The organism is Bradyrhizobium sp. 197, assembly GCF_023073375.1.
GTDB lineage: Bacteria > Pseudomonadota > Alphaproteobacteria > Rhizobiales > Xanthobacteraceae > Bradyrhizobium.
Window position 1 is genome coordinate 57,672 of record NZ_JADPJJ010000077.1, and the last position, 87,274, is coordinate 144,945.

88 protein-coding genes and 1 pseudogene (1 of these 89 running past the window's edge) are annotated in these 87,274 nt (G+C 63.8%); 69 read left to right on the top strand and 20 right to left on the bottom strand.

What is annotated here, in order from left to right:
• Nucleotides 1–505, bottom strand: partial view of a glutathione S-transferase family protein gene (locus IVB27_RS18260; protein WP_247444741.1) — the 5' portion only. The gene continues 170 nt to the left of window position 1, outside the view; 505 of the gene's 675 nt are visible here — the first part of the coding sequence; the start codon lies at nucleotides 503–505; its stop codon lies beyond the left edge, outside the window.
• The gene (locus IVB27_RS18265; RefSeq protein ID WP_247444742.1) at nucleotides 505–1,245 is read right to left on the bottom strand and encodes an SDR family NAD(P)-dependent oxidoreductase; all 741 of its coding nucleotides are present in this window, start codon (nucleotides 1,243–1,245) and stop codon (nucleotides 505–507) included. The genes IVB27_RS18260 and IVB27_RS18265 overlap by 1 nt, the downstream gene beginning before the upstream one ends.
• A gap of 227 nt (nucleotides 1,246–1,472) precedes the next feature.
• On the opposite strand from IVB27_RS18265, the gene IVB27_RS18270 reads away from it, so the two are divergent.
• The 6 genes from IVB27_RS18270 to IVB27_RS18295 are packed head-to-tail and all read left to right on the top strand — an operon-like array spanning nucleotide 1,473 to nucleotide 8,471.
• Nucleotides 1,473–3,077 (top strand): class I adenylate-forming enzyme family protein, encoded by a 1,605-nt coding sequence (locus IVB27_RS18270; protein ID WP_247444743.1) that lies wholly within the window; start codon nucleotides 1,473–1,475, stop codon nucleotides 3,075–3,077.
• 19 nt (nucleotides 3,078–3,096) lie between these two features.
• A complete protein-coding gene (locus tag IVB27_RS18275) occupies nucleotides 3,097–3,834 on the top strand; it encodes an SDR family oxidoreductase (protein ID WP_247444744.1) in 738 nt (245 codons plus the stop codon).
• A 14-nt stretch (nucleotides 3,835–3,848) separates the two neighbouring features.
• Nucleotides 3,849–5,030, top strand: a complete 1,182-nt coding sequence (locus tag IVB27_RS18280; protein WP_247444745.1) for an acyl-CoA dehydrogenase family protein — start codon at nucleotides 3,849–3,851, stop codon at nucleotides 5,028–5,030.
• 21 nt (nucleotides 5,031–5,051) lie between these two features.
• Nucleotides 5,052–6,182, top strand: coding sequence for an acyl-CoA dehydrogenase family protein (locus tag IVB27_RS18285; protein ID WP_247444746.1), 1,131 nt, complete (start codon nucleotides 5,052–5,054; stop codon nucleotides 6,180–6,182).
• Between the two features lie 51 nt (nucleotides 6,183–6,233).
• Complete coding sequence (locus IVB27_RS18290; RefSeq protein WP_247444747.1) at nucleotides 6,234–7,421, top strand: acetyl-CoA C-acyltransferase; 1,188 nt, start codon at nucleotides 6,234–6,236, stop codon at nucleotides 7,419–7,421.
• Nucleotides 7,422–7,466: 45 nt separating this feature from the next.
• Complete coding sequence (locus tag IVB27_RS18295) at nucleotides 7,467–8,471, top strand: NAD(P)H-dependent flavin oxidoreductase (protein ID WP_247444748.1); 1,005 nt, start codon at nucleotides 7,467–7,469, stop codon at nucleotides 8,469–8,471.
• 91 nt (nucleotides 8,472–8,562) lie between these two features.
• Here the strand turns inward: IVB27_RS18295 and IVB27_RS18300 are convergent, their stop codons facing one another.
• From IVB27_RS18300 to IVB27_RS18310, 3 genes are read right to left on the bottom strand one after another with little or no spacing between them, the layout of a single operon-like run.
• Nucleotides 8,563–9,474, bottom strand: a complete 912-nt coding sequence (locus tag IVB27_RS18300; RefSeq protein ID WP_247444749.1) for an SMP-30/gluconolactonase/LRE family protein — start codon at nucleotides 9,472–9,474, stop codon at nucleotides 8,563–8,565.
• Entirely contained in the window at nucleotides 9,471–10,640 is a 1,170-nt protein-coding gene (locus IVB27_RS18305; protein WP_247444750.1) for a M24 family metallopeptidase, read from the bottom strand. Before IVB27_RS18305 ends, IVB27_RS18300 begins: the two co-directional genes overlap by 4 nt.
• A gap of 56 nt (nucleotides 10,641–10,696) precedes the next feature.
• Nucleotides 10,697–11,356 carry a GntR family transcriptional regulator gene (locus IVB27_RS18310; RefSeq protein ID WP_247348462.1) on the bottom strand — a complete coding sequence of 220 codons (660 nt, stop codon included), beginning with the start codon at nucleotides 11,354–11,356 and terminating at the stop codon, nucleotides 10,697–10,699.
• Between the two features lie 226 nt (nucleotides 11,357–11,582).
• Between IVB27_RS18310 and IVB27_RS18315 the strand changes: the two genes are divergently transcribed.
• From IVB27_RS18315 to IVB27_RS43290, 9 genes are all read left to right on the top strand, one after another.
• On the top strand, nucleotides 11,583–12,599 hold the full coding sequence (locus IVB27_RS18315) for a TRAP transporter substrate-binding protein (RefSeq protein ID WP_247444751.1): 1,017 nt from the start codon (nucleotides 11,583–11,585) through the stop codon (nucleotides 12,597–12,599).
• 76 nt (nucleotides 12,600–12,675) lie between these two features.
• On the top strand, nucleotides 12,676–13,185 hold the full coding sequence (locus tag IVB27_RS18320; protein WP_247348456.1) for a TRAP transporter small permease: 510 nt from the start codon (nucleotides 12,676–12,678) through the stop codon (nucleotides 13,183–13,185).
• Between the two features lie 55 nt (nucleotides 13,186–13,240).
• Nucleotides 13,241–14,521 (top strand): TRAP transporter large permease, encoded by a 1,281-nt coding sequence (locus IVB27_RS18325; RefSeq protein ID WP_247444752.1) that lies wholly within the window; start codon nucleotides 13,241–13,243, stop codon nucleotides 14,519–14,521.
• Between the two features lie 35 nt (nucleotides 14,522–14,556).
• The gene (locus tag IVB27_RS18330; RefSeq protein WP_247444753.1) at nucleotides 14,557–15,051 is read left to right on the top strand and encodes a type II 3-dehydroquinate dehydratase; all 495 of its coding nucleotides are present in this window, start codon (nucleotides 14,557–14,559) and stop codon (nucleotides 15,049–15,051) included.
• A gap of 14 nt (nucleotides 15,052–15,065) precedes the next feature.
• Nucleotides 15,066–15,722 (top strand): hypothetical protein, encoded by a 657-nt coding sequence (locus IVB27_RS18335; protein WP_247444754.1) that lies wholly within the window; start codon nucleotides 15,066–15,068, stop codon nucleotides 15,720–15,722.
• Entirely contained in the window at nucleotides 15,722–16,540 is an 819-nt protein-coding gene (locus tag IVB27_RS18340; protein ID WP_247444755.1) for a sugar phosphate isomerase/epimerase family protein, read from the top strand. Before IVB27_RS18335 ends, IVB27_RS18340 begins: the two co-directional genes overlap by 1 nt.
• A gap of 29 nt (nucleotides 16,541–16,569) precedes the next feature.
• Nucleotides 16,570–18,291 carry an FAD-dependent oxidoreductase gene (locus tag IVB27_RS18345; protein ID WP_247444756.1) on the top strand — a complete coding sequence of 574 codons (1,722 nt, stop codon included), beginning with the start codon at nucleotides 16,570–16,572 and terminating at the stop codon, nucleotides 18,289–18,291.
• Between the two features lie 160 nt (nucleotides 18,292–18,451).
• Complete coding sequence (locus IVB27_RS18350; RefSeq protein ID WP_247348444.1) at nucleotides 18,452–18,613, top strand: DUF2934 domain-containing protein; 162 nt, start codon at nucleotides 18,452–18,454, stop codon at nucleotides 18,611–18,613.
• A gap of 140 nt (nucleotides 18,614–18,753) precedes the next feature.
• Nucleotides 18,754–19,041, top strand: a complete 288-nt coding sequence (locus tag IVB27_RS43290; RefSeq protein WP_247444757.1) for a DUF2934 domain-containing protein — start codon at nucleotides 18,754–18,756, stop codon at nucleotides 19,039–19,041.
• Between the two features lie 257 nt (nucleotides 19,042–19,298).
• Here the strand turns inward: IVB27_RS43290 and IVB27_RS18360 are convergent, their stop codons facing one another.
• Nucleotides 19,299–20,030 (bottom strand): DUF3750 domain-containing protein, encoded by a 732-nt coding sequence (locus IVB27_RS18360; RefSeq protein ID WP_247444758.1) that lies wholly within the window; start codon nucleotides 20,028–20,030, stop codon nucleotides 19,299–19,301.
• 121 nt (nucleotides 20,031–20,151) lie between these two features.
• Here IVB27_RS18360 and IVB27_RS18365 point away from each other — a divergent pair, with 121 nt between their 5' ends.
• Nucleotides 20,152–20,412, top strand: coding sequence for a hypothetical protein (locus IVB27_RS18365; RefSeq protein WP_247348440.1), 261 nt, complete (start codon nucleotides 20,152–20,154; stop codon nucleotides 20,410–20,412).
• A 433-nt stretch (nucleotides 20,413–20,845) separates the two neighbouring features.
• Nucleotides 20,846–23,962, top strand: a complete 3,117-nt coding sequence (locus tag IVB27_RS18370) for a DEAD/DEAH box helicase (protein ID WP_247444808.1) — start codon at nucleotides 20,846–20,848, stop codon at nucleotides 23,960–23,962.
• A 3-nt stretch (nucleotides 23,963–23,965) separates the two neighbouring features.
• On the opposite strand, the gene IVB27_RS18375 is transcribed toward IVB27_RS18370, so the two are convergent.
• From IVB27_RS18375 to IVB27_RS18390, 4 genes are all read right to left on the bottom strand, one after another.
• Nucleotides 23,966–25,237 (bottom strand): DUF892 family protein, encoded by a 1,272-nt coding sequence (locus tag IVB27_RS18375; RefSeq protein WP_247444759.1) that lies wholly within the window; start codon nucleotides 25,235–25,237, stop codon nucleotides 23,966–23,968.
• Between the two features lie 149 nt (nucleotides 25,238–25,386).
• Nucleotides 25,387–25,680, bottom strand: coding sequence for a hypothetical protein (locus IVB27_RS18380; protein ID WP_247348503.1), 294 nt, complete (start codon nucleotides 25,678–25,680; stop codon nucleotides 25,387–25,389).
• A 103-nt stretch (nucleotides 25,681–25,783) separates the two neighbouring features.
• The gene (gene glgX / locus IVB27_RS18385) at nucleotides 25,784–28,021 is read right to left on the bottom strand and encodes a glycogen debranching protein GlgX (protein WP_247444760.1); all 2,238 of its coding nucleotides are present in this window, start codon (nucleotides 28,019–28,021) and stop codon (nucleotides 25,784–25,786) included.
• 20 nt (nucleotides 28,022–28,041) lie between these two features.
• Complete coding sequence (locus tag IVB27_RS18390; protein WP_247444809.1) at nucleotides 28,042–28,323, bottom strand: DUF3606 domain-containing protein; 282 nt, start codon at nucleotides 28,321–28,323, stop codon at nucleotides 28,042–28,044.
• Nucleotides 28,324–28,636: 313 nt separating this feature from the next.
• Here IVB27_RS18390 and IVB27_RS18395 point away from each other — a divergent pair, with 313 nt between their 5' ends.
• Nucleotides 28,637–29,494 (top strand): SDR family oxidoreductase, encoded by an 858-nt coding sequence (locus tag IVB27_RS18395; protein ID WP_247444761.1) that lies wholly within the window; start codon nucleotides 28,637–28,639, stop codon nucleotides 29,492–29,494.
• Between the two features lie 8 nt (nucleotides 29,495–29,502).
• Here the strand turns inward: IVB27_RS18395 and IVB27_RS18400 are convergent.
• Nucleotides 29,503–29,646 (bottom strand): annotated as a pseudogene (locus tag IVB27_RS18400) (DUF892 family protein); the annotation flags it as partial.
• A 54-nt stretch (nucleotides 29,647–29,700) separates the two neighbouring features.
• Between IVB27_RS18400 and IVB27_RS18405 the strand changes: the two are divergent.
• Both IVB27_RS18405 and IVB27_RS18410 read left to right on the top strand, forming a co-directional pair.
• Nucleotides 29,701–29,895 carry a hypothetical protein gene (locus tag IVB27_RS18405; protein ID WP_247348427.1) on the top strand — a complete coding sequence of 65 codons (195 nt, stop codon included), beginning with the start codon at nucleotides 29,701–29,703 and terminating at the stop codon, nucleotides 29,893–29,895.
• Entirely contained in the window at nucleotides 29,852–30,211 is a 360-nt protein-coding gene (locus IVB27_RS18410) for a hypothetical protein (RefSeq protein WP_247444762.1), read from the top strand. Before IVB27_RS18405 ends, IVB27_RS18410 begins: the two co-directional genes overlap by 44 nt.
• 130 nt (nucleotides 30,212–30,341) lie before the next feature.
• Here the strand turns inward: IVB27_RS18410 and IVB27_RS18415 are convergent, their stop codons facing one another.
• Complete coding sequence (locus tag IVB27_RS18415; protein WP_247444763.1) at nucleotides 30,342–32,129, bottom strand: peptide ABC transporter substrate-binding protein; 1,788 nt, start codon at nucleotides 32,127–32,129, stop codon at nucleotides 30,342–30,344.
• Nucleotides 32,130–32,172: 43 nt separating this feature from the next.
• Between IVB27_RS18415 and IVB27_RS18420 the strand changes: the two genes are divergently transcribed.
• Entirely contained in the window at nucleotides 32,173–32,964 is a 792-nt protein-coding gene (locus tag IVB27_RS18420; protein ID WP_247444764.1) for a hypothetical protein, read from the top strand.
• Nucleotides 32,965–33,174: 210 nt separating this feature from the next.
• Here IVB27_RS18420 and IVB27_RS18425 read toward each other — a convergent pair whose 3' ends face one another.
• Nucleotides 33,175–33,753, bottom strand: a complete 579-nt coding sequence (locus IVB27_RS18425) for a TetR family transcriptional regulator (protein WP_247444765.1) — start codon at nucleotides 33,751–33,753, stop codon at nucleotides 33,175–33,177.
• 140 nt (nucleotides 33,754–33,893) lie between these two features.
• Here IVB27_RS18425 and IVB27_RS18430 point away from each other — a divergent pair, with 140 nt between their 5' ends.
• From IVB27_RS18430 to IVB27_RS18480, 11 genes are all read left to right on the top strand, one after another.
• Entirely contained in the window at nucleotides 33,894–35,375 is a 1,482-nt protein-coding gene (locus IVB27_RS18430) for an MATE family efflux transporter (protein WP_247444766.1), read from the top strand.
• Nucleotides 35,376–35,714: 339 nt separating this feature from the next.
• Entirely contained in the window at nucleotides 35,715–36,509 is a 795-nt protein-coding gene (locus IVB27_RS18435; RefSeq protein ID WP_247348416.1) for a MetQ/NlpA family ABC transporter substrate-binding protein, read from the top strand.
• Nucleotides 36,510–36,644: 135 nt separating this feature from the next.
• Nucleotides 36,645–37,679, top strand: coding sequence for a putative FMN-dependent luciferase-like monooxygenase (locus IVB27_RS18440; RefSeq protein WP_247444767.1), 1,035 nt, complete (start codon nucleotides 36,645–36,647; stop codon nucleotides 37,677–37,679).
• A 37-nt stretch (nucleotides 37,680–37,716) separates the two neighbouring features.
• Nucleotides 37,717–38,343 (top strand): CMD domain protein, encoded by a 627-nt coding sequence (locus IVB27_RS18445; RefSeq protein ID WP_247444810.1) that lies wholly within the window; start codon nucleotides 37,717–37,719, stop codon nucleotides 38,341–38,343.
• Nucleotides 38,344–38,355: 12 nt separating this feature from the next.
• On the top strand, nucleotides 38,356–38,937 hold the full coding sequence (locus IVB27_RS18450; RefSeq protein WP_247444768.1) for an alkylhydroperoxidase domain protein: 582 nt from the start codon (nucleotides 38,356–38,358) through the stop codon (nucleotides 38,935–38,937).
• A gap of 53 nt (nucleotides 38,938–38,990) precedes the next feature.
• Nucleotides 38,991–40,148: an ABC transporter substrate-binding protein gene (locus IVB27_RS18455; RefSeq protein ID WP_247444769.1), complete on the top strand. Its 1,158-nt coding sequence runs from the start codon at nucleotides 38,991–38,993 to the stop codon at nucleotides 40,146–40,148.
• Between the two features lie 13 nt (nucleotides 40,149–40,161).
• Nucleotides 40,162–41,985 (top strand): ABC transporter permease, encoded by a 1,824-nt coding sequence (locus tag IVB27_RS18460; RefSeq protein ID WP_247444770.1) that lies wholly within the window; start codon nucleotides 40,162–40,164, stop codon nucleotides 41,983–41,985.
• Entirely contained in the window at nucleotides 41,985–42,827 is an 843-nt protein-coding gene (locus IVB27_RS18465) for an ABC transporter ATP-binding protein (RefSeq protein WP_247348401.1), read from the top strand. Before IVB27_RS18460 ends, IVB27_RS18465 begins: the two co-directional genes overlap by 1 nt.
• Nucleotides 42,824–43,564: an ABC transporter ATP-binding protein gene (locus IVB27_RS18470; protein WP_247444771.1), complete on the top strand. Its 741-nt coding sequence runs from the start codon at nucleotides 42,824–42,826 to the stop codon at nucleotides 43,562–43,564. The genes IVB27_RS18465 and IVB27_RS18470 overlap by 4 nt, the downstream gene beginning before the upstream one ends.
• Before the next feature lie 276 nt (nucleotides 43,565–43,840).
• The gene (locus IVB27_RS18475) at nucleotides 43,841–44,887 is read left to right on the top strand and encodes a HoxN/HupN/NixA family nickel/cobalt transporter (RefSeq protein WP_247444811.1); all 1,047 of its coding nucleotides are present in this window, start codon (nucleotides 43,841–43,843) and stop codon (nucleotides 44,885–44,887) included.
• Nucleotides 44,868–47,180: a TonB-dependent receptor gene (locus IVB27_RS18480; protein WP_247444772.1), complete on the top strand. Its 2,313-nt coding sequence runs from the start codon at nucleotides 44,868–44,870 to the stop codon at nucleotides 47,178–47,180. The genes IVB27_RS18475 and IVB27_RS18480 overlap by 20 nt, the downstream gene beginning before the upstream one ends.
• Nucleotides 47,181–47,338: 158 nt before the next feature.
• Here the strand turns inward: IVB27_RS18480 and IVB27_RS18485 are convergent, their stop codons facing one another.
• The 7 genes from IVB27_RS18485 to IVB27_RS18515 form a co-directional block, all read right to left on the bottom strand.
• Nucleotides 47,339–48,850: a helicase HerA domain-containing protein gene (locus IVB27_RS18485; protein WP_247444773.1), complete on the bottom strand. Its 1,512-nt coding sequence runs from the start codon at nucleotides 48,848–48,850 to the stop codon at nucleotides 47,339–47,341.
• Between the two features lie 103 nt (nucleotides 48,851–48,953).
• Complete coding sequence (locus IVB27_RS18490; protein WP_247444774.1) at nucleotides 48,954–49,772, bottom strand: YkgJ family cysteine cluster protein; 819 nt, start codon at nucleotides 49,770–49,772, stop codon at nucleotides 48,954–48,956.
• A gap of 209 nt (nucleotides 49,773–49,981) precedes the next feature.
• Nucleotides 49,982–51,046, bottom strand: coding sequence for a ketopantoate reductase family protein (locus IVB27_RS18495; protein ID WP_247344714.1), 1,065 nt, complete (start codon nucleotides 51,044–51,046; stop codon nucleotides 49,982–49,984).
• A gap of 934 nt (nucleotides 51,047–51,980) precedes the next feature.
• On the bottom strand, nucleotides 51,981–52,616 hold the full coding sequence (locus IVB27_RS18500) for a MarR family winged helix-turn-helix transcriptional regulator (protein WP_247444775.1): 636 nt from the start codon (nucleotides 52,614–52,616) through the stop codon (nucleotides 51,981–51,983).
• A gap of 761 nt (nucleotides 52,617–53,377) precedes the next feature.
• Nucleotides 53,378–54,703, bottom strand: coding sequence for a flagellar protein export ATPase FliI (gene fliI / locus IVB27_RS18505; protein ID WP_247444776.1), 1,326 nt, complete (start codon nucleotides 54,701–54,703; stop codon nucleotides 53,378–53,380).
• Between the two features lie 38 nt (nucleotides 54,704–54,741).
• Nucleotides 54,742–55,470: a flagellar basal-body rod protein FlgF gene (gene flgF / locus IVB27_RS18510; RefSeq protein WP_247444777.1), complete on the bottom strand. Its 729-nt coding sequence runs from the start codon at nucleotides 55,468–55,470 to the stop codon at nucleotides 54,742–54,744.
• 3 nt (nucleotides 55,471–55,473) lie between these two features.
• The gene (locus IVB27_RS18515) at nucleotides 55,474–56,262 is read right to left on the bottom strand and encodes a DUF1217 domain-containing protein (protein WP_247444778.1); all 789 of its coding nucleotides are present in this window, start codon (nucleotides 56,260–56,262) and stop codon (nucleotides 55,474–55,476) included.
• 142 nt (nucleotides 56,263–56,404) lie between these two features.
• On the opposite strand from IVB27_RS18515, the gene motA reads away from it, so the two are divergent.
• The 37 genes from motA (at nucleotide 56,405) to IVB27_RS18700 (ending at nucleotide 87,143) form a co-directional block, all read left to right on the top strand.
• A complete protein-coding gene (gene motA / locus IVB27_RS18520; RefSeq protein ID WP_247344698.1) occupies nucleotides 56,405–57,304 on the top strand; it encodes a flagellar motor stator protein MotA in 900 nt (299 codons plus the stop codon).
• Nucleotides 57,301–58,239 carry a flagellar motor switch protein FliM gene (locus IVB27_RS18525; protein WP_249803923.1) on the top strand — a complete coding sequence of 313 codons (939 nt, stop codon included), beginning with the start codon at nucleotides 57,301–57,303 and terminating at the stop codon, nucleotides 58,237–58,239. The genes motA and IVB27_RS18525 overlap by 4 nt, the downstream gene beginning before the upstream one ends.
• Nucleotides 58,220–58,534 (top strand): hypothetical protein, encoded by a 315-nt coding sequence (locus IVB27_RS18530; protein ID WP_247344696.1) that lies wholly within the window; start codon nucleotides 58,220–58,222, stop codon nucleotides 58,532–58,534. Before IVB27_RS18525 ends, IVB27_RS18530 begins: the two co-directional genes overlap by 20 nt.
• A 76-nt stretch (nucleotides 58,535–58,610) precedes the next feature.
• Nucleotides 58,611–58,991 (top strand): flagellar motor switch protein FliN, encoded by a 381-nt coding sequence (gene fliN, locus IVB27_RS18535; protein ID WP_247444779.1) that lies wholly within the window; start codon nucleotides 58,611–58,613, stop codon nucleotides 58,989–58,991.
• Between the two features lie 2 nt (nucleotides 58,992–58,993).
• Entirely contained in the window at nucleotides 58,994–60,034 is a 1,041-nt protein-coding gene (locus tag IVB27_RS18540; RefSeq protein WP_247444780.1) for a flagellar motor switch protein FliG, read from the top strand.
• Between the two features lie 13 nt (nucleotides 60,035–60,047).
• Nucleotides 60,048–61,133 carry a flagellar biosynthesis protein FlhB gene (flhB, locus tag IVB27_RS18545; RefSeq protein ID WP_247444781.1) on the top strand — a complete coding sequence of 362 codons (1,086 nt, stop codon included), beginning with the start codon at nucleotides 60,048–60,050 and terminating at the stop codon, nucleotides 61,131–61,133.
• A gap of 64 nt (nucleotides 61,134–61,197) precedes the next feature.
• Complete coding sequence (flgB, locus tag IVB27_RS18550) at nucleotides 61,198–61,599, top strand: flagellar basal body rod protein FlgB (RefSeq protein WP_247444782.1); 402 nt, start codon at nucleotides 61,198–61,200, stop codon at nucleotides 61,597–61,599.
• An 11-nt stretch (nucleotides 61,600–61,610) separates the two neighbouring features.
• Nucleotides 61,611–62,027, top strand: coding sequence for a flagellar basal body rod protein FlgC (gene flgC / locus IVB27_RS18555; protein ID WP_211399645.1), 417 nt, complete (start codon nucleotides 61,611–61,613; stop codon nucleotides 62,025–62,027).
• 2 nt (nucleotides 62,028–62,029) lie between these two features.
• On the top strand, nucleotides 62,030–62,359 hold the full coding sequence (gene fliE / locus IVB27_RS18560; RefSeq protein WP_247444783.1) for a flagellar hook-basal body complex protein FliE: 330 nt from the start codon (nucleotides 62,030–62,032) through the stop codon (nucleotides 62,357–62,359).
• Nucleotides 62,360–62,374: 15 nt separating this feature from the next.
• Nucleotides 62,375–63,163, top strand: coding sequence for a flagellar basal-body rod protein FlgG (flgG, locus tag IVB27_RS18565; protein WP_247344678.1), 789 nt, complete (start codon nucleotides 62,375–62,377; stop codon nucleotides 63,161–63,163).
• Nucleotides 63,164–63,176: 13 nt separating this feature from the next.
• Nucleotides 63,177–63,653: a flagellar basal body P-ring formation chaperone FlgA gene (gene flgA / locus IVB27_RS18570; protein ID WP_247344674.1), complete on the top strand. Its 477-nt coding sequence runs from the start codon at nucleotides 63,177–63,179 to the stop codon at nucleotides 63,651–63,653.
• Nucleotides 63,650–64,780: a flagellar basal body P-ring protein FlgI gene (flgI, locus tag IVB27_RS18575; RefSeq protein WP_247444784.1), complete on the top strand. Its 1,131-nt coding sequence runs from the start codon at nucleotides 63,650–63,652 to the stop codon at nucleotides 64,778–64,780. Before flgA ends, flgI begins: the two co-directional genes overlap by 4 nt.
• A gap of 67 nt (nucleotides 64,781–64,847) precedes the next feature.
• On the top strand, nucleotides 64,848–65,609 hold the full coding sequence (locus IVB27_RS18580; protein WP_247444785.1) for a MotE family protein: 762 nt from the start codon (nucleotides 64,848–64,850) through the stop codon (nucleotides 65,607–65,609).
• The gene (gene flgH, locus IVB27_RS18585; protein ID WP_247444786.1) at nucleotides 65,610–66,305 is read left to right on the top strand and encodes a flagellar basal body L-ring protein FlgH; all 696 of its coding nucleotides are present in this window, start codon (nucleotides 65,610–65,612) and stop codon (nucleotides 66,303–66,305) included.
• A gap of 42 nt (nucleotides 66,306–66,347) precedes the next feature.
• Entirely contained in the window at nucleotides 66,348–66,791 is a 444-nt protein-coding gene (locus IVB27_RS18590; RefSeq protein WP_247344664.1) for a flagellar basal body-associated FliL family protein, read from the top strand.
• A complete protein-coding gene (gene fliP, locus IVB27_RS18595) occupies nucleotides 66,788–67,528 on the top strand; it encodes a flagellar type III secretion system pore protein FliP (RefSeq protein ID WP_247330503.1) in 741 nt (246 codons plus the stop codon). Before IVB27_RS18590 ends, fliP begins: the two co-directional genes overlap by 4 nt.
• 242 nt (nucleotides 67,529–67,770) lie before the next feature.
• Nucleotides 67,771–68,679, top strand: coding sequence for a flagellin N-terminal helical domain-containing protein (locus IVB27_RS18600; protein ID WP_247344661.1), 909 nt, complete (start codon nucleotides 67,771–67,773; stop codon nucleotides 68,677–68,679).
• 273 nt (nucleotides 68,680–68,952) lie between these two features.
• A complete protein-coding gene (locus IVB27_RS18605) occupies nucleotides 68,953–69,864 on the top strand; it encodes a flagellin N-terminal helical domain-containing protein (RefSeq protein WP_247344659.1) in 912 nt (303 codons plus the stop codon).
• A gap of 305 nt (nucleotides 69,865–70,169) precedes the next feature.
• A complete protein-coding gene (gene fliF, locus IVB27_RS18610; protein ID WP_247344657.1) occupies nucleotides 70,170–71,801 on the top strand; it encodes a flagellar basal-body MS-ring/collar protein FliF in 1,632 nt (543 codons plus the stop codon).
• Nucleotides 71,798–72,499, top strand: coding sequence for a hypothetical protein (locus IVB27_RS18615; protein ID WP_247444787.1), 702 nt, complete (start codon nucleotides 71,798–71,800; stop codon nucleotides 72,497–72,499). The genes fliF and IVB27_RS18615 overlap by 4 nt, the downstream gene beginning before the upstream one ends.
• A gap of 6 nt (nucleotides 72,500–72,505) precedes the next feature.
• Entirely contained in the window at nucleotides 72,506–73,831 is a 1,326-nt protein-coding gene (locus IVB27_RS18620; RefSeq protein WP_247444788.1) for a MotB family protein, read from the top strand.
• On the top strand, nucleotides 73,828–75,030 hold the full coding sequence (locus tag IVB27_RS18625; protein ID WP_247444789.1) for a chemotaxis protein: 1,203 nt from the start codon (nucleotides 73,828–73,830) through the stop codon (nucleotides 75,028–75,030). Before IVB27_RS18620 ends, IVB27_RS18625 begins: the two co-directional genes overlap by 4 nt.
• A complete protein-coding gene (locus IVB27_RS18630) occupies nucleotides 75,027–76,391 on the top strand; it encodes a flagellar hook-length control protein FliK (protein WP_247444790.1) in 1,365 nt (454 codons plus the stop codon). Before IVB27_RS18625 ends, IVB27_RS18630 begins: the two co-directional genes overlap by 4 nt.
• A complete protein-coding gene (locus tag IVB27_RS18635; protein ID WP_247444791.1) occupies nucleotides 76,342–76,923 on the top strand; it encodes a transglycosylase SLT domain-containing protein in 582 nt (193 codons plus the stop codon). The genes IVB27_RS18630 and IVB27_RS18635 overlap by 50 nt, the downstream gene beginning before the upstream one ends.
• Before the next feature lie 96 nt (nucleotides 76,924–77,019).
• Entirely contained in the window at nucleotides 77,020–78,246 is a 1,227-nt protein-coding gene (locus IVB27_RS18640) for a flagellar hook protein FlgE (RefSeq protein ID WP_247444792.1), read from the top strand.
• Between the two features lie 34 nt (nucleotides 78,247–78,280).
• Nucleotides 78,281–79,756: a flagellar hook-associated protein FlgK gene (flgK, locus tag IVB27_RS18645; protein ID WP_247444793.1), complete on the top strand. Its 1,476-nt coding sequence runs from the start codon at nucleotides 78,281–78,283 to the stop codon at nucleotides 79,754–79,756.
• A gap of 3 nt (nucleotides 79,757–79,759) precedes the next feature.
• A complete protein-coding gene (locus IVB27_RS18650; protein ID WP_247444794.1) occupies nucleotides 79,760–80,806 on the top strand; it encodes a flagellar hook-associated family protein in 1,047 nt (348 codons plus the stop codon).
• A 46-nt stretch (nucleotides 80,807–80,852) separates the two neighbouring features.
• Nucleotides 80,853–81,197 (top strand): flagellar biosynthesis regulator FlaF, encoded by a 345-nt coding sequence (flaF, locus tag IVB27_RS18655; protein ID WP_247444795.1) that lies wholly within the window; start codon nucleotides 80,853–80,855, stop codon nucleotides 81,195–81,197.
• Nucleotides 81,197–81,607: a flagellar biosynthesis repressor FlbT gene (gene flbT / locus IVB27_RS18660; RefSeq protein WP_247344631.1), complete on the top strand. Its 411-nt coding sequence runs from the start codon at nucleotides 81,197–81,199 to the stop codon at nucleotides 81,605–81,607. Before flaF ends, flbT begins: the two co-directional genes overlap by 1 nt.
• A gap of 14 nt (nucleotides 81,608–81,621) precedes the next feature.
• Nucleotides 81,622–82,041, top strand: coding sequence for a flagellar hook assembly protein FlgD (flgD, locus tag IVB27_RS18665; RefSeq protein WP_247444796.1), 420 nt, complete (start codon nucleotides 81,622–81,624; stop codon nucleotides 82,039–82,041).
• Nucleotides 82,038–82,304: a flagellar biosynthesis protein FliQ gene (fliQ, locus tag IVB27_RS18670; protein ID WP_106945789.1), complete on the top strand. Its 267-nt coding sequence runs from the start codon at nucleotides 82,038–82,040 to the stop codon at nucleotides 82,302–82,304. Before flgD ends, fliQ begins: the two co-directional genes overlap by 4 nt.
• Before the next feature lie 96 nt (nucleotides 82,305–82,400).
• A complete protein-coding gene (gene flhA, locus IVB27_RS18675) occupies nucleotides 82,401–84,482 on the top strand; it encodes a flagellar biosynthesis protein FlhA (protein WP_247444797.1) in 2,082 nt (693 codons plus the stop codon).
• Nucleotides 84,479–85,231, top strand: coding sequence for a flagellar biosynthesis protein FliR (gene fliR / locus IVB27_RS18680; protein WP_247444798.1), 753 nt, complete (start codon nucleotides 84,479–84,481; stop codon nucleotides 85,229–85,231). Before flhA ends, fliR begins: the two co-directional genes overlap by 4 nt.
• A gap of 6 nt (nucleotides 85,232–85,237) precedes the next feature.
• The gene (locus tag IVB27_RS18685; RefSeq protein ID WP_247444799.1) at nucleotides 85,238–85,657 is read left to right on the top strand and encodes a hypothetical protein; all 420 of its coding nucleotides are present in this window, start codon (nucleotides 85,238–85,240) and stop codon (nucleotides 85,655–85,657) included.
• Nucleotides 85,654–86,133, top strand: coding sequence for a rod-binding protein (locus tag IVB27_RS18690; protein WP_247444812.1), 480 nt, complete (start codon nucleotides 85,654–85,656; stop codon nucleotides 86,131–86,133). Before IVB27_RS18685 ends, IVB27_RS18690 begins: the two co-directional genes overlap by 4 nt.
• Nucleotides 86,134–86,175: 42 nt before the next feature.
• Complete coding sequence (locus tag IVB27_RS18695; protein WP_247444800.1) at nucleotides 86,176–86,688, top strand: flagellar biosynthesis protein FlgN; 513 nt, start codon at nucleotides 86,176–86,178, stop codon at nucleotides 86,686–86,688.
• Entirely contained in the window at nucleotides 86,685–87,143 is a 459-nt protein-coding gene (locus IVB27_RS18700; protein ID WP_247444801.1) for a hypothetical protein, read from the top strand. Before IVB27_RS18695 ends, IVB27_RS18700 begins: the two co-directional genes overlap by 4 nt.
• The last annotated feature ends 131 nt before the right edge of the window (nucleotides 87,144–87,274 follow it).

Below are 87,274 nucleotides of genomic sequence, written 5' to 3' on the forward strand. Positions count from 1 at the left end.
CGCTGGTGAATTGCTGACCCATCAAGAACGTCCGGCCGTCTGCCAGCGCGACCTCCACGTGTCGCAATTGTTGCCGGAAGTATTCCCCGGCTTGTGCGACAACCTCGGGCGCAACTCCATAAATGTGTCCCAGCGCATCGGCGCGGTGGCGGCGCATGACGTAAAGGCTCGTGGAATCGAGTTCGGCCACGATAAAGAAGCACCATTCGAGCCACGCGGCGTAATCGCGGGTGGCGTCCGGAATCAACGAGCATTCCGGCGTGGAATACATCCGCGACACATAGGCAACGATCGCAGCACTTTCGCCGATGCAGAAGTCGCCGTCCTGCAGCAGCGGGATCTTCTGGCGGGGATTGAGCTTGGTGTATTCAGCGGTCTTGGTCTCGCCTGTCCGTGGCCCGATCGGCTTGACGCTGTAGGACAAGCCAAGTTCGTGCATGGCCCAGTGCGCACGGATCGTGCGGCTCGTACCGGCGCCCCACAGGGTGAGATCCGTTGTGCTCATCACCACTTCTCCACTGACGGGCGAAGGTCGAGTTCATGGGTCCAGCCGTCGCGGCTTTGCTGATGGGCGAACCAATACGCTTCAGCAATAGAGGACGTCTTCGTCAGGCTGTCCCGGGGAATATCGCTTGCCTCGATTCCTTTCGCCGCTTTCATGCGCTGGTGAATGGCCTCGCTGTCCACGCCGGCGTCGATAATGAGGTGGACGACGTGGATATTCTTCGGTCCAAGCTCGCGCGCCATGGCCTGGGCTACCGCGCGGAGGCCGAATTTCGCCGAGGAGAACGCCGCAAAACCCCGGCCGCCCCGGATGCTGGCGGTTGCCCCGGTGAAGAAGATGGTACCGCGTCCGCGCGGAAGCATGACGCGCGCTGCCTCGCGTCCGACCAGGAATCCGGCATAGCAGGCCAGTTCCCACGCCTTGAAGAAAAGCTTTTCCGTGGTGTCCGTCAGCAGCTTGTTGACGTTCGATCCGGCATTGAAAAGGCAGACCTCGATCGGTCCGATATTCTTTTCGACCTCGGCAAAGAGCTTCTGGACCTCGGCTTCCTGACGAGCATCGACGCTGAACGCGTGAATGCGGTGGCCCGCCGCGGCGAGTTCATCCACCAGTGCTTCGGATTTCGCCGCGTCACGCCGGCAGATACAAACCGTATAGCCGCCATTGGCGAACCGCCGGGCGACGGCCGCGCCGATGGCGTCGCCTGCGCCAACGAGTATTGCTACGCCGCGATTTTCCATCCGTTTCTCCCGTTGGTATAAGTTCTTATTTGGTACTATAGATACTTGTTGTCGGCTGCGTTGTAAAACAGAATTCTATAAACTGTCGGAAAGCGGCAGGTTTGCTGTCCCGTTGAAACGAGAGAGCCAAGTCGGAATTAGCGATTGACGAGTTCTAAAAAAGAACGTTAACTTCATGCCGCTGCACCGCGGCAAAAAGGCGGCGCACGTTTTTCGGGAGTGTGGCGGTGGCGGGTCTTTCAGAGGCGATCGATCTCGATGAGATTGCTGTAGGGTTGCCGCGCCGCATCCATGACGTGACGGCCGACCATGCCGCCGATGCCCCGGATCGAATCGCTCTGGTCGAAGGCGGCGTCGGCTGGAGCTATCGTGACCTGGACAGGCGGGTCAGCGAGACAGCCGCCGTCCTCTCCTCACTCGGGGTGCGAGCAGGCGATCGGATGATCATCGTCAGCGAAAATTGCATTTCGCTGGCGGCCTTGCTCCTTGCGGCGAGCCGGATCGACGCCTGGGCAATCGTCGCCAACCCGCGATTGTCAGCGCGGGAGCTCGACCAGATTCGCGACCACAGCGGCGCCCGCCGGATGTTCTTTGCATCGGATGTTTCGAAGGAGGCCGCAGCCCACGCATCGCGCCTAGGCGCGGAGAACAGGCAGTTGGGCCCGCTGCCGAACATCGGCGTCGGGCCACTCAACGAAAATGCAACGGTCGAGCCGGTGGAAGCGGACCCCGCGAAGCAACTTGCGGTGCTGATCTACACGTCGGGCACCACGGGGACGCCGAAGGGCGTGATGCTCTCTCATGACAATTTGCTGATCAGCGCCAGGACCACAGCGCATTTCCGCAAGATGAATCGAGACGACAAGATCTACCTGGTGTTGCCAATCTCGCATATCGTCGGCATCTCGCTCCTGATCATGACCTTGATGGTCGGCGGCACGGTGCGGATGGTCAGCAAATTTGATCCCGCGGCGACGGCAAAGGCGCTGGCGGAGGAGGGGATAACCATCCTCAACGGCGTACCCGCCACCTATCAGCGCCTGCTGGAGTACAAGAGTGTGTCGGGTCTGCATCGGCTCGATCCTGGCTCGTTGCGCTTGATCGCCGTGGCCGGCGCGCCGCTCGATCTCAATCTGAAATCGCGAGTGGAGCAGGAGCTCGGCCTGCCGCTTCTCAACGGCTACGGGATCACTGAATGTTCGCCGGGGATATCGGGCGTGCGCTTCGACGCACCGCGTGCCGATCAGGCGGTCGGCACGCTGCTGCCGGGAATAGAGGGGCGCATCCGGACTCTCGACGGCAGACCGGCGTCGAAGGGAGAAGTCGGAGAGCTCCACGTCCGCGGGCGCAACGTGATGCGGGGCTATTACCGCGCCCCGGAGCTGACGGCCAAAGTGATCGACAGCGAAGGCTGGTTCAATACCGGCGATCTAGCCCGTTTCGACGGCGATTGCCTCTATATTGTCGGTCGCACCAAGGAAATGATCATCCGCTCGGGCTTCAACGTCTACCCCGCCGAGGTCGAAGCGGTCCTCAGTTCGCACAAGGACGTCGTGCAATGCGCGGTGGTCGGCCGTGCCGCCGACGGCAATGAAGATGTCGTGGTCTTTGTGCAATTGCTGCCGGGGACGCAGGTGACGCCGGCGGATCTCATGAGCTTCGTCCGGATCCAGCTCACCTCCTACAAGCGGCCGTCCGAAATCATCGTCCTGGATGCCTTGCCGGCGACGTCTACGGGCAAGATACTCAAGCATAAGCTCGCGGAGTCCTTGCGCGCGGAGGGCGGAGTCCCTCCGGCGCCGATCGTCCCGCTTCGCACACAACAGATCTAACCTGACCGGGAGAAGACCCTTGCAAAAGAGAAACGCGACCGTGGCCGTGATCGGCGCCGGTGATTATATCGGCAGCGAGATTGCAAAGAAGTTCGCCTCCGAGGGCTTTACGGTGTTTGCGGGACGCCGCGACGGCGCCAAGCTCGAACCGCTGGTCAAGGAGGTCGAGAAGGCCGGCGGCGAAATTCACGCGCGCGCGCTCGATGCGCGCAAGGAAGACGAGATCATCTCCTTCCTCGGCGATGCCGACAAGCACGCGCCGCTCGAGGTTTGCATCTTCAACATCGGCGCCAACGTCAACTTTCCGATTCTGGACACGACCGAGCGGGTGTTCCGCAAGGTGTGGGAAATGGCTTGCTACTCCGGCTTCCTCGCCGGCCGTGAGGCCGCGCGCCTGATGCTGCCGCGCGGCCGGGGCAATATCTTCTTCACCGGTGCGACGGCGAGTTTACGCGGCGGAAGCGGCTATGCGGCCTTCGCCAGCGCCAAGTTCGGCCTGCGGGCGGTCGCGCAAGCCGCGGCGCGCGAGTTGGGCCCGAAGAACATTCACGTTGCACATCTGATCATCGATTCCGGGGTCGACACGGAATGGGTACGGCAGCGGCGGATCGAGGCGCTTGGTCCGAACGCGCTGGATGATCCCGACCTCCTGATGCCGCCATCGTCGGTCGCCGAATCCTACTGGCTGCTCTATCAGCAGCCCAGGAGCGCCTGGACCTTCGAACTGGAGATTCGTCCCTTCGGCGAGAAATGGTAGCGGGAGCTTTCACGATGGAGCTCAATCTTTCCCGTGAAGACGCTGCGTTTCGTGACGAGCTGCGCGCTTTCATTGCGGAAAACTATCCTCAGGAAATGCGCGTTCCAAACCCCGAGACCGATTTGACCAAGGAGCAGTCGCTGCTCTGGCACAGGATGCTCTACAAGAAGGGTTGGATCGCTCCGCTGTGGCCAAAGGAATATGGCGGCCCGGGCTGGTCGGTCACGCAGCGCTTCATATTCGAGCAGGAGACGTCACGGGCCGGGACGCTGCCGCCGCTCGCGTTCAGCGTCACCATGGTCGGCCCGGTCATCTACACCTTCGGCAACGACGCGCAGAAGAGGAAGTATCTGCCGCGAATCCTCTCCGGCGAGGATTGGTGGTGCCAGGGCTATTCGGAGCCCGGCTCAGGGTCCGACCTGGCATCAGTCCGCACCAAGGCGGTGCGCGACGGCGACCACTATGTCGTCAACGGCCACAAGACCTGGACGACGCTGGCCCAACATGCCGACTGGATCTTCTGCCTGGTGCGGACCGATCCGTCGGCAAAACCCCAGGCCGGCATTTCCTTCCTGTTGATCGACATGAAATCGCCCGGGGTTACCGTGCGGCCGATCATCACCATCGAGGGATCGCACGAAGTCAATGATGTCTTCCTGGAGGACGTGCGCGTCCCCGCGGAGAATCTAATCGGCGAAGAGAACAGGGGTTGGACCTACGCGAAATTTCTGCTCGGGAACGAGCGCACGAGCATGGCCGGGATCGGCCGGTCGACCCGTTATCTCGCGCGTCTCAAGCAGATCGTGCGAACCGAGGTCGGTGAGGGCGATCCGGCGTTCGGAGAGTTCATCAGGGAGATCGCGCGCGTCGAGCTCGATGTGCTCGCACTGGAGGCGACGGAGCTGCGCATCGTTGCCCAGATGTCGCGCGGCATCGATCCGGGTCCGGCTGCATCGTTGTTCAAGATCAGAGGCACGGAGATATTCCAGCGCATTACGGACCTGACCCATCAGGCGATCGGCAATTACGGGCTGGCCATCCGCGAGCACCCGGTAACCGCCAACCGGTTCATGCCGGGACCGGACTATGGACACACGGCAACCGAGAAATATTTGAACTCCCGAAAGCTGAGCATTTACGGGGGATCGAATGAAATCCAGCGCAACATCATCGCGAAAGCGGTGCTCGGTCTCTGACGACATCGCACGGGGTATCTCATGGACATCCAGTTGACGGAAGAGCAGGAGTTGCTCCGTTCGAGCATCCAACGCTTTCTGCGCGAGCAGTACGACTTCGATGAACGCCGCAAGATCGTCTCGACCGATGAGGGCTGGAGCCGCAGGCACTGGAAGGCTTTCGCCGAGCTTGGACTCTGCGCGGCGCCGTTCCAGGAGAGCTCCGGCGGCCTGGGCGGCGGCTCGCTGGCAACCATGATCGTGATGCAGGAGTTCGGCCGCAACCTCGTCGTCGAACCGTATTTCGAGACGGTGGTTCTCGCAGGCGGCCTGATCGAGGACGTCGCCTCGCCGGAACAGCGTGAGGCATTGCTGCCGAAGATCATGGAGGGTGAGGCGATATGGGCGGTGGCCTGGGCGGAAGGGCGATCGCGCTATGATTTCAACAACGTCACCACGACAGCCCGGCGCCAGGGTGAAAGCTTTGTCCTGAGTGGGACCAAGGCCGCGGTGGTCGGTGCACCGTGGGCCGACAAGCTGATCGTATCGGCGCGGACGTCCGGTGGTCCTCACGATCGGGATGGCGTGAGCCTGTTTGTCGTCGATAGCCATTCGACCAATCTCCATTTGCAGAGCTTCAAGACCATCGATGGACGGCGCGCTGCCGAACTGACGCTGATGAACGTCGAGGTGCCCGCCGGCCAGCTGCTCGGCCGCGAAGGCGAAGGCGTTGCGGCCCTCGAGGCCTGCCGCGAGCGCGCCATTGCGGCGCTCTGCGCCGAGGCGGTCGGGGTGATGTCCGTGCTGAATTCCGCGACGCTCGAATACAGCAAAACCCGCAAGCAGTTCGGAGTAGCGCTAGGGACCTTTCAGGTGTTGCAGCACCGCATGGTCGACATGTTCATCGCGCTCGAAGAGGCCATCTCGCTCACCCAGCATCTGAACCTCAGCCTCGCCGCTCAGGAGCCGAATGGATCGAAACTGGCGTCTGGTACCAAATCCAAGGTCGGCTACGCAGCGCGCTTCGTCGCAGAGCAGGCGGTGCAACTGCATGGCGGCATGGGCATGAGCGACGAACTGAACGTCGGCCATTACTTCAAGCGAATAAGCTCCATCAACATTCAGTTCGGAGACCCCTCCTATCATCTGATGCGGTACGCGCAGCAGAGCTGAATCTCCATTCAACGCAGCAACTCGCCTGCCGTACCCCAACCCGAGGTAAAAATGACCGAAGCCGTGATCGTCTCGACCGCGCGTACTCCCATTGGCAAGGCTTACAAGGGCGCGCTCAATCACACCGAAGGCGCGACGCTGCTCGGGCATGCCATCTCCTCGGCACTGTCGCGCGCGAAGGTCGAGGGCGCGGAGGTCGAGGATGTCGTGATGGGCTGCGCCATGCAACAGGGCACCACGGGGACCAACATCGCGCGCAAGGCGCTGCTGCGTGCCGGACTTCCGGTGAGCGTGGCCGGAACGACGATCGATCGCCAGTGTGCGTCCGGGCTTCAGGCGATTGCGCTGGCTGCGCGTTCGGTCATTTTCGACGGCGTTGAGGTTGCCATCGGCGGCGGCGGCGAATCCATCAGCCTGGTCCAGAACAACCAATACAACAGCTTTCATGCCGTCGATCCGGAACTGCTCGCGATGAAGGGAGACGCCTACATCGCGATGCTGGACACCGCCGAGGTCGTAGCGAAACGCTACAATATCTCGCGTGAACGCCAGGATGAGTACAGCCTGGAGAGTCAGCGCCGGACGGCAGCTGCGCAGCAGGCCGGCCGGTTCACAGACGAACTCGCACCGATCAAGACGACCATGGCGGTCACGGACAAGGCGAGTGGCGCTGTGTCCTATCAGCAGGTGACGCTGTCGGCTGACGAGGGGCCGCGTCCCGATACGACGGCCGAAGCTCTCGCAGGCGTCAGGCCGGCCAAGGGGCCGGGCTTCACGGTCACCGGCGGCAATGCCAGTCAGCTTTCCGACGGTGCCAGCGCCGCTGTCATCATGAGCGACAAGCTGGCGGCGCAGAAGGGGCTGGACCCGCTCGGTATCTTCCGCGGCTTTGTCTCGGCGGGCTGTGAACCGGACGAGATGGGCGTTGGTCCGGTCTATGCCGTGCCCCGCCTGCTCAAGCGACACGGACTTAAGGTCGACGATATCGATCTCTGGGAACTGAACGAGGCATTCGCGGTGCAGGTGATCCATTGCCGCGACAAGCTCGGGATCGACCCTCACAAGCTCAACGTCAACGGCGGCTCGATCGCGGTCGGCCATCCCTACGGCATGACCGGGGCGCGGCTGACCGGCCACGCCCTGATCGAGGGCCGCCGGCGCAAGGCCAAATACGCTGTCGTCACCATGTGCGTGGGGGGCGGCATGGGCGCAGCAGGGCTGCTCGAAATCATTCATTAGACAACTCGGCAGAACCGGACGTCCATCAACATACTGGAGGCATTTGTGAAGACAGCAATCACCGAAATGTTCGGCGTCGAACATCCGATCATTCAGGGTGGAATGCACTATGTGGGGTTCGCCGAACTTGCGGCCGCGGTGTCGAATGCCGGCGGGCTCGGGGTCATCACCGGCTTGACGCAACGGACGCCGGAACTTTTGGCCAAGGAGATCGCGCGCTGCCGCGACATGACGGACAAGCCGTTCGGCGTGAACCTGACCTTTCTGCCGACCTTCACCGCGCCGCCTTATCCGGAATACATCGCTGCCATCAGGGAGGGCGGCGTCAAGATCGTCGAAACTGCTGGGCGCAGCCCCGAACAGTACATGCCCGCCCTGAAGGCAGGCGGCATCAAGGTGATCCACAAATGTACGTCTGTGCGGCACTCGCTCAAGGCCGAGCAGATCGGCTGCGATGCGGTCAGCGTCGACGGTTTCGAATGTGGCGGCCATCCCGGCGAAGACGACATGCCCAATATGATCCTGTTGCCGCGTGCGGCCGAAGAGCTGAAAATACCCTTCGTTGCCTCGGGCGGCATGGCCGACGCACGCAGCCTGGTTGCGGCACTCGCAATGGGCGCCGCCGGCGTGAACATGGGCACGCGCTTTATCGCCACCAAGGAAGCGCCGGTGCATGAGAACGTCAAGAATGCGTTGGTCAAGGCATCAGAGCTGGACACCCGGCTGGTCATGCGTGCGCTCCGGAATACGGAGCGAGTCTTGAACAACAAGGGTGTCGAGCAGTTGCTCGAGATCGAGCGCGCGAAGGGCAAGAGCCTCGAGATCGACGATATCCACGACCAGGTGGGGGGCGTTTATCCCAAGGTGATGATCGACGGCGATATGGACGCGGGCGCCTGGAGCTGCGGCATGGTCGTTGGACTCATTCGCGACATTCCGACCGTGAAGGAGCTGATCGATCGCATCATAGCGGACGCCGAGCGACTGATCAGGGACCGACTTACAGGATTCCTCGATGCCGACAGCAAGGCAGCCCTGAAGGTCGCGTGAAGGCACGCCGGGAGCGGCGCGAATGGCCGAAGAGAATAGCGGTTGTTAGGAAGCAAGGAATACTTGCCATCAATGGCCCGTTGGCAAGAGTTCAGAATGAATTGGCGAAGCGGTGCTCTGGAAGTCCCTGTGCGATGCCATGAATGGCAAGAACATGACCCGCTTGGGGTTCAAGGCTTAATTGCTCGCGATCCAGAAACTTCCTCGCCGTCGTAACGAACAATGTCTTCAGATCAGGTCCGCCGAAGCACAGGCAGGTCGGATTGGTCGCCGGCACCGGAATAACGGCGTCGATCCGGCCGTCCGGTCGGTAGCGTATCACCCGGCCGCCGGAGAAGAATGCGGTCCACAGCCCGCCGGCAACGTCGATGCATGCGCCGTCAGGCCTCTCCCCGGAGGCGCTGTAGTCCGCGAACAGTCGTCTGTTGCGGATCGCGCCGTCATCGAGATCGAAGTCGAACTGCCAGGTGCGGTATCGCCTCGTATCCGTGAAATAGAGCGTGCGATTGTCGGGTGAGAACGCAATGCCATTCGTCACGATGACATCGCCGAACATGTGCGCTGTCCGGCCGTCCGCATCCACACGATACAGCGACCCGGTCGGTCGATGCAGCTTGTTGTCCATGGTGCCGATCCATAGCCGGCCCCGCGCGTCGACGCGTCCGTCATTGAGGCGGTTGTCGGGACCGCTTTCGACCTCACAGAGCGGACTTGAGAGCTGACTTGGAGGACCGTCGCCGGACGAGCGGCGATGAAGGCGCAGATCCTGCGCGAGCAGGTGGGAGCCATCTGCCGTCAGAGCCTGACTGCCGAGGAAGCTGCACGCGTACGGAAAGACCTGATGAGCGCCGGTTGCCGGATCGAAGGATTGATGCAACTGCCGGTCGATGTCGACCCACCACAGCTTGCGGGAACGGTCGCACCACAACGGCGTCTCGCCGAGAATGTCGGCCGCGGCCACAGCGGTCTCGACCCGATGCGCGGGGATCAGGCCGGCGGTCATCCCGATATCCGATTCCAGCCACGAGCGCTGTCTCCGAAAGCCTCGTATCCGTCCGTGGTGACAACGATCGTATCCTCCAGCTTGATGAAGCCGCGCGCGTGGGGCAGCGTGGTTTCAATCGAGATGACCATGCCGGCTTCAAGCGGTTCGTTGGCGTCGTCGGCGGGATAAGGGATCGGGCCGCTCGACGTCAGACGCGGCGCTTCGTGGCTGACGATCCCCATTCCATGGGCGACGAAATGCATTTGCTTGCTGTAAGCGGACCGCGCGAGCGCTTCGTTGGCCGCGGTGTAAATGCCGCTGCCGGCGAGGCCGGCGCGGATCGGCATTCGGGCTGCCTGCTGGATCAGGTCGATCTCGCCGAGTAGATCGAGAAGCTCGCCGTCGGGCGCCCCGTGTACGGCCATCCGGCAGAGGTCGCCGATGTAGCCGCGGTAGTTGCCGCCCGAATCCAGTGAGACGACGTCGCCCGGTTCGAGACGCTGCTCGGATGGTGCCCGGTTGAGGCTCGTTCCCAATGTCACCAGCGCGTATTCGAAAATCATGTCCCGGGATAGCTCGGCCTGCCGCAAAAGATCGATGATCTCGCGCTTGCTCTGCCCGGGGCGGGTCTGGTTGACCGCAGTCATCATGGAGGCGACGACACGCTCGGAGGCTTCGCGGAGGACGTCCAGCTCGGGCGCCGTCTTGACGGCGCGCAGCTTCTCAAGCGGGCGCATCGCCTCGACGAACTGGCAATGGCCGAACTCCCTGCGCAGCACGTCCGCCGCATCGGCCGGCAGAAATGAGCCCTCGATTCCGACACGGAGCGCAGATGGCGCGACGGACTTCAGCTGCTTGACGGCGAGTGCCATCGCCTCGACCGTGGTCGACGATCCGAACACGATCGCCGGCATCCAATAGCCGTCGCTCGTCCGGTTCTGGACGCTGTCGCGCTCGTTCCGGTTCGCGATATAGGCCGACTTCTCCAGTGCGCCCTTCACATAGACGAAAATAGGCAGGTACCGGCTGATGCCGATCGCCTCCATATAGTCGAACTGGAAGTGATAATAGCCGCCAAGAAGGTATTGGATATTGTGCTTGGAGGTGACGATCAGCACGTCGATACCGGCATCGTCGAGCAGGCGGTCGAGTCTGGCCGTGGAGAAGGGAACGCCGCAACGCATGTGTTTCTCGCTGCTCGACAATTATGCCTGACGCTCCGGCGCCAGGCCGCGGGCGATCAACCCTCGTTCCAGGAGGCGAGGGCATGCGCGACGCAGCCGTTGATGTGCTCGGTGAGCACGGCCCTGGCACTTTTGATGTCGCGCTTGAGGGCGCATTCCAACAGCGCCTTGTGCTGATTGATCGTCTCGGCGCCGCGGTAGCGCAGCGCATAGCGGAAATATTTGTCGAACACGACCGCGTGGGTCTGCATCAGCTCGCGCGAACCGCAACTCGAAATGAGCGCCTGGTGGAATTCGCCGTCGTAGCGTTTGCGCAGCTCAGGATCGTCGCCTTCGCTGAGGACGGTGCGTTCGGTCGCCGCCAGCTTGTGATGCGCTGACACCACCCGGCCTTCCCACTCCACGTCGCCGGCCCGGAACGACTCGGCCATCGCATGATGTTCCAGCAGGATGCGGAGACCGGCGAGCTCACGCAGGTTCTGGATGGATATCGGCGCCACCTCGAAGCCGCGCTGACCTTCCGCGACCACGAAGCCCTCGGACGTCAGCCGGTTGAGGATCTCGCGCAGCGTGGAGATGCTGACTCCGTAATCTTCCTTCATGGCGTCGAGCTTGAGCCGCCCGGAGGGCGTCAGCACGCCGAAAATGATGTCGGATCGAATCCGCTGATAACCGCTGTCGCCCGCCGACAAGGGCCTACCCTCAAGTGACGTCATGCTCTCCGATCCCGCAAACGCGCGCGCAACGCCCTGTGATGGGGCGGCCGAACTATCAATGTTACCAGCAATATAGCAGACACATAGCGTCGTATGTAATCAAAAATCTCAGATAAATTACGTTTTATCATTTGACTGTGAAAAATAGTTATGTTTTTTGATTGACCTGAGGGTGCAGAAAATAATGGCCTAACGCCGCCGTCGTGCCCCGAACAGGGAGGTAAGAATGAGTTTGTTGGTACGGGCGCTGTCTGCGACGGCGATCTGCGTGGCGCTGACGGTCGGCGCATCAGCTCAGGACATTCAGGAGCGGACGATCAGGTGGGGCCACCTGAACAACACCGATCATCCCGTCAGCTTTGGTGTGCAGAAGTTCGCCGAGATCCTGCTGGCAAAGAGCGGGGGCAAGATGAAGGTCCGCGAGTTCGCGGCTTCACAGCTCGGCAACGAGTTGCAGCAGCAATCCGCGCTGCGCGGCGGCACCCAGGAGATGCTGTCGGCCTCGACGACATCACTCGCCACCGTCATTCCGGAATTCGGTCTTATCGATTTCCCGTTCCTGTTCAACACGACCGAGCAGGCCGATGCTCTCGCGACCGGCAAATTCGGCAACGCGATGATCGATACGCTGCCGTCGAAGGGGCTGATCGGCCTCGGATATTGGGGCCTGGGCTTTCGCAACGTCACGAATAGCACCCGCCCGATCACCAAGCTTGAGGACTTCAGCGGCCTCAAACTTCGTGTGATTCCGAACCCGGTCTATCTCGAAAGCTTCAGTGCCTTTAAGGCCAATCCGGTCCCGATGGCCTTCGGTGAGCTGTATTCGGCGCTGGAGACCCGCACCGTCGACGGCCAGGAGAATCCCTACACGGTCATTCTCTCGAACAAATTCTACGAAGTGCAGAAATACGTTTCCGCCACAAATCACACCTTCACCCTGAACATCATTCTGGTGAGCAAGGTCTTCTGGGACAAGCTGTCGCCGACCGAGCAGGGGCTGATGCGCGAAGCCTATGAAGAAAGCCGCGGCTACCAGAAGGAGCAGACGCGCCTTCAGACCGAAAAGGCTCTGACGGAGCTGCAGGCCAAGGGTATGCAGTACAACGCGATCGCCCCCGAAGAAACGGAGCGCATGCGGAAGGCAGCGCAACCGGTCGCGGACAAGATTTCAGCCAATCTTCGTCCCGAGACGGTGAAGCTCTTCAACGAAGAGGTCGAGCGCATCCGCAAGGACGTGAAGTAGTCGACTTCTTTCATCACGCAGACGGCGGAGCCGGCCAGTGGCCGGCTCACGCCCCTCATTTGCCCGGACGTCACGCATGGCGCGAGTTCTCGACCTCTATTGCACGTTCCTGAAAGCCGTCATTGCCGCGTGTCTCGCGGTCATGGTGGTCCTGGTCTTCGGCAATGTCGTCCTGCGTTACGGCTTCAACTCCGGAATCGCGATTTCCGAAGAGTTGTCGCGCTGGCTGCTGGTCTGGTTGACCTTTCTCGGCGCAATCGTCGCGCTTCGCGAGCACGCCCATCTCGGCGTCGACACCCTCGTCCGGATGCTGCCGGCCTCCGGCAAGCGCATCTGCTTCGTCATCAACTATTGCCTGATGCTGTTTGCCGACTGGCTGCTGCTTTCGGGAAGCTGGCGCCAGACCATCATCAACATCGACGACCGTGCGCCGGCCACCGGTTTTTCCATCGGGATATTCTATGCCGTCGGCGTGGTCTTTGGCGTGTCAGCCGCAATTATCCTTCTCTACGACCTGTACCGGGTGATCAGCGGGCAGGCGAGCGAGGAAGACATGGTGGCTGTCAGGGAATCGGAGGAGCAATGATGTCCTCCACCGCCATCACGCCTGTTCATTTTCTTCGCGTCACCTGGATCACGCCATGACGATCGCCGTCTTTACGTTCTCGCTGCTCGGCGCCATGGCGCTGGGCATGCCGATCGCCTTTGCGCTCCTCATCTGCGGCGTCGCCCTGATGAGCACGATCGACATGTTCGACGCGCAGATCGTGGCGCAGAACGTCATCAACGGCGCGGACAGCTTTCCGCTGATGGCCATTCCCTTCTTCATGCTCGCCGGCGAGATCATGAACAAGGGAGGGCTGGCCAAGCGCATCGTCAATGTCGCCCTTGTTGCGGTCGGGCATTTCCGGGGCGGTTTGGGCTACGTAACGATCATGGCGGCCTGTATCCTGTCGTCTTTGTCGGGGTCTGCAGCGGCCGATGCTGCCGCGCTCGCGGCGCTGCTGGTGCCGATGATGGTGGCAGCGGGACACAAGAAGTCCTACGCGGCTGGTCTCGTGGCTGCCGGTGGGGTCATCGGCCCCGTCATTCCGCCCAGCATCGGTTTCGTCATCTTCGGCGTCGCCGCCAACGTATCGATCTCCAAGCTGTTTCTCGCCGGCATCGTCCCCGGCCTCCTGCTTGGATTGGGCCTCTGCCTCGCCTGGTACTGGGTGGTGCGCAAGGAGAACCTGTCGCCGCCGCCGAGGGCCTCGCTGCGCGAAATCCTGCACGCCGTCACCGACGGGTTCTGGGCGCTCATGCTGCCCGGGATCATCATCGTGGGCTTGCGCTTCGGCATCTTCACGCCGACCGAGGCCGGCGTCGTCGTCGCCGTCTATTCGCTGTTCATTGCGACCTGCATCTATCGCGAGCTGAAATGGTCGGAGGTCTACGCGGTCCTGGTGTCGTCTGCCGTGACGACGAGCGTCGTCATGTTCCTCGTCGCCGCAGCGCTGGTGTCGTCCTGGCTCATCACGGTGTCCGAAATCTCCGCTCAGGTCGTCGATCTCCTGAAACCCTTCATGGGGAACAACACGCTCCTGATGCTGGCGATCATGGTGATCGTGGTAGTCGTGGGAACGGCGCTCGACATGACGCCGACGATCCTCATCCTCACGCCGATCCTGATGCCGGTCATCAAGGCGGCGCATATCGACCCCGTCTATTTCGGCGTGCTCTTCATCATCAACAATTCCATAGGCCTGATCACGCCACCGGTCGGCATCGTGCTCAACGTCGTCTGTGGCGTCTCCAAGATCAGCATGGAGGATATCATCAAGGGCGTCTGGCCCTTCATGATCGCGCAACTGATCGTCCTGTTCGCGATGGTGCTATTCCCGGGATTGGTGACGATCCCGGCAAAATGGTTTGGCGGCTAGTCGCTTAGCTTCTACAAAGGACAAGAGGGACAAAAATGGCCGCTAAAATCATGATCCTCAACGGACCCAATCTCAATTTCCTCGGCATCCGCGAGCCGCACATTTATGGCGCGACGACGCTTAGGGAGATCGAGGCGAGCTGCCAGGCGCTGGCCGATCAGCTCGGAGTTTCGATGTCGTTCCATCAATCGAACATGGAGGGCGAGCTCGTCAGCCTGATCCAGTCCGCCCATGGCGACGCGGACGCAATCATCATGAATCCCGCCGCCTATTCATTCACCTCGATCGCGCTGATCGATGCGCTGAAGATTTTCGAGGGCGTGAAGATCGAGGTGCACATCTCGAACATTCACGCGCGGGACGAGCTGCACCGCCACTCGATCACCTCGAGTGCCTGCACAGCGGTCATTTGCGGCCTGGGTCCTTACGGCTATCTTGCCGCGATCCTGGCTGCTGTCCAACGGCTTGGGCAATTGCCTCAGACCATCGCGCCGGCTCTGCACGGGCTTGCGGCCGGCGGCAAAGCGTAGGCAAGGAGGGCGGGATGCGCGGAAGGGGATTTCTTGCCATCTGGAGCGACGTCGAGGCTCACGATCTGATCGATTATCGGCACTGGCTGACGCGTGAGCACACGACCGAGCGCGTGACGACGAAGGGCTTCCTGGCATCCCGTGTATTCTGCGCGGCAAGGGACGACATCAACCGCTTCTTCATTCTGTATGAGCTGGAAACACCGGAGGTGCTCGACGGCGAGGCCTATCTGGCGCGTCTCAACGCACCGACGCCGTGGTCACAGCGCATCATGCCGAAGCTCGGCAATTTCATGCGAGGCGGGGGTGTCATGGTCGCGCGGGAAGGGCGCGGCGAGGGCGCGTCGATCGCGGCGCTCCGGATCGAGACGTTGCCGAAAGATCCCCAAAGTCTGGCTCAGGCGCTGGTTGGGTGTGACGGGGTTGCCGCCGTGCAGATCGGCGCGACCGACAAGGCGCGGACATCGGTGCCGACTGCCGAAAAGGGCATGCGGAAGAACGAGGGCTTTTTCGCGGGGCTTTTGCTGATCGAGGCACTCGACGTCGCGTCTTTGCAGGCTGCAATGCGGAAAGCGGCGGACATTGCCCCCGACGTCGTGACCGGGGCGAGCGAGCCGGAAGTTTATCAAAGTATGTTTGCGCTCGACGCCCGTATCGCGGATTTCGGCTGATGGCAGCGTTCTCGCTCGCCGCGCTGACCGTGCTCGAGCTTGCGCCGCCCGAGATGATCGAATTGGCGGCGCATTGCGGCTACGAAAAAGTCGGGCTCAGGCTATTGCCCGCCACGCCTGGCGGTGTTGCCTATCGCCTGATGGACGATGCGCCGCTCCTGCGGGAGACGCTTCGGCGGTTGGAGTTGACGGGGGTGACTGTCGCCGATCTCGAGGTCGTTGCGTTCGGACCGGAAACGGACGTCGCGTCGTTCACGCCCTTCTTCGAGGTGGGCGCGCGCCTCGCCGCCAAACACATCCTCGTCGCAGCCTACGATCCGGATCTGGCGCGGTTTTCGGATCGCTACCAGAAATTTTGTGAAGCGGCAGCGAACTATGGCCTGACTTCCGATCTCGAATTCATGCCCTGGACGAGCGTTCCGGACCTGAAGACCGCCATGCGCATCGTCGGCGGCATCGATCGTCCCGGTGCCGGCATTCTGGTCGATGCGCTGCATTTCGATCGGTCGCAGAGCTCGCTTGCGGACCTCCGCGCCATCCCGGCGCAACGCCTTCACTACTGGCAACTATGCGACGGCCCGGCCGAACGCCCGGCGACCACGGAGCAGCTCATCCATGCGGCTCGCGAGGAGCGGATGTTTCCGGGCGAGGGCGGAATAGACCTGATGGGACTGGCAAGCGCGATGCCGAATGACCTGACCATCAGCATCGAGGTTCCGACCGTTCAACTGGCAAAGAGCGTCGATGCCGCGTCGCGCGCGCGCCGGGCGTTGGCGGCGGGCAGAGCCGTCATGGAGCGGGCGCGCAGCCAGCATTGAGAATTTCGGGACGGGAAGGGGTGTGCGGGATGTCGCAAGCCGATCGCTCCTGGGATGTCGAGACCGATCTCCTGGTCGTCGGAGCGGGTGCCGCCGGCATGACGACATCGCTGGTGGCGGCCCTTGAAGGGCTCGACGTGATCCTTTGCGAGAAGTCGGATACGGTTGGCGGCACGACCGCGACCTCCGCCGGCACAGTCTGGATTCCGGGCAATCGGCAGGGACGGCTTGCAGGCGTGCCGGACTCGATCGAGGCGGCACGAGTCTATCTCGAAGCATTGCTCGGCGTGCACGCCGCGGACGCGCGCGTGGAGGCATTTCTCCAGGCGGGTCCCGTCATGCTCGACTATCTCGAGCAGAAGACGAGCGTCGTGTTTGCGGCGCCGCTGGTACACCCCGACTACAAGAATCTTCCCGGTGCAGCGATCGGCGGTCGTGCGCTCGGCTCCGTTGCGTTCGACGGCCGCAAGCTTGGCAAAGACTTCGATTGCGTCAGACCTCCGCGGCGAGAGTTCATGGTCCTCGGCGGCATGATGGTGGGAAAGGCGGACATCCCGGCGCTGTTGGCGCCGCTCCGGAACTGGACGAACTTCAGGCATGTCGTTGGTCTTGTCGGCCGGCACTTGCTCGATCGGCTTCGCTACAGGCGCGGAACGCGTCTGATCATGGGTAACGCTCTCGTCGCGAGGCTGTTTGACAGCCTCCGTCGTTCCGGCGTCCATCTGCGATACGAGACTGAGCTCAGCGAACTCATCCGCGATGGCGACGCAGTCGTTGGGGCGGTCTTGTCATCACCGGCCGGCGCATTGGCGATACGTGCCCGCAAAGGCGTGGTGTTGGCAACGGGGGGCATCGGCTGGAGCCGCGAACTTCGCGAAAGGCTTTTTCCGGAGGGCGCGCGCCGATTTTCACTCACGCCTTCGTCCAATACCGGGGACGGCATGCTCGCGGCCGAACGCGTCGACGCAGTCATCGAGCGCGATCTCGACAGCCCCGCTCTGTGGATGCCAAGCTCGGTCATGACGCAAGCGGACGGCCACGTTTCGGTGTTCCCGCACATCATGCTCGATCGTGCCAAGCCGGGACTGCTTGCCGTGAACAAGTCCGGCCGCCGTTTCGTGAATGAAGCCGACTCTTATCACGACTTCGTGGAAGCGATGTTGCGTTCGAACGCGTCTTCCTCGTTGGCGCCGCCGGCTTTTCTGATTTGCGATCGCGCCTTTATCGGGGCCTACGGCATTGGTCTCGTTCATCCCGGGACGAAGGATTTGGACAAGTTTCTGAGGGCCAGATATTTGGTGGCGGGCGAGACGATCGAAGCATTGGCCGAAGAAATCGGCATCGATAGCGGCGCGCTTGCTCAAGCCGTTGCGCGATACAATCGCTATGCCGACAGCGGGGTGGACCAGGATTTCGGCCGCGGTTCAAGCGAGTTGAACCGGTTCAATGGTGATCCCTCAGCCAAGCCAAATCCGTGCCTGCGGCGGATCGGTCCAGGGCCATTCTATGCCGTCGCGGTATGGCCGACGGATCTCGCCAGCAGTGCCGGCTTGTGCACGGATTCAACCGCGCGGGTTTTGTCTGGCGATGGGGCGGTCATACCCGGACTCTACGCCGTCGGTACGGATGCATCCTCGATCTTTCGAGGCACTTATCCGGGTCCGGGCACGATGATCGGACCTGCGATGGTATTCGGATGGTGCGCGGCGATGCATGCCGCGGGCGTTTTCGGCCAGGAAGAAGAAAGGTAACTGAAAGCTGCTCGTTCGCTACGACAGCTAGGAACTCTTGCGCACCATCGAGGCTTGAATCCGCGGGCCAGCATTGCCGCCAATTGCTGGTCTGCACGGCCCCGCCTCCAAGCCCCCCATACCCCCCAGGGTGGGGCCGTGCTTCATCGCAGGAGATGCAATGCCTGAGCCGACCGAGCAAGACATCAGAGACCGCGCGCACCGACTGTGGGAGCGAGCAGGCAAGCCGGAGGGCCGCGAGCAAGAATTTTGGCACGCGGCCGAGCAAGAGCTACGCAACGAAGACAAGTCAAACACCATGCGGACGCCGGATACGCTGTGACCGCCACGGGTGCCGTTCTGCTACGGAACAGAGCCTTCTAGAAAGACTTGGTTCTTAGAAAGACTTGGGCTTCTAGAAAGACTTGGGGTTCTGAGCAGCACGGGCAGCGAAGCGGGCCCGTTCGCACGACGGTGTTTGCGGTGGACGAGCAGAAAAAGATAGAGCACCAGATCGAACTCGCAACGCGAGCGGCGGCGCTTGTCAAAGACGAAACCACTATCCAGCGTTTCAGGAACTTCGCTGAGGAGCTGAAGCGGAAGCTGCTTCGCATGATGCGGCGCGGTCAGGTGCCAACGCGCGCGTACGAGCTCTGGGAGCAGGCGGGTCGCCCGGCCGATCGCGAAGTGGAATTTTGGCTCGAAGCGGAACAGCAGATCGAACAAGAGCGCGAACAGAGGAAGCTCTCGGGGCCCCCGGAGAAACGATAGCTGCTGGCGCTGCTGGTGCCCACATCGGCAGCGAGCAAGTCGCTGACTTTGTCCGCATTCCCCTGGACAGAGAAAAAGCCGCCGAGTTCTTCACCCTGGCGGCTTCGGAAGTCCGTAGCTGTTGATTGTCTCCTCAGCCTTGTGCGTACCGCCGTTACCTTGTTTGCGGCCATGCAAGATCATTATAGGCGAAGGCAATCGATTTCACTGTGACTTGAAGCACACATTGCAGAGCTGCCTCTTGCTCCGTCATTCCCTTACGCGCCGGCGGCGATCCCCAGGCGCCCGATGCCGGGAAGCTTCACCGCCGGGCGGCGGACGTCGAGGCCGAGCACCGCGCCGAGGAAATTGATCTCGACCCCTTCGACCCAACCGATGGTCATGCCGAAATAGCCCGACAGCGAGGCGTAGAGGCCGGTGCCGGACGCCGTGACGCCGGCCCAGCGTCCGCTGTAGGGAAAGTCCTTGCCGATCGCGGTCGGCGGCAGCACGGCGCGAAGCTCGGGAACGGCGTCCAGCGCTGCCTGTACGAAGGTGTTGGAATTCGGGCCCGGCCAGGCGCTGTAGTCGCCATAGGTGCGGAACTTGTAATTCTCGATGACGTCGCGAATCTTCGGAATCAGCGCTTCGGCCCGCGCGCCGTCGACCGCAACCACCGTCTCCGGCAGGGCGCCGAACCAGCGGCCGTCGGGCGCAAAGCCGTTGCTGCGAATCGGGTCGCCCCAGGCCGTGTAGTCGTACCGGCTGTAGGTGGCGGCACCCTTCTCCTTGACGACGATCCAGGTGTGGACGGCGAAAATGCTGCGCCAGCGCGCGGTGCGCGCGGCGAACACGCGGATCAGCGCGTCCGGATCGGCGGATGCGGGCGGCAGCAGGCCGGCGCTGGAGCGATCCGCCGTCTGCCAATTGCCGCGGCCGTCTCCGCGTAAATAATAGCGGCCGGCCGACACGCCGATCGGCACGAACATCAGCAGCAGGAAGAGAATCAAGACTTTCCTCAAGGGCAAACGGCGGTCAGGCGGGACGTTGCCACCAATATAGTTCGCAATGCACGCCGCGCCAGCGCCCTCCGGCTCTTGCATTCGGGAACTGCGGCCATATGTTGCGCAGATGAGGAAGCTGTCACTCGTCGAAGACCAGGCCATCCAGGCGCGCATCGCGTTCGTCGCGGGCGCCGAAACGTTCGATCGCCTCTTCGCCGGCATCCGGTTCGACGAAATCGACGGCAATCTGCTGTTTGCCGTTGCGCGCAACGAAGACTGTGCGGCCGAGATCGAGGACGAGTTCTCGCATCACCTTGCCGTGGTCGCGACGCAGATCCTGGCGCAGAGCGTCGACGTGGTCGTGGTGCTGCCGAAGGTCCTGCAATAGCTTTCTGCCCGCAGGCCGCTTGCCTTCGCCCTGTCTCTCCGCTTTTCAACGCAATTGCAAAATTGTAATGACGTCATTGGGCGCTCAGGCCCGAGATGCGTTATCGACGGAGCTCGACGGAGGGCTCGTCGACGCTCGCCTCCATTTGCGAAACAACATTGGATACAAATTGGCGCCCACCAAGAAAGCCCGGGCCACGACCGGCGCGATAAAGACAAAAAGCCGGAGCTCAAAGAGCCAGAGCTCAAAAAGCAAGGGCTCGAAGAGCCAAAGCTTAAAAAGTAGCGGCTTAAAAAATATCGGCTCAAAAAGCAGCGGCTTAAAAGCTGACGGCTCAAAAAGTGGCGGCTCAAAAAGCAAGAGCTCGGGAAGCAAGAGCTTGAAAAGCAAGAGCGCCTCGCGTTCCGCGGTCGCCTCCTCATCGCCGCTCGGTATGCTGGCGCTGCATCTGCTCGAGCAATGGGAAAAGTCCGGCCGCGACGGCCTCGTGTTCCTCTGCGACGACGAGAGCAGGGCGGAGCGGCTAGGCGGCGCGATCCACGCGCTCGATCCCTTGGTCGAAGTGCTGGTGTTTCCGCGCCTGAACACGCTGCCCTTCGACGGCCTCGAGCCGTCCCGCGAGATCGCGGGCCGGCGCAGCGCGGTGCTGCGGCGCCTCGCCAAGGCCAAGAAGCCGGTCTTCCTGGTGTCCACCGCGGAAGCCATCATGGAACGGCTGCCGCTGCCGGCGAGCTGGTCGCGGTCGAGCCTCACGCTGAAGGTGGGCGCGCCCTATTCGGGGCCCGAGCTGGAGAGCCGGCTGGAAGCGCTCGGCTACGATCTCGACGAAGAGGCGGAGTATCCTGGGGGCGTCCTGTTCCACGGCAAGACGTTCGAAGTATTTCCCGCCGGCGCACTTGCGCCCTTCAGGATCGAGCATTCCGGCGAGACGATCCGCAAGATCGTCGCCGTCGATCCGGTCGAGCACGAGGTCGTCTACGAGACCAAGGAATTGACCATCGACCCCATGTCCGAACGGATCGCGCTGGGAGCTACGCGCGGACAGCGGGCGACGCTGCCGGATTATTGCGGTCGCGCGCGATGGATCGTGGATGCCGGGGTGTCGGCCCATGCCGATAGCTGGCTCGGCACGATCGAGGAGGCCGCCGGCCGCAGAGATGCGGAGCGCGAATATCTGGGGCAGGCGGACTGGAAGCGGCTGAAGAAGAGCTTCAGCGTGCTGCCGCGCAAGGCCGCCTTCATCTCGACGCCGGAGTTCTCGAAGCTCGCCGCGCCGCGCAAGGCACTTCGCGCTTTCGTCGCCGACATGCAGCGCGGTGGATCGCGGCTGCTGTTCGTCGCGGCGGTCGAGGATGACCTTCGCGCGATGGAGCGCATGAGCGGCATCAAGGCGGAGCGCCTTGCCGATTGGAGCGAGGTGTCGAAGGGACGGAGCCGCGAAGGCGCGCTGCTGGCCGATTTCGACGCGGGGTTCATTGGCGCGGGCCGCAAGCCGCTTGTCGTCGTGACCGCGTCCGACGTGCTCGGCAGCCGGGCCCATCATCCGCAGCCGATGGCGCGCTCGTGGAATCCGGCGTTCGATCATCCTGACGTGCCCGAGAAGGGCGCCGCCATCGTCCATCTGCAACGCGGGCTCGCCGTGCTCGACGGCTTGCAGACCCTCGACATGGGACGGGGATCGCGGCGCGAGATGGTCCGGCTCGCCTTTGCGGGCGACAATGCCGTGCTGGTGCCGCCGTCCGATCTTGCCGTGATCTGGCCGTATGCCGGCGAGCCCGGCAAGCTGACGCTGGACAAGGCGGACGGCAGCAGTTGGTGGGCGCGGCGCACCGAGGCGGAGGCGGAAATTCAGGTCGCCGCCAAGGTGCTCGCCAAACACATCAGCCAGCGCCGCCGCCGCCGTGCACCCAAACTGGTGCCGCCGGGGGCGAACTACGAAAAATTCGTCGCGCGTTTCCCCTATTTCACGACGGTCGATCAGGCCAAGGCGATTCAGGACGTCCTCGACGATCTGGCGTCGGGCCATCCCATGGACAGGGTGATCTGCGGCGACGTCGGATTCGGCAAGACCGAGGTGGCGCTGCGCGCAGCGGCCGCGGTGGCGCTGTCGGGCAAGCAGGTGGCGATTGCGGCTCCGACGACCGTGCTGGCACGGCAGCATGTCGAAACCTTCCGCAAACGTTTCGGCCCGCTCGGGATCGAGGTGGGAAGCCTGTCGCGGGCCAGTTCAGGCCCGGAGACGCGGGAGACGAAGGAAGGGCTGCGGCGTGGCAGGCTGAAAGTCGTGGTCGGCACGCAGGCTCTCGCGGCAAAGGACGTGAAGTTCGCCGATCTTGGCCTCGTCATCATCGACGAAGAGCAGCATTTCGGCGCGGCGGAGAAGACGAAGCTTTCAGGACTGGCAAAGGGTGCTCATTCGCTCTGGATGAGCGCCACGCCGATCCCGCGCACGCTCGCTGCGGGTCTTGCCGGCTTCAGGGATCTCAGCGTGATCGCCTCGCCGCCGGTTCATCGCCTTCCCATCGTGACCAGGATCGCGCCGCTTTCGGAAGCCGCCATTGCCGCGGCGCTGCTGCGCGAGCGCAGGCGGAACGGGCAGAGCTTCCTGATCTGTCCGCGCATCCAGGATCTGGAGCCGATGCTGGCGCGGGTGCAATCGGTGGCGCCGGAGCTGCGCATCGTCTGTCTGCACGGCAGATTGCCCGTCGAGGAGATCGACGACCGGATGATGAGTTTTGTCGACGGCGAAGCGGATGTGCTGCTGGCGACCAATATCGTGGAAAGCGGCCTCGACATACCGCGCGCCAACACCATCGTGGTGTGCTGGCCCGAAAAGTTCGGCCTGGCACAGCTGCATCAGCTCAGGGGGCGGGTGGGACGCGGCGGCACGCGCGCGTTTGCCCATCTGCTAACGGAATCGACTTCGCAACAGTCCGAGAAGCGTCTGGCGGTGCTGGAGGAGTTCAGCAAGCCGGGTGCCGGCTTTGCGATCAGCGAGCGCGACCTCGACCTCAGGGGCGCCGGCGATCTGTTCTCGGAACAGCAGTCCGGGCACGTCCAGGTGTTCGGACCCGTGCTCTACAGTCATCTTCTGAAGCTGGCCTCCGAGCGCGGGAGCGACACCGGCGCCGATCTGTGGGTCCCCGATCTCAATATGCCGCTGGCCGACATGCTGCCTGAAGGCTACGTGCAATCGGAAGCGGTCCGGCTCGAGATCTATGGCCGCGCAGCCCGGTGCCGCGGCGACGACGATCTGGAAGATCTGGAGGAGGAGATCTCGCGCCGTTTCGGCAGACTGCCGCCGGAGGCTCGCGACTTCTTCGCATCCGCCAGACTCCGGATCGATTGCAAGCGGCGCGGCATCGTCAGGCTCGATGTCGGGCCCGAGGCCGTCGCCGCGACGTTCCTGCCGGGGCGGCTGCCGAAATCCAGGGCGAAGTCGAAAGCGGGATCGCTCCAGCGCGACGGCGACCGCGTCGTCTATTCCGGTCGCCGCGACCAGGACCCGTTCAGCCGCGTCGAGGAATTCCTCGAACTCCTCGACGCCTAGGGATTATTCGGTCTGCTCGACGGTCGCCGGCATTTTCGCCACCGACATCAGCGAGCGGGCAACCTGGTTGAGGAGCTGGTCGGCGTTCTCCTCCTCGGCGAGCGATTTCGACAGCAGGCTGACGATGGCACTGTGCCGAAGTTGCTGGGCGAGGTTGCGCGCCGTGCTATAGCCCGCGATCTCGTAATGCTCGACGCGTTGTGCCGCGCCGATCAGGGCGAGGTCGGCCGCCGCGTCCTCCTTGTCCTCGCCCTCGGCCATGATCTCCTGGCCCTCCTCGACGAGGCCCATCATCCCCTTGCAGGGCTTGGCGCGGGCGGATTTGCCGAGCATTTCGAAGCATTCGTTGATGCGCTCGACCTGCGCTTCGGTCTCCGCGAGGTGGTGCTCGAACAGCTCGCGCAACTGGTCGAAGCGGGCAGCCGCCGCCATCTTGGGGAGCGCCTTGGTCAACTGCTTCTCGGCATGCAGGATATCGCGCAGCTCGTTGATAAGCAGATCACCGAGACCAGCTTCGTCCGCCGGCGGCGAGCTCTCCGTTACGATGGCGGTGGCCGGACCCGGTTCGCCCGCCTGGATCGCCGGCGAGTCCGTGAAGACCCAGTCGCCGCCCTCGTTCCACGGTCCGCGCGTGTCGATCTCGCCATGGTCGCCTGCGCCGGTGGAATCGTTGAAGAACTGGTCGACGAGGCCGGGCGTCGGGGCGAGGCGGCCGATGCTGAACGTCGGCTTGCCCATGCTTTCGAGCGCCAGCGCGAACGCCTTCATGTGCGTGATCTCGCGGGTCATCAGGAATTGCAGCGCGTCCTTGCTGCCGGCGTCATCGCAGAAATTGATCAGCCGCTCGTAGACGATCTTGGCCCGCGCCTCCGCGGCGATGTTGCTGCGCAGATCGACGTCGAGCTCGCCGGTGATCTTCAGATAGTCGGCGGTCCAGGCATTTCCCTGGGAGTTGAAGAGATTGACCCCACCGCCGCCCGCGATGGCGATCAGGGGATCGGCTTCGGCTGCCTGGCGGTCGAACTTCGACGGCTTGAGATGCATCCTCGCCAGCGTGCCGACCACTTCCAGATGGCTGAGCTCCTCGGTGCCGATGTCCATCAGCAGGTCCTTGCGATCGGGATCTTCGCAGTTCAACCCCTGTATCGAGTACTGCATGGCGGCGGCAAGTTCGCCATTGGCGCCGCCGAACTGCTCAAGCAGCATGTTGCCAAAGCGGGGATCCGGCTCGTCCACCCGAACGGTGAACATCAGCTTCTTGACGTGGTGATACATGGGGGGACTTTCGGGTTCGAAGGACAGGAGAAGAAGATGCTTTGCGAACGGGCGGCTTCAAGGTTCGTTCCTATCGAGACGATCTGCGCCGGTGGTGTCAGGCGCAGATCGTTCGATGTCGTTGACCGGACAGGATTGCGCGCGCTTTCTCAGCGCTGATCCGGACGCTTGGCGGGCGGCCCGCTCTTGTTGCCCGGTGCGCCCTGAATATTCGACGGGTCCTGCGATTGCACGGCGGGGTTGCCGGTGGCGTTCGTCGAACTCGATCCGACGGTTTCACCGGGCTTGGCGGCCGGACCGTTCTTGTTGCCGGGCTGTCCGGCAATGCCGGCCCCTGAATTCTGCGCGCTCGGCGCGGACGATACGTCAGGCTTGCTGGACTGCGCCCAGGCTGCTGCGGGCAGCGCAAGGGCAGCGAGGATAACGGCACCTGTGAACTTCATCTCGGTGTCCTCCGACTGATGCCCCGTCTACTCGAACGCCCCCGACCTGCGTGCGTTCCTGTTGGCGTCAGCTCGAAGCGTCGGCTCGCCCCATCATGGCGAACTATCCGGGCAGCGGCGCCTCCACGACGTCCAGCAGCGCTCCGACGCCTTGTCGCAGGCGGCGCGTGGCGACGGTCTCGGTAGCGAGACCGAACACCACGAGGGATCGCCCGGTCATTGCATAAGCGTGCCCGAACTCGAACGCGGGCATCTGCCCTTCGGGTTGATTGGTGTCGATCAACCCGAGCCAGTTGCGGCCCTCGGCGACGGCCGGCAAGGTGAAATTCACGACGTCGTAATGGGCGTTGTAGATCAGCATCATGGTCGCATCCGAGCCGCGGCGCTTGATCCCGGTCTCCTGCGCGCGGCCGTCGAGCAGCAGGGCGAAGCATTTGGCGTTGCCGTCCTGCCACTGCTCCGTCGTCATTTCCTCTCCGGACGGCGCGAGCCACGTCACGTCCTTGACGTCCAGCTCCTCGTTGTGGGAACCGACCAGGAAGCGGCTGCGGTAGAGAATGGGAAATGCCTTGCGCGTGGCGATCAGTTTGCGCGTGAATTCGCGCAGGCTGCGGCCGTTCGCGGTGATGCCCATCCAGCCGAGCCAGGCGGTCTCGTTGTCCTGGGCATAGGCATTGTTGTTGCCGTTCTGAGTATGTCCGAATTCGTCGCCGGCAAGCAGCATCGGTGTGCCGTGGGACAACAGCATGGTCGCCAGCAGATTGCGCTTCTGGCGCTCGCGTAGCGCCGTGATTTCCGGATCGTCCGTCGGCCCCTCGGCGCCGCAGTTCCAGGAATGATTGTTGCTGTGGCCGTCGCGATTGTCCTCGCCATTCGCCTCGTTGTGCTTGTCGTTGTACGAGACGAGATCGTTGAGATTGAAGCCGTCATGGGCCGTGACGAAGTTGACGCTGGCCCACGGCCGGCGCCCGCGCCTGTTGAAGAGATCGCCGGATCCCGACACGCGCTTGGCGAAGTCCGCGATCGATCCTTCTTCGCCCTTCCAGAAGGCGCGCACGGTGTCCCTGAACTTGTCGTTCCACTCCGCCCATCCCGGCGGAAACTGACCGACCTGGTAGCCGCCCGGACCGATGTCCCAGGGTTCGGCGATCAGCTTGACGCTGGAGAGCACGGGGTCCTGGCGGCAGGCATCGAGGAAGCCGCCGCCTTCGTCGAAACCGTAGGGCTCTCGTGCCAGGATGGTGGCGAGGTCGAAGCGGAAGCCGTCGACCCGCATCTCGGTCGCCCAGTAGCGCAGGGAGTCCGCGACCAGTTGAAGCACGCGCGGGTGTGACAGGTTCACAGTGTTCCCGGTGCCGGTGTCGTTGATGTAGTAGCGCGGCGTGTCCGGCAGCAGGCGGTAATAGCTGGCGTTGTCGATGCCCTTGAAAGACAGGGTCGGGCCGAGCTCGTTCCCTTCCGCGGTGTGATTGTAGACGACGTCGAGGATGACCTCGATCCCATGGGCGTGGAACTGGTTGACCATGGCCTTGAATTCGTTCGCCAGCGGCGTCTTGAGGTAACGCGGCTCCGGCGCGAAGAATGCGAGGGAGTTGTAGCCCCAGTAATTGCGCAATCCCTTCTCGACCAGATAGCTGTCGTCGATGAAGGCATGGATCGGCAACAGCTCCGCACTGGTGATGCCGAGCGATCGCAGGTAGGCCGGAACCTCCGCATGCGCGAGGCCGGAGAACGTGCCCCGGTCTGCGTCGGGCACCAGCGGATGCAGCTGGGTAAAACCCCGGACGTGCATCTCGTAGACGATCGTCCGCTCCCACGGCACTTCCGGCTTGCGCGCGGCGCCCCAGGTGAAGGCCGGGTCGATGACGCGGCATTTCTGCATCAAGGGCGCGCTGTCGCGTTCGTCGTAGGAGAGATCCTTGTCGGCATGGTCGAGCTGGTAGCCGAACAGTTCCGGTCCCCAGCGCAACCGGCCGACCAGTTGCTTGGCGTAGGGATCGAGCACGAGCTTGTTGGGATTGAAGCGGTGTCCCGCGTCGGGGTCGTAGGGGCCATGGACGCGGTAGCCGTAGACGGTACCGGGACGGGCTGCGGGCAAATAGCCGTGCCAGACTTCGTCGGTATATTCGGGGAGCTCTATCCGCTCCAATTCAGTCTCACCGTTATCGTCGAACAGGCAGAGTTCGACCTTGGTGGCATGGGCCGAAAACAGTGCGAAATTGACGCCAAGCCCGTCCCAGGTGGCGCCGAGCGGAAACGGCTTGCCCTCGGTGATCCGGGAGCGGCGCAGGCTCGAGGCCGCCCGCGTCAGAGCGTCGTCCGAATGTATTTGTTGATCCATCGTTGCCCCCGAATAGCCCTTCAAGAAACTGGTTCAGTCGCCGTTGTTTCGACTGTCGCCTGCTCGCCGACGGCCGCCGCGGCGATCACGGTGCCAGGAGGAACATCGTCCGGCTTGGGCAGTGTGGTTGCCCTTTGCTGCGCCGCCTCCTTGCTGATCGCCGCAATCGAGTTGCCGATCCGGTCGACGATGCTGGTCAGCTTCGAATCCGACAGCCCAAGACGCTTTCTGACGAGCCGCACTTGAGTACGGTCGGCCAGGTCGAGTTTGTTGCGGATCGGCTGTGGCTTCGAGCGGCGCATGGCGAAAACTCCTGTGTAGAGTTGCAACCGTCCCTCAGGCGATTCCGTTCCTTGCTTGTCTTGCGGTTGCCCGCCTGGATCGAAGATTTGTAAGATGGCTGCGTACGACCTGGCCGACTGTGTCCAACTGAAGGCCTGCGCCATGGCAGCGCGGCGCATGTGATCGAGGCGGTCCTTCTCGATCACGAGATCGACCCCCTTCTGGTGCACCAGGGGGGACATCATCGTGCGGCTTGGCCTAGAGGCGTGATGGGACGGCGAGGAACGCTTCCGACGGCTTTCCGTTAGCGCAGCAAATTCCTGGAGCCGCTCCATGACCGAATATCCAAAGCCGCCGTTTCCTCCGCAGCAGCAATCGATGCCCGGTTCGACGCGCGCGATGAATCCTCGACCGGATCACGGCGAGGAAAGTTACAAGGGCGCGGCGCGCCTGGCCGGGAAAAAGGCGATCATCACCGGCGGCGACAGCGGCATCGGCCGCGCGGTCGCGATCGCCTATGCCCGGGAAGGCGCGGACATCGTCATCGCCTATTTGAACGAGGACGAGGATGCCGCCGAGGTCAAGGCGCTGGTGGAGCGCGAGGGACGCAAGATCGTCCTGATCCCCGGCGACATCCGCAATCCCGATCATTGCCGCGCGATCGTTCGGCGCACCGTCGAGGAGCTCGGCGGGATAGACATCCTTGTCAACAACGCGGCCCATCAGGCCACGTTCAAGGACCTCGCTGACATCAGCGACGAGGAATGGCAGCGGACGTTCGAGACCAACATCCACGCCATGTTCTATCTCACCAAGGCTGCGATCCCCCACATGCGCCCGGGAGCGGCGATCATCAACACCGCGTCGGTGAATTCCGACATGCCGAATCCGACCCTGCTGGCTTATGCCACAACCAAGGGTGCCATTCAGAACTTTACCGGTGGGCTCGCCCAGATGCTGGCGACGAAGGGCATTCGGGCCAACGCGGTCGCCCCGGGTCCGATCTGGACGCCGCTCATTCCGTCGACCATGCCGGAAGACACCGTCAAGAATTTCGGCAAGCAGGTGCCGATGCAGCGGGCCGGGCAGCCGGCCGAGCTCGCGACCGCCTATGTCATGCTTGCCGATCCGCTCTCGAGCTACACATCAGGAGCGACCCTGGCGGTCACGGGTGGGAAACCGTTCATCTGACTGAAGACTCATCTGCGCGCCATGAGAACGGTGTTGGCAGCCTTCGCTTCGTTCAAATTGATCGTGAGGAAGCGCACGATGTCGTCGTGCCCAAGTTCCTCCGCCCAGGCGATCAACGTGCCGTAGCGACACTCGTAATGCTCCACGAACTGGAACGCCGCACGGCCGCGGCTGTTCCATTTCCGTGCGCAGATCAGGAGAACCGAATGAGTGATGCAGCAGATCATCTCGCGAACCTGCTCGGACGGGCGGCGATGGACGTGTGGGGCGACATGCCTCGCGACATCCAGGAAGCGCTGTTCGAGACCGCCATGAAGGGACGGGCTGCTGAGCGGGAAGAGCTCGCGCGACTGCTGCATGAGCGGCATCCCCGTACGCTTCATCCGGCGCGGCCGGGCTGACGCGGCGGCGGGAACGATCGCGCGAGAAGCCGATTTGGTAAATGGGCGATGCGCTGCGAACGGCTTTGGAAGAAACCCGCGGACCGTGTCGTTCAACTTGAGTCGAATCTGTGGATCGATTGACGTGACTGAGATGATCATCGGAAAATGGTACGACCCGATCTCGCAGCGATGGATCGTGCCTCGCGAGGCCCGTCCGGTGGCGGCCTATTCGCAGTCCGGCGCGGACAAGGGGCTGGACAGCCGCAAATCGGGCGAGGCGGAACGGATCTGGGACCTGTTGGTCGATTGCTGCGCAAATGGTTCAAGTGGTTGATGCCAGGCCGATCGCCACCTTCGCCCCAATGCGAGGGCCTGGCCGGATTTGTTCACATGTGAACAGAAGTGCCGGCAGGGATTGATCTGGTGGGCCCGAGCCGGAGATTGAGCGTTCAGCCTGCCCGGCGTCAGTTGCGGTACCAACTCGCCAGATTCCACGTCGTGACGTCCCACCCTGACATGTCGACCATGAGGTTGTTGACACCTGCATTGACGATGTTGCGGGATAGAAGCGGCAGAAACACGTTGGCCTCGCAAAAAGTTTCGTCGACCTTGATCAGCAGTGCGGCGCGCTTGACCGGATCAAGCTCGTTCTGGGCCGCCTTGTAGGCCTTGTCAGCCTGGGGATCGGACCAGCGCGAGACGTTGCGGCCCAGCCATTTGTTTTCCTTGTTGGAGATCTCCCAGGAGACGCACTGGTTCAGGAACCGCTCCGGGTCGGGCTGCGGCTGCGTGGTGTTGTACATCTCCATGTCGGCATAGAACTTCGAGTAGGTGTCGGGGTTGCCGACGTCCGACGAGAAGAACACCGAAGGGGTGACCGACTTGAGCTCGATCTCGATGCCCGCCTTCTGGCAGGCCTGCTTGATGATGGCCTGCGTCTTCTGGCGCGGCGCATTGGTCGAGGTCTGGAAGACGAATTTCAGCTTCTTGCCGTCTTTCTCGCGGATGCCGTCCGCGCCTTTGGCCCAGCCGGCTTCATCGAGGACCTTGTTGGCCTTGTCGACGTCGAACTCGTATTTCAGCTTGGCTGACTTGAACTGTTTGGGTGCGTTGACGAAGCTCGCGGTGGCGACGCCGCCGCGCCCGTAAATGAACTTCTGGATCGACTCGCGGTCGATCAGCAGGTTGATCGCCCGGCGAACGGCGGGATCGGACAGCGTCGGGTGCTTCGTCTTGGTGCTCGAACGCTCGCCGTCAACTTCGGTCCACGGGTCCGTCGTGTTGAGGATGATGAACTCGACGTTGCCGGAGGGCGTGACGTCGAGCTTGCCCTTCCCGCTTGCCTCCATGCGCTTGAGGACCTCCTCCTCCACCTGCATGTTCCAGGCGTAGTCGTATTCGCCGGTCTGGAGCACGGCGCGCGCCGCGGAGACCGCATCGCCGCCGCCCTTGATTTCGAGCGTGTCGAAATGTGGCTGGTTCTTGACGTGATAGTCGGGATTGCGTTCGGCCCTGATCAGGTCGCCGGGCTTGAACTCGACGAATTTGTAGGGACCGGTGCCGACCGGCTTCAGGTTGCCGGGCGCCTCGCGCGACTTGGCGCCGGCATAGTCGCCGAAATGGTGCTTGGGCAGGATCGGACCGACCGAGCCGACGAAGGGGTCGGCCCAGAACGGCGTCGGGCTCTTGAAGATAACCTTGACGGTGTGGTCGTCGATCTTCTCGACCGTGATGTCCTTGTAGGATCCCGTGGTGTACGCCGCTGTGGCGAGATCCGAGGCGTATTGCCAAGTGAAAACGACGTCGTCGGCGGTGAAGGGCTTGCCGTCATGCCATCTCACGCCCTGCTTCAGTTTCCAGGTAACGCTCAGGCCGTCCGGCGAAAGGCCGCCGTTCTGCTTGGATGGAGCCTCGGCGGCGAGGCAGGGGAACAGGTTGCCGTCCTTGTCCCAGCCGGCGAGCGGCTCGAAGAACACGCGCGAGGCGATCTGGTCCTTGGTGCCCAGCGCGAAATGCGGATTGAGCAGCGTAGGAGCCTGCCAGAGCAGGATCTTGAGCGGGCCACCGCCGCCGGCCTTGGTGGGCTTGTAGGGCAGCGTGGCGTCCGCCATCGCCACGTCGTTCCAGAGCAGGATCTGGCTGGCAACCGGCGCTGCGATCCCGATGGCAGCCATCGTCTTCATGAACGAGCGTCGCGACAGCGTGCCCTGCTTCACCTCCGCGATGGACTTGCGGATTTCGTTTTCGTTCATCGGTTGAGCTCCACCTGCACATTGCCACCGGCCAAAGCCCATCATGTTTCATCAGGGCCGGGGCGGCAATGCCGGCAAGAGAGCAAAGTCCTGCGGCGAAATGACGAGGGTGGAGATGGGCAGTTTCTGCCGGGACAGATTTGCCGGCGTGACGAACCTGCCATCAGGAATTAGCGATAAGCCCTTGATGGCAATAACGCTCTCATCTGGCATGCTCGTTGCACGCAGAACGTGCGTTTGCAATGGAGTGGAGTTTGGTATGAGCGTCAGCAGTATGAGCAGTATCGGTGGTGGAAGCGCGGCGGGTTCGCCTTGGACCACCGGGCAGGCGAAATCGGCCGATTCACAAGATGGAGTCTCGATGTTCGCGTCCCTGCTGAACGATGGCACACCCTACGACGAGGTCAAGGTGAGCTTGCCGAACGGCATGTCGATCGGCATCGTCCACTTCGGCGGCGGTGGCTTCGACAGCAGCGCCCTCAAATCCATCGAGGATTTCGTGCAGAGGCTTGCGAGCTGGCAGATTTCAGGAACCTCGACATCCGGCGCTGATCAAGCCCAGAATGCCGATCAAGCGCAGAATAACGACACGCCCGACACTATGGGGCTCGACAAGGTCCATGTCGATCTTCCGAATGGAATCTCGTTCGAGGTGCTGCATTCCTCCGGCGGTCATGCAACGGACAGTGCCGCCGTCATGAAAGAGCTCACCGAGGCGGCCGAGGAACTCGCCGAATCCCTGTCGCACTACTCACCGGCGTCGGCCGCAGCGTCCGCCTATGCCGCGCAGGCAGTGTCATCCGGCCGCAACGGCCAAGTGGACGCTAGGAGCTGAGTGCGAATAGCGGTAACTGGACCGCCGCCTGAGAGACCTAGGCGGCGATCCGGTGCGAGCTCAGGTGAACTTGGGGAAGTTCTAAGGCCGCGCCGGAACGCTAACCCGGTCGCCGCGGGCACATCAAGTATCGCGATGTTGCTCCAGCCGGAGATTGATTGCAGCCGCCAGGAAATTGCCACACATGCTCCCTCCGAGAGCCGACATGCATCAGCGCCCGTTCGCAAGGGCCAGCGCGGCATCCACTGCATTCTCCAGAATCTCCTCCGACAATTGCCTGTCGCTCACCGCGCGCGACAATTGCAGCGCGCCGACCATGGTGGCGTAGACCGAAATCGCGCGTTGCCGACGCTCCGCAGCCGAGCCATCCGGCATCCGCGCGGCCATCAGCGCGATGAGATCGGCCGTCTTTCCGGTAAAGGTGTCGCGCGTCGCCTTCGGATGCCGCGCGATCTCGGAAACCAACGCTGCGGTCGGGCAACCAGTCGCCGCGCGGTCGCGATGCCTGGGGGAGAGATAGTCGCGGATCGTGGTCTCGAGCGCGACGCCGTTTGCGAGATTGTCCTTGTGCCTCTGCTCGCGCCGCTCCAGCGCCTCACACAGCACCGCGCGCACCAGATCCTCCTTGGAGGCGAAATGCGTATAGAAGGCGCCGTTGGTCAGGCCGGCCTCCGCCATGATGCCGGCGAGGCCGACCGCGGCGATGCCGCTCTCCCGAAACTGCGACGAGGCGACGTCGATGATGTGCCGCCGTGTGGTGTCCCTGTGTCCCTTGTCGTACCGCGCCAATTCCGCCTCCTCGCGACCTGGCCATCGCCCGGCCACAAGATCGTGAGGCGTGGCCTATTGCATTACGATCATAATAATACATTATGGGTGTAATGCAATAGGCGGCCGTCCGGCGGTCCGTGACGTACAGGATCAAACCCATGTCAGTCGAGGATGCCGCCGCGCCGGCTTTGTCAGCCACGCAAGCCGTGGCCCGCACCGCGGCTCCGCTCCGCCGGGCGTTCGCGCCCGTCCCAAGCGCCGCGGCAACAGAGAGCGCCGCGGCAACAGAAGGCGCCGCCGAGCAGAAGCGTGTCGCGCTCCTGATGGCGCCGATCCTGCCGACGCTGCTCAAACTCGCCCTGCCGACCGTGACGGTCCTGGTGGCGCAAACCGCGGTCAACATCGCGGAAGCCTATTATGTCGGCTTCCTCGGCACCGATGCGCTCGCCGGCGCCGCGCTGGTGTTCCCGATCTTCATGCTGATGACCATGATGTCGAATGGCGGCTTCGGTAGCGGCGTTGCCTCCTCGGTTGCGCGCGCGGTCGGTGCCGGCCGACGCGACGACGCCGAGGCCGCGTTGTTTCACGCCGTGGTGCTCGCGATCATTGCCGGCGGCGTGTTCACGCTCGGCGTCATCGTCGGCGGACCGCATCTGTATCGCGCCCTCGGCGGCGCGGGCGATGCGCTCGCAGCTGCCACCGCCTATTCCAACTACCTCTTTGCCGGCGCCATCCCGGTGTGGATCGTCAATCTTCAGGCCGCGGCGTTGCGCGGCGCCGGCAACGTCAAGGTGCCCGCGCTGGTGACGCTGGTCGGCGCGATCGTGACCATTCCGGTCTCGCCGGCTCTGATCTTCGGGTTCGGGCCGATCCCGCGGCTCGGCATCGGCGGCGCCGGCATCGCCTTCGGCCTCTATTATGGCGCGGCGATGCTGTTCCTGCTCCGCTACATGTTGTCGGGCAAGTCCGGTCTGCGACTGCACATCGTGCCCTTGCGCGCAAAAATCTTCGGCGACATGCTGAAGGTCGGCATCCCCACCGCCTTCAACGCGGTGCTGACCAATCTCACCGTCATCCTCGTCACCGGCGCGGTCGGCCTGTTCGGCACCTCGGCGCTTGCCGGCTACGGCATCGCCTCGCGACTCGACTACATCATGATCCCGCTGCTGTTCGGCATCAGCACGGCGACGCTGACCATGGTCGGCGTCAACATGGGCGCGGGGCAAACGGCGCGGGCGCGGAAAATCGGCTGGGTCAGCGGCATCGTCGGCATGATCATGACCGGCGCGATCGGCCTGTTGGTGGCGATCTTCCCGACCTCGTGGCTGAACCTGTTCAGCCACGATCCCGAGGTCGTGAGCGAAGGCGCGACTTACCTGCGCATCGTCGCACCTGCTTATGCAGCGCTTGGCTTCGGCTTCGTCACGTCCTTTGCCGTGCAAGGCACCGGCCGCGCCATGGGGCCGCTCGCAGGCGCGCTCATGCGGATCCTGATTGCGGCCGGCGGCGGCTGGATCGCGGTGGCGAGCTTTGGGGCGGGAATGGCGGGACTGGCCACGATGGTCACGGTGTCGCTTGCCGCCTATGCCGCGATCTGCGCCCTGATCATGCTGTCGCCGGCGACGTGGCGCTTGGAGTAAACCGGCATCACTGCAGGCCGGTAACGCCAACCGCCAGCGCCGCGAGCAGCAGCAAATTGCTCAGCAATTTGAGCGGCGTGTGTGGGAGCGCCAGCCAACGCGAGACTTTTTCGGAGAACGACAGCGCCGGGTCGGCGAACAGCGGTTCAAAGCTGTGCCTGAAGAAATGCGGAAATTCGCTTTGCCGTGATACGCCTCACGCTTGCGCAGGTGCATTCGTTCCCCACACGGCGTCGAACGGAGAAGCGTCGTCCGCGTCAGCCGGCCAATATGGATTTTCATTTCATTGATTTCGCCCCGCGGAGAAGCGAATACGGTTCCAATCATTGCCGCCGAGTTATGGAGACCAAGATGTCGTTTCGCGTCCCCCTGATCCTCGCAACCGCGATCGCGGCCTGGTCGGCTGCCGCCTCGGCCGAGACCATCAAGATCGGCGTGACACCGGGGCCGCACGCCCAGATCTTCGAGGCCGTGAAGCCGATCGCCGCCAAGCAGGGTCTCGACATCCAGCTCATCGAATTCTCTGACTACGTCGTGCCGAACGCAGCGCTCGATGCCGGCGAGATCCAGGCCAATTCGTTTCAGAACCAGCCTTATCTCGACAACCAGAAGGCCGACCGCGGCTACAAGATCGAAGCCGTCGGCCTCACCGTGAATTTCCCGATCGGCGTCTATTCGAAGAAGCACAAGGCCTTCGCCGACATCCCCGAGGGCGGCAAGGTCTCGATCCCGAACGATCCGACCAATGGCGGCCGCGTGCTGCTGCTGCTGCGCGACAAGGGCGCCATCAAGCTGAAGGACGGCACCGGCTTCAAGCCGACGGTGCTTGATATCACCGAAAATTCCAAGAAGCTGAAGTTCATCGAGGTCGACGCGGCACAGGCGCCGCGCGCGCTCGACGACGTCGACGCCGCCGCGATCAACACCAATTATGCAACCCAGGCTGGCCTCGATCCGGTCAAGGATCCGATCCTGCGCGAGGACCCGAAGGGTCCCTACGTCAACCTGATCGCCATTCGCACGGCCGACAAGGACAAGCCCTGGGTCAAGATCCTCGTGGACAGCTACCACTCGGCAGAGGTCAAGGAGTTCGTCCTGACCAAGTTCAAGGGCGCGGTGTTGCCGAGCTGGTAGGCAGTCTGCCCAGCCAGAGTCCAGCCAAAGCCCAGCTCCGGGGCGATCCCGGCGGGCAGCCTTGCGCAATGCCCGCTTGTCTGGAGCTGCGGCAACCGACATCATCGAGGCCCATTCTCGCCCGACAGGGGTCGTATGAAACGCTTTGCAAACCTGAAACGCCTGGGGTTTTTCACGCGGCTTCTCGACGAGGCCCCGCCCGCTGAGCGCTATCGCTTTGCGGCCGAGCAGATCGTGCGCGCCGAGAAGGCGGGCCTCGATTCCGCGTGGATCGCGCAGCATCATTTCCACGAGCGCGAGGGCGGCCTGCCGTCGCCCTTCACTTTCCTCGGTTACGTCGCCGCGCAGACCTCGCGCATCCGCCTCGGCACCGGCATCGTCACCTTGCCGCTGGAGAACGCGGTGCGGGTGGCGGAGGACGCCGCGGTGCTCGATCTGCTCTGCAACGGCCGCTTCGAGCTTGGCGTTGGCACCGGCGGCAACCCGTCGGCCTTTGCCGCGTTCGGCCTCGACAGCGCCCAGCGCAACGAGATCTTTGCCCGCAATCTTCAGGTCGTTCGCACCGCGCTGGTCGGCAAGCCGCTTGACGGCGGCGATACCCTTTATCCGCAGCGGCCACAATTGGACGGCCGGATCTGGCAGGCGACGTTCTCAGTGGCGGGCGGCGCGCGTGCCGGCAAGGCGGGCGATGGCCTGTTGCTGTCGCGCACGCAGCCGAGGCCCAAGGAAGCGCCGAAGGCAACGCTGGCCGAGATTCAGAACCCCGTCATTGATGCCTATCTCGAAGCGCTGCCGCCGGGACGCGAGCCCCGCATCATGGCCTCGCGCAGCGTCTTCGTCGCCGACGACCGGACTGAAGCGATGCGCCTTGCCGATATCGGGCTGCGGCGCGCCCTGCCGCAATTCCTCAAGGGCGGCCACGCCAAGCCGGGCGAGACGCTGGAGGAGATGATCACCGCGTTCGACACACATGTCGGCGCGGCCGACGACGTTATCGCCTCACTGCGCACCGACGCCACGCTGGAGCGGGTGACCGACCTGGTGTTCCAGGCGCATTCGGTCGATGCGCCGCACCCCCATATCCTGCGTTCGATCGAGCTGGTCGCGGAGAAAGTCGCGCCGGCTCTGGGCTGGACGCGGACGGCGCCCGATGTCGCGCTGGCAGGTTAGTCGGAATGAACAGAGTAGGGTTGTACGAGGCTAAATGATGGGTACGAAAGATATCATCGACACGCTCGCGGGGATCGAACCGGGTTCGTCCCTCGACGTCATTCGTGGGCGTCGCCTGCAGGCACGCGACAACGCGCAGAAGAGCTATCTCTCGCTGTTCGAGCCGATCGACGCCGGCGATTTTTCGCTGGAGGAGCGCGCGGCGGTCGCACTCTTCGTGATCGGTCTTCACCGCGAGCCCGATGTGGCCGGCTTCTATCGGACGAAGCTCGCGGCGACCGCCGACGGAGCCCGCCTGGTGGAAGCGGTCGATGTCGAAATCGCGCGGGGCGAGACCTCCGGCCCGTACGGCGCTTTTCCAGCCGGCCCGCTGTCGGTCGAGAACAAGGCCGGCCTGATCTACCGCGTCAGCGCGGAGCGCAAGCCCGATCTCGGCACCCGGCTCGTTGCGGCGTTTGAGCATGCGCATCTGCTGGTGTTCCGCCCGCGCGATGCCGCGTCAGCCGACATGAAGGCGCTGCTCGCCGCCGGCTGGTCGAGCACCGGCATCGTCACGTTCTCTCAGCTCGTCGCGTTCCTGTCGTTTCAGGTGCGCGTCGTCACCGGACTGCGCGTGCTCGGTGCCTCGCTCGGGCACACCGCGAACGCCGCGGCCGGCGCGTAAGGAGGCTGCATCATGAGCGCTGCAAACAATGTCAATCCGCCCGTCGTCTTCACCCAGGATGAACTGGGCTGGGTGTCGTGGATCGATCCGCTGCCCGAAGCCGAGCTGACCGAGCGGCACTTCGCCGGCCTGGTCGATCGCTCCCGTTCCAAGTCTGAGTATTTCCGCCTGCTGGTGCGCGATCCCGAGGTGCTGGAAGCCCGCACCAAGACCGACAAGGACATCTTCTACAACGTCGCCGACGGTCTGCCGCGCGCTGAGCGCGAGCTCGCGGCGGCTGCGACTTCCCGCTACAACGGCTGCATCTACTGCGCCTCCGTGCATGCGCGTTTCGCCAGCACCTATTCCAAACGCCGCGACGATTTGCAGCGCCTGCTCGACGAAGGCGTTGGCGCCGATCTCGGCGAGCGATGGAATGCGGTCGTCAAGGCCTCGGTGGCGCTGGCTGCGACGCCGATTGCGTTCGGCCCTGACAATGTCGAGGAGCTGCGCCGTGCGGGTCTCGACGATGCGGAGATCGTCGACGTCATCAACGGCGCGTCGTTCTTCTGGGCCAACCGGCTGATGCTGTCGCTCGGCGAGCCCTCGAAATAGCCAATCTCACCGAAATTGCTGCTTGTTTCAACATTAAGTGGACGGAGCCGTGCATGAGCAACATCGATCGTCGTACCCTGGTCAGGGGCTCGCTTGCCGCCATGATGGCGGGAGCAGCCTTCTCGCGCGCCGCCTTCGCGCAATCGTCCGAGCCGATCCTGCTCGGCGTCAGCGGTCCGCTGACCGGGCCGAACGCGCAATATGGCACGCAGTGGAAGCAGGGCTTTGATCTCGCGCTCGACGAGATCCAGTCAGCCGGCAACATCAACGGCCGCAAGCTCGCCTACAGTTTCGAAGACAGCCAGAGCGACCCGCGCCAGTCGGTGGCGATCGCCCAGAAATTCGTCTCCGATCCCAGGATCGTCATGGAGCTCGGCGACTTCTCCAGTCCCGCCTCGATGGCAGCCTCGCCGATCTATCAGCGCGGCGGGCTGGTGCAGTTCGGCTTCACCAACTCGCATCCCGATTTCACCAAGGGCGGTGACTTCATGTGGAGCACCTCGGTCAGCCAGGCCGACGAGCAGCCGCTGCTGGCGGCCTATGCCGTGAAACGTCTCGGTCTGAAGAAGCTCGCGGTGCTGCACCTCAACACCGATTGGGGCCGCACCAGCCGCGACTATTTCGTCAAGGCCGCGAAGGAGCACGGCGCCGAAATCGCCATCACCGAAGGCTACATCGCGGAGGAGCGCGACTTCCGCTCCACGCTGGTGCGCGTCCGTGACGCCAATCCCGATGGACTGATCCTGATCTCCTATTACTCCGACGGTGCGCTGATCGCGCGCCAGGCGCGCCAGGTCGGGCTCAAGCAGGTGATCTGCGCCGCGAGCTCGGTCTACTCGCCAAAATTCCTGGAGCTCGGCGGCGAGGCGGTCGAGGACGTCCATGTCGGGACGCGCTATTTTCCGGAAGACCCGCGCCCCGAGGTGCAGAAATTCATTACGGGCTTCAAGAAGAAGTACAACGGGCTGGAGCCCGACGCGTTCAACGCCTACGCCTATGACGCGATGAACATGGCGGCCGCCGTCGTCAAGATCGGCGACGCCGACCGGCGCGCCATCCGCGATGCCTTTGCGAAAGTGAAGGACGTATCGAGCGTGATCTTCGGGAAGGCGACGTTCGACGTCGAGAGCCGCCGCGTCAAGGGCGCCATGAATGCCGAGCTCGTCGTGCGCAAGGGCCAGTTCGCGCTCTGGGACGGCAAGCCGACCTGAGGGGATCTCCTGCGTGTCTTCCTGGCTCGACTACACGATCAACGGGCTGATCGTCGGTAACGTCTACGCCCTCGTTGCGGTCGGGCTCGCGCTGATCTTCGGCGTCAGCCGGCTGATCAACTTTGCGCAAGGCTCGATCTACCTCGTCGGCGCCTATATCGGCTGGATCGCGGTGGTGCAACTGCATACGCCGCTGCCGCTCACCATCATCGTGGTCGCGGTGGCGGCGGCGCTGGTCGGCTTGATCATCGAACGGTTCGGCCTGCGTCCGCTGCAGAACTCCGTGCGCATCGCGCCGCTGCTGGCGACGATCGGCATCAGCTTCGTGCTCGACCAGCTCGTGATGCTGACCTTCTCGCCCAATCCGCGCGCGCTGCCGAGCCAGTTGCCGGATGTTCGCTTCCAGATCGGCGGCGGCACGATCGGCCCGCTTGATCTGCTCATCGCTGGTGTCGGCATCACCAGCGCGCTGCTGCTGTTCGTGTTCCTGCGCTACAGCAAGCTCGGCTGGGCCATCCGCGCCACCGCCCAGGATCGCGACGCCGCGATGCAGATGGGCGTCGACGTCAACCGCGTCAATCAGGCCGTGTTCGGTATTGCGGCTGCGCTCGGCGGCGTCTCCGGCTTGCTGGTTGGCATGTACTACAACCAGATCGACACCGCGATGAGCCTGCAGGCCACGCTCAAGGGGGTCGTTGCCGAAGTCGTCGGCGGCGCCGGCAATGTGCCCGGTGCGGTGATCGGCAGCCTGTTGCTCGGACTGGTCGAGAGCTACGGTGTCGCCGTGTTCGGCACCAGCTATCGCAATCTCTTCGCCTTCCTGCTGCTGGTCGTGGTGCTCGTGCTGCGCCCGAACGGCCTGTTCGCGAGCGCACGGCAGGCGCCGCCCGAGCCGCTCACCGGCACTTTTATTGCGCCGAGCCGCCCGGTGCGCATTCCGCGCTGGGCGCTGCTGATCGCTACCGGTATCTTCGCGGTCTTGCCGTTCTTCCCGGTGTCCTTCTACGTGCTCCAGACCCTGATCAACGCCTGGCTGCTCGGCATGCTCGCGCTGAGCCTCACCCTGGTGGCGGGCACGATCGGCCAGGTCTCGCTCGGACATGCTGCGCTGCTGGCGATAGGCGCCTACACCTCTGCGCTGCTGTCGCTCAATTTCGCCGTCCCGGTCGGTCTCGCCATCATCGGCGGCGGCCTGATGAGCGCCGCTCTCGGCACCGCCCTGATCTCGCCGTCGTTCCGCCTGCGCGGGCATTACGTGTCGATCGCGACACTCGCCATCGGCGAGATCGTGTCGCTGGTGATCCTGAACTGGGAAAGCGTCACGCGCGGTCCGATCGGCATCTCCGGCATCCCGCCGCTGTCGCTGTTCGGCTATGAGTTGGTCAGCCCAGTTTCGATCTATTGGTTCAGCTTTATCGTGATGGTCGTACTGGCGCTCCTGCAGGGACGCCTGCTCGGTTCGCACCTCGGCCGCAGTTTTCGCGCCATCCGCGACGACGACATCGCCGCGCGCGCCTATGGCCTCAGCCTGAACCGCTACAAATCGCTCGCCTTCATCTTCGGCGGCTTCGCCGCCGGCGTCAGCGGCGGCATCGCCGCGCATCTCTATTCCTACATCAACCACGAGACCTTCAACACGCAGCAATCCATTCTGGCGCTGACCGTGGTGATCCTTGGCGGGCTCGGCAATGTCGTCGGCGCCATCGTCGGTGCGGTCGCGCTGGTCGGGCTGCCCGAACTGTTCCGGATCGCGGCGGAGTATCGCATCCTGATCTACGGCATCGTGCTGCTGCTGCTCGTGCGGTTCAGGCCGCAGGGCCTGTTGGGGACGATGTGATGGCGGAGCAGCACACGACCATGCTGTCCCTGCGCGGGCTGACGCGGCGCTTCGGCGGCCTGACCGCCGTCGATGCCGTCGATCTCGACCTCGCCAAGGGCGAGCTGATCAGCATCATCGGCCCGAACGGTGCCGGCAAGACGACATTGTTCAATCTCGTGACCGGGCTCGATCGGCCGGACGCCGGGACAGTTCACTTCGAAGGTCAGGACATCACGGGTCTCTCGCCGGAGCGGCTGGCCGCCGAAGGTATCGCGCGCACGTTCCAGCTCGGCCGCGTCTTCGGCAATCTCAGCGTCATGGACAACGTGTTGATCGGCGCCCACACGCGGCTGCGTGCGGTCAAGCCCGCCGTGCCGCTGATCGGCCCGCTGCTGGAGTTGGGATTGGCATTGCTGCGGCCGGCCAGCGTCAAGGCCGAGGAAGAGCGGCTGCGCGAGGAGGTGAAAGCCATTCTCGCGCGCTTCGGCGAGCGCCTGCTGCCGCGGATCGACCAGCCGGCCTACAGCCTCTCCTACGCCAACCGCCGCCGCGTCGAGATCGCCCGTGCGCTCGCGCTGAAGCCGCGCCTGCTGCTGCTGGATGAGCCGACCGCCGGCATGAACCCGACCGAGACCGCGGAGATGCAGGGCCTCGTTGCCGAACTCAAAGGCGAGGGCCTGACCATCCTCCTGATCGAACACAAGCTGGAAATGGTGATGCGCCTCTCCGACCGCGTCATCGTCATGGACGAAGGCAAGAAGATCGCGGAAGGGCCGGGCGAGCAGGTGCGCAAAGATCCCAAGGTGATCGAGGCCTATCTCGGCCACGGCCTGACGACGGAGCAGGAGAGCGCGGCATGACGAACTCGCCTCCCGATGCGCTGCTCGCGCTGACCAACGTCAATAGCTTCTACGGCCTGGCCCAGGTGCATTTCGACCTGTCGATCAGTGTTCCGCGCGGCCACATCGTCTGCCTGCTCGGCGGCAACGCCAGCGGCAAATCCACGACGATGAAGATCATCCTCGGCCTGGTGAAGCCGCGTTCCGGTGACGTGATTTTCGACGGCGCCTCGCTGCTGGGACTGACCACGCCGCAGATCGTCCGCCGCGGCATCGCCTCGGTGCCGGAAGCGCGCCGGCTGTTCGCGGACATGAGCGTGCGCGAAAACATCCTGATGGGCGCCTTCGTGCGCAACGACCGCGATGCGATCGCGCAGGATCTCGACAAGATGCTCACCCTGTTCCCGAAGCTCGGGCAGCGGCTGTCGCAGCGCGCCGGCTCGCTCTCTGGCGGCGAGCAGCAGATGGTCGCGATGGCGCGCGCGCTGATGAGCCGTCCCAGGATGATCGTGATGGACGAGCCCACCATGGGCCTGTCGCCGCTTTACGTCGACCGCGTGCTGGAGCTGATCCGCACCATCAATCAGGAGGGCGTGTCGGTCTTCATGGTCGAGCAGAATGCCAGCCTCGCGCTCGAGATCGCGCACGAGGCCTATGTGCTCCAGACCGGCAAGATCGTGCTGTCCGGCTCGGCCCGTGCGCTGAAGGACGACCCCCGCATCCGCGACGCCTATCTCGGCGGCTCCGAGGCTGCCTAGCGCCATCTCGGCCTGCATGGTTCGAGACGCCCGCCGTTGGCGGGCTCCTCACCATGAGGGTCTGGCATCTCGCAGCGAAACAAGACCTCATCCTGAGGAGCCCGCGCAGCGGGCGTCTCGAAGGAAGGCCACAAGCATTCCTGCAAAGCGGCTCCCCTGAATTGCACTGGTCAGTATGACCATCTTATGAAAAGATCATACCGCTCATGCGATGGGCGTGCAGCGGACGGATTGATTGTCGTGACGAGATGGTCTTTGCGGGCGGTCGAGCCCGGAATGGTGCTGCTGTTCGGCGGGTTGATCGCCGCCAATGTCGCGGCGTGGGTCTGGGCTTTCGCGGCGTTCGGCGACCGGCCGACGGTGATGGCGACCGCGCTGCTGGCATGGGTGTTCGGCCTGCGCCACGCCGTCGATGCCGACCACATCGCCGCCATCGACAATGTCGTGCGCAAGCTGATGCAGGCCGGCGGCGCGCCGCGATCGGCCGGTCTCTATTTCGCGCTCGGCCATTCCACAATCGTGGTGGTCGCGACCATGCTGCTCGCGCTCGGCGTCGTGAGTCTTGGTGTCGGGAGCCTTGGCGGCGACAGCCCGCTCAGGGAGATCGGCGGCTTCATCGGCACGTCGGTCTCCGCGTTGTTTTTGCTGCTGATCGCGGCCATCAATCTCGTCATCTTCGCAGGCCTGTGGCGGAAGTTTCGCGAAGCGCGGGAGCAGGGCATTCACGACGCCGAGGGCCTCGATGCCCTGCTTGTCAATCGCGGCCTTCTGGCGCGGCTGCTCGGCCCGATGTTTCGCCTGGTGACAAAGCCCTGGCACATGTACCCGCTCGGCTTTTTGTTCGGGCTCGGCTTCGACACCGCAACCGAAATCGGCCTGCTCAGCATCTCCGCCGGCGAAGCCGCGCGCGGCGCGTCGCCCGTCGATGTTCTCGTCTTCCCCGCGCTGTTCGCGTCGGGCATGGCGCTGGTCGACACCGCCGACTCCGCGCTGATGGTGAGCGCCTATCGCTGGGCCTTCGTCGATCCCCTGCGAAAGCTCTGGTACAATCTCACGATCACCGGCGCCTCCGTGGCGGTGGCGCTGTTGATCGGCGGCATCGAGGCGCTCGGGCTGATCGCGGATCGCCTTGGTCTCTCTGGCGGCGTTTGGGCGCTGGTCGACGCACTCAACGACTCGCTCGCAAATGTCGGCTTCGCCGTGATCGCGCTGTTCGCGATCGCCTGGCTCGTCTCGGTCGTGCTATATCGGCGGATGTTTGCGCTCGGCTGCGCCACCGCGCCAAAAGTGCTGCAACGCGCCGATGCCACCGAGGCGGTCTGAGCCCGGCCGATGCTACGGCGCGCTGACGGCATTTTCGGCCTTGGTGCTGCTCGCGGATGGCGGCGACGCTTTCGCGCAGAACGCGGGCACCTCGCGCGAACTGCCGCCGGTCCAGGTCAGCGGCGGCGAAACGAGACCTCACAAGAAACCCGCCTTAGCGCGACGAGCCGGCAAACCGGTCCGCTCGAACGACCGCATCGTTGTCGATCCGACAGCAACACAAGCACCGAACGCGCGCAGCGTCGCCTCAGGCGTCAAGGGCCCGCCCGGCATGGCAAGCGAGATCACCGTCTCCGGCGAGGAGATCAACGCACGCCCTTTCGCACGGCCGGGCGAAGCGCTCGAAGCCGTGCCGGGGCTGATCGTGACCCAGCATTCCGGCGAGGGCAAAGCCAACCAGTATTTTCTGCGCGGCTATAATCTCGACCACGGCACCGATCTCGCCATCACGGTGGATGGCATCCCCGTCAACATGCGTACGCACGCGCATGGCCAGGGCTATGCGGACCTGAACTGGCTGATCCCGGAATCCATTGCCGCGATCGACGTACGCAAGGGGCCGTACTTCGCCGACGAGGGCGATTTCGCCTCGGTCGGCAGCGTTCACATCGGCCTGATCGACCGCACCAAGGGTCTTGCGCAGGTGACCGCCGGCAGCTTCGGCTATCGCCGCCTGCTCGGCATGGACTCAGCGAAGGTCGGTGACGGTTCGCTGCTCGTCGCGGGCGAACTCGGCACCTATAACGGCCCGTGGGACAATCCGGACAATGTCCGCAAGCTCAACGGCCTCGTGCGTTACAGCCAGGGCACCGCGACCGAGGGCGTGTCCGTCACCGGCATGGCCTATGCGAACAAATGGAATTCGACCGACCAGGTGCCGCAGCGCGCGATCGCGACCGGCCTGCTCGACCGGTTCGGCTCGGAGGATCCAAGCGACGGCGGCAACACCAATCGCTTCGCGCTCTCGGCCCGCGTGGCGCAGAGTGACGATGTGGGGTCGTGGAAAGCCAACGCCTATGTCGTGAAGAGCCAGCTCGACCTCTTCAACAACTTCACCTACTTTCTGAGCAATCCCGTGCTGGGCGACCAGTTCCACCAGCACGACGACCGCCTGATGGCCGGCGCCAACATCTCGCGCACTCTGGACGGTTCGTTCGCTGGGCTGCCGATGCAGACCACCATCGGCCTGCAATCCCGCTATGATGCGATCGATCTGGCGCTGACCAACAATTTTCGGCGCGGCTTCGTCTCCAACGTCCGCAGTGACAATGTCGGCGAGGGCAGTGTCGGTCTCTTCGCCGAAAACACCGTGCGCTGGACCGACTGGCTCCGGACCACTGTCGGTTTGCGCGGCGATTACTACGCCGCGGATGTCACATCCCTGTTCAACTCAAACAATTCCGGCCGCGCCGATGCCACGCTCGGCAGCCCGAAATTCAGGATGGTGCTTGGTCCGTTCAACCAGACCGAATTCTTCCTCGGCGCCGGCTACGGCATGCATTCCAACGACGCTCGCGGCGCGACCACGACCGAAGACCCGAGTGATCCTGCCACAAGGCTCACGCCGTCGCCGCTGCTGGTCCGCACGCGTGGCGCGGAAATTGGTGTTCGCAGCAAAATCGTTCCCGGCCTCGACGCGTCGCTCAGCATCTTCATCCTCGATCAGGATTCCGAGATTTTGTTTTCCGGCGATGCCGGCGATACCTCGGCGACCCGCGCCAGCCGCCGCTACGGCTTTGAGTGGACCAATCATTATCGCGCGCGATCGTGGATCGACATCGATGCCGACGTCGCGATGACGCATGCGCGCTTTCGCGGCACTGACAGCGAGCAGGCGGAGGTCTACGCCTCCCTCGCCGGCTATCCCGAGGCGCAGTTCGGCAACGCGCCCGGCAATTACATTCCGAATGCGCCGGCGATGGTGGCCTCGGCCGGCATCACGCTCGGCGAGAAGACGGGCTGGTTCGGGTCCTTGCGCTGGCGCTATCTGGCGTCGAGCCCGCTGACGGAAGACAATGCGTTTCGCTCGGCCGCGACCAGCATCTTCAACGGACGCCTCGGCTATCGCATCGACAATGGCTGGCGCCTTCAGCTCGACGTGCTCAATCTCTTCAACACGCAGGCGAACCAGATCACTTATGCCTATGGTTCGCTGCTCAAGGCCGACACGCTGTACAATCTCTGCACCGGCGGCGTCGCGCCGGCGGCGGTCTGCCAGAACGGTGTGATGGATTACGTGCTGCACCCCGTCGAGCCGCTGACGTTCCGCCTGACTGTGGCGGGAGCGTTCTAGTGCCGCGGGTCAGTAACCTCTCCCGCTTGCGGGAGAGGTCGCGCCGAAGGCGCGGGTGAGGGCTCTCTCCACGGCGGGAGCGCTCATTGTGGAGATACCCTCTCCCCAACCCTCTCCCGCAAGCGGGAGAGGGAGCGCACCATTTTCGTGGCTTGCAATCAAGCCGAAGCCGCGTTCTGCGCCGGCTCCGCCGGCAGATCGTCGGCATTGGGATCGCCAGGCGCGGTGGCCCAGGCCAGTTCCACCAGCGTCACGAACCTGCGGCCGGCCCCATCGAGCTGGCAGACGATCAGGCCCTGCTCCTCCATGTAGCCGAGCAGGCGCTGCGCCCGGCGCAATGAATGCGAGCCATAGGCGCGGGCAATGGCGGCGTCACCCGGGCACGGCCAGCCTTCTTTCGCTGCGCGCGCGATCATCATGAACACGCCCTGCATGTCGTCGGGCAGGATCGAAGCGCGCAGCGTGACATCCTGCCAGGCATCGTCGCCAGCGAGATCGGTGCCGAGCCCGGCGCGCGCATGCGTCAGCATGCGGCGGAATTCGTGGAGGTCAGGCACGGCCGCGCCGAGCCCCTCGATGCGGCAGCGGACGACGAACTCCTGATAGAGCACGCCGACCGCGCGGAAACCGGCATCGGGCGCGGCGAGCACGGCGCGCAAGGTGCGGTCGACGCGCTGGCGCCGCTCGGCGAGCTCCTCGGCACTGACCGGCACCTCGATCATTTCGGGGCGAATCTCCGGTGCCGCAGCCTTCGCGGCGCGGAGCTGTTCGAGCAGATCAGGCGCGGGCCGGCGCTGCGGCCGGCTGGCATCGGGCGGCGGCGCGGCCAGGATCACGGCGCGCATATTTTCGAGTGTGGTTTCAGGCATCGGCATCAGCCGCGGCGTGGAATTGCGCGGCTGGGTTTCGGTCGCGCCGATATTCAAACGCAGCGGCCGGCGCGACAGGGCCGGGCCGAGCGCCATGAACTGTCCGCGCTCGAGATCGCGGAAGGATTCGGCCTGCCGCCGCTCCATGCCGAGCAGATCGGCGGCGCGCGCCATGTCGATGTCGAGGAAGGTGCGGCCCATCAGGAAGTTGGATGCTTCCGCCGCGACGTTCTTGGCGAGCTTTGCCAGCCGCTGGGTTGCGATGATGCCGGCCAGCCCACGCTTGCGGCCGCGGCACATCAGATTGATCATCGCACCGAGCGACAATTTTCGCGCTTCGTCCGAGACTTCGCCCGCCACCGCAGGCGCAAACAGCTGCGCCTCGTCGACGACCACCAGCATCGGATACCAATGGTCCCGGTCCACGTCGAACAGCCCGCCGAGGAAGGCGGCGGCGCGCCGCATCTGGTTCTCGGCATCCAGCCCTTCGAGATTGAGCACGGTGGAGACGCGATGCAGCCGCGCGCGCTCGCCGGCAACCTGAAGGCCGCGCTCGGTGTGATCCTCGGCCTCGATCACGAGATGGCCGAAATGCTCGGCCAGCGTGACGAAATCGCCTTCGGGATCGATGATGGCTTGCTGCACCCAGGGCGCGCTTTGCTCCAGCAGCCGCCGCAGCAGATGTGATTTGCCGGAGCCCGAATTGCCCTGCACCAGGAGACGGGTCGCCAGCAGTTCCTCGAGGTCCATGGCCGCCGCGGCGCCTGCCGTGGTCTGCCCCATCTCGATCGCAACCGTCATGCCCGACTCAAGTCCCCATCATTCGCGGACAGGGGCTTATCAACCCGGTCGCGGCGCGTCGAGCGCCACGGCGAGAATCATGCGTTGTTGCCCACGGCGGAGTTCAGACGTGATTCGATTGCCGTAGAAGTGCGGGCCGATAGGGGGCTTGCGGATCGTCGTCTTCGTTCTCGGGGATGGCGCAGGAGCCGAATTCCTGCCTGATCCGCTCAATCTCGGCGATGCGCTCGTGTAGCCGCTGCAAGTGCTCCGGCGATGTCGCCCGCCAGAATCGGAACGTGTCCGGCGTCAGCGGCAGAAACGCGGTGCCAAACAGGGTCGGTTCGGGAACGATGGTGCGTCCGAGCAGCATGAACCGGTTCTCGCCGGAGACGACGAGGGTCGCATAGCCGCGGTTTCCGATCCGCTTGATCCCGTTCAGCGACCATTCGCTGAGCTTGCTGAAATAAGGCTCCTCCCGCCAGCGATCGGGGCAATGATCGTCGACCGTGACATTGACCGCATCCTGGCTGAAATGGACGATGAGTCCGGCCTTCTCGGGAATCCAGTCGTCGTCGAGATGGCCTTGCAGCCAGGCGCAGACGAATGAGCGGCACATCTGCGGACGGCGGTCGTAGATGGTGCATCCCGTGCCGTTCTGCCAATGCTTGCACAATTGGTTTACCGGCTTGTCGACAGCGGTCACTTCGAGGATGTCGCAGCAGGCGTTGCACGTTCCGCATTGTCGAGACAGCGACGGTGGTGCTCGCCGGTTGGCGGGCCGAAAACCCTGGCCGTCGCGGATGAGGAACTTTTGCTTCTCCAGCGTGCTCAGCGCGCGCTCGACCTTGAGGCGAGACAATCCAGTCGCGTCAACGATACCCTTCATCGTCGTCGCGCCGGCCTCCACCGCGCGAGCGACCTGTAACTCCGTCTGATCCATCGTGTTCTGCTTGTTGGTCGGCTTCTATCCGGCTATCGCGTGGGCCCAGAACCTACTGGGAATTGGCCCCCAGCGTGACGGCTAGCAGTCGCATGGATGCGGGATTTGCGCAAACGGAGGTCGCGCAGGATGGTTCGTTTTGAGCCAAATCGCCCGGAAGGCTGGTTCCGGGCACTTGCGGCGCTGGCCCACCTGGCCGCCGAATGTCGTCACTGTGCGCCCGATCCGCCCTGCACGATCTTCTCGTTCAGCTTGAGGTCCACGGTCTCGACGGTGCGGTCGATCTCTGCATTGGGCACGCCGAGCTGATGCGATATCAGCTTCACTAGGAGGTCGACGCGCTCGATGAACGGCGCGCCGCTCGCCACCGCGCGCGCAGCCGATGACGGCTTGAGCAGGCTTTCGGCGGCTTTGGCGTATTTTGCGAACGGCACCTGGTCCTGCGGATCGGCGCCGAGACGGCGGGCGATTCCGTCGACGTGATCGTAGATCGTCTGCGAGCGCGCGAGATCGCCGTGTACGGCGTCGCGGATCGACTGCGGCTCGTGCGGCGTGATGCAGCGGTAGTTGCCGGTCAGCAGCATCGACCATTTCGCCAGCGGCACGAACAGCGAGTCGAACACCTTCAGCTTCACCGGCACGTCGTGGCCGTCGAGGGTCACCGCGTCGATGTCGGCTTCGAGCTCGCGCAGCACCTTGTTGTGCTTGTCGTCGGCGAAGGCCGATGCCTTGAAGTTCGTGGGCAGGCCGACGTGAAGCACGTTCGCAGCCTCTTCCGGCGGACGGAAGGCCTGCGGGTCGGGCGAGCACAGCGTCACCAGCCCCGGCTCGAAGCGCTCCCACACCTGCGCATTGGTGTAGGCCTCCTCGAGATCCATGTCTGCGAGCGAGGGGATCCGCTTGAGATAGGGCAGCGGCGGCATGTTCATGATCGACAGGCACGGCAGCTTCGCCGCGGCGATCCTGACCATGAGGACGCGCACCGTGTGGTTGGTGTATTGCGGCTCCTGCATCGCAAGGCCGACCATGTCGTAACGGGACAAGTCCACATTGGCCGGCGTCACGGCGTCGAGCTTGCCGGGGAGGTCGCGCGAGAAGATGGCGCGGTGAACAGCCTCGTCACGTAACTTGATGCGGACCTCGGTGCCCTCGCGGTTGATCAGCTCCGCGGTCTTGGCGCGACAGACCAGGGTCACGTTGTGCCCCGCCATCAGCAGCTTCGTGCCCAGCAAGGAGCCGTAGGAAGCCCCGAGAATCAGGATGTTACGCGCCATGCCTCGTCCCTTCGACAATGTGTGTGATTTTTGAGCCCCGGCCGTCATCCGCGGGCGAGTTGCCGGCATGTAAGGCAAAGTGCCCGGGGATGGCAACTGGTATAATGCATACAAGGGGCGGGCTACTGTGGTCTTGTTGTGTCGCGCCTTTGTCAATCCGGCCGAATGAAAATATTCCGCTTTACCGAAATTCGGAAATGCCGTATGTGTCGCGCATCCCGGCTCGACCAAGAGGGGCGATCTTGTGTCGTCACGTTTCGCGAGCCGGGCTTGCGGTGGACGCGACAGCGTCGGGCGCGAAAGTGCGGGCAGGGCGGATTGCTCTCCGTGAGCCCGAGGCTTCGTGTCGACGAGCGGCGCTGTCAGGTTCGTCTCGCCAGCATTCTTCCGGCAATGTCGACAACGCCGGGAGATAATGCGGTGAGCAGCGAACCGTGCGTACGGCAAAACCGTGTGGTCCTGGCCGTCGTTGCTACGGTCAAGCCTTGGCGGAGGCGGCATTCGCGTCAACCGGCGCGATGTCCGCGACTTTCGCTGGGACGAGGGAGGCCAACAGGAACTCGGCTCCCGGGAGAGCACGGCATAAGCCGTAAAGCCACTGCGCAGGGAAGGCCGAGTGATTGGCTACACCTGTATGCTGCTGTGCGGTTTCCTTGCGCTACACTTTCGCGCAGCGGACCGCGGGTGCCAGCCGGCACCCGGCCTTCCCTGCGCCCTCTTGGACAAGAGGGTGGAGAGATCAGCAAAGCTCGGGCGCAATGCGCCGCGAGGATGCGAAAGCGTGTCTGCGAATCAAATGCGAGCTGGAAGAACGATGCTGCAGCCTCTTGCTCCGTCATTGCGAGCGGAGCGAAGCAATCCAGTCCGCCGCCGCCGAGGGATTCTGGATTGCTTCGCTCCGCTCGCAATGACGATGGAGAGGCGGGCGCGCGCGTCAGCCCTGGCTTGCGACGCGCGCGCGGTCGAGATGGGTCTCGATCTTCGGACGGTCGCGGGTGCGCTCGAAGCTGGTGCAGAGCAGTTCGGTCTCCTCGATCGAGACCGGGGCGCGATACAGCCGGCACATGAACTCGGCCGTTGCGCGTCCCTTGCCGGTGGCCGGGCCGCGTTCGGCGAGAAACATGCAGTCCCGGCAGACGCTGGCATCGAGCCGCTGATGTGCCGCGTCGAGGTGATTGAGGATCTCCCGCAGCGAGTCGCGCAGCCTGACGCACTCGTCGGTTCCGAGCGCAATGACCGCGTTCATCACGTGATTGATCGGATCGTGCTGGTTCAGGCACTTTTCGCCCTGCGCAGTGACGTGCAGCACGACAGAACGCTTGTCCTCGTGCGACGGCTTTCGCACCAGGAAGGACTTGCTCTCCAGCGTCTTCACGATCTGCGATGCAGTCGCCCTGGTAGCGCCGATGAAGCCTGCGAGCGCAGACGGCGTGCGCGAAAACTTGTTGGCGCGGCCGAGAAAGCGCAGCGCCATCCATTCCCGATCGCGCAATCCATGTTGATTGCCTTCGAAATACCAAGCCCTCGCCGCCTGAACCAGCAGCTCGACGGCTTCTCTTGCCAATGGCATGAATTCCTACCTTGCCCCGGGAAACACGTATGCGGCGCCCCGGAGCCGCCTTCCGTCGTCGCGCACGAGCCGTTTGCGAGAAGCCGTACCGCCCGCAATATCCGACATATGCACCGTGCTCTTCTCTCGCGCGAAGGCACGGACTGTCCGGCGCCCGACCTGGACTGACGGGCACTGCAAGCTATGGCGCGGGATGCGATGTTGCTGATCGTATGCCAATCGTGGCGTCGTCGCACGAGAGCCCGAGTAGCCGTCGCCAGCAGACGATGGATCGGAGTAGTTCAACCGAAGCCCCTAAAGTTCAAGTCACAAGCAGATGTTTCTTGTCTTCCAACGAAACGATGAATGAGCTTATCAACAAAATCAAGTAGAGACGCTCTCGGAGACCGGATGTCGTCGCAGGCGAATGTAACGTTCAAGACAATCTCGCTCTTCGGGACACATGATGGTGAACAGCAATACGCTGTCCCACGAGCAACATGCACTCAACCATGCGACGGTTTGATTGCACGGCACGTGGCTGGCTGTCGTTGGTGCAAGTTGATCGAAGCTTGTGCACGACGACGATGTGCACCGGAATGTCATCCACAACTTGTGCGTTCGGCCGGAGAATCGCCAAGGGAATTCACAGGAATTACACGTGGCGGTTGTCCATGCCGCGATCGCGGACTCGCTGGGTTCAGTCGCTTCCAGCGCGATCGCCTGTCGAAAACAACGAGCAGGATGCGACCGGCGGGCGCGTCGTCTCAGCCTGCGACCGGCTAGTCGCCCTTGAGCATGTCCCGGAGTTCGCGGAACGGATCGGCGCTTGGTGGAGCCGAGGCGTCCTGCCGCATCGCGCCGTAGATTCTCGGAACCATGTCGACCGCCTGGTCGAGCCCCGAATCACGTCCCGGCTGGTATCCGCCCATCAGGCGAAGGTCGCGCGTGTCCTCGTACTTGGCCATCATGGCGCGCAGCTTGCTCACCAATTCGCGCTCTTCGGGATCCCAGACGTTATGGGCGAGGCGGGAGACCGAACCCAGAACGTCCACGGCCGGATAGCGCGCCTGATCGGCAATGTGCCTGGAGAGCACGATGTGCCCATCGAGTGTGCTGCGGATGGTGTCGGCGATCGGCTCGTTGTGATCGTCGCCGTCGACAAGCACGGAGAAAATCCCGGTGATCGTCCCGGATCCCTCCTCGCCGGGTCCGGCGCGCTCCAGCAGACGCGGCAGATCGGTGAAGACGGTGGGTGCGTAGCCGCGCGCGACCGCGGGCTCACCGGCGGCGAGCGCGACCTCGCGGGCAGCGTGGGCGAAGCGGGTGATCGAATCGACCATGAGCAGGACCGATTCGCCCCGGTCGCGGAAATATTCGGCGACCGCCATGGCCGTCTTCGGCGCCAGCCGCCGCATCATTGGGCTTTCGTCTCCCGTCGACACGATTGTGACAGCGCGGTGACGATCTGCGCCCAGCACGTCCTCGATGAACTCGCGCACCTCGCGGCCGCGCTCGCCGACCAGGGCTAGCACGACGGTGTCAAACCCCTGACTGCGGGCGAGCATCGCAAGCAGCGTCGATTTGCCGACGCCTGAACCGGCAAAGATGCCGACGCGCTGGCCGGCGCAAATCGGGGCGAACAGGTCGATGACGCGTACGCCGGTGCGCAGCGGCTTGTGGACGCGCGCGCGCTTCATGGCCGAAGGCGCATCCGCCTCTGCCGAGACCGCACGCGATCCCGGAGTGAGAGGGCCCAGTCCGTCCAGCGGCGCTCCGAGCGCGTTGATGACGCGGCCCTTCCAGCTCGGATCGGGCGCGAAGGACAGTGGCGGCATCCGGTAGGCGACCGAACCGAGGCCGCCGGCGAACTGCCGGTCGAACGGCTTGGCGATGATGCCCTCGCTGTCGATCCGCACCACCTCGCCGATCTGCGGCTTGCCGCCGGTGTTGACGCCGATCAGTTCGCCAAGCCTGACGAAGCGCGACAGGCCGGAGACGCGGAAATGCGTCGGCGCGATCTCTGAGATCGCGCCGCTGACGCTTGCCAGGGGAGTGCTCTGCTGAAGCTCCAGCAGCGCCCACTCAAGTTGCCGAAGAGCGTTCAAGGAAACCGTCCAACCTCATTGCGCGCGCGAGGCGCAGTCTATTTGCCGGGTTCGCCCAGCGTCCGGATTGCGTTCTGGAGCGAGCTCTCGGTGCCCTCGATCATCGAATTGGTGCCTTCGAAGGCGCGCGAGGCCGCGATCAGCTTGGTCAATTCCATCATCGGATTGGCGCCGGAGCCCTCGACATAGCCCTGCTTGAAGCCGTCGCGGGAGAAATCGGCGATGGCGGTCGCAGGCCGGTCGGGCGTGACGCCTGAATTGCCGTAGCGGTCGAGATTGGCGTCAGCGGGAATGTTGAACAGGCCGATGGTGCCGATCTCGTTGTTGTCCTGGGTGATCGCGCCACTGCGCGCGATCGAGACCGGTCCGCCGTTCGGATCGAGCGTGATCTGCGCGCCGCCGGAATCGACGACGGGGAAGCCGGACACGGTCTGAAGGTCGCCATTGGCGGCGATCTGGAGGCGGCCGTCGCGGGTGTAAACCGTGCCGTTCGGACCGGCGAACGCGATCCAGCCCTGTCCGACCACGGCGACGTCGAGCGGGTTGCCGCTCTCGGTGATGCTGCCCTGCTCGCGGGAGATGATGTTGTCGCCGGGCGAGGAGAAGGCGACCGGGTTCGCGCCCGCCTTGGACAGCACGGTCTCGAACTTCACCACGTCGGTGCGGAACGCCGCCGTGTTGACGTTGGCGACGTTGTTGGCGATCGTCTGGAGACGCTTTTCGAGGGCGACCTGCGCCGACAATCCCACATAGAGAGCCGATTGCATGATTTACCTGTTGAACTTGATGTTCTGAAGTGTGGTGAGCATGTTGGTATCCATGCTGATCGACGTTGCGGCGCCGGCGATCAGGACCAGCGCGGGGTTGGTCGAGGTGTCGTTCTGGGCCTGGGTCGCATCCCACATTGCCGCGAAGCGCTGCACGAACTTGGTGACCTTGGCCGGGTTCTGGAAGTCGGCGAGGTTGATCTTGCTCGTGATCAGCTTGGCCTGGGCATCGATATCAGCCGAGCTGATCGTCGCCGGCAGGCCGAGCGCCGTCTGGACCACCTGCGTCATCGCCTTGTCCGCGAGGATCTGGTAGGAATTGGTGATGGTGGAGGCCTTGCGCGTGAAATAGAGCGCCAGCCGCAGGCCCTCGTTCTGGTCGCCGGCCTTCTCCTCCATCGTCTGCGTGACGAATTGGGTCGCGACACCGGCCGTAGCCGCGGCGGTCTGGGTCGCCTTGTCGCCGAGGGCGGCGAAATTGAAGGCGGCGGCGAATTGCCGGTAGCGGGTGTCGGTCAGCTTGTTGGCGAAGGCTTTGTTGTCGGCGATACCCTCGGTCAGCACCTTGCGCATGAACGCCTTGGCGTAGGTCATGTCGCTGAGACCAAAGGCCTTCATCGCGTAGGAATAGAGGCGATAGTCCTTCAGGAAGTCGTCGATGGTCTTCACATTGCCGATGTGGCTGAGGAAATAGTCGGTGTCGCGGCTGACATCCGGCTGCGTCGCGACCTGCGTCAGCGACTTGCCCATGTCCTTGGTCAGTCTGGTGTAGTCCGCGATGGTGGATAGCATGACACGCGTCCCTCTGGCCGCTCTTGCGACGTCGTCCCAAGCTGCCGTGAATTGCTTGCGCGAGGCTGACGACGGGGAAGCCAGCTTCGCGCAAGGCTCGCCGACTAGATATTCCCGATAGGATCGGTGATGGAGCGGCGTGTTGGGCAGTTTCGTGGGGATCGTCATCACGGTAGCGGCACTGCTGGGTGGATTTGCCGCCATGGGCGGGCATCTGGGCGTGCTCATGCAGCCGTGGGAGTTCGTGATCATCATGGGCACCGCGGTCGGCACCTTCATCATGGCCAATCCCTGGAAGACGGTCGTGGATACCGGGCTTGCCTGCATGCAGGCAGTGACGGGGGCGGTGCCCGGTCAGCGCTACTATCTCGACCTGCTCGGCGCGCTCCACGCGCTGATGCGCGAGCTGCGGGGCAAGGGGCGCAACGAGGTCGAGGCACATATCGACGATCCCGCGTCCTCCGAGATCTTCAAGGCGTTCCCGAGCGTGCTCGGGGATCCCTCGGTGCTCCAGTTCATCTGCGACTACGTCCGCCTCATCATCATGGGTAACGCGCGGACGCACGAGATCGAAGCGCTGATGGACGAGGAGATCCACACCATCGTCAAGAGCAAGCTGACGCCCTACCACGCGCTGGTGGTAGTCTCGGAGGCGTTGCCTGCACTCGGCATCGTCGCCGCGGTGCTCGGCGTCATCAAGGCCATGGGCGCACTCGACCAGTCGCCGAAGCTGCTGGGCGGCTTCATCGGCGCCGCCCTCGTCGGCACCTTCGCCGGTATTTTCCTGTCCTACGGCATCATTTCGCCCTTCGCGATGAAGGTGAAGATGACGCGCGAGAAGCGTTGCCGGCCCTACATCATCGTCAAGCAGACGCTGCTGGCGTTCATGAACGGGGCCATGCCGCAGATCGCCGTTGAGCACGGCCGCAAGATGATCGCGAGCCCCGAGCGGCCCTCGATCGACGTCGTCGAGAACGAGACGATCGCCGGCCCCAAGGCTGTCGTGACCGAGGTTGAACCGAAGGCTGCGCGCGCATCATGATGGAAGACCTCGACGTCGATCAGCGCAAGCAGCTGCCGAACTATCTGCTGGACGCCGCCGGCATATCGATCGAGCGTATGCCGATGCTCAATGTGATCTTCGATCGCATGGCGGCATCGTGCACGGACAGCCTGCAGCCGATGGCCGGAACGCCGTGCTATTTCTCGGTCAACGGCATTACCAACGACCGCGTCGGCGACATCGTCAAGGACTACGAGGCCAACGCGGTAGCGGCCGTGCTCTATGCCGAGCAATGGGACTCCCGCATCATCATCATGCTCGACCGCGACTTCGTGTTCACCATGGTCGAGGCTATGTTCGGCTCCGACGGCGCCGAACCGCCGCTCGACGTCGAGCGCAGCTTCTCGAATATCGAGATCCGCCTGGTCCAGGCGCTGTTCGAGCGGTTCGCCAAGGCGCTGCAATCCGCTTTCGCCGGCACCTCCAACGTCACCTTCCGCGTGGAGCGGGTCGAGACCGCCATGGCGTCGCTGGCGATCGGGCGGAGCGGCAACATGTCGATCTGCGCGAACATCATGCTGCAGGCACTCTATCGCGGCGGTCAGATGTTCCTCATCATTCCGCACTCCGCGCTCAACCCGCTCAGGCAGAAGCTCGCGACCGTTGTCGTCAGCGACGGCCGCGCGGCCGATCCGCGCTGGCGCGAGCAGATGGAGAGCGAGGTACACCGCACCGAGGTGACGCTGAGCGCGGTGCTCGACGAGAAGATGATATCCCTCGAGGATGTCGTGAAATTCAAGGTTGGACAGGTGCTCGAGCTCGAAGCCACGCCGCGCACGCTGGCCCGGCTCGAGAGCAACAACCAGGTGCTGTTCTGGTGCCAGATCGGCCAGCTTGATGGCTACTACGCCATGCAAGTGGCAGATCCCGTCGATCAGAAACGGGAGTTCGTCGATGATATCCTATCTCGTTGATGCCGTGCTGCTGATTGCGCTGGCCTTCACCAGCATGCGAGTGACCCGGATGCATAGCGAGCTGGCGCGGTTGCGCAGCTACCAGGGCGAGTTCTCGACCATCGTCCACGAGACTGCGGGTGCCTTCGACACGGTCATCACCGCGGCGCATGATTCCACCGCGAATCTCGGTCGGCTCGCCAACGTGCTGAGCACGAAGATCGATCAGGCCCATGAGGCGATCGCGGCCCTCGATGCGAGAAGCGGGCTCGCACCCGCGGCGACCGCGGGCGGCACCGACGTGAACAAGCATTGAAGCCGAAGCCGGCAGAACAAATACGATCGGGACGTTGCGGCGCTCCGGGAGCGGAAATACCAAGAGGCGATACCAAATGGCGCAATCCTTCGACTATGAGTCCGCAGCGGCGTCCGACGACGGGCATACCGAGACATCTCCGCTGGAGCGGCTGGCGGAGATCGCCGCGCGCACTGCGGAGGAGAGTGGCAGATTCGCCAATGTCGATGCCATCCTGCGTATTCCCGTGACCATGCAGGTGGTGCTGGGATCGGCGACCATTCCGGTGGCAAACCTGATGAAGCTCGGCCGTGGCGCGGTGGTTCCGCTCGACCACCGGGTCGGCGAACCCGTCGACGTCGTCGTCAATGGCCGCATCGTCGCCCGTGGCGAGGTGGTCGTGGTCGAAGAGGACAATTCCCGCTTCGGCGTCTCGCTCACCGAGATTGTCGGGCCGTTGGGGCAGGGTGATACCTGACCATGGCGGCACAGGTCGGCATCGCTCCCACCAAACAGCGAGGCGTTGCCACGCTGGGCGGAACGGAGAAGGTTGCGGCACTTCTGCTCGCCATGGGCCGGCAGGCGGCCGCGAGCGTGCTCGCGCAGTTCGAGCCGCAGGATATCCGCACCGTGACCAAGGCGGCGGCCGAGCTGCGGCCGATCACCGCGCAGGAACTAGAGGCGATCGTCGAGGAGTTCGCCCAGCAATTCTCGATGGGTGCCAACATTCTCGGCACCCTCGGTGGCCTGGAAGCCGTGCTCGGCGACGTGCTTCCGGCCGACCAGGTCTCGGCCATCATGTCGGATCTGCTTGGCAATTCGAGCCGGTCGGTGTGGGACCGCGTCTCGTCGGTGTCGGAAAATTCGCTGGCGAGCTACCTTTCCAAGGAGCATCCGCAGACCGCGGCGCTCATCCTGTCCAAGGTGAAGCCGTCCTGCGCCGCCAAGGTCATGAGCCAGCTGCCGTCGAGCCTGCGCAACGAGCTGATGCGGCGCGTGCTCAGCCTCAAGCCGATCGTCGACGACGCCATGAGGGTGCTCGAAAAGACGCTGCATGAGGATTTGACGCTGAACTTCGCCCGCAACCTCGGCGCGGACACCTACGCCCGCGTCGCCGACATCATCAACAAGATGGAGCGCGGACACATCGAGGACATGCTGAAGAGCCTATCGGAGAAGCGGCCAAAGTCGGCCGAAGTGCTGAAGGAGCTGCTGTTCACCTTCGACGACGTGACCAACTTGACGCCGAAGGCGCGCACCATGATCTTCGACCAGGTGCCGACCGATCGCATTGTCATCGCGCTGAAGGGCACCGACAAGCACTTCCGCGAGATGATCCTGTCCTCGGTCGCCTCGCGCGTCCGCCGCGTCGTCGAACACGAACTCGCCATCGGCGAGCCGTCGAACCAGCGCGACGTGCTGGAAGCGCGGCGTGTGATCACCGACCTCGCGCTCGACCTTGCGGAAAAGGGCGAAATCGAGCTCAACCCCGAGCAGGAGGATGAGCTGGTCTTTCGCTGACCGCTGAACGGGCATGGCAGAAACAACCGATCAGGAGAGCAAGACAGAAGAGCCGACCGAGAAAAAAGTCCGCGATGCGCTCGAACAGGGCAAAATCCCAGTCTCTCGGGAGGCTTCCATCTTCGCGTCGATGGCGGCGCTGATGGTGATTCAGATGTTTCTGATCGGCCAGGGCGTGCAGCAATTGACGCCGATGCTGACGAGCTTTCTCGACGATCCCGACGGCTTCCCTCTCAGCACCGGGGCCGACGCCCTCAATCTTCTCACCGTGGTAGGCCTTCAGGCATTGCGATTCCTGGTGCCGCTGGTCGTCACTCTGTCGGTGTTTGGCCTGGCAGCGTCGTTGCTGCAAAATGCGCCGAGCCTGGTGCTCCAGCGGATCGCGCCGGACCTGTCGCGAATCTCGCCGCTTAGCGGCTGGAGCCGGCTGTTCGGAACGCAGGGCCTCGTCGAGTTCGCCAAGTCGCTGTTCAAGCTTGTCTCGGTGACAGTCGTCGTTGTCGTCGTGCTGCGCTCGTCGGAAGCGAAGGCGTTCGAGGCAATGTATACCGATCCGGTCGCGCTGCCGGAGATGATTCTCAACATCGCCATGCGGATCGTCTCGGCGATCTGCATCGCGACCATCGTCCTGGTCGCGATCGATCTCGCCTGGGCGCGCTTCCACTGGCGCCGTGAGCTGCGCATGACGCGGCAGGAGATCAAGGACGAGCACAAGCAGGCCGAAGGCGATCCGCTGATCAAGGCGCGCCTGCGCTCGCTGGCACGCGACCGCTCGCGCCAGCGCATGATCGCCTCCGCATCGCGCGCGACGCTGGTGATCGCGAACCCGACGCACTTCGCGATCGCATTGCGCTACAAGCGCGAGGAAAACCCGGCGCCGATCGTCGTGGCCAAGGGCATGGACGTGATCGCGCTGAAGATCCGCGAAATCGCCGAGCAGAATCGTATTCCTGTGATCGAGAACAAGGCGCTGGCGCGGGCGCTCTACGAGGCGGTCCAGGTCGACCAGGTGATTCCGGCGGAGTTCTTCCGACCGGTCGCCGAGATCATCTACTTCCTGCAGTCCAAGCAGGCGCCGCAGACCGAGAAGGTCCAGTAGAATTCCGAGGACGACGTCTCGCGCATCAGCCTGACGAAAGCTTGCGGCCCTAAGCTTGACCCGAATGAACCAGAATGGTGATGTCGTGGGACCGCTTTATCTCTTCGAACTCGCATCGTCGCAGGCGCGTTACCTCGAACTCCGCCAGTCGACGATCGCCACCAATGTCGCCAACGCCAACACGCCGGGCTTCAAGGCACGCCACGTCGAGCCCTTCAACAAGGTGCTTGACAGCACGCCGGTGAGGCTCGCGACGACGTCGCCGTCGCACCTGCAGCTCTCCGCGGCCGAGAGCGACACGCGGGCGACCGCGAAGAAGGACAGCTGGGACGTGGTTCACTCCGGCAACTCCGTCAGTCTCGAGCAGGAAATGATCAAGGGAAGCGACGTCAGTCGCGACTACTCGATGAACTCGGCGGTGGTGCGGTCGTTTCACCGCATGCTGCTGTCGAGCGCGAAGACCTGAGGTGAACTGACATGCTGGACTCACTGCAATCTTCGTTGACGGTCGCGAGCTCCGGGCTCGAAGCGCAGTCGACGCGCATGCGCATCGTGTCGGAGAACCTCGCCAACGCGACGTCGACGGGGCGCGCCGCCGGCGCCGATCCCTATCAGCGCAAGACCATCACCTTCGATGCGGCGATGGACCGCGCTTCCGGCGCGCAGCTGGCGAAGGTCAAGGAAATCGGGGTCGACACCACGCCGTACCGCGTGGAGTACGACCCGGGGCATCCCGCCGCCGACAAGGCCGGCTACGTCAAGCTGCCGAACGTCAACATGATGATCGAGATGGCGGACATGCGGGAAGTCAACCGGTCCTATGAAGCCAATCTCCAGGTCGTGAAACAGGTGAGGTCGATGCTGGGCATGACCATCGACCTGCTGAGGAGCTGACAATGCTTGAAGCGATTTCGTCCACCGCGATTTCGGCCGCGCAAGCGGCGAGCCGCGCGACCGAAGCGCAGGCCATCTCGCCGGCGGCGACGCCCGCGATCCAGTCCGGCGGCGATGTCGGATTCGAATCGGTAATGAAGCAGGTGACGACGGACGCGATCGGGACGCTGAAGGCGGGCGAAGCGGCCTCGATCTCGGCCATGCAGGGCAAGGAATCGACGCGGCGCGTCGTGGAGGCGCTGATGTCGGCCGAGCAGGCCTTGCAGACGGCGGTCGCGGTTCGCGACAAGGTCGTGCAGGCCTACCAAGAAGTCGTTCGGATGTCGATCTGATCAAGGAGTGACGCAGTGAAATCGCTTGCCATCGCGGCTACGGGCATGAACGCCCAGCAGACCAACATCGAAGTCATCGCCAACAATATCGCCAACATCAACTCGACGTCGTACAAGCGGGCGCGTGCGGAATTCACCGATCTGTTCTACCAGATGGACCGCATGCAGGGCGTTGCGAACACCAACGGCTCGTCGCCGATCCCGGAGGGCGCCAATCTCGGTCTCGGTGTCAAGTCGGCGGCGATCCGCAAGCTGCACATCCAGGGCGCGCTCACGCAGACCGGTAATCCCTACGACATGGCGATCAACGGGCGCGGCTGGTTTCAGGTGCTCGGCCCGAACAACGAGGTGCAATATACCCGCGCGGGCTCGTTCAACACCAATGCCAACAGTCAGCTCGTCACGACCGACGGCTATCTGCTGGATCCCGCAATCACGGTGCCGCAGGGAACGGTCCAGGTCACGGTCAACCAGACCGGGCAGGTGTTCGCCAAGCTGGATACGGAAGTGAACCCGCGGCAGATCGGCCAGCTCAACCTCGCCAATTTCGCCAATGAAGCCGGCCTCGAACCGCTGGGCAGCAATCTCTATCGCGAGACCACGGCGTCGGGCACGCCGGTCGTCGGGCTGCCGGGCGATTCCGGCTACGGCAAGATCAACCAGCAATATCTCGAAGCTTCGAACGTCGACCCGGTCAAGGAAATCACCGAGTTGATCTCCGCCCAGCGCGCCTACGAAATGAATGCCAAGGTCATCCAGGCCTCGGATGAAATGGCCCAGACAGTCTCGAAGGGCATGCGCTAGTTCCGGTGTATCCATGTTGAACAGGATGGGCTTGATGGTGCGCGGGTTGGCCGCCATGCTTCTGGTTCTCGCCTCCGCGCGGGTCGCGGCGGCCGAGGAGAAGCGGCTGCCGGTGCCGGCCGTCTCGATCCGCGCCGGCGAGCTGATCCGGGACGACATGATCACCGAGCGCGCCTTTGCGCCGAACGTGCTCGGCGTCGCCATGTTCATCGAAGGCCGCCAGATCCTGGTCGGCCGGATGGCGCGGCGCACGTTGCTGCCGGGCCAACCGATCCCGACCAATTCGGTGGAGGATCCCTGGACGGTCGCCCGCGGCGCCATGGTCAAGGTCGTGGTCGAAGACAGCGGCCTGTCGATCGTGACCTACGGCGCAGCGATGCAGTCGGGCGCGCCCGGCGCGCTCATCCCGATACGAAACACCGATACCGGTGTGATCATCAGGGGCGTCGTCCAGCCGGACGGCACCGTCAAGGTCGTGGACGGGTCATGACCAGATTCCTGCTTGCGCTCGTGCTACTGGTTTCCGCCGCCAGCGCCCAGGCCGCCGTTCGCATCAAGGACATCGCGGACATCAAGGGATTGCGCGAAAACCAGATCGTCGGCTACGGCCTCGTCATCGGCCTGAACGGCACCGGCGACACGCTCCGCAATGCCCCGTTCACGGAGCAGTCCCTGCAATCGATGCTCGAGAACATGGGCATCAATGTCAGGAACGAGACCACGAGCACCAACAATCCCCCGCGTCCGACGACGCTGCGCACGCGCAACGTCGCGGCCGTGATGGTGACCGCGGACCTGCAGCCTTCGATCAGTGCGGGCGAGCGCATGGACGTGAGCGTGTCGTCGCTCGGCGATGCGACCTCGCTGCTCGGCGGCACGCTGGTGATGACGTCGCTGCGCGCGGCGGACGGTGCGGTCTATGCAGTGGCGCAAGGCGCGGTCACAGTCGCGGGTTACAGCGTCGGAGGCCAGGCCCAGAACGTCAGCCAGGGCACGCCGACCGCGGGCCGAATCCCGAACGGCGCGCTGGTCGAGCGCGAGGTGCAGGGTAGTCTCCATGAGATGGAGTACCTGGTGCTGGAGCTGAAGAACCCCGACTTCGTCACCGCAACACGCATCCTCGACGCCATCAACCGTTACGCGGGCGGACGCTACCGGGCGCAGATCGCCTTCGAGCGCGACTTCCGCACGATCGTGCTGTCGAAGCCGCGCCACATCGGCCCGGTCCGCTTCCTCGCCGAAATCGGCGAGCTGACCGTCGAACCGGACACGCCGGCGCGGGTGGTGATCAACGAGCGCACCGGTACGGTGGTGATCGGACGCGACGTACGGATATCGACCGTTGCCGTGACGCACGGCAATCTGACGGTCCGCGTCACCGAGCTTCCCGTCGTGTCGCAGCCGGCGCCGTTCTCGAAAGGGCAGACGGTGGTCGTGCCCCAGACCGTGGTCGAGGCCAACGAGGCCGGATCGCAGGTGGCGATCCTGAGCGGCGTCGATCTCCAGCGCCTGGTGCGCGGGCTGAACCAGATCGGCCTGAAGCCATCAGGCATCATCGCGATCCTCCAGGCGATCAAGACGGCCGGCGCCCTTCAGGCAGATGTCATCGTGCAATGATGCGTAAGCGTCGTGCAAGCTTGGTCGCTCAATGCTCAGGTCTTGACCGAGAATCGCACGCCGCCCGATGTTGAAGCTGGATCACAAAACCAAACTCCTCCTCCTGGTCGCGGCCTCCGCGCTCGCGAGCGCTTCGCCCGTGCTGGCGCTGGATGAGGCCAAGTCGTCGAAGCCGCTCAACCTGCTGTCCTTCGCGCGCGCCCGCGCGCCGGGACCGCAGAAGCCGATCACGTCGATCCCAAGCGACAATGCGTCGATCCGGGCGAGTGCGTGGGCAGCCGAAGACTCAGGACCCGCGACCACGGGTGCCGTGCCAGCTTCCGAGAAGCCCGCGCCTGTACCCACAGCCGCGCCGGTGCGCTCCGCCAAGCCTGGCAGCGTCACGGTGCCGCCGAAGCCGGCGCCGCCCCAGGCCGCTGCAACCGCGGACAATGAAGTGGCCCTGTTCTGCAGCAATGTCGCCGACCCCGCCGTCGATGCGAGGCTGGCCTGGCAGTTCAAGGAGTTGGAGAAGGCCGAGAACCTGCTCCGCGAGCGGATCGCCGAGGTCGAGGCCAAGCGCGCCGAATATGAGAAGTGGATGGCATTGCGCGACGACTTCCTGAAGAAGGCCGAAGCGAGCGTCGTCGAGATCTACTCGCGCATGAAGCCGGACGCCGCGGCGACGCAGATCGCCGGGATGGCGGACGAGACGGCTGCGGCCGTGCTCGCAAAGCTCACCCCGAGGAGCTCGAGCGCAATCTTCAACGAGATGGAGACGGGGCGCGCGGCGCACCTCGCCGATCTGCTCGGCGGAATGCGTCGCGTGGATGACGGAAAGACCAAATAGATGAAGAATCTAATCGTCATCCTGTCTCTGTTGTTGCTTGCCGGATGCGTCGCTGATCCGGCCGAGGTCCTGACTGGCCCGCGATTGTCGCCGGTCGGGAGCGGCCTGAGGACGCAGGCAGATCCGATTCCCGTGACGCCCCGCATGCGCTCGCCCGTCAGCTATCGCTCGACCTGGGACGACGGCACCGATCTCTATCGCGACGCCCGCGCCCGGCGCACCGGCGACCTCGTGACGGTGATCATCTCGATGCAGGACAAGGCCAAGCTCGACAACAAGACCGACCGCTCGCGCGATTCGCAGATCAAGTTCGGGCTCGACTGGCTGATGGACATCGCGGGATGGCAGGACAAAGGCTCGACGAGCGCCAATCTCAGCACCAACACCCAGATCAAGGGCAACGGCCAGATCGACCGCACCGAGGATATCAAGCTGTCGATCGCAGCCGTCGTCACCGACGTGTTGCCGAACGGCAATATGATGATCAGCGGCTCGCAGGAATTCAAGGTCAACACAGAAATGCGCGTGCTCAACGTCGGCGGAATCGTGCGTCCACGCGATATCTCGCGAGCCAACACGATCTCATACGAGAAGATCGCCGAGGCGCGCGTGGCCTATGGCGGTCGCGGAAATCTGTCTGACGTGCAGCAGCCTGGATGGGGACATCGGATCTATGACGCCGTGGCACCATTCTGAGAGCAGCGGCCGTCGGGCCGCGTCGCGAGGGCAGGGGACGTCATGCGCCTGATTGCGGCCATCGTGGTGTTGACCCTGATCGCGATCGGCGCGGGCGCCGTCGCCGGCCTGCATCTGTTTGCGGCCGCCGAGCGCGTCGCCGACGCGAAGAAAACCGCGACGCAGGCGCCTCTTGCCTCGAGTTACGCCGGCAGCGCGCGGCTCAGGAAACTGTCCCCGATCGTGACCAATCTCGGTGCGCCGGCCAACAACTGGGCCCGCATCGAAGCCTCCATGGTGACCGAGAGCATGAACGACGAGGATGCCGGCATCCTGGCGGCCCACATCAGCGAGGACATTGTCACCTATCTGCGGTCGGCGACGGTTGCGCAGTTCGAGGGATCCCGCGGGCTCCAGCATCTGCGCGACGACCTGACCGAGCGCGCCAATATCCGCTCCTCGGGCAAGATCCGCGAATTGATCATTGAGACGTTGGTGATTCAGTGAAACTGAGAGTCCTGCTGCTTGCGTTGGTCCTGGTCGTGCTGCCCGAGGTGGCACTGGCCCAGATTCCGGACCTCAACTCCCTGCTGCCGCCGGGCAACGGCTCCACCAGCGGCCGGATCATCCAGCTGATGGCGGTGATCACGGTGCTGTCGGTGGCGCCGGGACTGCTCATCATGGTGACGAGCTTCACGCGATTTGCGGTGGCACTGTCGTTCCTGCGCGCCGGTCTCGGCCTCCAGACCACGCCGGCCAATCTGGTGCTGATCAGCCTCGCGTTGTTCATGACCTTCTACGTGATGGCGCCGACCTTCGACCGCGCCTGGGAAACCGGCGTCCAGCCGCTGATGAAAAACGAGATCTCGGAGGAGGAGGCGTATCTGAAGATCACCGATCCGTTCCGCGAGTTCATGCTGGCCCATGTCCGCGACAAGGATCTGCAGACCTTCGAAGCGCTTGCCGCGGAAAGCTTCCGCAAGAAGTTCGACGACAAGCGCGTCGACATGCGCGTCATCATTCCGGCCTTCATGATCTCCGAGCTCCGGCGTTCGTTCGAGATCGGATTCCTCATCATCCTGCCTTTCCTCGTGATCGACATGATCGTGGCGACGCTGACCATGTCGATGGGCATGATGATGATGCCGCCGACGATCCTCGCGCTGCCGTTCAAGATGCTGTTCTTCGTGCTGATCGACGGCTGGAACCTGCTCGCCTCCGGACTGGTGCGGTCGTTCTCGTAAGAGGAGCGATCGCGGCCGATCGGTTGGTTATGGTTAGCAAAAACTAACATTAACCATATGATATTGCTATGTAATTCAAGCCGATCTTAATCTGCGGGCAAGATTCGGCATGTTAGCAATGCGTCACGGCGGGTTGGACCCACCCACATCAGTCCAAAGGCATGATGCCGCCCCTCCGTACCGGTGAAAGCCCGGTATGTCCCCTCGTGAAAATGTAACGCGTACATAAAGGGACATTCGCAATGTCAAGCCTGCTTACGAACTCGACCGCCATGACCGCACTCCAGACCCTGCGGTCTGTGAGCTCGCAGCTCTCCACCACGCAGACCCGCATCTCCACCGGCCAGCGCGTGTCGACTGCTTCCGACAACGCTGCCTACTGGTCGATCGCGACGTCGATGCGCGCCGACAACGCCGCGCTCTCGGCGGTCTCGGATTCGCTCGGTCTGTCGGCCGCGACTGTCGACACCGAATATACCGCTCTGACCACCGTCATCGGCGACAAGGACTCCGGCCTGACCAAGCTTCAGTCCCTGCTGGTCGAAGCCAAGACAGCCGGTATCGACCGCAGCAAGATCCAGGCGGACGTCACCCAGATCCAGCAGCAGATGAAGGCGACAGCCAGTGCCGCGACCTTCAACGGCATCAACTGGCTGAGCACGACCGCCACCACGCCGACGACCTTCAGCCTCGTGTCGTCGTACTCGCGTGTCGGCGGTACGCCCACCATCGGTTCCATCACCGTGACGACCGCCAACTACTCGCTCTACACCTCGACGCAGACCGGCATTCTGGACACGGCGGGCAGTACCGCTCCGTCGATCAACACGATGACCATCTCCGCGCTAACCGACTCGGCGGCTGACCAGACCCTGCTCGACGGCTACATCGCGCAGGTCACCGCCGGCATCAACTCGGTGGCCTCGGCCGCCGCCAATCTCGGTGCCGTCAAGAACCGCCTCTCGACCAACTCGGACTTCGTGAAGTCGCTGATGGACTCCGTGGATCGCGGTATCGGTCAGCTCGTCGATGCCGACATGAACCAGGAGTCCACCCGCCTGTCGGCCCTCCAGGTCCAGCAGCAGCTCGGTGTGCAGGCGCTCTCGATCGCCAACAACAGCAGCCAGAGCATCCTGTCGCTGTTCCGCTGAGCCTCGAACCATCTTGGGAGGGCCGCGCTTCTCGCAAAGCGCGGCCCTTTCGTTTTGGCGTGACGCCGCGCGCGGGCCGCAATTTTCGACTGCCCTGTTGCCGAACGGGCACAGAGCCACAAGCCTCGCACAAGCTTGGCTCGCTAACTTCGCCGTTACGACAGGTTGGGCCTTGACGCTTTTGCGCAGCCCAAAGGCATGACGCCGCCCTGTCGTACCGGTGCAAGCCCGGTATGTCCCCAAACCTAATCCAATCTTCAAAGGGACATCAAAATGGGTTCTAGTCTCCTCACCAACTCCTCCGCAATGACCGCGCTGCAGACGCTTCGGAACGTCAGCTCGCAACTTGCTACCACGCAGAACCGGATCTCGACCGGCCAGCGCGTCTCGACCGCGTCGGACAACGCCGCCTACTGGTCGATCGCGACGTCGATGCGCTCCGACAATGCCGCGCTTTCCGCCGTCTCCGACTCGCTCGGTCTGTCGGCCGCGACTGTCGACACCGAATATACCGCTCTGACCTCGGTTATCGGCGACAAGGACTCCGGCCTGACCAAGCTTCAGGCGTTGCTGGTCGAAGCCAAGACCGCCGGTATCGACCGCACCAAGATCCAGGCTGACATCACCCAGATTCAGCAGGATATGAAGCTCAAGGCCAGCTCGGCGACCTTCAACGGCATCAACTGGCTGAGCACGACCGCCGCCACGCCGACGACCTTCAACCTGGTGTCGTCGTACTCGCGCGTCGGCGGTACGCCCACCATCGGTTCCATCACCGTGACCACCGCCAACTACTCGCTCTACACCGCGACGCAGACCGGCATTCTGGACACGGCGGGCAGTACCGCTCCGTCGATCAACACGATGACCATCTCCGCGCTCACCGACTCGGCGGCCGACCAGACCCTGCTCGATGGCTACATCTCGCAGGTCACCGCCGGCATCAACTCGGTGGCCTCGGCTGCCGCCAATCTCGGTGCCGTCAAGAACCGCCTCGCGACCAACACTGAATTCGTCAAGACCCTGATGGACTCCGTGGACCGCGGTATCGGCCAGTTGGTCGACGCCGACATGAACGCGGAATCGACTCGCCTCCAGGCGCTGCAGACCCAGCAGCAACTCGGCGTTCAGGCGCTCTCGATCGCCAACCAGAACAGCCAGAGCATCCTGTCGCTGTTCCGTTAAGCGGCGGCTTCGAAAGCGACCGTGCTCCCCAGGGAGCACGGTCTCCGCCATGAACGGCGGATCTGACGGCACAAGACGTGCCCACATCGGTCTCCTGACGCCACATTCCAGGGCAGCACGCCCTGGCCGATCGCGCCGCGATGCGACCGGCTGTCCGCCCGTTGCCGACGCGCGCGATTGCGTCACTCAATCTCTTGTAAAATTGCAACGCCTCGCCTGCGAACCGACACATTCGTATTCTCGCACAACCTTCGGACAAGGTTGGCAGCGGAGTGTCCTCTACGTTCGCATTGGTATGAGGTCATATGCTGTTCAGTCGTGTGCAGATACAGCAACTGCTCAACAATCTGCTGGAGCTTGGGCCGCGACGCCTGATGGCCTTGGGACTGATCGGCTTTGCCGTTCTCGTCACCGTCGTCGGCGGCGCCTATTATCTCAGCCGGCCTGAGTTCGAGACACTCTACACGGGTCTTTCCCGCGAAGACGTGACGCGCATGGGTGCCGCGCTGCGCGAGCAAAACATCGCCTTCGACGTCAATACGGCCGGCGACGCGGTTTCGGTGCGCCCGAGCCAGACCATGCAGGCGCGGATGCTGCTCGCCGAGAAGGGGCTGCCGACCAGCGCCAATTCCGGCTACGAGCTGTTCGACAAGATCGGCTCGCTCGGCCTGACCTCATTCATGCAGGAGGTCACCAAGCTGCGAGCGCTGGAAGGCGAGATCGCGCGCACGGTGCAGTTGATGAAGGGCGTGAAGGCGGCGCGGGTGCATATCGTGCTGCCGGTGCGCGGCTCGTTCCGGGCGACGCAGCAGCCGCCTTCTGCATCGGTCGTGTTGCGCACCGACGGTCCGATCGAGGCGCGCACGGCGCAGTCGATTCGTCATCTCGTCGCTGCCGCCATTCCGGGCATGAGCCGCGACAAGGTCACGGTGCTGGACGCCGACGGTTCGATGCTGCTCGCCGAGGAGGACGAAGCGACTGCAGCGCCGACCAAGATGGCGAGCCTTCAGAAGACCGTCGGCGGGATGGTGCAGGAGAACATCCGCAAGGCGCTGACGCCGTATCTCGGGATCGATAATTTCGAGGTGAGCGTCTCCCCGCAGCTTTCCACGGACAAGCGGCAGATCAACGAGACTGTTTACGATCCTGAGAACCGCGCCGAGCGCTCAGTCCGAAACGTGCGCGAGAAGGAGTCGTCGCAGAACGCGGACCGTTCGCAGCCGACGACGGTGCAGCAAAATCTTCCCGACCAGCAGGTGAACGCCGGCGGTGGCAAGAACTCCAACGAGGACAAGAGCCGCCGCGAGGACGTCACCAATTTCGAGGTCTCGTCCAAGACCACGACGACGGTGAGCGACGGCTATTCGGTGAAGAAACTCTTCATCGCCGTCCTGATCAATCGCGGGCGGCTCGTCGCCGACCTCGGCGACAAGAGCAACCAGGCCATCGTCGACAGCAAGCTTGCCGAGATCAGCCAGCTCGCAGCCACGGCCGGTGGGCTGGACAAGGCGCGGGGCGACCAGATCCAGGTGACGGCCGTCGATTTCATCGAAGGCTCGCGCGAACTGGCGCCGGTGCCGCCGATCAGCTTCGTCGAGATGATCAACAAGCAGCTCGGCAGCGTCATCAACGCAGTCACGATCCTGGCCGTAGCCTCGATGCTGGTGTGGTTCGGACTTCGGCCCGCGGTCAACGGCATCCTGACCCATCGCGCGGCGCAGGAGCAGACCGAGGCGGCGGAAGCTGCCCAACTCGAGGCAGCCGCCGGCGCTCTTGCATTGGCGGATAGCGAGGAGACCGAGCTCAATTTGGTCGAAGATCTCGAAGGCAAGATGCAGCGAACGCCGCAGAAGCGGCTCGAGCAGATCGTCCGTCTCGATCAGATGCAGGCGGCGGCGATCCTTAAAGACTGGATGCGGCGCGAGGAGGCGGCATGAACGCGGCAATCGGAAAACTCCTGACGCAGTTCGACGCGAACGGGCGAGCCAAATCGCCGCCGCTTCCGCCGCCGCCCAAGATCCAGGATGTGCTGACAAGGCCGAGGGAGGTTCGGCGCGAGCCTCAGCCGCAGCCCCAGGTCCATTCGCAGCCGCAGCCGCTGCTTCAGTCGCCGCCTCCGGCGCCGAAGACGGAAGCTCCGGCGGTCAATCTTCTGGACGATGCCTATCGGCGCGGCCACGCGGCCGGCGTAGCGGAGAGCGACGCCAGGATCGCCGAGGAACGCGTGCGCAGCGCGATCCGGCTCGGCGAGGAGCGGGCCAAGTGGTCCGACCAGCAGGCGGGCGCGATCGTCAGCGGCTTCGAGGCGGCTTGCCGCGAGATCGAGACCAACATCGCGAGCTCTGTTGCGCGGATATTGCTGCCGTTTCTCGCCGATGCGGTCCGCGACAAGGCGATCGGGTCGCTGGTCGAGCAGATTGCGGCACTGACCGGCAATTCGCCGGTGCCGGTGTTCAAGGTCACCGGCCCGAGCGAACTGCTCGACCTGGTGAAGACCCAACTCCAGACGGCCCGGCGAACGGGCATCGAGTACGAGGCCGCCGATACTTTCGAGGTCCGCGTCGTAGCCGACCAGACCGTGATCGAGACGCAGATCACGGCCTGGAGCGAACGCCTGAAAGAGGCGCGCCGGTAGCCCGTCATGAATGAGGTCAAATCAGAGCTCGTCATCATCCGCCGGCGGAGCGCCTTCGACGACGAGAAGCCGCACGGCGGCGTCTGGAAGATCGCCTATGCGGACTTCATGACCGCGATGATGGCGTTCTTCCTGGTCATGTGGCTGATCAATGCACTCAACCAGGATCAGAAGCAGGTGGTCGCGAGCTATTTCAATCCGATCATGCTCGCGGAGAACGCGCCTGCCCCGAAAGGCCTCAAAGACCTCTCCAAGAAAGAGCCGTCGTCGTTCGAAGGCCAGGACGGCAGGCGTCAGCCGGCAGGACCGAGCGAGGAACGTCGCGGTGACTCTCCGACGGCCGAGAAGCCGCCCTTCTACGAGGAGAAGGTCCTGTTCCGCGATCCCTACACGACGCTCGCCGAGATCGCCAGCAGCGCAAACCAGGCCTCGGGCCAGCGGCGCGCCGGCGCTCTGACATCCGTCGAAGAGGACGGACTCAAGGGAGGCGACGCCTACCGCGATCCCTTCGATCCCGGTTATTGGAAGCTCGCGCCACAGGCATCCAAGGATGCCGATCGCATCATGGAGAGCGAGTCCAAGCCGAATGCGTCCGCGCGCGACACAGCGTCCGGCACGGGCCCGGGCGAGCCGCAGGCGCGCCGTGCCAAGCAGGACGATGCGGCCGGAAGCGTGGCTCCGAACGCCGATGCATCGTCCGCAAGCCTGTCGCCCCTGCTGCCGCCGGGGCCCGCGCCCTCGCCGTCTTCACGCGAAGGGAGCGCGCAGCCGCGCGCCCAGGCCGGCATTCAAGCCAACTCCGCCGCGCAGTCGCGTCCCAACGATACGACGAAGGAATCCGAGCCGCGCGACGCAGCTCAGACGCAGCAACCGACGGTCAAGCAGCTTCAGTCGGCGATCGCGGAGGCGCTGTCGGATGTCAAGGCCGGCGCGGGACCGGTGGCTGAGGTGCGTCAGGTCGAGGAAGGCCTGCTGATCAGCCTGACCGACGACGCGAACTTCGGCATGTTCGCGCGCGGCTCGGCTGAACCGCGGCCCGAACTCATCCGTGTGATCGACAAGATCGGTCCGCTGCTGACGAAGCGTCCCGGCATGATCATCGTCCGCGGCCACACCGACAATCGGCCGTACCGTTCGGAGACCTACGACAATTGGCGGCTGTCGACGGCCCGTGCGCAGATGGCCTACTACATGCTGGTCCGCTCCGGCGTCGATGCGCAGCGCATCGAGCACGTCGAGGGTTATGCCGATCGACGGCCGAAACTCCAAAACGATCCGGCGGCCGCGCAGAATCGCCGGATCGAGATCCTGGTCCGGGAGAAGCGTCCTTGAACAGGTCTCTGCTCCGCGCCCCGTTGCTGATGCTGCTGCCGTTCACGGCGGCAGGCGCATTTGCCGAGCCGGCACCGACACCGACCCTGGCGGCATCGATATCGGGCGAGCCATATGAACTCGTTCGCGCATTGCAGGCCGTGCAGGACGGCATCGCCAACGGCGATACCGCGGCGCATGGCAACCACATCGCGTTGATCCGGCAGATCGGCGAGAAATTTCTCGCCGCCGATCCGGGCGTGTGGAGCAACCCGCAGAACGGCCAGGCCGTCGTCATCTACCTGCTCAGCGGCGGCGGGCCGCAAATCGTCCGCAAGTTGCCGCGCGACAAGCTGAACGTCGACGGACGGCTGTTCGATGGCGCACTCGCCTATGTCGAGGGCCATCAGGACGAAGCGCGCGAGCTGCTCAAGGACGTCAAGCCCCGGACGATTCCGTCGGGCCTGGGCGGACAGGTCGCGCTGGTCCAGGGCGCGTTGTTCGCACGCGCCGAAGCATCGCTCGCGATCGAGCGTCTGGATGACGCGCGCTTGCTCTTGCCGGGCACATTGGTGGAGGAGGCCGCACTGCGGCGCGAGATCCTGCTGGTCGGGCAAGCCGAGGATTTCGACAAATTCGAGTTCCTGACGTTGGCCTATATCCGCCACTACCGCAACTCGGTCTATGCCGGCGACTTCTGGCAGCGCTTTTCCACCGGCCTGACGCAATCGAGCCTCGCGCTCGACGAGCGCCGGTTTGCGCGGATCACCACTTTGCTGGAGCAGATCGACCGCGCGAGCCGGCTCAAGCTCTATCTCGTGATCGCACGCACCGCGATGGTGCGCGGAGGGCTCGTCGTAACCCGGCTTGCCGGCGAGCGCGCGCTGACGCTCAGCGCCGATGCCTCGGCGGATCGCGAACGGGCGCATTTGTTCCGCGGCGTGTCGCGGGCGCTCACCGACGAATATGACGGTGGTCTTGCCGAGTTGAAGGCGCTCGACCGGTCGAAGCTGCCCGAGCGCGACATTCCCTTGCTCAATGCGACGGTGCAGCTCGCACTCGACGTTCGCAAGCCGTTCGCCGGCGCATCCGCCGCCGCAGCCGACAAGCCTCCGGTCACGCCGGCGCGTATCGATCTCGCGTCGTCGACCGCAACGCTTGCGCGCGCACAGAAGCAGCAAGGCGAACTCGAGCTCCTCACCAGGGATCGCCGTCCATGACGAAGCTCAGTGGAACCTCCGGACAGGTCTTTTCGGGCCTCGCCGAAAGCCTCAGCATGCGGGGCACATCGCGCGCCGGCAAGAGCGCCGGGGCGAAAGCGCAGCCGGACACGTCGTTCAACGATCTGCTGCACACCGTCTCGAATCTCGCGAAGCGGGCGCTCAACGATGAGGGCAGCGACACGGCCGTGAAAGCCGGAACACTGCGGACGCGCCTGGCGCACCAGAGTGAGAAGGAGAAGGCGAACGACGACACGGTGCACGAAGGCACCGCGGCGGCCGAGGCCCTAGGATCCAGCGAGAAGTCCACCGAGAAATCTTCCGACAAGAAGACCGACAAATCGTCCGGGAAACATGTCCCTGTCGACCATACCGGGCAGGCCGACGTCCAGAACCAATCGAGCATTGCGGTGATCGTCGGACAGGAGATCGCCGCCGGACCGGTCGCGCAGCCGCAGATGCAAGCACCGGCGGGCGACAAGAACGATGCGTCCGGGCGCGACGGGCGGTCTGCCACGACGAAGCGCGAAGTTCAGGCCATGGGCATGGCGAAGACGATGACAGCCGACTCCGGCCCATCTGCTGTGGCTCCGACCGCCGCGCACTCGCAGGCCGCGGCTCCGCACGCGACGGCCGCCGCCCAGGCGACATCGACGCAAGACAGCGAGCCATCGCCGAAGGCAACGGCACCCGGCTTCGAGGCCGTTGCGGCCAATGTCGAGCGTGCTGCCAAGGCCTCGGCGCGGGATGCATTGCCCGAGACGACCAAGGTCACCGTAGTCCAGCAGGAGACCCATCTGCCCCCGGCGCAGTTCAACGCTCCGCACCAAGTTGCCAATGCCGTCGTCGCCGAGCTGAACGAATCTCCGGCTCCGACGGCGTCCGCAGCTCCAGATCTTGCAGCGTCCCAAGCCAATGCGCCGGACCAGCCGCTCAAGATCCTGACCATCAACCTCGAACCGCCTACGCTCGGCAACGTCACCGTGCGCCTTCGTCTCGTTGGCAACGAGGTGTCCGTCCACCTCGCCGCCGAGCGCAAGGACACGAGCCAGATGCTGGACCAGCAGCGCGACTCGATCCGCGAGCTCATGCAGTCGGCGGGTTACGTGGCCGAAATTGCGCCCGTCCAGCACGGCTCGCTAGATGGATTCCAGAGCGGCTCCGGTCAGTCGCAGCCGCAGCTCTCGGGCCAGCAACAGCCATCGTCGCAGTCGCAAGGCACGTTCGGTGGCGCGAGCAATTCGTCGGGACAGTCGGACGGCGGCGCGAAGCAGGCCCGACAGGAGCGCCAGTCCAACCAGGAGACGCGTCATGACCAGGACGTGGCGCCGCAGATTCGTCGCGGCCCTGTTTATCTGTAACGCCGGCGCCGCGGCCGCGGCGACCGACAATTCGCGCCCCTGCGAGCGCGAGATGGCGCGTGCGTCTCAGCAGCACGGAATTCCGCTCGGCATTCTCTATGCCGTCGGCCTCACCGAGACCGGGCGGCGCGGCGCGCTTTATCCTTACGCGCTCGGCGCCGAAGGACAGACCGTGTTCGCCAAGGACATGAACGACGCAATCGCGAATTTCGAATCCATGCGCAGCAAGGGGATCAAGCTGATCGACCTCGGTTGCATGCAGATCAACCACTATTACCACGGCGACAAATTCGCGTCGGTGCGGGCGATGTTCGATCCCGCCAAGAACGTCGACTACGCCGCGCGCTTCCTGAAGGAGCTGAAGCAACGCGAGGGCAGCTGGACCATGGCGGTCGCCCGCTACAATGCAGGCCCCAACAACCAGCCGGCGCAGAAGCGCTACGTCTGTCATATCGTCGCTCATCTGGTCTCGAGCGGCTTCGGCGCGTGGACCGATAAGGCGCGCTCGTTCTGTCAGCCCAAAACGACCTGAAGGGATGACGTCAAAGTTGTGCATCGTTCCGCACCATCAGCCCCGCGCAAGCAACAACCACCATTGTAACTGCAACCTACCGAAGGAGCCCAATTCATGAGCCTGTATGGTGTTATGCGCACCGGTGTTTCCGGGATGAACGCGCAGTCCAACAAGCTGTCGATGGTGTCGGACAACATCGCCAACGTCAACACCACCGGCTACAAGCGGGCTTCGACCGAATTCTCATCGCTGATCCTGAAGAGCGGCTCGGGCAATTACGATTCCGGCGCGGTCGAGACCACGGTCCGCTATGCCATCAGCGATGCCGGCAATTACCAGTTCACGACCTCGGCGACGGACCTCGCGGTGCAGGGCAACGGCTTCTTCGTCGTGCGGGATCCGAACGGCAACAATTTTCTGACGCGCGCCGGCGCGTTCGTGCCCGACAGCACGGGCAATCTCGTCAACTCCGCCGGCTTCCAGCTGATGGGCTATAACATCGCCAACGGCGCCACGCCCACCGTCGCCGCCAATGGCTTCGGCGGCCTCCAGGTCATCAACGTCAACCAGATGGCGCTCCAGGCGTCGCCTTCGACCAAGGCAACTGTCGATGCCAATCTCGATCCGAGTGCTGCGATCATCGCGGGTCCGCCCGGTCCCGGCGCCTACACGTCGAAGACCTCGGTCGTCACTTACGACAACATCGGCAACGCGGTGACGGTCGACGTCTATGCTGCGAAGACCGCCGCGAACACCTGGCAGATCCAGCTCTATGATTCTTCCACCGGCACCGCGCTCGCGGGTGGTCTCAATACCTTCACCTTCGATGTCACCGCGACTGGCAAAGGCAAGCTCGCCGCCGCAAGCCCGACCTCGCTCACCGTGACCATCCCGGGCGGCTCGTCCTTCAACATGGATCTGTCGGCCATGACCCAGGTCGCGTCCAGCTTCGACTTCAAGGCGACGGTCGACGGCAACGCCCCGTCCGCGGTGGAGAAGGTGAACATCGACGACAAGGGCGTGGTCACCGCGGTGCTCAAGAACGGCACCGAGCTGCCGAGCTTCCAGATCGCGCTCGCGAACGTTCCGAGCCCGGACCATCTGACGCCCGAAGTCGGCAACGTCTATTCGCCGAACCTGGATTCCGGAAACGTGCAGGTCGGCCTCGCCGGCCAGGGCGGGCTCGGCACCATCCAGTCGGGCGCTCTGGAAGACTCGAACGTCGATCTGGCGGACGAGTTGACTGCGATGATCGAGGCGCAGCGCGGCTTCACTGCGAACTCGAAATCGTTCCAGACCGGCGCCGACTTGCTGGATGTCGTCGTCAACCTGAAGCGCTGAATCTCTCAGCGCTCGATCCCGGCAAGAGCAGATCATGAACCTTACCGCCGCTCTCGAATCCGCCCGCTCCTCGCTGATGACGTCGGGCATCCAGTCGTCGGTCATCTCGCGCAACATCGCCGGGGCCACCGCCACCGGCTATTCGCGCAAGCTCACCGTGCTGGACAATCACCCCGGTGCTGGCGTCTACGTCGCGGCGATCCAGCGCGCCGCCAGCAGCGGCTTGTACACCAACGTCCTGACCGCGACTTCGTCGTCTACCAAGCAGAGCGCGATCTATGACGGTCTCCAGAAGATCGCGGCCTCGACGGTCGACGATCCGGAGCTCGACCAGTCGTCGACGGCGCAGCTCAATGCGTTGAAGAAGGCGCTCCAGCAATATGCCAACGCCCCGGACAACACCACGCTGGCGCAGGCGGCGGTCGCGTCTGCCAAGGACATGGCGACGGCGCTAAACCAGGCGACCCAAACCGTGCAGTCGGTCCGTGAGGGCGCGGATGCCGACATGAATACGTCGGTTCAGAACATCAATCAGTTGCTCTCCCAGTTCCAGAGCGTGAACACCGCGATCGTGAAGGGTACGATCTCCGGCGACGACGTCACCGACTACCTCGACCAGCGCGACAGCATCGTCTCGAAACTGTCGCAAGAACTCGGCGTCACGATGTCGATCCGTCCCAACGGCGACGCGGCGCTCTATGCCGATAGCGGTGTCGTTCTGTTCGACAAGACGGCGCGCGCGGTGAGCTTTTCCCCGACCAACGCCTACACTGCCGGCACGACGGGCAATGCCGTCTACATCGACGGCGTACCCGTGACCGGCGCGAATTCCGTCATGCCGCTCAAGTCCGGCAAGCTCGCCGGCCTCGCCGAGTTGCGTGACAACGCCGCGGTCACGTATCAGAGCCAGCTTGACGAAGTCGCACGCGGCCTGGTCGACGCCTTCAAGGAAGTCGACCAGTCCGGCGCCGTGCTGCCGGACGTCCCCGGCCTGTTCACCTATCCCGGTGCGCCGGCGATGCCGGCGAGCGCCACCGTCTCGGTCGGCTTGGCGGGCTTGATCAGTGTGGCCGCTTCGGTCGACCCTGTTCAGGGCGGCAACCCCAATCTGCTGCGCGACGGCGCGATCAGCGGCAGCGCCGCATATCAATACAACACCGCCGGCAACGCCGGCTACTCGACCCGGCTGCAGCAGCTCATCGGCAACATGGACGCGTCGCAGCCGTTCGATGCAACCACGCAAGGCAAGCCGAACGGCAGCTTGATCGACTTCGCGTCGTCCTCGGCGAGCTGGATCGAAAGCCAGCGCACGGCCGCGAACGACAATGTCACCTACCAGAACACGCTTCTCGACCGTAGCACCGCGGCGCTGTCCAACGTCAACGGGGTCAACATGGACGACGAGATGTCGTTGATGCTCCAGGTCGAACGGACCTATTCGGCCTCGTCGAAGATCATTTCCACCGTCGACGAGATGTTGCAGAGCCTGCTGGCCGCCGTGGGGAATTAAGTCATGATGAGTGCGAACTACATCTCGACCTTGATGCTGTCTTCGTCGCTGAGGTCCTCGGTTACGAACAATCAGGCCGCGCTCGCCAAGGCCTCGAAGGAAGCCACCACCGGCCGCTTCGCCGATGTTGGCCTCGAGCTTGGTGCCACGACGGGAAGCGATGTCACCCTGCGAGCAGACCTGAGCTTCGCCGATCAGCTCGTCGATACCAACGGGCTGGTCTCGGGACGCCTGGACATAACGCAGAGCCGGATCACCCAGCTTGGTTCGACCGCAACGGACTTCCTCAAGGACCTGATCGCGGCCCGCAGTACCGACGGCGGCGGGCGGATCATCCTGCCGCCCGCGTCCTCCAACCTCCAGGATCTGATTGGCGCGCTGAACGTCTCCTATAACGGCTCGTCTCTTTTCTCGGGGATCAACACGCAGAACACGCCGATCACGGCCTACACCGCGGGCTCGGCCAGCAAGAACCAGGTCGATGCGGATTTCCTCGCGACTTTCGGCTTTGCCCAGTCTTCGGCCAGCGTGAGCAGCATCACCCCGGCCCAGATGCAGACCTTCCTCGACACCACCTTCGATGCCGAGTTCGCGAGCCCGGCCTGGAACACCAATTGGTCATCGGCTACCGACCAGGTCATGCAAAGCCGTATCTCCACGACCGAGATCGCCGATACCTCCGTCAGCGCCAATCAGCCAGGCTTCCGCAAGCTCGCCGAGGCCTACACCATGATGGCGGATCTCGGGAACGTGAACCTGGACCAAGCGACGTTCCAGGTCGTCGTGGACAAGGCTATCGGGCTTGTCGGAAACGCCATCAGTGACCTTGCTACCCTCGGCGGCAACATCGGCACGGTCCAGCAGCGGATCACCGGCGCGACCGATAGGCTGAAGCTGCAGCAGGACATCCTCAACAACCAGATCGTCAAGATGGAGGCGGTCGACCCGACCGAGGCCTCGGTCCGGGTCAATACGCTGCAAACCCAGATCAAGACAGCGCTGGCGCTGACATCGCAGCTCCAGCAGATCAGCCTCATCAACTACCTCTGAGCCAAGTACTTTTGAGAAGCCTCCTTTGTAAGGCAGAGTTGTCCTGATGACGTTTGAAGCCTATGAAGCGGTCGTCGACGAGAGCGGCTATGAAGCGCGGGGCCGCGAGCGGCAGGCGCTCAGCCTCGGCATCGACCGGCTCGAGCGGATCCAGAAGGACCGTTTCAGCATCGAGGATCTGGTCGAGAGCCTGCTCTACGTGCGGCGGCTGTGGACGATCTTCATCGAGGATCTCGCGCATCCGGAAAACGGACTTCCGGACAAGCTGCGCGCCGACATCATCTCGATCGGCCTGTGGGTCGTCAAGGAAGCCGATCGCCTTCGCGAGGAGAGGTCGAACGACGTGATGCAGCTCATCGAAATCAACCGTCTGATCCGAGACGCTCTTTGATGAAGATATCCTTGCGAGCGGGCGAACGGGTCTACATCAACGGCGCGGTGCTGCGCGTGGACCGCAAGGTCTCCGTCGAGCTCGTCAACGACGTGATGTTCCTGCTCGAAGGGCAGATCATGCAGGCGTCCGACGCCACCACGGCGCTGCGGCAGCTCTATTTCATCGTCCAGCTCATGCTGATGAATCCGACCGATGTCCGGGATGCTTCGGCGCTTTACGGGCAGCATCACGCAGCCCTGATCGCGGTGTGCGAGAGCCACGAGATGCTGCTCGGACTTGGCGCGGTCGACGAACTGGTCGGAGCAACCCGTTACTTCGAAGCGCTCAAGCGGATCCGGGCGCTGTTTCCGGTGGAGCAGGCCATCCTGGCCGGCGCCACGATCGATTCCCCATTCGAGGCTGCCTGACAGCGGAGAGTCACATGAACGTCACCAGCGCGACCGATAGCACCAGCAAGTCCAGTTCGACCAGCTCAACCACGTCGACGTCGAGCACCGGCGTCGACTACAACACGTTCCTTCAGCTCCTCATCGCAGAGATGAAGAACCAGGATCCGACCAATCCGATGGATACTTCGCAATATATGAGCCAGTTTGCGCAGCTCTCGTCGGTCGAGCAGGCGATGCAGACCAATACCAAGCTCGACTCTCTGCTGTCTTCGCAATCGCTGTCGCAGGCAGACGGGCTGATCGGAAAGACCGTCAGCTTCACGGACTCGACCGGAGCGACCTTCAGCGGCAAGGTCGCTTCGATTTCCATCAACACCGACGGCTCCGTCGCGACGCTCGAGGACGGCACGAAAGTCGCGGTCGGCCCGGGGCTCACGATCAGCCAGTCATGAACGAACGGGACGCTCTCGACATCGTCCAGGCGGCGATCTGGACCATCATCGTCGCCTCCGGGCCTGCCGTTGGCGCCGCGATGCTGGTCGGCACCCTCATCGCGCTGATCCAGGCTCTGACCCAGATCCAGGAGGTGACGCTGACCTTCGTTCCGAAGATCATCGTCATTCTCTTGGTCGTTGCCGTCTCCGGCTCCTTCATCGGAGCCCATCTCTCCACCTTCACCGAGATGGTCTATTCGCATATCGAGCGCGGCTTCTGATCCGGGCGGGCTCGGGCACCCCTGGCCACCTCCTGCCACCACCCCCGCGTAAGCTTTGCACGGCAGATTAAGGGCCGGATTCTCTGCCGGTGACCTATGTCCGATACGTTAGCTGCCAGCCTGCCGACCCCGCGACGATTGGGCGCCGACGCCTTTTTCGCAGGCGGTATCGTGGCCATGCTCACGATCTTGTTCCTGCCTATCCCGCCGATCCTGATCGATCTCGGCCTCGCCTTCTCGATCGCACTGTCGGCGCTGATCCTGATGGTCGCGCTGTGGATCCAGCGGCCGCTCGATTTTTCGGCTTTCCCGACCGTGCTGCTGATCGCCACGATCCTGCGGCTGGCGCTGAACGTCGCGACGACTCGTCTGATCCTGTCGCGGGGCGGGGAGGGGGAAAACGCCGCGGGCCACGTCGTTGCCGGCTTCTCGAAGTTCGTCATGGGCGGCGACTTCGTCATCGGCCTGATCATCTTCGCGATTCTGGTCACGGTAAACTTCGTCGTGATCACCAAGGGCGCGACGCGTATCGCCGAAGTCGGCGCCCGCTTCACCCTGGACGCCATCCCCGGCAAGCAGATGGCGATCGACGCGGACCTGTCCGCAGGGCTGATCGACGACAAGGAAGCCCAGCGCCGGCGCCGCGAGCTGGAAGAGGAGAGCGCGTTCTTCGGCGCCATGGACGGTGCCTCGAAATTCGTCCGCGGCGACGCCATCGCCGGCCTGATCATCACCGCGATCAACATTTTCGGCGGCATCATCATCGGCGTGACCCATCACGGACTCACGCTGTCGCGTGCCGCCGACGTCTACACCAAACTCTCCGTGGGCGACGGTCTGGTAACGCAGATGCCGGCTCTGATCGTGTCGCTATCGGCGGGCTTGCTGGTCTCCAAGGGCGGCACCAGGGGGTCGGCGGAGCAGGCGGTGTTGCGCCAGCTCGGCGGCTATCCGCGCGCGGTATCGGCCGCCGCGCTGATGATGTTCGTGCTTGCCTTGATGCCGGGGTTGCCGATGGCGCCCTTCTTGCTGCTCGGCGGCGCCATGGCCTTCGTCGGATACTCGCTGCCGAGGCGGCAGGCGGCCCTGAAGCAGAAGGACGATGCGCGCAAGGCCGACGAACGCGCCCAGGTCGAGGCCAAGGAATCCGTCAAGGAATCGCTCAAGACCGCGGAGATCGAGCTGGCGCTCGGCGGCCACCTGTCGGTCCATCTGCTAGGCTCGCGGACCGAGCTCGCGCACCGCGTCGCCAAGATCCGCAAGAAGTTCGCCAAGCAGTACGGCTTCGTCGTTCCCGAGATCAAGCTCACCGACAATCTGTCGATCGATCCCAAGGGATATCAGATCCGGATCCACGACACCCGCGTCTCCCAGGGCGAGCTCAGGCTCGGCGAGGTGCTGGTGCTCGTCGACAAGGACGGCAAGCCCGACGTGCCCGGCGAAGAGGTGATCGAGCCGGCCTTCGGCATGAAAGCGCTGTGGGTGACGGACGCTTTCACCGACGAGGTCAAGCGTCAGGGCTGCAAGCCGGTCGACAATCTGTCGGTGCTGCTCACGCATCTGAGCGAAGTGATCAGGGCCAACCTCGCCCAGCTCCTGTCCTACAAGGACATGCGCGGCCTGCTCGACCGGCTCGATCCCGAATACAAGCGCCTGGTCGAGGATCTCTGCCCGTCGCAGATATCGTACTCGGGACTGCTGGCAATCCTGAAGATCCTGCTGGCCGAGCGCGTGTCGATACGCAACCTCCATCTGATCCTGGAGGCCATCGCCGAGATCGCGCCCCATCTGCGGCGCTCCGAGCAGGTGGCGGAGCATGTGCGTACGCGCCTGGCGCAGCAGATTTGCGGCGACCTGTCCGACAACGGCGTGCTCAACGTGGTCCGTCTCGGCAATCGTTGGGACCTGGCGTTCCACCAGAGCCTGAAGCGCGACGCCAAGGGCGACGTCGTCGAATTCGACGCCGACCCGCGCCTGATCGAGCAGTTTGCGACCGAAGCCAGCGCCGCGATCCGCAAGTTCACCGAGAACGGCACCAGCGTCGTGCTGGCGGTGACCCCCGAAGCCCGTCCCTACGTCCGGATGATCCTGGAACGGGTATTTCCGACTCTGCCGATTCTGTCGCATGTCGAAGTCGCGCGCAGCACCGAGATCAGAGCACTCGGAGCCATATCGTGATCAGCGGCCTCGCCGACAGCGTGCTGGTGACGTTCATCGTGTTCTGCCGCATCGGTGCCTGCCTGATGCTGGTGCCGGGCTATTCCAGCGTCAACGTCCCGGCCCAGGTCCGCTTGTTCGTCGCGCTCGTCACGACGTTTGCGCTGACGCCGATCCTGGTCGCTGTCCTGAAACCTCTCACGGACAACGCGGCACCGCTGACGCTCGCGCTGCTGATCTGCTCCGAGCTCGTGGTCGGCAGCGTCATCGGGCTCGGCGGCCGCGTGTTCTTCCTCGCACTCCAGACCATGGCCACTGTGATGGCGAGTGCCATAGGGCTGAGCAACATCCCGGGGACGCCGATCGGCGACACTGATCCGGCGCCGGCTCTGGTGCCGCTGATCATGACGGCCGTCACCACGCTGTTCTTCATAACCGACCAGCACTGGCAGGTCCTGCGCGGGTTGATGAACTCCTACGACGTCTGGCATCCCGGCGATAAGTTCGGCGGCGGCATGGCGCTGGAGCTGCTCGTCGGCCGGCTGTCGGAAGCATTCGTCCTGACGCTGCGGATCACCAGCCCTTTCATCGTCTATTCGGTCATCGTCAACCTGGCGGTCGGCCTGGTCAACAAGCTGACGCCGGCGATTCCGGTCTATTTCATCTCGGTGCCGTTCGTGCTGTTCGGCGGCTTCCTGCTGCTCTACCTCACCAGCGACGAGCTCTTGACGCAATTCATGCTCGGCGTCTCGTCATGGCTGGCGGAGTGATCGGTCATGACCTCGCGCGCGGACAAGCTCGGCCGGTTGGTCTCGCTCGTGAAGCTCCAGCTCCGGCTGTCCGAGTGGCAGCTCGCGCATCTGCGGCAGCAGGAGCGCAGCTTGCAGGACGAGCAGGAATGGCTGGTCGGAGCCCTGAACGATGGCAAGCCGCCGGTGGGATCATCGAGCGAATCGATCGCGCGGCGCCTGACCAGGACCAGCGTCGGCACGCGCGCGATTCAGGCGCAGGCCTCGCAGCAGCTCGACCAGGTTCGCGCGGAGAGCCGCCGTGTGAAGCAGTTCGAGCAGGTCGCCAAGGCGGCGCTCGCGGACAAGCTTCGCGACGCCGAGAAGAAATCGCTCGAGGAGATGACGGGAACAAGTCTCACCGTGCGCGAGTGGACGCCACGGCCAGCCAACCGGAACAAGACATGATCGTGACAGCGACACCCGACCTCGTCCTCGACGTCCTCGATGCCGCCGACCCGGTAGCGCAGCGCGCGGCGACCGCCAAGCTCGATGCGCTGAAATCATCGGACACGGATTTCGCCGCCACGATGGACGCGGAGGTCGGCAAGGCGAAGGCGGCCGCTGCAGAACAATCCGCGTCGAAGGTTTCGGAAGCGCCGTCGGGTGCGGTGAACGGGGCGCCGGTGCAGGTGATCAAGGCGCCGGCATCCGGCGAGGTGTACCGGAAGTTCGAGGCTTTCATCCTCCAGACCTTCGTCGAGACGATGTTGCCGAAGGAGTCGGAGGAGGTCTTTGGCAAGGGTACGGCCGGTGGCGTCTGGAAGTCGATGCTGGCGGAGCAACTTGGTGCTCAGCTGGCAAAGGGCAAGGGCATTGGCATTGCCAAGCAGCTCGCCGCCGCGCATCCGGCCGGGCCGGACGTTACGGGCAAGGCCGGATGACGATCCGGGAATGGGTGATAGAAGTTGAAGGGTGAATTTCCTATGCAGGCACATGAAGGCGCGGCGGCCCTGGTGATGGAGCAGCCGGTCGTGGACACCGAGGCGATGACGACGGCAGCCGCGCCCGGTGATGCGCTGTTGCCCGTGCTGCTCTCGAATGTCGGTGGCGAGTTGGCGAACGAAGGCGCGGATACAGCGAGGTTGGATGAGGTGCGGGGCCTGCTGGCTGCGATCCGCCGGCTCGAAAGCATCGTTGAGGAAGAGACGGTCGCGCTCGGTACGGGCAAGAAGATCGATTTCGACGAGTTCAGCGCCCGGAAGAGCCGGAGTATGCTGGAATTCGTCCGCCTGATGCGGGCCCGAATGCATCTCGGCGGCGAGGTCGAGATCACCGAGGAGATCCAGCGGTTGCGCGAGAAACTTGAGCGAAATCGTTCTCTCCTCGAAATGCACTACGACGCGGTACGCGAGGTCGCGACCATCATCGTCAAGGCCATCAGGGACGCCGAGTCGGACGGCACCTATACCGGTCGAGCAGCACAGGACGGAAGATGATCAGACTGGTGCTGGCCGGGCTCTGGGTATGCATCCTCACCGCGGGCACGAGCTATGCCGTCGCGTATTGGAAGGACAACGGCACCCTGTTGCCGGCGAAGGACGAATATCTCGACGGGCTGCAGTATCAGAAGACGCGGGCGCTGAGCGTGCCCATGGTCGAGGGTGGCAACGTGCAGGGCTACATCGTCGCGCGCTTCGTCTACACCGTGGAGGCGCGGACCATGCACCAGCTCAACGTTCCGCCCGAGCCGTTCGTCGTCGACGAAGCCTTCCGCAGGATCTATGCCGACGACCGCCTCGATTTCAGGAAACTCGCCCGTTACGACCTCTCCATCCTCACGACGGCCATCAAGCAGCGCGTCAATGAGCGGATGCAGGCCGAAGTCGTCCAGGATGTCCTGGTCGAAGACTTCAACTACGTGTCGAAGGAAGAATTCCAGCAGAAGCCCTAGGGTCTGTTGGGATTCATCTGGAGTTTATCGCGGCCGCGGCCAGATAGATCATTGAAGTGAAGCTCTGGTCGGTCTTGTCGGCGCGCATTGCGATGCGCTTGAATTCCTTGAGCTTGCCGAAGAAGTTCTCG

Coding starts and splice junctions, on each gene's coding strand:
- IVB27_RS18530 (WP_247344696.1), top strand. CDS start 58,220: ATGATATCCTATCTCGTTGATGCCGTGCTGCTGATTGCGCTGGCCTTC.
- flgF (WP_247444777.1), bottom strand. CDS start 55,470: ATGCAATCGGCTCTCTATGTGGGATTGTCGGCGCAGGTCGCCCTCGAA.
- IVB27_RS18445 (WP_247444810.1), top strand. CDS start 37,717: ATGGGTACGAAAGATATCATCGACACGCTCGCGGGGATCGAACCGGGT.
- fliN (WP_247444779.1), top strand. CDS start 58,611: ATGGCGCAATCCTTCGACTATGAGTCCGCAGCGGCGTCCGACGACGGG.
- fliF (WP_247344657.1), top strand. CDS start 70,170: ATGCTGTTCAGTCGTGTGCAGATACAGCAACTGCTCAACAATCTGCTG.
- IVB27_RS18320 (WP_247348456.1), top strand. CDS start 12,676: ATGGCGCGAGTTCTCGACCTCTATTGCACGTTCCTGAAAGCCGTCATT.
- IVB27_RS18590 (WP_247344664.1), top strand. CDS start 66,348: ATGCGCCTGATTGCGGCCATCGTGGTGTTGACCCTGATCGCGATCGGC.
- IVB27_RS18380 (WP_247348503.1), bottom strand. CDS start 25,680: ATGAAGTTCACAGGTGCCGTTATCCTCGCTGCCCTTGCGCTGCCCGCA.
- IVB27_RS18415 (WP_247444763.1), bottom strand. CDS start 32,129: ATGAACGAAAACGAAATCCGCAAGTCCATCGCGGAGGTGAAGCAGGGC.
- IVB27_RS18475 (WP_247444811.1), top strand. CDS start 43,841: ATGGTGCTGCTGTTCGGCGGGTTGATCGCCGCCAATGTCGCGGCGTGG.
- IVB27_RS18635 (WP_247444791.1), top strand. CDS start 76,342: ATGACCAGGACGTGGCGCCGCAGATTCGTCGCGGCCCTGTTTATCTGT.
- IVB27_RS18280 (WP_247444745.1), top strand. CDS start 3,849: ATGGAGCTCAATCTTTCCCGTGAAGACGCTGCGTTTCGTGACGAGCTG.
- IVB27_RS18700 (WP_247444801.1), top strand. CDS start 86,685: ATGATCAGACTGGTGCTGGCCGGGCTCTGGGTATGCATCCTCACCGCG.
- IVB27_RS18580 (WP_247444785.1), top strand. CDS start 64,848: ATGTTGAAGCTGGATCACAAAACCAAACTCCTCCTCCTGGTCGCGGCC.
- flbT (WP_247344631.1), top strand. CDS start 81,197: ATGAAGATATCCTTGCGAGCGGGCGAACGGGTCTACATCAACGGCGCG.
- flgH (WP_247444786.1), top strand. CDS start 65,610: ATGAAGAATCTAATCGTCATCCTGTCTCTGTTGTTGCTTGCCGGATGC.
- IVB27_RS18435 (WP_247348416.1), top strand. CDS start 35,715: ATGGAGACCAAGATGTCGTTTCGCGTCCCCCTGATCCTCGCAACCGCG.
- IVB27_RS18485 (WP_247444773.1), bottom strand. CDS start 48,850: ATGACGGTTGCGATCGAGATGGGGCAGACCACGGCAGGCGCCGCGGCG.
- IVB27_RS18620 (WP_247444788.1), top strand. CDS start 72,506: ATGAATGAGGTCAAATCAGAGCTCGTCATCATCCGCCGGCGGAGCGCC.
- IVB27_RS18650 (WP_247444794.1), top strand. CDS start 79,760: ATGATGAGTGCGAACTACATCTCGACCTTGATGCTGTCTTCGTCGCTG.
- IVB27_RS18515 (WP_247444778.1), bottom strand. CDS start 56,262: ATGCTATCCACCATCGCGGACTACACCAGACTGACCAAGGACATGGGC.
- flgA (WP_247344674.1), top strand. CDS start 63,177: ATGTTGAACAGGATGGGCTTGATGGTGCGCGGGTTGGCCGCCATGCTT.
- IVB27_RS18540 (WP_247444780.1), top strand. CDS start 58,994: ATGGCGGCACAGGTCGGCATCGCTCCCACCAAACAGCGAGGCGTTGCC.
- IVB27_RS18470 (WP_247444771.1), top strand. CDS start 42,824: ATGACGAACTCGCCTCCCGATGCGCTGCTCGCGCTGACCAACGTCAAT.
- IVB27_RS18500 (WP_247444775.1), bottom strand. CDS start 52,616: ATGCCATTGGCAAGAGAAGCCGTCGAGCTGCTGGTTCAGGCGGCGAGG.
- IVB27_RS18450 (WP_247444768.1), top strand. CDS start 38,356: ATGAGCGCTGCAAACAATGTCAATCCGCCCGTCGTCTTCACCCAGGAT.
- IVB27_RS18365 (WP_247348440.1), top strand. CDS start 20,152: ATGAGGAAGCTGTCACTCGTCGAAGACCAGGCCATCCAGGCGCGCATC.
- IVB27_RS18300 (WP_247444749.1), bottom strand. CDS start 9,474: ATGACCGCCGGCCTGATCCCCGCGCATCGGGTCGAGACCGCTGTGGCC.
- IVB27_RS18335 (WP_247444754.1), top strand. CDS start 15,066: ATGCGCGGAAGGGGATTTCTTGCCATCTGGAGCGACGTCGAGGCTCAC.
- IVB27_RS18315 (WP_247444751.1), top strand. CDS start 11,583: ATGAGTTTGTTGGTACGGGCGCTGTCTGCGACGGCGATCTGCGTGGCG.
- IVB27_RS18370 (WP_247444808.1), top strand. CDS start 20,846: ATGCTGGCGCTGCATCTGCTCGAGCAATGGGAAAAGTCCGGCCGCGAC.
- glgX (WP_247444760.1), bottom strand. CDS start 28,021: ATGGATCAACAAATACATTCGGACGACGCTCTGACGCGGGCGGCCTCG.
- IVB27_RS18455 (WP_247444769.1), top strand. CDS start 38,991: ATGAGCAACATCGATCGTCGTACCCTGGTCAGGGGCTCGCTTGCCGCC.
- IVB27_RS18345 (WP_247444756.1), top strand. CDS start 16,570: ATGTCGCAAGCCGATCGCTCCTGGGATGTCGAGACCGATCTCCTGGTC.
- IVB27_RS18430 (WP_247444766.1), top strand. CDS start 33,894: ATGTCAGTCGAGGATGCCGCCGCGCCGGCTTTGTCAGCCACGCAAGCC.
- IVB27_RS18525 (WP_249803923.1), top strand. CDS start 57,301: ATGATGGAAGACCTCGACGTCGATCAGCGCAAGCAGCTGCCGAACTAT.
- IVB27_RS18420 (WP_247444764.1), top strand. CDS start 32,173: ATGTTTCATCAGGGCCGGGGCGGCAATGCCGGCAAGAGAGCAAAGTCC.
- IVB27_RS18615 (WP_247444787.1), top strand. CDS start 71,798: ATGAACGCGGCAATCGGAAAACTCCTGACGCAGTTCGACGCGAACGGG.
- IVB27_RS18350 (WP_247348444.1), top strand. CDS start 18,452: ATGCCTGAGCCGACCGAGCAAGACATCAGAGACCGCGCGCACCGACTG.
- IVB27_RS18390 (WP_247444809.1), bottom strand. CDS start 28,323: ATGCGCCGCTCGAAGCCACAGCCGATCCGCAACAAACTCGACCTGGCC.
- flhB (WP_247444781.1), top strand. CDS start 60,048: ATGGCAGAAACAACCGATCAGGAGAGCAAGACAGAAGAGCCGACCGAG.
- flgC (WP_211399645.1), top strand. CDS start 61,611: ATGCTGGACTCACTGCAATCTTCGTTGACGGTCGCGAGCTCCGGGCTC.
- flgB (WP_247444782.1), top strand. CDS start 61,198: ATGAACCAGAATGGTGATGTCGTGGGACCGCTTTATCTCTTCGAACTC.
- IVB27_RS18330 (WP_247444753.1), top strand. CDS start 14,557: ATGGCCGCTAAAATCATGATCCTCAACGGACCCAATCTCAATTTCCTC.
- IVB27_RS18310 (WP_247348462.1), bottom strand. CDS start 11,356: ATGACGTCACTTGAGGGTAGGCCCTTGTCGGCGGGCGACAGCGGTTAT.
- IVB27_RS18690 (WP_247444812.1), top strand. CDS start 85,654: ATGATCGTGACAGCGACACCCGACCTCGTCCTCGACGTCCTCGATGCC.
- IVB27_RS18375 (WP_247444759.1), bottom strand. CDS start 25,237: ATGTATCACCACGTCAAGAAGCTGATGTTCACCGTTCGGGTGGACGAG.
- IVB27_RS18495 (WP_247344714.1), bottom strand. CDS start 51,046: ATGGCGCGTAACATCCTGATTCTCGGGGCTTCCTACGGCTCCTTGCTG.
- IVB27_RS18685 (WP_247444799.1), top strand. CDS start 85,238: ATGACCTCGCGCGCGGACAAGCTCGGCCGGTTGGTCTCGCTCGTGAAG.
- IVB27_RS18405 (WP_247348427.1), top strand. CDS start 29,701: ATGAGTGATGCAGCAGATCATCTCGCGAACCTGCTCGGACGGGCGGCG.
- flgD (WP_247444796.1), top strand. CDS start 81,622: ATGAACGTCACCAGCGCGACCGATAGCACCAGCAAGTCCAGTTCGACC.
- IVB27_RS18600 (WP_247344661.1), top strand. CDS start 67,771: ATGTCAAGCCTGCTTACGAACTCGACCGCCATGACCGCACTCCAGACC.
- IVB27_RS18265 (WP_247444742.1), bottom strand. CDS start 1,245: ATGGAAAATCGCGGCGTAGCAATACTCGTTGGCGCAGGCGACGCCATC.
- IVB27_RS18440 (WP_247444767.1), top strand. CDS start 36,645: ATGAAACGCTTTGCAAACCTGAAACGCCTGGGGTTTTTCACGCGGCTT.
- IVB27_RS18630 (WP_247444790.1), top strand. CDS start 75,027: ATGACGAAGCTCAGTGGAACCTCCGGACAGGTCTTTTCGGGCCTCGCC.
- IVB27_RS18325 (WP_247444752.1), top strand. CDS start 13,241: ATGACGATCGCCGTCTTTACGTTCTCGCTGCTCGGCGCCATGGCGCTG.
- flhA (WP_247444797.1), top strand. CDS start 82,401: ATGTCCGATACGTTAGCTGCCAGCCTGCCGACCCCGCGACGATTGGGC.
- IVB27_RS18395 (WP_247444761.1), top strand. CDS start 28,637: ATGACCGAATATCCAAAGCCGCCGTTTCCTCCGCAGCAGCAATCGATG.
- flgK (WP_247444793.1), top strand. CDS start 78,281: ATGAACCTTACCGCCGCTCTCGAATCCGCCCGCTCCTCGCTGATGACG.
- IVB27_RS18290 (WP_247444747.1), top strand. CDS start 6,234: ATGACCGAAGCCGTGATCGTCTCGACCGCGCGTACTCCCATTGGCAAG.
- IVB27_RS18605 (WP_247344659.1), top strand. CDS start 68,953: ATGGGTTCTAGTCTCCTCACCAACTCCTCCGCAATGACCGCGCTGCAG.
- IVB27_RS18490 (WP_247444774.1), bottom strand. CDS start 49,772: ATGGATCAGACGGAGTTACAGGTCGCTCGCGCGGTGGAGGCCGGCGCG.
- IVB27_RS18305 (WP_247444750.1), bottom strand. CDS start 10,640: ATGCGTTGCGGCGTTCCCTTCTCCACGGCCAGACTCGACCGCCTGCTC.
- IVB27_RS18285 (WP_247444746.1), top strand. CDS start 5,052: ATGGACATCCAGTTGACGGAAGAGCAGGAGTTGCTCCGTTCGAGCATC.
- IVB27_RS18695 (WP_247444800.1), top strand. CDS start 86,176: ATGCAGGCACATGAAGGCGCGGCGGCCCTGGTGATGGAGCAGCCGGTC.
- IVB27_RS18410 (WP_247444762.1), top strand. CDS start 29,852: ATGAGCGGCATCCCCGTACGCTTCATCCGGCGCGGCCGGGCTGACGCG.
- IVB27_RS18480 (WP_247444772.1), top strand. CDS start 44,868: ATGCCACCGAGGCGGTCTGAGCCCGGCCGATGCTACGGCGCGCTGACG.
- fliQ (WP_106945789.1), top strand. CDS start 82,038: ATGAACGAACGGGACGCTCTCGACATCGTCCAGGCGGCGATCTGGACC.
- flgI (WP_247444784.1), top strand. CDS start 63,650: ATGACCAGATTCCTGCTTGCGCTCGTGCTACTGGTTTCCGCCGCCAGC.
- IVB27_RS18340 (WP_247444755.1), top strand. CDS start 15,722: ATGGCAGCGTTCTCGCTCGCCGCGCTGACCGTGCTCGAGCTTGCGCCG.
- flaF (WP_247444795.1), top strand. CDS start 80,853: ATGACGTTTGAAGCCTATGAAGCGGTCGTCGACGAGAGCGGCTATGAA.
- fliE (WP_247444783.1), top strand. CDS start 62,030: ATGCTTGAAGCGATTTCGTCCACCGCGATTTCGGCCGCGCAAGCGGCG.
- IVB27_RS18640 (WP_247444792.1), top strand. CDS start 77,020: ATGAGCCTGTATGGTGTTATGCGCACCGGTGTTTCCGGGATGAACGCG.
- IVB27_RS18465 (WP_247348401.1), top strand. CDS start 41,985: ATGGCGGAGCAGCACACGACCATGCTGTCCCTGCGCGGGCTGACGCGG.